The organism is Paenibacillus sp. UASWS1643 (assembly GCF_008693195.1).
GTDB lineage: Bacteria > Bacillota > Bacilli > Paenibacillales > Paenibacillaceae > Paenibacillus > Paenibacillus amylolyticus_B.
In genome coordinates this window covers 1-115,343 of record NZ_VXKZ01000108.1, presented here as the reverse complement: position 1 = coordinate 115,343, position 115,343 = coordinate 1, and the positions used below count along the sequence as shown (strand labels likewise).

The 115,343-nt window shown below is 46.5% G+C and carries 114 protein-coding genes and 1 other annotated feature (1 of these 115 running past the window's edge); of the genes, 15 read left to right on the top strand and 99 right to left on the bottom strand.

What is annotated here, in order from left to right; genetic code table 11:
- From FE296_RS15010 to FE296_RS14970, 9 genes are all read right to left on the bottom strand, one after another.
- Window positions 1–1,850, bottom strand: the 5' portion of a protein-coding gene (locus FE296_RS15010) for an ABC transporter ATP-binding protein (RefSeq protein ID WP_124116258.1). 1 nt of this gene lie to the left of the window's left edge; the window shows 1,850 of its 1,851 coding nt (coding positions 1–1,850); the start codon lies at window positions 1,848–1,850; its stop codon straddles the left edge of the window (only 2 of its three bases are visible, at window positions 1–2).
- Complete coding sequence (locus tag FE296_RS15005; RefSeq protein WP_124116257.1) at window positions 1,847–3,619, bottom strand: ABC transporter ATP-binding protein; 1,773 nt, start codon at window positions 3,617–3,619, stop codon at window positions 1,847–1,849. Before FE296_RS15005 ends, FE296_RS15010 begins: the two co-directional genes overlap by 4 nt.
- A gap of 324 nt (window positions 3,620–3,943) precedes the next feature.
- Window positions 3,944–7,630 carry a dynamin family protein gene (locus tag FE296_RS15000; protein ID WP_150365457.1) on the bottom strand — a complete coding sequence of 1,229 codons (3,687 nt, stop codon included), beginning with the start codon at window positions 7,628–7,630 and terminating at the stop codon, window positions 3,944–3,946.
- 308 nt (window positions 7,631–7,938) lie between these two features.
- Complete coding sequence (locus tag FE296_RS14995; protein ID WP_017687779.1) at window positions 7,939–8,211, bottom strand: hypothetical protein; 273 nt, start codon at window positions 8,209–8,211, stop codon at window positions 7,939–7,941.
- A 23-nt stretch (window positions 8,212–8,234) separates the two neighbouring features.
- Entirely contained in the window at window positions 8,235–8,930 is a 696-nt protein-coding gene (gene nth, locus FE296_RS14990; RefSeq protein ID WP_150365455.1) for an endonuclease III, read from the bottom strand.
- 163 nt (window positions 8,931–9,093) lie between these two features.
- Entirely contained in the window at window positions 9,094–11,832 is a 2,739-nt protein-coding gene (locus FE296_RS14985) for an S-layer homology domain-containing protein (protein WP_150365454.1), read from the bottom strand.
- Window positions 11,833–11,904: 72 nt separating this feature from the next.
- Window positions 11,905–12,582, bottom strand: coding sequence for a GerMN domain-containing protein (locus FE296_RS14980; RefSeq protein ID WP_150365453.1), 678 nt, complete (start codon window positions 12,580–12,582; stop codon window positions 11,905–11,907).
- 35 nt (window positions 12,583–12,617) lie between these two features.
- On the bottom strand, window positions 12,618–14,027 hold the full coding sequence (locus FE296_RS14975; protein ID WP_036607564.1) for an N-acetylmuramoyl-L-alanine amidase family protein: 1,410 nt from the start codon (window positions 14,025–14,027) through the stop codon (window positions 12,618–12,620).
- A 258-nt stretch (window positions 14,028–14,285) separates the two neighbouring features.
- Window positions 14,286–15,692: an N-acetylmuramoyl-L-alanine amidase family protein gene (locus FE296_RS14970; RefSeq protein ID WP_150365452.1), complete on the bottom strand. Its 1,407-nt coding sequence runs from the start codon at window positions 15,690–15,692 to the stop codon at window positions 14,286–14,288.
- A gap of 276 nt (window positions 15,693–15,968) precedes the next feature.
- On the opposite strand from FE296_RS14970, the gene FE296_RS14965 reads away from it, so the two are divergent.
- The 3 genes from FE296_RS14965 (at window position 15,969) to FE296_RS14955 (ending at window position 19,249) form a co-directional block, all read left to right on the top strand.
- Window positions 15,969–16,643, top strand: a complete 675-nt coding sequence (locus FE296_RS14965) for a response regulator transcription factor (protein WP_150365450.1) — start codon at window positions 15,969–15,971, stop codon at window positions 16,641–16,643.
- Window positions 16,628–17,725: a HAMP domain-containing sensor histidine kinase gene (locus FE296_RS14960; protein ID WP_150365449.1), complete on the top strand. Its 1,098-nt coding sequence runs from the start codon at window positions 16,628–16,630 to the stop codon at window positions 17,723–17,725. Before FE296_RS14965 ends, FE296_RS14960 begins: the two co-directional genes overlap by 16 nt.
- A 180-nt stretch (window positions 17,726–17,905) precedes the next feature.
- A complete protein-coding gene (locus FE296_RS14955; RefSeq protein WP_263364204.1) occupies window positions 17,906–19,249 on the top strand; it encodes a serine hydrolase domain-containing protein in 1,344 nt (447 codons plus the stop codon).
- Between the two features lie 199 nt (window positions 19,250–19,448).
- Here the strand turns inward: FE296_RS14955 and leuD are convergent, their stop codons facing one another.
- Together leuD and leuC are read right to left on the bottom strand one after the other, a co-directional pair.
- A complete protein-coding gene (gene leuD, locus FE296_RS14950; RefSeq protein WP_150365447.1) occupies window positions 19,449–20,051 on the bottom strand; it encodes a 3-isopropylmalate dehydratase small subunit in 603 nt (200 codons plus the stop codon).
- Between the two features lie 31 nt (window positions 20,052–20,082).
- Window positions 20,083–21,504 (bottom strand): 3-isopropylmalate dehydratase large subunit, encoded by a 1,422-nt coding sequence (gene leuC, locus FE296_RS14945; RefSeq protein WP_124116247.1) that lies wholly within the window; start codon window positions 21,502–21,504, stop codon window positions 20,083–20,085.
- 376 nt (window positions 21,505–21,880) lie between these two features.
- On the opposite strand from leuC, the gene FE296_RS14940 reads away from it, so the two are divergent.
- Window positions 21,881–22,801 (top strand): LysR family transcriptional regulator, encoded by a 921-nt coding sequence (locus tag FE296_RS14940; RefSeq protein WP_091018273.1) that lies wholly within the window; start codon window positions 21,881–21,883, stop codon window positions 22,799–22,801.
- A gap of 245 nt (window positions 22,802–23,046) precedes the next feature.
- Here the strand turns inward: FE296_RS14940 and FE296_RS14935 are convergent, their stop codons facing one another.
- The 4 genes from FE296_RS14935 to FE296_RS14920 form a co-directional block, all read right to left on the bottom strand.
- Window positions 23,047–23,232, bottom strand: coding sequence for a hypothetical protein (locus tag FE296_RS14935; RefSeq protein WP_017687767.1), 186 nt, complete (start codon window positions 23,230–23,232; stop codon window positions 23,047–23,049).
- 90 nt (window positions 23,233–23,322) lie between these two features.
- A complete protein-coding gene (locus FE296_RS14930; protein WP_150365445.1) occupies window positions 23,323–24,144 on the bottom strand; it encodes a carbon-nitrogen family hydrolase in 822 nt (273 codons plus the stop codon).
- A gap of 73 nt (window positions 24,145–24,217) precedes the next feature.
- Window positions 24,218–25,840, bottom strand: coding sequence for an AraC family transcriptional regulator (locus tag FE296_RS14925; protein WP_150365443.1), 1,623 nt, complete (start codon window positions 25,838–25,840; stop codon window positions 24,218–24,220).
- A gap of 201 nt (window positions 25,841–26,041) precedes the next feature.
- Window positions 26,042–27,037: an ABC transporter substrate-binding protein gene (locus FE296_RS14920; RefSeq protein WP_150365442.1), complete on the bottom strand. Its 996-nt coding sequence runs from the start codon at window positions 27,035–27,037 to the stop codon at window positions 26,042–26,044.
- 258 nt (window positions 27,038–27,295) lie between these two features.
- Between FE296_RS14920 and FE296_RS14915 the strand changes: the two genes are divergently transcribed.
- From FE296_RS14915 to FE296_RS14885, 7 genes are all read left to right on the top strand, one after another.
- Window positions 27,296–28,504, top strand: coding sequence for a pyridoxal phosphate-dependent aminotransferase (locus tag FE296_RS14915; RefSeq protein WP_150365440.1), 1,209 nt, complete (start codon window positions 27,296–27,298; stop codon window positions 28,502–28,504).
- A gap of 361 nt (window positions 28,505–28,865) precedes the next feature.
- Complete coding sequence (proB, locus tag FE296_RS14910; protein ID WP_150365438.1) at window positions 28,866–29,969, top strand: glutamate 5-kinase; 1,104 nt, start codon at window positions 28,866–28,868, stop codon at window positions 29,967–29,969.
- Window positions 29,970–30,246: 277 nt separating this feature from the next.
- Window positions 30,247–31,494, top strand: a complete 1,248-nt coding sequence (locus FE296_RS14905) for a glutamate-5-semialdehyde dehydrogenase (protein WP_124116241.1) — start codon at window positions 30,247–30,249, stop codon at window positions 31,492–31,494.
- A 42-nt stretch (window positions 31,495–31,536) separates the two neighbouring features.
- Window positions 31,537–32,397, top strand: coding sequence for a pyrroline-5-carboxylate reductase (gene proC / locus FE296_RS14900; protein WP_036671976.1), 861 nt, complete (start codon window positions 31,537–31,539; stop codon window positions 32,395–32,397).
- Window positions 32,394–33,617, top strand: a complete 1,224-nt coding sequence (locus tag FE296_RS14895) for a 2,3-diketo-5-methylthiopentyl-1-phosphate enolase (protein ID WP_190945235.1) — start codon at window positions 32,394–32,396, stop codon at window positions 33,615–33,617. Before proC ends, FE296_RS14895 begins: the two co-directional genes overlap by 4 nt.
- Complete coding sequence (locus FE296_RS14890) at window positions 33,614–34,291, top strand: 2-hydroxy-3-keto-5-methylthiopentenyl-1-phosphate phosphatase (RefSeq protein ID WP_150365437.1); 678 nt, start codon at window positions 33,614–33,616, stop codon at window positions 34,289–34,291. Before FE296_RS14895 ends, FE296_RS14890 begins: the two co-directional genes overlap by 4 nt.
- 3 nt (window positions 34,292–34,294) lie before the next feature.
- On the top strand, window positions 34,295–34,948 hold the full coding sequence (locus tag FE296_RS14885; protein ID WP_124116239.1) for a methylthioribulose 1-phosphate dehydratase: 654 nt from the start codon (window positions 34,295–34,297) through the stop codon (window positions 34,946–34,948).
- Between the two features lie 163 nt (window positions 34,949–35,111).
- On the opposite strand, the gene FE296_RS14880 is transcribed toward FE296_RS14885, so the two are convergent.
- The 25 genes from FE296_RS14880 to FE296_RS14760 form a co-directional block, all read right to left on the bottom strand.
- Window positions 35,112–36,407 (bottom strand): multi-tm2 domain protein, encoded by a 1,296-nt coding sequence (locus tag FE296_RS14880; protein WP_150365435.1) that lies wholly within the window; start codon window positions 36,405–36,407, stop codon window positions 35,112–35,114.
- 28 nt (window positions 36,408–36,435) lie between these two features.
- Window positions 36,436–36,888: a hypothetical protein gene (locus tag FE296_RS14875; protein WP_150365434.1), complete on the bottom strand. Its 453-nt coding sequence runs from the start codon at window positions 36,886–36,888 to the stop codon at window positions 36,436–36,438.
- On the bottom strand, window positions 36,881–37,381 hold the full coding sequence (locus FE296_RS14870) for an RNA polymerase sigma factor (protein WP_152416945.1): 501 nt from the start codon (window positions 37,379–37,381) through the stop codon (window positions 36,881–36,883). The genes FE296_RS14875 and FE296_RS14870 overlap by 8 nt, the downstream gene beginning before the upstream one ends.
- A gap of 247 nt (window positions 37,382–37,628) precedes the next feature.
- Entirely contained in the window at window positions 37,629–38,333 is a 705-nt protein-coding gene (locus FE296_RS14865; RefSeq protein WP_124116235.1) for a DnaD domain-containing protein, read from the bottom strand.
- A gap of 20 nt (window positions 38,334–38,353) precedes the next feature.
- Window positions 38,354–39,649: an asparagine--tRNA ligase gene (asnS, locus tag FE296_RS14860; protein WP_017687752.1), complete on the bottom strand. Its 1,296-nt coding sequence runs from the start codon at window positions 39,647–39,649 to the stop codon at window positions 38,354–38,356.
- Between the two features lie 101 nt (window positions 39,650–39,750).
- Window positions 39,751–40,956, bottom strand: a complete 1,206-nt coding sequence (locus tag FE296_RS14855) for an acetate/propionate family kinase (RefSeq protein WP_124116234.1) — start codon at window positions 40,954–40,956, stop codon at window positions 39,751–39,753.
- Complete coding sequence (locus FE296_RS14850; protein ID WP_017687750.1) at window positions 40,953–41,825, bottom strand: 3-hydroxyacyl-CoA dehydrogenase family protein; 873 nt, start codon at window positions 41,823–41,825, stop codon at window positions 40,953–40,955. The genes FE296_RS14855 and FE296_RS14850 overlap by 4 nt, the downstream gene beginning before the upstream one ends.
- A gap of 133 nt (window positions 41,826–41,958) precedes the next feature.
- Entirely contained in the window at window positions 41,959–43,461 is a 1,503-nt protein-coding gene (locus FE296_RS14845) for an AAA family ATPase (protein WP_124116233.1), read from the bottom strand.
- Window positions 43,454–43,981, bottom strand: a complete 528-nt coding sequence (locus FE296_RS14840; protein ID WP_150365431.1) for a hypothetical protein — start codon at window positions 43,979–43,981, stop codon at window positions 43,454–43,456. Before FE296_RS14840 ends, FE296_RS14845 begins: the two co-directional genes overlap by 8 nt.
- Before the next feature lie 300 nt (window positions 43,982–44,281).
- Complete coding sequence (locus FE296_RS14835; RefSeq protein ID WP_036607612.1) at window positions 44,282–44,812, bottom strand: cell wall elongation regulator TseB-like domain-containing protein; 531 nt, start codon at window positions 44,810–44,812, stop codon at window positions 44,282–44,284.
- Between the two features lie 39 nt (window positions 44,813–44,851).
- Window positions 44,852–46,159: an amidohydrolase gene (locus tag FE296_RS14830; RefSeq protein ID WP_124116231.1), complete on the bottom strand. Its 1,308-nt coding sequence runs from the start codon at window positions 46,157–46,159 to the stop codon at window positions 44,852–44,854.
- Complete coding sequence (locus FE296_RS14825) at window positions 46,146–46,799, bottom strand: redox-sensing transcriptional repressor Rex (protein WP_036607616.1); 654 nt, start codon at window positions 46,797–46,799, stop codon at window positions 46,146–46,148. Before FE296_RS14825 ends, FE296_RS14830 begins: the two co-directional genes overlap by 14 nt.
- A 213-nt stretch (window positions 46,800–47,012) precedes the next feature.
- Window positions 47,013–49,874 (bottom strand): ATP-dependent DNA helicase DinG, encoded by a 2,862-nt coding sequence (gene dinG, locus FE296_RS14820; protein WP_150365429.1) that lies wholly within the window; start codon window positions 49,872–49,874, stop codon window positions 47,013–47,015.
- A gap of 141 nt (window positions 49,875–50,015) precedes the next feature.
- A complete protein-coding gene (locus FE296_RS14815) occupies window positions 50,016–50,639 on the bottom strand; it encodes a tetratricopeptide repeat protein (protein ID WP_317889415.1) in 624 nt (207 codons plus the stop codon).
- 117 nt (window positions 50,640–50,756) lie between these two features.
- Complete coding sequence (gene panD / locus FE296_RS14810; RefSeq protein ID WP_017687742.1) at window positions 50,757–51,140, bottom strand: aspartate 1-decarboxylase; 384 nt, start codon at window positions 51,138–51,140, stop codon at window positions 50,757–50,759.
- Window positions 51,133–52,029 (bottom strand): pantoate--beta-alanine ligase, encoded by an 897-nt coding sequence (gene panC / locus FE296_RS14805; RefSeq protein WP_124116229.1) that lies wholly within the window; start codon window positions 52,027–52,029, stop codon window positions 51,133–51,135. The genes panD and panC overlap by 8 nt, the downstream gene beginning before the upstream one ends.
- A complete protein-coding gene (gene panB, locus FE296_RS14800; protein ID WP_150365427.1) occupies window positions 52,026–52,904 on the bottom strand; it encodes a 3-methyl-2-oxobutanoate hydroxymethyltransferase in 879 nt (292 codons plus the stop codon). The genes panC and panB overlap by 4 nt, the downstream gene beginning before the upstream one ends.
- A gap of 344 nt (window positions 52,905–53,248) precedes the next feature.
- Window positions 53,249–54,226 (bottom strand): biotin--[acetyl-CoA-carboxylase] ligase, encoded by a 978-nt coding sequence (locus FE296_RS14795; RefSeq protein WP_150365425.1) that lies wholly within the window; start codon window positions 54,224–54,226, stop codon window positions 53,249–53,251.
- Complete coding sequence (locus FE296_RS14790) at window positions 54,213–55,511, bottom strand: CCA tRNA nucleotidyltransferase (protein ID WP_223868884.1); 1,299 nt, start codon at window positions 55,509–55,511, stop codon at window positions 54,213–54,215. The genes FE296_RS14795 and FE296_RS14790 overlap by 14 nt, the downstream gene beginning before the upstream one ends.
- A 62-nt stretch (window positions 55,512–55,573) precedes the next feature.
- Window positions 55,574–56,734 (bottom strand): N-acetyl-alpha-D-glucosaminyl L-malate synthase BshA, encoded by a 1,161-nt coding sequence (gene bshA / locus FE296_RS14785; protein WP_076209934.1) that lies wholly within the window; start codon window positions 56,732–56,734, stop codon window positions 55,574–55,576.
- A gap of 99 nt (window positions 56,735–56,833) precedes the next feature.
- Window positions 56,834–57,532, bottom strand: a complete 699-nt coding sequence (gene bshB1 / locus FE296_RS14780) for a bacillithiol biosynthesis deacetylase BshB1 (RefSeq protein ID WP_150365423.1) — start codon at window positions 57,530–57,532, stop codon at window positions 56,834–56,836.
- Window positions 57,529–57,969 carry a methylglyoxal synthase gene (gene mgsA, locus FE296_RS14775; protein WP_091028967.1) on the bottom strand — a complete coding sequence of 147 codons (441 nt, stop codon included), beginning with the start codon at window positions 57,967–57,969 and terminating at the stop codon, window positions 57,529–57,531. The genes bshB1 and mgsA overlap by 4 nt, the downstream gene beginning before the upstream one ends.
- Before the next feature lie 11 nt (window positions 57,970–57,980).
- Window positions 57,981–58,784 (bottom strand): 4-hydroxy-tetrahydrodipicolinate reductase, encoded by an 804-nt coding sequence (dapB, locus tag FE296_RS14770; protein ID WP_150365421.1) that lies wholly within the window; start codon window positions 58,782–58,784, stop codon window positions 57,981–57,983.
- 80 nt (window positions 58,785–58,864) lie between these two features.
- Window positions 58,865–59,389: a tetratricopeptide repeat protein gene (locus FE296_RS14765; RefSeq protein WP_124116224.1), complete on the bottom strand. Its 525-nt coding sequence runs from the start codon at window positions 59,387–59,389 to the stop codon at window positions 58,865–58,867.
- Between the two features lie 50 nt (window positions 59,390–59,439).
- A complete protein-coding gene (locus FE296_RS14760; protein WP_017687732.1) occupies window positions 59,440–59,769 on the bottom strand; it encodes a nucleotide pyrophosphohydrolase in 330 nt (109 codons plus the stop codon).
- A 172-nt stretch (window positions 59,770–59,941) separates the two neighbouring features.
- Here FE296_RS14760 and FE296_RS14755 point away from each other — a divergent pair, with 172 nt between their 5' ends.
- Window positions 59,942–60,811: a YitT family protein gene (locus FE296_RS14755; RefSeq protein ID WP_036607636.1), complete on the top strand. Its 870-nt coding sequence runs from the start codon at window positions 59,942–59,944 to the stop codon at window positions 60,809–60,811.
- 111 nt (window positions 60,812–60,922) lie between these two features.
- Here FE296_RS14755 and FE296_RS14750 read toward each other — a convergent pair whose 3' ends face one another.
- From FE296_RS14750 to mtrB, 32 genes are all read right to left on the bottom strand, one after another.
- Window positions 60,923–61,792, bottom strand: coding sequence for a sporulation protein YpjB (locus FE296_RS14750; RefSeq protein ID WP_190945232.1), 870 nt, complete (start codon window positions 61,790–61,792; stop codon window positions 60,923–60,925).
- A gap of 66 nt (window positions 61,793–61,858) precedes the next feature.
- A complete protein-coding gene (locus FE296_RS14745; RefSeq protein WP_150365417.1) occupies window positions 61,859–62,485 on the bottom strand; it encodes a DUF1405 domain-containing protein in 627 nt (208 codons plus the stop codon).
- 111 nt (window positions 62,486–62,596) lie between these two features.
- On the bottom strand, window positions 62,597–63,481 hold the full coding sequence (locus FE296_RS14740; protein WP_124116221.1) for a menaquinol-cytochrome c reductase cytochrome b/c subunit: 885 nt from the start codon (window positions 63,479–63,481) through the stop codon (window positions 62,597–62,599).
- Window positions 63,482–63,502: 21 nt separating this feature from the next.
- On the bottom strand, window positions 63,503–64,174 hold the full coding sequence (qcrB, locus tag FE296_RS14735) for a menaquinol-cytochrome c reductase cytochrome b subunit (RefSeq protein WP_017687726.1): 672 nt from the start codon (window positions 64,172–64,174) through the stop codon (window positions 63,503–63,505).
- A 15-nt stretch (window positions 64,175–64,189) separates the two neighbouring features.
- Entirely contained in the window at window positions 64,190–64,729 is a 540-nt protein-coding gene (locus tag FE296_RS14730) for a QcrA and Rieske domain-containing protein (protein WP_036607648.1), read from the bottom strand.
- Between the two features lie 192 nt (window positions 64,730–64,921).
- On the bottom strand, window positions 64,922–65,344 hold the full coding sequence (locus FE296_RS14725; protein ID WP_124116220.1) for a DUF2487 family protein: 423 nt from the start codon (window positions 65,342–65,344) through the stop codon (window positions 64,922–64,924).
- A gap of 152 nt (window positions 65,345–65,496) precedes the next feature.
- Window positions 65,497–65,676, bottom strand: coding sequence for an IDEAL domain-containing protein (locus FE296_RS14720; RefSeq protein WP_017687723.1), 180 nt, complete (start codon window positions 65,674–65,676; stop codon window positions 65,497–65,499).
- 23 nt (window positions 65,677–65,699) lie between these two features.
- Entirely contained in the window at window positions 65,700–66,206 is a 507-nt protein-coding gene (locus FE296_RS14715; protein ID WP_124116219.1) for a gamma carbonic anhydrase family protein, read from the bottom strand.
- 47 nt (window positions 66,207–66,253) lie between these two features.
- The gene (locus FE296_RS14710) at window positions 66,254–67,372 is read right to left on the bottom strand and encodes a hypothetical protein (RefSeq protein ID WP_036607656.1); all 1,119 of its coding nucleotides are present in this window, start codon (window positions 67,370–67,372) and stop codon (window positions 66,254–66,256) included.
- Between the two features lie 233 nt (window positions 67,373–67,605).
- Window positions 67,606–68,205 carry a histidine phosphatase family protein gene (locus FE296_RS14705; protein ID WP_124116218.1) on the bottom strand — a complete coding sequence of 200 codons (600 nt, stop codon included), beginning with the start codon at window positions 68,203–68,205 and terminating at the stop codon, window positions 67,606–67,608.
- Window positions 68,206–68,248: 43 nt separating this feature from the next.
- On the bottom strand, window positions 68,249–68,884 hold the full coding sequence (locus FE296_RS14700) for an anti-sigma factor family protein (protein WP_036607660.1): 636 nt from the start codon (window positions 68,882–68,884) through the stop codon (window positions 68,249–68,251).
- The gene (locus FE296_RS14695; protein WP_036607662.1) at window positions 68,881–69,474 is read right to left on the bottom strand and encodes an RNA polymerase sigma factor; all 594 of its coding nucleotides are present in this window, start codon (window positions 69,472–69,474) and stop codon (window positions 68,881–68,883) included. The genes FE296_RS14700 and FE296_RS14695 overlap by 4 nt, the downstream gene beginning before the upstream one ends.
- A gap of 724 nt (window positions 69,475–70,198) precedes the next feature.
- Complete coding sequence (locus FE296_RS14690; protein ID WP_124116217.1) at window positions 70,199–71,293, bottom strand: prephenate dehydrogenase; 1,095 nt, start codon at window positions 71,291–71,293, stop codon at window positions 70,199–70,201.
- Window positions 71,294–71,319: 26 nt separating this feature from the next.
- A complete protein-coding gene (gene hisC / locus FE296_RS14685) occupies window positions 71,320–72,420 on the bottom strand; it encodes a histidinol-phosphate transaminase (RefSeq protein ID WP_150365415.1) in 1,101 nt (366 codons plus the stop codon).
- A gap of 86 nt (window positions 72,421–72,506) precedes the next feature.
- A complete protein-coding gene (gene trpA / locus FE296_RS14680) occupies window positions 72,507–73,313 on the bottom strand; it encodes a tryptophan synthase subunit alpha (RefSeq protein WP_124116215.1) in 807 nt (268 codons plus the stop codon).
- On the bottom strand, window positions 73,310–74,509 hold the full coding sequence (trpB, locus tag FE296_RS14675) for a tryptophan synthase subunit beta (RefSeq protein WP_017687714.1): 1,200 nt from the start codon (window positions 74,507–74,509) through the stop codon (window positions 73,310–73,312). Before trpB ends, trpA begins: the two co-directional genes overlap by 4 nt.
- Window positions 74,506–75,207 carry a phosphoribosylanthranilate isomerase gene (locus FE296_RS14670; protein WP_124116450.1) on the bottom strand — a complete coding sequence of 234 codons (702 nt, stop codon included), beginning with the start codon at window positions 75,205–75,207 and terminating at the stop codon, window positions 74,506–74,508. The genes trpB and FE296_RS14670 overlap by 4 nt, the downstream gene beginning before the upstream one ends.
- Before the next feature lie 35 nt (window positions 75,208–75,242).
- A complete protein-coding gene (gene trpC, locus FE296_RS14665; RefSeq protein ID WP_124116213.1) occupies window positions 75,243–76,031 on the bottom strand; it encodes an indole-3-glycerol phosphate synthase TrpC in 789 nt (262 codons plus the stop codon).
- The gene (gene trpD / locus FE296_RS14660; protein WP_091034830.1) at window positions 76,021–77,061 is read right to left on the bottom strand and encodes an anthranilate phosphoribosyltransferase; all 1,041 of its coding nucleotides are present in this window, start codon (window positions 77,059–77,061) and stop codon (window positions 76,021–76,023) included. The genes trpC and trpD overlap by 11 nt, the downstream gene beginning before the upstream one ends.
- A 68-nt stretch (window positions 77,062–77,129) precedes the next feature.
- Window positions 77,130–78,698, bottom strand: coding sequence for an anthranilate synthase component I (gene trpE / locus FE296_RS14655; protein WP_036607674.1), 1,569 nt, complete (start codon window positions 78,696–78,698; stop codon window positions 77,130–77,132).
- A 691-nt stretch (window positions 78,699–79,389) separates the two neighbouring features.
- On the bottom strand, window positions 79,390–79,767 hold the full coding sequence (gene aroH, locus FE296_RS14650) for a chorismate mutase (RefSeq protein ID WP_047843558.1): 378 nt from the start codon (window positions 79,765–79,767) through the stop codon (window positions 79,390–79,392).
- Window positions 79,768–79,772: 5 nt separating this feature from the next.
- On the bottom strand, window positions 79,773–80,867 hold the full coding sequence (gene aroB / locus FE296_RS14645; RefSeq protein WP_124116210.1) for a 3-dehydroquinate synthase: 1,095 nt from the start codon (window positions 80,865–80,867) through the stop codon (window positions 79,773–79,775).
- Between the two features lies 1 nt (window position 80,868).
- Window positions 80,869–82,038 carry a chorismate synthase gene (gene aroC, locus FE296_RS14640; protein ID WP_124116209.1) on the bottom strand — a complete coding sequence of 390 codons (1,170 nt, stop codon included), beginning with the start codon at window positions 82,036–82,038 and terminating at the stop codon, window positions 80,869–80,871.
- Between the two features lie 178 nt (window positions 82,039–82,216).
- A complete protein-coding gene (locus tag FE296_RS14635; RefSeq protein WP_062835189.1) occupies window positions 82,217–83,011 on the bottom strand; it encodes a CheR family methyltransferase in 795 nt (264 codons plus the stop codon).
- Window positions 83,012–83,036: 25 nt separating this feature from the next.
- Complete coding sequence (ndk, locus tag FE296_RS14630) at window positions 83,037–83,480, bottom strand: nucleoside-diphosphate kinase (RefSeq protein WP_017687704.1); 444 nt, start codon at window positions 83,478–83,480, stop codon at window positions 83,037–83,039.
- 154 nt (window positions 83,481–83,634) lie between these two features.
- The gene (locus FE296_RS14625; protein ID WP_017687703.1) at window positions 83,635–84,609 is read right to left on the bottom strand and encodes a polyprenyl synthetase family protein; all 975 of its coding nucleotides are present in this window, start codon (window positions 84,607–84,609) and stop codon (window positions 83,635–83,637) included.
- 343 nt (window positions 84,610–84,952) lie between these two features.
- Entirely contained in the window at window positions 84,953–85,573 is a 621-nt protein-coding gene (locus FE296_RS14620; protein ID WP_150365413.1) for a UbiX family flavin prenyltransferase, read from the bottom strand.
- Entirely contained in the window at window positions 85,574–86,440 is an 867-nt protein-coding gene (locus tag FE296_RS14615) for a UbiA-like polyprenyltransferase (RefSeq protein WP_124116207.1), read from the bottom strand.
- Window positions 86,433–87,161, bottom strand: coding sequence for a demethylmenaquinone methyltransferase (locus FE296_RS14610; protein WP_036607690.1), 729 nt, complete (start codon window positions 87,159–87,161; stop codon window positions 86,433–86,435). Before FE296_RS14610 ends, FE296_RS14615 begins: the two co-directional genes overlap by 8 nt.
- A gap of 15 nt (window positions 87,162–87,176) precedes the next feature.
- The gene (locus tag FE296_RS14605; RefSeq protein WP_150365412.1) at window positions 87,177–88,040 is read right to left on the bottom strand and encodes a heptaprenyl diphosphate synthase component 1; all 864 of its coding nucleotides are present in this window, start codon (window positions 88,038–88,040) and stop codon (window positions 87,177–87,179) included.
- Window positions 88,041–88,141: 101 nt separating this feature from the next.
- Window positions 88,142–88,693 (bottom strand): hypothetical protein, encoded by a 552-nt coding sequence (locus tag FE296_RS14600; protein WP_124116205.1) that lies wholly within the window; start codon window positions 88,691–88,693, stop codon window positions 88,142–88,144.
- Between the two features lie 121 nt (window positions 88,694–88,814).
- Window positions 88,815–89,036 carry a trp RNA-binding attenuation protein MtrB gene (gene mtrB, locus FE296_RS14595; RefSeq protein ID WP_017687697.1) on the bottom strand — a complete coding sequence of 74 codons (222 nt, stop codon included), beginning with the start codon at window positions 89,034–89,036 and terminating at the stop codon, window positions 88,815–88,817.
- Window positions 89,037–89,183: 147 nt separating this feature from the next.
- Here mtrB and FE296_RS32760 point away from each other — a divergent pair, with 147 nt between their 5' ends.
- Window positions 89,184–89,345, top strand: a complete 162-nt coding sequence (locus FE296_RS32760) for a hypothetical protein (protein WP_167483690.1) — start codon at window positions 89,184–89,186, stop codon at window positions 89,343–89,345.
- A gap of 66 nt (window positions 89,346–89,411) precedes the next feature.
- On the opposite strand, the gene FE296_RS14590 is transcribed toward FE296_RS32760, so the two are convergent.
- The 23 genes from FE296_RS14590 to FE296_RS14485 form a co-directional block, all read right to left on the bottom strand.
- Entirely contained in the window at window positions 89,412–89,684 is a 273-nt protein-coding gene (locus FE296_RS14590) for an HU family DNA-binding protein (RefSeq protein ID WP_024630670.1), read from the bottom strand.
- Between the two features lie 217 nt (window positions 89,685–89,901).
- Window positions 89,902–90,888: an ABC transporter permease gene (locus tag FE296_RS14585; protein ID WP_017687695.1), complete on the bottom strand. Its 987-nt coding sequence runs from the start codon at window positions 90,886–90,888 to the stop codon at window positions 89,902–89,904.
- A complete protein-coding gene (locus tag FE296_RS14580; RefSeq protein WP_124116204.1) occupies window positions 90,885–92,402 on the bottom strand; it encodes a sugar ABC transporter ATP-binding protein in 1,518 nt (505 codons plus the stop codon). Before FE296_RS14580 ends, FE296_RS14585 begins: the two co-directional genes overlap by 4 nt.
- 115 nt (window positions 92,403–92,517) lie before the next feature.
- Entirely contained in the window at window positions 92,518–93,615 is a 1,098-nt protein-coding gene (locus tag FE296_RS14575; RefSeq protein WP_150365410.1) for a sugar ABC transporter substrate-binding protein, read from the bottom strand.
- A gap of 218 nt (window positions 93,616–93,833) precedes the next feature.
- Window positions 93,834–95,312, bottom strand: coding sequence for a stage IV sporulation protein A (gene spoIVA, locus FE296_RS14570; RefSeq protein ID WP_017687692.1), 1,479 nt, complete (start codon window positions 95,310–95,312; stop codon window positions 93,834–93,836).
- 455 nt (window positions 95,313–95,767) lie between these two features.
- The gene (locus FE296_RS14565; RefSeq protein WP_150365409.1) at window positions 95,768–96,547 is read right to left on the bottom strand and encodes a hypothetical protein; all 780 of its coding nucleotides are present in this window, start codon (window positions 96,545–96,547) and stop codon (window positions 95,768–95,770) included.
- Between the two features lie 46 nt (window positions 96,548–96,593).
- Complete coding sequence (locus FE296_RS14560; protein WP_017687690.1) at window positions 96,594–96,944, bottom strand: 2Fe-2S iron-sulfur cluster-binding protein; 351 nt, start codon at window positions 96,942–96,944, stop codon at window positions 96,594–96,596.
- A gap of 17 nt (window positions 96,945–96,961) precedes the next feature.
- The gene (locus FE296_RS14555) at window positions 96,962–97,579 is read right to left on the bottom strand and encodes a hypothetical protein (protein ID WP_124116202.1); all 618 of its coding nucleotides are present in this window, start codon (window positions 97,577–97,579) and stop codon (window positions 96,962–96,964) included.
- Window positions 97,580–97,661: 82 nt separating this feature from the next.
- Window positions 97,662–97,841 carry a DUF2768 family protein gene (locus FE296_RS14550; protein ID WP_017687688.1) on the bottom strand — a complete coding sequence of 60 codons (180 nt, stop codon included), beginning with the start codon at window positions 97,839–97,841 and terminating at the stop codon, window positions 97,662–97,664.
- A 173-nt stretch (window positions 97,842–98,014) separates the two neighbouring features.
- Complete coding sequence (locus FE296_RS14545; protein ID WP_017687687.1) at window positions 98,015–98,290, bottom strand: stage VI sporulation protein F; 276 nt, start codon at window positions 98,288–98,290, stop codon at window positions 98,015–98,017.
- A 103-nt stretch (window positions 98,291–98,393) separates the two neighbouring features.
- Window positions 98,394–99,434, bottom strand: a complete 1,041-nt coding sequence (locus FE296_RS14540) for an NAD(P)H-dependent glycerol-3-phosphate dehydrogenase (RefSeq protein WP_091018053.1) — start codon at window positions 99,432–99,434, stop codon at window positions 98,394–98,396.
- Window positions 99,427–100,050 carry a glycerol-3-phosphate 1-O-acyltransferase PlsY gene (gene plsY, locus FE296_RS14535; RefSeq protein WP_076209908.1) on the bottom strand — a complete coding sequence of 208 codons (624 nt, stop codon included), beginning with the start codon at window positions 100,048–100,050 and terminating at the stop codon, window positions 99,427–99,429. Before plsY ends, FE296_RS14540 begins: the two co-directional genes overlap by 8 nt.
- An 11-nt stretch (window positions 100,051–100,061) precedes the next feature.
- Window positions 100,062–101,384, bottom strand: a complete 1,323-nt coding sequence (gene der, locus FE296_RS14530) for a ribosome biogenesis GTPase Der (protein ID WP_076209907.1) — start codon at window positions 101,382–101,384, stop codon at window positions 100,062–100,064.
- A gap of 184 nt (window positions 101,385–101,568) precedes the next feature.
- Entirely contained in the window at window positions 101,569–102,783 is a 1,215-nt protein-coding gene (gene rpsA, locus FE296_RS14525) for a 30S ribosomal protein S1 (RefSeq protein ID WP_036607712.1), read from the bottom strand.
- A gap of 142 nt (window positions 102,784–102,925) precedes the next feature.
- The gene (locus tag FE296_RS14520; RefSeq protein ID WP_091018056.1) at window positions 102,926–103,513 is read right to left on the bottom strand and encodes a lysophospholipid acyltransferase family protein; all 588 of its coding nucleotides are present in this window, start codon (window positions 103,511–103,513) and stop codon (window positions 102,926–102,928) included.
- A complete protein-coding gene (gene cmk, locus FE296_RS14515; RefSeq protein ID WP_076209905.1) occupies window positions 103,510–104,214 on the bottom strand; it encodes a (d)CMP kinase in 705 nt (234 codons plus the stop codon). Before cmk ends, FE296_RS14520 begins: the two co-directional genes overlap by 4 nt.
- A 103-nt stretch (window positions 104,215–104,317) precedes the next feature.
- On the bottom strand, window positions 104,318–104,542 hold the full coding sequence (locus FE296_RS14510; RefSeq protein WP_124116200.1) for a hypothetical protein: 225 nt from the start codon (window positions 104,540–104,542) through the stop codon (window positions 104,318–104,320).
- Between the two features lie 63 nt (window positions 104,543–104,605).
- Window positions 104,606–105,259 (bottom strand): flagellar brake protein, encoded by a 654-nt coding sequence (locus FE296_RS14505; protein WP_017687679.1) that lies wholly within the window; start codon window positions 105,257–105,259, stop codon window positions 104,606–104,608.
- Between the two features lie 147 nt (window positions 105,260–105,406).
- Window positions 105,407–106,753, bottom strand: a complete 1,347-nt coding sequence (gene ypeB / locus FE296_RS14500; RefSeq protein ID WP_124116198.1) for a germination protein YpeB — start codon at window positions 106,751–106,753, stop codon at window positions 105,407–105,409.
- Window positions 106,754–106,874: 121 nt separating this feature from the next.
- Complete coding sequence (locus tag FE296_RS32755; protein ID WP_165980215.1) at window positions 106,875–107,045, bottom strand: hypothetical protein; 171 nt, start codon at window positions 107,043–107,045, stop codon at window positions 106,875–106,877.
- Window positions 107,046–107,159: 114 nt separating this feature from the next.
- Window positions 107,160–107,855, bottom strand: coding sequence for a glutamic-type intramembrane protease PrsW (gene prsW / locus FE296_RS14495; protein ID WP_017687676.1), 696 nt, complete (start codon window positions 107,853–107,855; stop codon window positions 107,160–107,162).
- Between the two features lie 43 nt (window positions 107,856–107,898).
- Window positions 107,899–108,513, bottom strand: a complete 615-nt coding sequence (locus FE296_RS14490; RefSeq protein WP_076209900.1) for a genetic competence negative regulator — start codon at window positions 108,511–108,513, stop codon at window positions 107,899–107,901.
- Window positions 108,514–108,700: 187 nt separating this feature from the next.
- The gene (locus FE296_RS14485; protein ID WP_124116197.1) at window positions 108,701–109,054 is read right to left on the bottom strand and encodes a hypothetical protein; all 354 of its coding nucleotides are present in this window, start codon (window positions 109,052–109,054) and stop codon (window positions 108,701–108,703) included.
- Window positions 109,055–109,148: 94 nt separating this feature from the next.
- Between FE296_RS14485 and FE296_RS14480 the strand changes: the two genes are divergently transcribed.
- Window positions 109,149–110,045, top strand: a complete 897-nt coding sequence (locus tag FE296_RS14480) for a polysaccharide deacetylase family protein (protein WP_150365408.1) — start codon at window positions 109,149–109,151, stop codon at window positions 110,043–110,045.
- Between the two features lie 45 nt (window positions 110,046–110,090).
- Here FE296_RS14480 and FE296_RS14475 read toward each other — a convergent pair whose 3' ends face one another.
- The 3 genes from FE296_RS14475 to FE296_RS14465 all read right to left on the bottom strand — a co-directional run bounded on the left by FE296_RS14475 (window position 110,091) and on the right by FE296_RS14465 (window position 111,960).
- Window positions 110,091–110,837 (bottom strand): metallophosphoesterase, encoded by a 747-nt coding sequence (locus FE296_RS14475; RefSeq protein ID WP_190945230.1) that lies wholly within the window; start codon window positions 110,835–110,837, stop codon window positions 110,091–110,093.
- An 80-nt stretch (window positions 110,838–110,917) separates the two neighbouring features.
- On the bottom strand, window positions 110,918–111,370 hold the full coding sequence (locus tag FE296_RS14470; protein ID WP_017687671.1) for a hypothetical protein: 453 nt from the start codon (window positions 111,368–111,370) through the stop codon (window positions 110,918–110,920).
- Window positions 111,367–111,960: a CPBP family intramembrane glutamic endopeptidase gene (locus FE296_RS14465; protein WP_036607728.1), complete on the bottom strand. Its 594-nt coding sequence runs from the start codon at window positions 111,958–111,960 to the stop codon at window positions 111,367–111,369. The genes FE296_RS14470 and FE296_RS14465 overlap by 4 nt, the downstream gene beginning before the upstream one ends.
- A 335-nt stretch (window positions 111,961–112,295) precedes the next feature.
- Window positions 112,296–112,526, top strand: a binding site (T-box leader).
- 199 nt (window positions 112,527–112,725) lie between these two features.
- On the opposite strand from FE296_RS14465, the gene serA reads away from it, so the two are divergent.
- The gene (serA, locus tag FE296_RS14460; RefSeq protein WP_124116194.1) at window positions 112,726–114,321 is read left to right on the top strand and encodes a phosphoglycerate dehydrogenase; all 1,596 of its coding nucleotides are present in this window, start codon (window positions 112,726–112,728) and stop codon (window positions 114,319–114,321) included.
- A gap of 255 nt (window positions 114,322–114,576) precedes the next feature.
- Here the strand turns inward: serA and FE296_RS14455 are convergent.
- A partial coding sequence (locus FE296_RS14455) for a BclA C-terminal domain-containing protein (protein ID WP_150365405.1) occupies window positions 114,577–115,343 on the bottom strand: 767 nt, incomplete at its 5' end.

Here is a 115,343-nt window from a genome sequence, read left to right as displayed (position 1 = left end):
CACAAAAATCTGTATTGAGCTTCTATTAATCCATTATACACGCCTTGTTTTTGGATCAGCTGCTCATGGTTGCCCTCTTCTTTAATTTCACCATGATCCAGGACGATAATGTTATCTGCATTCCGGATGGTTGAGAGACGGTGAGCGACCATAAAGGACGTTCTTCCCTGCAACAGCACCTTCAATGCTTCCTGGATTTTAAGCTCTGTCTCCGTATCAATGCTGGCTGTAGCTTCATCCAGAATCAGTATGCGTGGATCAGCAAGCAACGCACGGGCAAAGGATAACAATTGTCGCTGTCCCATGGATAATACGTTCCCGCGTTCCTCTACTTCGGTATCATATCCGCCAGGCAGCTTCATGATGAACTCATGTGCATTGACTGCTTTGGCTGCGTCCTCCACCTCTTCATTCGTTGCATCCAGCCGTCCAAATCGAATATTGTCACGAATCGTACCCGAGAAGATGAAGGTATCCTGTAATACAATGCTGATCTGGCTGCGTAAACTCTCTACCGTTACATCCCGCACATCCTGTCCGTCAATGGTGAGACGTCCGCCAGATATATCATAGAAACGACTGATCAAATTGATGATCGTACTTTTACCTGAGCCCGTATGACCAACAAGTGCAATCGATTGTCCCGCAGCCGCCGAGAAGCTGATCCCTTTCAGCGCCTGTCTGCCCTTCTCGTATTCGAACACAACATTCTCAAATGCGATATCTCCTTTAATAGAAGGAAGTGGCTTGGCACCTGGTTTATCCGCAATACTTGGTTTTTCATCCATGAATTCGAAGATACGCTCCGATGATGCCATCGCAACCAGCAACTGATTGTACATCTGTCCCAGACGGTTGATTGGGTCCCAGAAGTTGCCGACATAGTTGGCAAAAGCAACAAGTAATCCTACGGTCAACTGATCCTGTTGAATCAGATAGGCACCAAACCAGAAGAGTATTAATGTACCAAAACCGCCTGTAATCTCAATCAGCGGTCCAAAGCCCTGGTTCATCGCTGATGCTCTATCCCATGACTTTTTGCTGGACAGGTTCATGTTGTCAAAGTATTTCATGTTCTCTTTTTCCTGGGTATAGGCCTGAGTCACTCGAATCCCTTGAATAGATTCATTCAAGTGGGAGTTAATTCGAGAGTTCTTCATGCGTACATCCTGCCAAGCACGACGGATCAGCACCCGCAGTTTGGTCGAGATGATAAACATGATCGGCACCGTAATGATTACGGCAAGGCCCAGTTTCCAGTTAATCAACAGCAAGATTACAATGATCCCGAGCAGCTGTACACAGTCGATCATGACGTTAACTGCACCGTTCGTGAATAGATCCTGAAGGGAGTTAATATCATTCGTAACACGTACCAGTACGGAACCTGCCGGTCTTTTGTCAAAAAAGTTAAAGGACAGCTTCTGGATATGCTTGAACAGATCCGAGCGAAGGTCATAAATAACACGCTGTCCGATAATGTTTGTCAATTTGATCCGGTACGTATTGGCAGCCCACTGAATGAGATACAACACGAATATGGAGCCTGCGATAAGATAAAGCATAGTCATGCTTGGTAACCCCGTTGCCGGTGCGATGGCCCGGTCAATTGCCAGACTGATCAGAAACGGTACGGACAATTTCGTAATGGTACCCAAGATCATCATTAGAATAACAAGTGGTAACAGTTGTTTCGCATAGGGTTTCATGTATGCAAACAAACGTCCGAACTCTTTCCAGTTAAACGGTTTTTCAATAATTTCATCGTCCTGATACACAAATCGTTCATTCAGTTTCTTCTCAGAGGCCCCTTTGGCCTCGCGCCTGTCTGCTATCGTTTCGGCACTCATGAATTCACCTGCTCCCCAGCCTCCCGCTTACCGCGGGCAATATAATCTGCATATTGAATTTTATAAACATCCTGGTATGGTCCAGGCACTTCAATGAGTTCGGTATGTTTGCCACGTTGTACCACGCGACCTTCATCGAGCACCAGAATCTCATCTGCATGTCGTAGTGAAGAAATACGGTGTGCAATAATAAATGTCGTTCTGCCGCGCATAACTTCCTGGAAACCGGATTGAATCTCGTGTTCTGTCTCCATGTCCACGGCGCTTGTTGCGTCATCAAGTACCAGAATTTTCGGATTTTTCAGCAAAGCCCTTGCGATCGCAATCCGCTGTTTCTGTCCACCAGATAAACCCATACCGCGCTCACCAACCACCGTGTCATATCCGTCCGGGAACTCCATAATAAAGTCATGAGCCTTGGCCAGCTTGGCTGCACGGATGATCTCATCCATTGTGACGTTCTTAAGCCCGTAGGAAATATTATTGCGAATGCTGGATGAGAACAGGAATGTTTCCTGGAAGACAGAAGCGATCTGACTCCGCAAACTGCGGATACCTATATCTTTGATGTTTTTACCATCCAGCTTGATCGTTCCCGAGTTCACGTTATATGCACGCATCAGAAGCTGAATGATAGTCGATTTACCTGACCCTGTTCCCCCGAGGAAACCGATTACAGAACCGGGTGCAGCGTCAAAATTAATATCGGTTACCGCTGGCATTTTGTTGCCGTAGGCAAAGGTAACGGATTCAAACGTTACATGGCCGTTGACCTGGTCTGCCTCCACAATGACCGGATCTTGTGTTTCTTCCACATCCACTGGTGTATTGAGCAGTTCGAGTACCCGTTCACCTGAAGCTTTGGATTGCGTATAGTTGTTGATATGGAACCCAAGGTTCCACATTGGACCGATTATGTACCAGATCAAACTGAAAAAGGCAACGAGTTCACCGAGTGTCAGCGTCTTCTGTATAACCATTCTTCCACCAATCACCAGCAACAGTACGATACTCACCGAAGCAAGAATCTCCATGATCGGAAAATAACGACTCCACAATGTTGCCGCATGAATCTGATTTGTCTTGTAACGTTCATTACGTGTAGAGAATTTCTCCACCTCATAAGGCTCACGTGCAAAGGATTTAACCGTACGTACGCCAGTGATATTCTCCTGTACCGCTGTTGTCAGTGAACTGAGCGCCAGCCGCATCTCCTGAAACGCAGGGTGAATTTTGGATTCGAATCTCAGCGCAACGAAGGCAAGTAATGGGATGCATATGAGTGTGAACAGCGTCAGCTGCCAACTCATGGTCATCATCATGATTGCGCCGAATACGACCATCAAAACCATGTTGAGAATCTGGGCGAAACCAAATCCGATAAAGTTACGGATGGCTTCCAAATCTCCCGTGAGGCGGGACATCAGATCACCTGTCTTGGCCGTATCATAATAACGGAAGGATAAAAATTGAAGCTTTTCATAACATGCGTTACGAAGTCTGTACGCCAGGAAGTTACCCAAGCGTCCTCCAAAAAAGCCATGTAAAAACTGCATTCCCGCTTTCAAAATAACTACACCTAACACTGTTAAGGCAATTATGGGAACGTCTTCAAAAGTTCGCGGAACAATGATGTCATCAATCAGTATCCTCAGCATGTAAGGATACACCAACCCAAGTGCGGTCGCTAAGGCGAGGAACAAGATTGATACAAATAAATACGTTCGCTTTTCCCAAAAAAAGATTTGCAGTTGCCTAAGAACATCCATGTTTCTCCTCCTCTTATGTCGTTCAAAAATACTATGAACATTTATGAAGTTTATCACCGTACCCCATTCGCGGCAAAGCGAATAACAGACCATATTCTGCCTGCTTTCAGCTTATTGACGCATTAACGAAGGTAAATACCCACCTTTCAATCAAATGTTTGAATATTCTCTTTATTTCAGGTTGTTCGTACCAAAAAAAGGCTCCCTATATGCCTTTTCGGCAGGGGCCTTTTTGGGTTGATTTTCGCAACATTTTCAATGTGTTGCTGTATCATTCATTTTGTTTTACAAAGACTTCCAGAGAATACGTGTTATGCCGCGATTTTAACTGCGTTCAATCTGTTCCAGTTGGTTAGACAAGCTGGTCCATTGCTCCGCCGGAATTCCGCTCTCCAGTGTATCTTGAATTCCACTCACCGCCTCGTCCAGACGTTCTTCCAACTGACGGGATTGGTGTTGCAATGATTGACAAATCTGGTTGTCATAAAACTGAATCAGTTTGTCTTGCGCAGCAGGAAGAACTTCAATGATCATCTGTTTGAGGACAGGATCAAGTGCCTCTTGTAACCGCTGGCGTCCATCTCCTTCGAAGAACTGTTTCGGATTGCGGAAATAATTCAAATAGCTTTTCCATCCAGACGGTTCTTCCAGACGAACTTCTTCAAGCACAGGTGTACTCCAGCGTTCGTTCAGTGGCAGTGACACATCCACGCCCCCTGATAACTGTCTCACCTCATCTATACAATCCGTAACTTGCTTCATCAGCCAAGTCTGACCTGCCTGTTCAAGTCTGAGGGTTGTGGCGAGCAGTTCCTGCTCCAGTTCAATGGCGATCATGCGTAACAGTTCACGTCCACAGGCTGCAAAAGCCATCTTCAGATTGCCTCGATCCTCCCGAAGTACGGATGGATGGAATGCTTCTGCCATGAATAGACCAAGGCGATAGGCAAGTCGTTGCCGCACATGGAAGAGTAATTCTGCTGTTTCCTGTGACAATTCTTCCTTCATGGATCTTGCTGCAAGTTGCTGTATGCGCTGGTGTGACTGTCCCTGGATGGTCTCCAGTTCATCCCGCCGCTGCTGCAAAGCTTCCTCCCCTTGAGCCGCATCCTCCGCGCGTTTCTTCAGCCGCTGAATGACACGTGCCATCTCTTCGGAAGCTCCACCTACCGCAAGGTCGGCTAATTCTCTGCCTGCAAATTGGTTGAACTCTTCTTCAAACCGGATAAAACCGGATTGCTCAAGCAGCTTCGAATCACCTGCCATCTTGCCTTCCATCGCCAGTATACTGGATACCGGGAAGAGTCGTGGTGCCCGAATTCCATTACTGCGCAGTTGGGTGCTCACATGATCGAGAACCTGCTCCAGTTCTTCCTCAGAGGAAGACAAGTCACTGGCATTCACAACAAAGAACATCTGATCCATGGCAGAACTATCCTTAACACGACCCAACTGATTCAGGAACTGGCGATCTCCTTGTGAGAAAGCATGGTTGTAATACGTTACAAAAATGAGTGCATCCGCATTCTTCATATAATTGAAGGTTACACCCGTATGACGAGCATTCACGGAGTCCGCTCCTGGTGTGTCTACCAATACAATGCCTTGTTCAGTCACATCGCAACTGTAATAGAGATCGATACTGTCTACAAAACAGGACTTCTTCTCGTTTGCGACAAAGTTACGATAACCGTCCAGATCCACCAGCACATCCTGACCTAACTGGTCCGCTGTTTCTTCCCAGCCGGCTGCCGCTGCCTGCAAAAAGCTGTAATGAGGGCGCCCCGCTGGATGCACATCCTGTGGTGAGAGGGACCGTACTCGCTTCTGCCACTCCGCTCCAGGCTCACCCAATCCGAGCAATCGGAAGGAATAGCCGAGGTCTTCCTGGAAGGCGTCCCGGGTCTTCATGCGGACCCGGGCTGTTCCATGCTCCGCGCCCCCGGCAGGAGCCATGATCCGGTTAATCGCCGCTGTTGTTGGATGCGGCGAGACGGGTAGTACAGCTTCGCCCAGCAACGCGTTGGCGAAGGAGGATTTGCCGGCGCTGAATGCTCCGAACAGCGCCAGAGTGAACGTGCCGCCCGCAAGCGAAGCCGCGCGTGCACGCAGATCCCGTACCGCCGACCCCATGGCGGGGTACGGCTCCACCAGCGCAGCAGCGGCTTCAAGCCGTGCCGCTGCTGCGTCCAGGCGTCGGCGGCGTTCAGCGCCAGCCGCAGCCGATGGCCCAGGCACTGCCGCTGCGGCTGCGCGCTGCGCTGGCGGTGCCTCTGACGTCTGTGGCTGCGCAGCCACAGACGTTGACGTGCCCGCATGCGAACCGGAAGCTTCGCCCGGTTCAGGCACCGCGGGCACGTGCGGGCCCTTCACCTCCGGCAATAGCCCGGAGGGGAGGGGGCCCGCATCGGGCAGCAGGCTGCGCAGCTCTGCTGCCTCTGCGGCGGCGCTGCGCTGGAGCGCCGTGTAGCGCGCCGCCGCCGCGGATTGCGCCAGCAGCGCTGCGCGGCTGGCGTCCAGCGCCTGAAGCGCGGCTTCGCCTTGCGCTGCCAGCGCCTCCAGCATGCGGTCGGCCAGCATCATGGCCGACTTGCGATAGCGGGCCTCAATCTCGCCCCGCACATCTTTACTGAACTGAATCACATACTCGGGTGATACCTCTGCACTGGCACTGCGTTTCATTTCCAGCAATGCTTCATCTATAGCAGGCAGCTCCGTATTAAGCGATTGCTCCCACTCCGCTCCCCATAACTGATGAGATTCACCCAGCTGTCTAAGCATCGTCCGAATATGTACCTCAACTTGTCCGGAAGCCTGATCCTGTAACATTCTTACCAGCTCAGAAGCACGGCGTTGTTTCTCCTGCTCGGTTTTGCCACCTGAGAACAATAAACCTACTCGGAAGCCCGGTTTGCGGCTCTCCAAATAGGCAGCAGCCGACGTACGAATATCCGCAGGAGTAAGATTCGCATTCGCCAGAAGAGGCTCAAGCTCTGCCCGGAATTTCTCACGCACTCGCGAAGGCCCGGTGCGGATATCTTCTGCTTGTTGATCAAGAAGCTCCAGCTCCCGTTCCAAGCGTTCAATTCCTTCCTTGCCACCGATCTCATCCAGCAGAGAATTTTCTTCATCCTCACGTTTCTCCGCTTCTCTCGTCAGGTGTTGCTCCGTTACATGACTGGCCGAACTTGCCAAACTGTGCGTAATTAACGCTTCCTTTTCTTGCATCATGTGTCCAATGAGTTCCGGAAGTACATCCCACTGGTTGTAGCGATGCTGCTTGTCGCGGAGGGAAGTAAACAACAGTCCGTCATATCTGACTTCCCAGGCCGCAAATATAGCTTCGACACCTTCGGTATATTGGTCAAAAGAGAGCTCACGCTCCCGATGCTTGTCGATCTGGTTCACGATCAAAAACAACGGTTTGCCCCAATCCGACAGACTCTTGGCAAATGAAAGGTTTGTCTCGGACTGGACATGGTTATAGTCCATGACATAGAACACCACATCCGCCAGATGGAGCGCTGAATGGGTTGCGAGACTATGTCCGCGATCTGTTGAATCCACACCGGGTGTATCCAGCAGGACAGCATCATCATTCAGCAGAGGAATATCATCCCATACTTCAATCGAGCTGTACGCTCCCCCATTTTTGCAATACGCCTCCAATTCCTCTGGAGAAACTTCAAGTGTTCCTGCTCCATTGTCAGCGCTTACGTTTGGCGTAGTATAAATAAGCGCTCTTGGCTTACCATTACGTATGGATACCACATTCGCACTTGTTGGCACGGGACTTGAAGGCAGCACCCGCTTACCGCACAAACTGTTGATGAGACTCGATTTGCCTGCAGAGAAATGACCACAGAACGCAATCGTCAGATGTTTCGTTTCCGCCTTGCTGATTAAATCCGTTATAGCCTGTACAGCCGTATGGTCCCCTGTCTGCTCCATCGCTTCACGCAGCGGAAGCAGAGGTTTGGCCATTTCTTTTGGGTAATCTGTTCTGGACATGACTGGCCTTCCCCCTGGCTCCTCTAATTTGACATCCGTTTCGACGTCTATCTCTTTTACAACATTTATTTTAACATTATCAAGTTTGAATTTGAACGGTTGGAATTGAATATACATAAATGAACGTATAAATCTATAATCTAAAAAAAATAAAACCGAACAAGGTCGGTTTTATCTGTAATACGTTTTATACTCGATATTTAGCAAATGTATACGCCAAGTGTCTGTTGCATGAATGCGATGCGATCACCTTAATGACAACGATCCTCATGACATTAATACAACAGAACCCATAGTGTAATCACTTCTTATGAAACTGCGTTCTCCATGGAAGGCAGCAAGATTTCAAATACTTGTCCATGTTGCAGAATTGTAATGTCTCTGCCTTTGTCTCTCATAACAACAACTTCTGGTTTAACAGACATACGCTCCAGATAATGTTCAGGCACGTCGCCAGAGTGGCTTACTGTGATGCCTTCTACTTCTTTTTCTTCATTTTCAGCCATTTCCTGTTCAACGATTTGTTCAAAGATATCGGAGAAGGCCTCAAAATTGTCAGTGTACACGGAAATGCATTTCATGATTATTCATCCTTTTCTGCTCATTAATTTATTTTTCGTTTTCGGGTGGTGACACGTTCCTTATCTTTCCTGATTTGGGACGTTTTCATACGTTTTTTCCCTTCCCTGCATATGTCCAGCAATGGACAGATATGACACGCAGGGTTCTGTGCCTTGCAATGGTAGCGTCCAAAAAATATAAACCGGTGGTGAGTTAAAGTCCACTCGTCCCGGGGTACGCGCTTCATTAGTTTCTTTTCGACTTCAAGTACGGAGTCATCCCAACCTGCAAGCGCCAGCCGCTTGGATACACGTTCAACATGAGTATCTACCGCAATTGCCGGTACTCCAAACGCATTGGAAACAACTACATTCGCGGTTTTCCGCCCGACACCTGGTAGTGTCACAAGCTGATCATGTTCCTGCGGTACATCACCGCCATACTGCTCTATTAAAATTCGGCACATGTTCTGAATATGCTTGGCCTTGTTCCGGTACAAACCGATTCGCCGAATATCCTGTTCCAACTCTTCGAGAGGAACCGCCAGATAATCTGCTGGGCTTCTGTACTTCTGGAACAACTCTGCGGTTACCTTGTTCACCGTTTCATCGGTGCACTGGGCAGACAAAAGGACAGCTACCGTCAATTCAAATGCATTGCTGTGATTTAATTCGCAATGTGCATCAGGAAACATTGCTTCCATAGTTTCGAGTATATGTCTAACCGTCGCTGCATTCATGAAGAGCTACCTCCCACAAAATGACTCCACTCTGCGGAGCCTTACTTCGAAGCTTCATCCGAGTACTTTGCGGGGACCTCAAAAAGCTTGCAAAAAAAACGTCTTGATGCGGGAAAGATCCCGTATCAAGACGGTCATTCTTTTGATCCTCGAAAAGAAACGATTACTGTTTTTGAATCTCCAGAATAACATTGTTCAGGAGATACAATACAATATTATCATTATCTCTGAGAGATTGCACGCTTAAAGTATTGTCACCCTGGTGAACAAATACACTTGATCCGAGTGCAAAACGATAGTTGGTGTCTGCTGTCGTTTCCCGTTTAACCAAAATCTGGTTACCCACGCCATCATAAGACCAGAATTGTTTGCTCATGACAGTTAGTACTCTGAAACGTGTGGAATTATCCGTATCTTTTGTCATTTCCACACGATCTCCGACCGTAAGACTAGTCAATGAAGTTAATGTGGAGCCAGATTTTACGACTTTAACAGAACCGCTAACAGGCACGGTTTCAGTCTGGCCGTTAAACTGTTTGAGCGTTACAGATGAAGCATCCACCGCTGTAACTTCAGCCAGCGTACGTTTCACGACTTGAACCGCTTTTGGCGTAGCTCCTTCAAACGTTACATTAATCAGGTTACCTGCTGTCAGTTGTGAAGGCGTGATCGTCTGTCCACTCTCTCCTGTCAGTACGGCTTGATCTACATAGAACTGACTTGTCAACAGATCGGATTTTACTCGAATACGACTATTTGCTTCCAAGGCAACCACTTCGAATTGAGCCACAGTGTTGAGAGCAACCTTCTGCACTACATCCTGATTTGCTCCAAGCGTTACGGTCACTTTGTCACCAATCTTCAAATCTCCCAGACTTGCGCCCGATTTGTTATAGATCTCAACCGTAGGTAAGGTAGTATAAGGCACTGTAATCGTCTGATTACCAGACAACAAACTGATTTTTCTGCCCGATGTGTCAATGTTGTTGATCGTACCTTCGTACTTGTAAATCACTTTAACGGACAACGCACGTGTTCCCACATAGGTCAGATCCAATTTGCGACCATCATTTAAAATCGACTCCAGACCAGCGAGTGTAGGTTTGGTCGTATTGTAGTCCAGTTTGGTTTTCTCGTCCAATGTAAATACAAACGGTTTTTTGTTGTTGTCCAGTACGGTAAGTACCTTTGTTTTGCTGTTGTAAGATACAACCGTTACTCCGTTCATAGGTTCCATTTGACGTCCAATCACCTGAATACGCGTTACCTGATCGTCAGCGTTCAATGACAACTCCACCTGATCCCCGTTCGTTGCATCTGTGATGAGATCATTTAGCGTTGCATCCTGAATACCATTAATAATAACTGCCGGCTTTTCAGTCAGCAGTTTCGCCTCAAGGGAACCCCCTTCACGTTTGAACGTTAACGTGGACTGGTTGCCACCGATCTCAACCAATGTTCCGCGCACAGATTGCTCCACACCTTGAGACAATGTGATAGTTTGCAGAACACTGTCCTTAACGGTGTATTTCACGGCACTGCCGGCTTTGAGATCAGCCACTGACATGATACGGTTTTGATATGTGATAAGCAGATTGTCATTGTATGCAAACTGCTCTGTTGCACCCGCTGCATTGACAAGTTTGATCGTTTTGCCAGAAGTGGATACTTCAGCAACTACGCCATTGTCACTCTTGTTCACAATGCCGGATTTCACACGAATAGCAACTGTTTTTTTGTCAGCCGAGAACGTCTCACGCTGTACTTCGATGATGCTATCTGCCGTAATATCGGACAGTTTGATTGCATTACCATTCTGATCGATGAATGCAGTTGCCTCATCATAACTGTACGTTTCGTAATTCTCGCCCACAAAGATACCAATTTTATTACCAGACAATGAACGTGCAAATGTACCTTCAACGCTTTCCACCTGCGGTGTAGCATCAACAACTTCCACATAGGAAGCCCCACCTGCCGAACCTACAATCATAACTTTCGTATACAGCTTCACATCTGTGGCGGAAGCACGAGTCTCACTGTCTTTCGTAAAGTAAGGCGTACTGCTGTTCACTGCGAAGTTAACGGCTTTGCCGTCCACAACCAGCGTGATCTGCCCATCTTTCAATCCAGTCACATAACCCGTGGAAGTGTTCGGATACTTTGTATCTGTTAACGATTCACCACGACTGAAGAAGGTAGCCAGCTGAGCACGGGTTACGGAACCAGTTGGATTGAATTTGTTGCCTTCCACACCTTTGGCCAGATCCAGGCTAACAGCCAGATTGATATAACCTTTACCACTTTCGGAAATACTTGCATTATCAGCAAATCCGGTAGATTGATTGTTTTGTGCCTTCGCTTCAGCATCCTTGTCCAATGAACGGATTAACAATTTCGTAATCCATTCCCGTGAAGCAGGTTTTTGACCCCAGGAGGTCTTGGATACATCCACCGTTGATTCTTCCGTTTTGTCAATCAGTCCCAGTTGAAGTGCCAGCGCGACATATGGCTTGAAATAATTTCCCACTTCCATGTTTGTCGGTAATGCCGCAGCCGTGTCGGTATTCAACTGGCCCTCTTGATTCATAAAACGGATTGCCATCGTTACAGCTTCTTGCTGTGTTACCGCGTCTCCTGGACGGAACAGGCCGTTGTTACCGAGAAGAATGCCTTGATATGCCAGTTTGTACACATGTTTTTCAGCCCAGTATCCGACCTTGATGTCACTGAACAAACCAGTTGGTGCAGCCGTATTTGTTATTGCAGCAGTCTGACCCTGCCCCGTTTCTGTTGATTCTGCTGCCATGGCAGCTCCGCCGGCGCTAAGGGCCATCATGCCTGCAAGCACGGCTGATACTACTTTTTTAGAGTGTGATGTATGGTTATATTTAAAAGTCACCTATGATTCCCCTCTCTCATGTAAAACGACCCATATTCCGTGGATTCACGGTACAACAGCCTGTTGCACAGCCTATTCGGATCTTGTCATTGGATGTTCAAGATCCACATGGCCCATCAGACTCTCCGTCTGCTGACCATCCACCAGTAAATCTAGTGATTTTACTTCATCAAACTGGAAGAACGTTTGTTTTAGAGCATCCAGCGCATAAGATTCTCCACCTGCTCCAAGACGTGCCGTATCTGGCATATGAATATCCAGCGTAAGAGCTCCATCCTTGAACTGAACAGACTTCAATTCAATTTCTTTAGACCACAGCGGAACAAGTTTAGCGTCTTTGCTCTGTTGCAGTGATTCAAAGGCAGCTTTATATTTGGCATCATCCGATGCGTATGAAATCTCTGTCGAAGCTTTGTGCAACTCCAGTTCTTCTTCATCCGTATAGAATACAGTGATCGTTTTCTTTTCATTACTTTCGGAAGTTGCCGGCTTCTCCGTAGACGTTTCGCTTGGCGGAGTAGTTGTAGTCGTTTCCTCCGAACTGCCTTCCGTGGATTCTGTTGGTGTTGTGTTCTCTTCTGGTTCAGCAGTTACCGGTTCGGTAATTGTTTCGCCTTCAACCTCGGTCACATTGTTTTCAGTTCCTGCGCCTTGCGTCTGATTCGGAGCCGCTGTTGGCTTGCTTCCACATCCAGCAGCTACTGCCATAACCGTTACCAGCAAGGCTGCAATCCATATTTTCTTGTTCATTCTAACTCCGCCTCCTCAACATAAGGGCTTGTCCCTTATTTAATTCCCAGATACTCCTTGATTCCTGCAACAATACCTTTGGCAACACTGTTCTGGAAACTCTCCGTGAACAGGGCTGCTTCGTCGCTCTTATTGCTAAGGAATCCACCTTCCAGCAGAACTGCTGGCATTGTCGTTTCACGGGTCACATGGAGACTTGCCGTTTTCACTCCACGATCTTTCAGTCCGGATGACTGCAAAAGATACTTGTGCATCACTGTAGCAAGTGCTTTGCTGTTGGAGCGTGTATAGAATGTCTCTACACCGTTCGCAGCAGCAGGGCCACTGTTAGCATGAATGGAGATGAAGATATCCGCTTTTATGTCTTGTGCAATCTTCACACGTTCTTTTAATGCCAAAAATGTATCATCGCTGCGCGTTAACACAACGTCAATTTTGGATTCTTTTTTCAACAAGGCTTCCACTTTCAGAGCCATTGCCAGATTGAAGTCTTTTTCACGTTTACCAGTTACACCGATTGCCCCAGGATCATGATCTCCGTGACCTGCATCGATAACGACAACTTTTTTGCCATTATTACCAACTGGAGGAGCAGGTGTACCACTTTGATTATCGAGGTTAATCATAACCAGTCCGGAATCATTTTGCACACTGTACCCTTTTGAACTGGACAGATCGATTACAAAACGAATAGTAGATGGACTGTTGCTGTATAACGAGTAACGAATCTTCGACACATCCGGATAGCCGCTAACGACGAGTTGTCCATTCTGGTTGCTGTCTAGAGCCTGTCCTTCACTGAACGAATCAGCAAATGCGGTATTCGGCAAGTCTATAACGATTCGATCTGGTCCTGTCATCGTGAAGACGTTCGGCTTCGTACTTCCGCTTGTTGCAATCATGAAGCGGTTGTCGCTGAAGCTGATGCCGTTCACCAGTACAAGACCTTCTTGATCCGATCCTCCGCCTTCATTGCCAGAGTTCGGAGGTGTGGTTGTCCCGTTTCCGGAACCTGAATTCTGGGTAACTAATGTTACCGTCTTCGTGGTATTGTTCCAACCCACCTTAAGACCCATTTCCTCACCAATAAATCGGAGAGGTACGAGCGTAGTACCATTTTTCACGAGTGGCGGGGCATCCAGGTTTACGTTACTGCCGTTCACCGTTGCCGTCTTCTGTCCAACAATCATCTGCATGGCAGTGTTGTCTTTGCTAATAGTCACCGTTTGCGTTTGCTGCTTCCACTCCACGCTATATCCAAGATTTTCGGACACAACCCGGATCGGAACCATCACCTTGCTGTTGATAATTTCCGCTTTTGTATCCGATGGCTGTACGATTTCTTTTCCGTCTAGGATAATTTTCGTGTCTGTTGCTGCGTGACTATAGCCCGGGAATACGAGCCCAAAGACAAATAACAGTACCAAAAAACCGAACTTCTTCATCCTTCACCCCTACCATTCTCATATTTTTTTGCCGCATGTTGTCATTTTCCAACTCCGACTGACCGCTTGGGCATTACCAGACACCTATTAGACGCCCCTCGCTCTCAAAAGTTGCGAATATATTCCAACATAACAGAAAAAAAACGTTGTCAGATCAAGCTTTTTTTACATTTTAATGTCTTCTTTTTTCCTTATTTATCAAATATACATCTCTAAACAACGTACTACCCTAACCTTCATATTTGCGCACAATTCAATTTACAGTCCCAAAAATTCAACAATTCCGTCCACAATCGCCTGTGCACATTTGTTCTGGTATTCTTCCGTGAGCATGACTGCTTCATCTGTAGGGTTACTTAAAAAACCAAGTTCAAGTAACACAGCAGGCATGGTTGTTTCACGCGTCACATGCAGACTAGCCGTTTTAACCCCACGATCCTTGAGTCCTGTTACCGGCAACACATATTTGTGAAGAGTGTCAGCCAAAGTCTTGCTTTCTTTACGACTGTAGAGCGTTTCAATGCCGTTTGGTACCGGTGTAGTAAATTTGTTTCCATGAATGGACACAAAAACATTTGCCTGATTCAATTCAGCAATATCCACACGCTGTTTAAGTGAAAGTTCTGTATCATCCTGGCGTGTAATGACCGTTTGAATATTTTGGTATTGTTGAAGGATTGCCTGTACCTTCAGTCCTACAGCCAGATTGAAATCCTTTTCATAAGCTCCTGACAAACTCACTGCACCCGATTGACGACCACCATGTCCCGGATCAATGACCACAATCGTTTTACCATCATTGGTAGGTACTGCCGGTTGGCTTGTCGGTTCTCCATTCGTGGCTGTCAGGTCAACGAGCAAGACATTGTTATCTCCAACAGACCATTTGGCTGTAGCCTTCTGATCCAGATCCAGAACGACACGTACGGTAGAAGGCGATTTACTGAACATGGCATAACGGACTTTGGAAACTATTGATGAATCCGTAACGAGAATCTGTCCACTGCCATCCGGATTAGATGCTTGTCCCTGAATGAATTCCTGAGAGAATTTCGCTGAAGGCAGATCAACAATAATTCGGTCTGGCCCACCAATACTGGATACTTTTGGGCTAATATTACCGTTGGTTGCTACAATCAACCGATCTCCGCTGAAGCTGATGCCTTGAAGTTCTGTCAAACCATCCGGGACAGGTGCATCGACGGGGTCACTGTCACCTTCCGTTTCAACTACAGGAGGAATACTAAATAGGCTTACTGTCTTGGTTCCATTGTCCCAGCCAACACGCAGACCCATGCCTTCCCCAACAAAGCGTAACGGAACAAGCGTAGTTCCCTGTTTGATCAGTGGGGGCGAATCCAAGTTCACCACGTTTCCATTCACTGTAGCTGCATCTTTGCCAGCCGTCATTTGGATCATGCTGTTTCCTTTTTGAACCTGGACTGACTGAGTTTCCTTCTCCCACTTCACCTTATAACCCAGGTTCTCGGATACAATTCGAATTGGAACCATGACCGTTTTCCCGATATTCTCTGCAGGTGCACCCGTCTGCTGGTTAATGGTTACACCGTCGAGTACAATCGAGGGAGTGGTGTCTGCATGGGCCATGATTGGGAATAAACATAGGAACAGAAGAAAAACGACTGCTGCCGACCATTTTTTCATACCTCATCCACCATTCTTTTTGTCTTTTGAACATCCGACCTGATTCTCTGCAGCGTAACATCAATGACAATATGTAACCTTCCATAATCTACTAATCAGTTTATCAGATATTGTCTGATCATCCGGTTACAACGTTGTCATATTTAGTCGGAAACAGAGTGGCAAAAAAACTACTTTCTCCATTCGTCTAGTTCCCGAAATCATATGGAAATTACATTCCTCATCCATTTTTGCTATGCTGAGTTCGAATACTTGACTACAGGAGACTGAGACTTGATGCCTAAAATACTGATCGTGGACGATGAAGCAGATCTTCGAAAGCTACTGACTGATTATTTTGAAATTAACGGATATTCCGTGATGACGGCCAGGGACAGCCGGGAAGCGCTGCGGAAAGTGGAGCAACAACCCGATCTTGTTTTGTTAGATATCAAAATGCCTGAACAGAACGGCCTTCAATTATGTGAAAAAATTCGGGACTACGTCTCTTGCCCCATCTTATTTTTAACGGCTCGAATCGAAGATGCTGATAAAATAGCAGGTTTTCGTGCCGGAGGCGATGACTATATCCTGAAGCCTTTCAGCATTCGCGAGTTGGGCGCAAGGGTTGAAGCACATATACGCAGGGAACAACGAATCCAAACTAAATCTTCGGTAAGGTTTAACAATGAATTGGTCATTGATTATACGGCCAGGGAGCTCTACTACCTGGATAAGCGAATTTCACTGCCCAAAAAAGAGTTTGATATTGTCGAATTACTGTCCACGCATCCTGATATGGTGTTTGGAAAGGAACGCATATATGAAAAGATTTGGGGCATGAATGAGCAAGGCGACAGTAACGTGATTGCAGAGCATATCCGGCGAATTCGCTACAAATTAAAGGAATACGGCTGTGATAATCAAATCGAGACTGTTTGGGGAGTAGGCTACAAATGGCCAAGTTTATGACTAGACTCCTGTTTTTAAAGCGATTGTCCTTACTGCACTCTTTTATGCTGTTGTGTGTGGTCACACTTATTGCCGTGCTGGCCATCATAACCATGGAGTTTGCTTGGGCGGAGAACCTGCGGCTGCGTTTCGGAGATGCGGATTGGGTGCTGCCCTCCCTCGTCTCGGCGGTTCTGCTAACCGTAGCGACTGGAATTGTCACCATGGCCGTTCTATTTTACAGATGGAAGCTAAAACGTCCGCTGGAGCTATTAAAACGAGCATCCGAAAACATTTCGGCCAACGATCTAAACTTCCGCATTTCCTATGACAGCCAGGATGAGATGGGCGAGCTGATCGCGCTATTTGAAAACATGCGCTCACAATTGGAAAAAAACCTTAAGACACTTTGGCGTTCGGTTGAAGAGCGCAAGCAGATCAATGCTATTTTTGCCCATGATCTGAGAACACCCCTGTCAGTGTTAAAAGGAAACGCCGAGCTTCTCGCCACCTATCTTCCCGAGAAGAAGTTGTCTGAAGAAAAGGTGCTCGACCTGATCCATACTATGAACCTTCACATCTTACGTCTGGAGAGTTATGCAGAGGCCATGAACTCAATTCAGAGGCTGGAGGATGTGCCGTTGAACTTCCAATCGATGGATACGATCTCATTGAAGGCTTTGCTGGACGGCAGCGCTGAACAAATCGCGAAACAGTACGGTATACGTTTCGTCTCTTCCGTGGAATATGATAATGCCTCAGTAAATGTAGATCACTATCTCGTCATGCAGATATTCGAGAATATAGTGGCTAATGGGGCCAGATACGCAGCCAGTCAATTAAACGTTCACTATGACGTGCAGGGTGGCATTATGAAGATTACCGTTTCAGAGGACGGTCCTGGTTTCTCTGACGAAGCACTGAGTAAGGCTATACTCCCTTTTTACCGAGGCGAAGTATGGGATGCGAGCGAACATCGCGGGCTGGGCCTTTACGTTTGCAAGGTGTTTTGCGAAAAACATGAAGGTAGTCTTCAGATTGCAAACGGTCCTAGCGGAGGTGGAAGCGTGACGGCAAGTATTGGGACGCAAGTTGATAAATAGTTGAAAATGATCTGATAACATCTTCTTATCTTGAATTCGAGGAGTGTTATCATGCTAAAACTAAAAAAAAGATTGTATATCACAATTAGCTGCTTGTTATTATGTATCGCGTGGGCGACCCCCTTATCCGCCAATGAAGCCAGAGACAGGACAAAAGTTCTGCAGGAGATCGACGAATATATGAATCGGAGCATGAAGGCCAATCACATTAAGACTGCTTCACTGGCGATTGCCAATAACGATGTGGTCTTTTACGCAAAAGGCTACGGGACATTTGCGGATGGCCAGAAGGTTACGGGCAACACCCCTTTTCCCATTGCTTCACTCAGCAAGTCCTTTACTGCATTGGCCGTTCTGCAGTTGGTGGACAAGGGTCGGATCAACTTGGATGCTGCTTACGCTTCCTATTTTCCAGAGCTTTCTCCACAGGATCCCCGCGTTCTTGACATCACGGTACGTCATTTACTGAATCAGACGAGTGGTCTCAATGACAAGATAAATCCCGATATGACAAAGACTCCGCAATTCCAATCGTTGGCTGAAGCGAACCAATTATTAAACACGGTTCAACTTGCCCATATCCCCGGAACGGCCTACAGCTATCATAATCCTAATTACGTGCTGCTGGCGAACCTCGTGGAAAGTGTTAGCGGAGAGCGCTTTTCGGATTACTTGAAAGAACATATTTTTGAACCGCTAGGAATGAACCATACCTTCAGTGTCAGTACGACGCAGCAATTCTATGAGAATAATACTATCCCGCTAGGACACTACCTGAGTTTGGGACGCTCTATAAGTCAATCCGAACCGCTTTGGTTCATTGAGGGCCCCGCCGGCATCGTTTCAACCGCAGAGGACATGTCCCTTTGGATGCTTTCCCAATATAATGGCCGCCTCGTTTCCCCTGTGCTGATGAAACAATATCATGCAGCAGGAGATATCAGTCCGTACGGCATGGGCTGGCTTGCAAACCAAGATGCGTCTAGTGGCCGAACGATCTCCCACAGCGGCATTTTCTGGACCTACAAGTCAGAAGAACTGGTTTCTTTGAACGAGCAATTGGGCATTGCCGTAATGTTTAATTCTGGTATAAACGCTTATGTGAATTACTCGGCATTTATTGATGGAATAGCGGATATTATGAGGGGCCGAGAACCCCAAACCTCTTTTGTGAACGGTCGGAATATGGAAATAATCATGATTGCGCTGATCATCGCTACGCTTGTATGGGGCATATACGCCTATTTCCGCATACGTCGGAGCAACCAACGCCTAACGATCAGCAAATTGATTATGATCACGGTTGGTAGACTGATCCCGGTTCTAATTCTCTTGTCTCTGTTCCCCTTGGTTACATTTATCGGCGGAGGACGTGTGCTGCCTTGGTTTGGCATCTGGACTACCCTATCAACTCCAATCATATGGCTTATGGTATGGTCACTTGTGAATTTCGTGCATTGGGCTTGTTATATCTATGTCTATTTTCAGAATAAAAAAAACGACCATTTGGAGTTACCTCAGTAATCGATTTTTAGGTTCCTCTATTTAGTCGGCTGTTATAGTATCTGTTGAAGTATTCGGCCAAGAAGAATCAAGAGTTCTATGTATAGCTGACTTATTAAGCTAATTTAGCTTCTGAAATTACAAAAAGCTTCTGTCTCACCGATGGGAACAAGGTCCCTTTGGCGAGGCAGAAGCTTTCTTCTATACGATACTTTAGTAATTAACCGAACAGTTTTGCCGCGTGGCGTTGTTCGTAAGCAGCGATTTCATCATCATGTTGAAGAGTCAGACCGATATCGTCCAATCCTTGCAACAGGAATTGACGACGGTGCTCATCCAGATCAAAATCGATATGCAGTCCGTATGCATCGGTGATCGTTTTGTTTTCCAGATTTACATTCATCTCATAGCCTTCATGTGTCGCTGTACGTTGGAACAAGTCTTCAACTTGCTCTTCTGACAACTTGATTGGCAAGATTCCGTTCTTAAAGCAGTTATTATAGAAAATGTCTGCAAAAGATGGAGCGATCACACAACGGAATCCATAGTCCATAATTGCCCATGGCGCATGCTCACGGGAAGATCCACAGCCAAAGTTGGCACGTGAGATCAGGATGGTTGCCCCTTCATAACGAGGTTTGTTCATTTCGAAGGAAGCATTATTGTTGCCCTCTTCATCAAAACGCCATTCATAGAACAAAAATTGTCCAAATCCGGTACGTTCAATCCGTTTCAGAAACTGTTTCGGAATGATTGCGTCTGTATCTACATTGACCCGGTCTACCGGTGCAACGATGCCTTGTAATGTTTTGAATTCTTCCATATTAAACGTTCTCCCTTCTGTCTGTTATAGATTAGATCGCTGCTTCTGTTTTGAAATTCCAGTCCCGTACGTCCACAAAGTGACCCTTAACCGCTGCTGCTGCTGCCATTGCCGGAGATACCAGGTGCGTACGTCCTCCGCGTCCTTGGCGTCCTTCAAAGTTACGGTTGGAAGTCGAAGCACAACGTTGTCCTGGCTTCAATACATCCGGGTTCATCGCCAGACACATGCTGCATCCCGCATCACGCCATTCAAATCCGGCTTCCGTAAAGATTTTATCCAAACCTTCTTGTTCTGCTTGGATTTTAACTCGTCCTGAACCTGGTACAACAATTGCTGTAACCTGACTGGATACCGTGTGACCTTTAGCCACTTTTGCTGCTGCACGCAGATCTTCGATCCGACCATTGGTGCAAGAACCGATAAATACATAATCAATTGGAATCTCGGCGATTGGTGTTCCCGGTTCAAGCCCCATATATTCAAGCGCTTTTTCAGCCGCTTTGCGTTCGTTTTCTGTAGGCAATTCAGCCGGAACAGGAACTTTCGAAGAGATGTCGGTTCCCATGCCAGGGCTTGTTCCCCAAGTTACTTGCGGAATCAATGTCTCCACATCGATTTCAACCACATGGTCGAACTCGGCACCTTCATCGGTTACAAGCTGTTTCCAACCTTCTACAGCTTCATCAAACTTCGCACCCGCTGGTACGTATTCACGTCCACGCAGATATTCAAATGTTGTTTCATCCGGAGCGATCAATCCTGCTCTTGCTCCACCTTCGATGGACATGTTGCAGACCGTCATACGCTCTTCCATGCTCAACTCACGGATGGATTCGCCTGTGTACTCAATAACATAACCTGTTGCAAAGTCTGTACCGTATTTGGCGATGACTGCGAGGATCATATCCTTCGCGGTTACACCCGGGTTACGTTTGCCGACAAAACGAACTTCCATTGTTTTGGCTTTTGCTTGTTGCAAACATTGCGTTGCCATAACGTGTTCAACTTCACTTGTTCCGATTCCGAATGCCAGTGCACCAAACGCACCGTGTGTGGACGTATGACTGTCACCACATACAATCGTTTTACCCGGGTGAGTCAGACCCAGTTCAGGGCCCATAACGTGTACAACGCCTTGATCAATCGTGTCCAGATCATACAATTTCACGCCGAAATCACGGCAGTTTTGCGAAAGTGTATCAATTTGTTGTTTGGAGATAGGATCTGTAATGTTGAAACGGTCTTTCGTTGGAACGTTGTGGTCCATTGTCGCAAATGTCAGTTCAGGGCGACGAACTTTACGTCCGCTCAGACGAAGACCTTCAAATGCCTGTGGAGAAGTTACTTCGTGCACCAGATGCAGATCGATATACAGAATGCTTGGTTTGCCTTCTTCTTGATGAATCACGTGGTTTTCCCAAATTTTCTCAAACATCGTTTTTTTACTCATCATTTTCACCTCATTATAAGTTCGGTCCTTGGAAGAGCCTCGTGTTTCCTTTAAAAAGTGAAGCTCTTGAATGACATAAATATATCACCCTGTCCTTCATTGTTCCAAGATATAATATCTATAGATGTAATAGGTTTAACCTATAATGAGAGAATGGCAAATAAACCACTGCTCATCGCAGAGGTTTCAATTGATAACAATTATCATTATCAGATAAGTCTTATACTACGTTCCCGCTTCTTCGCTGTCAATGCTTTTATACAAAATAAAGAAGCCTCTCCTGAGATTTGAGTTTACCGGTAGTTTCGGTAAAGAGAATGATTTCTTTATCTGTAATGATATAATGGTGGCATAACGAAAGGAATGACCAATGACGATGGAATTCAGACAACTTCAATATACGTTGCAAATTGCGGCCGAACGCAATTTCTCCCGGGCAGCAGAGAAGCTGCATATTGCTCAACCTTCATTAAGCCAGCAATTATCCAAATTGGAAAAAGAATTGGGTGTGCTACTGTTTCAGCGTAATACAAGTACCGTGGAGTTAACCCATGCGGGTGTTACGTTTGTCGAGCAAGCCCAGAAGATCGTAGATGCCGTGGAGCTATTGCGTCAGGAAATGTCAGATATCTCCCAGCTTCGCAAAGGTAAAGTCGTTGTGGGCAGCATGCCGATCACGGGTTCACACTTGCTCCCACACGTGCTTCCGGCGTTCCAACAAGCTTATCCCGAGATTGAGGTAACCTTATTGGAAGACTCCGGACTTACGCTTGAGAAATTGACAGCAAGCGGCAAAGCTGATCTGAGTCTGCTATCTCTTCCTTTACAAGAACCAAGCTTGGCTTATGTAACTATTGGCGAAGAACGGATTGACCTGGCAGTTCCTCCGAATCACCCTCTGGCACGCAGGGCAGATCCGGAACATCCGCTTCCTGTGCGAATTGAAGAGCTTCGGGATGAACCCTTTGTTGTATTGAAAAAAGGACAGGGTTTCCGCAAACTTACATTTGATCTCTGTGAGCAGGCTGGTTTTGATCCCCAAGTTGTGTTTGAGAGCACCAATATTGAAACCGTTCAGTCGCTGGTCGCCACAGGTATGGGTATTACCCTGGTTCCTCGCTTTATTGCCCGTGCGCCGCGCAGTGAATTCGTGCCTGTGTATGTGCCACTTGCTGAACCTACTCCCAGCAGAACACTTGTTGTGGCTTATCGTCAAGGCAGAGTGCTGTCGAAGGCAGCCGAAGCATTCATCCATACGTTTCAACAAACCGTGGCCGAACTGTCAAAGGGAAACTAAGAAATTGCTCTATGGTATAGGTACATTTCTTTAGGTACAATTCATACTGAACCAAAACAAAGGCTTGACCCTTATGGCCAAGCCTTTGTCATATACTCGTTTCCCGCATCCGCAGGATAAAGTTCTTACATCGCAATCACAGTAACTGGTTAGAGTACAATGTTGCTTATTAAGTTGTTAAGCTTTAATGCTAATTTATAATGTTAATGTAGAAACGTACATAAGAAAACTTCATGTCTGGCGGTTTATTTACGCAAATTACGATCGCTTGTCAGCCTGTTTTGCTGATTCATTACACGGCCTTCGTCCTGAACAGTTGAATCAGGCGGTGATAGCCCTCCTGCTCCATTCTCTAAGAATGCCCTTAAGTGATCTTCCCTTGTGTTATCCTGTTCCAGTCTCCTGAGCGTATCTTTCACATGGTTGTCCATTGATTGATCATCTCCTTGGTAACGGGATAGTTATCATTACCCGCGTCCTGGAAGAATAAACACTTTCTCTGCAGAATTTATTTCATTTTTTTATTTTTCGCCAAAATAAACGCCAGGTCGACGGTCTTCAAACACGGGAATACGCCCGCGAACCTCATCTACCAGGGATGGGCGAATGATTCCGGTCACGATCTCTTCCCCTTCGCCACCTTCCGCTACAATCTCACCCCACGGATCAATGATGAGGGAATGTCCGAAAAACTCGGTGTCTCCCCCTTTTCCCACACGGTTACAGGCGATCACATACATCTGATTCTCAATCGCTCGTGCCGTAAGCAACGTACGCCAGTGGTGCAGACGAGGATTCGGCCATTCGGCCGGTACAATCAATGCCTTGGCACCATTCAAAGCAAGGGTGCGGGCAAGTTCCGGAAACCGGATGTCGTAACAGATCGAAGCACCCGCTGTAAGACCGTTCTGCAATTCAAAAATTTCAGGTTCCGCACCTGGCTGTAAATATTTCTCCTCATCCATCAGACGGAACAAATGTAATTTGTCGTACCGAGTGACCTGTTTTCCTTCACGATTATAAGCATACATTGTATTGTATATTTGACCATCCCGTTTCTCAGCGATTGACCCGCCAACGATGGAAATTTGATGTTTTTGAGCAAAAGCAGACAACCATTCCCGAGATTTCTGGCCTTCCGGGTCAGCGAGTTCATGAATTTGCGTCAGAGCGTAGCCCGTATTCCACATCTCAGGTAACACAGCCAGCCCCAGATCCGGATATTGTTCTACCGCACGCTCAAGCAACGTCTGCATATGTTTATGATTGGCCTCAGGGTCTCCGAGTTGAATATCGCCCTGAATCAGGGCTACACGCATTTCTCCCTGTTGTTTTTCTGTCATGACAAGCACTCCTCTGAACCGTAATACCTGCTATCATAGCTTGATCCTCCTGGAGACTGCAAGCCTGTTTTTGTTATGAACTTCCACATAACAACTCAGGCAGCAGGGTCAACAATCGATCACTCGTGAGCGCATCACCCACATTCCATGTTGACTCCTCCACAGGGTATACCCGTCCATTCTGCACAGCCGGAAGGGCCTTCCAGCTGGGACTTTTCATCAGCATCTCTGTAGCCTGTCTCGCCACGACTTCCTCAGGCAGCATAACAAATACATGATCTCCCGCATACTGACGTACCGCTTCAGCCGAAATTTCCTTATAGGCTCTGCCCGCTGCAAGTGCTTCCTTCACTTTGGTAACTGGCCTGAATCCCATCGGATGATATAACAATGGCGCTAGACCGATATTGCCCATAACAAATAATCGTGCACCCCGATGGTATGTAAATACGGAAGCCGTTTCCCCCTCTTCAATCACAGTATGGATCTTCGCCCACATCTGCTCAGTACGCTCCTCATAGGAGGTTAGCCATTGTTCAGCCTGAGGTTGTCTGCCAAACCAGCTGCCCAATCTGCGCATTCGTTCTTCCAACGTGGCATGTGAATTGTAAGCAAGCGTCGGAGCAATCCGGTAAAGTTGTTCATACTGCTGTTCATTGCTGCTATCAAAAATAATCAAATTCGGCTTCATTTGAACAGCTGCTTCCACATTAACCGGAGCAACCGCGTCATAGGTCTGATCTCCCAATATCTGAATGCCCAGCATCAGCAGATCTCCCGCAGAATCTCCAAAATACATAATTCGTTCCGGGTTTACTGGAATATTCACATCATGACCCAACCAGTCTTGTACCAACGTCTGCTGTTGAATGGATCTGTCATATTGACGAGGGGATAATCCGGTCATTTGGCGAAAACGCCTGCTGAAATAATACTCATCCTTAAACCCTACGCGACTCGCTATATCCCGAAGTGGTTCATCTGATTTGCGAAGCCAGTCCTTGGCATGTTTGATGCGTACATGATTCACATAATCGAGCGGCTTGTGACCCGTGAGTTGTCTGAAAAGAGTCGTAAATTGTACAGGTCTGATCTCCGCAAGACGTGCCAGTTTCTGTACAGTGATTTCTTCAGCATAATGGTCGTCCACATACTGAATCGTACTGTGTAGTCTTGCTTCCATACTCTGTTCCGTCTTTGGAGAAGTGTACCGGGTAATGATCATCTCCATCCATTTTTGGAACTGTGCATTCAAATGACTGTATTCGGCATCTGTTTTATAGTTCCGAATGGCATACATTTGCTCAAGCAGACCACTTAAAGGAGCATAGGGATAACCATTCAATTGGTTTCTGTGCTCAAATACAGGGCGGGTAAAGAGCTCGGGATCACCCGTCAACACATGAATAACATCAAAAGCCATTACGAAATATTTCAATTCCAAGTTATTACGATGTTCAATCTGGTGCCCCTCTCCCGGAGAAAGCGGATAAACACATCCCGTGGTAAACGGAAACTGTTCATGTCCAATATATAAACGCCCATCCCCTTCTTCGCAGATCAGGAAGGCATGTTTCTCGCAAGCAACTTCCAGCATCACCTGTTCAGGTGGTTCAATTCGTCGTACCAGATGATCCAGCCGAAACATGAATGCTGAAAAGAACAACGCTCCCCCATCGGCATCCAAAGCCTGCATGTCGGTTCACCTCGTTTTTCTAAAATGAGAATAATTATCAATCATTCTGTATGGTCTGATTATAAGCGAGCGATGGTCAATAATCCAGATATGAGTTTATTCAGCAAAAAAGAGCGCTCAACGAAAGGTTGAAGGCTCCTTTTACTTTTTAAATCCGCATTACTCAAAGGTGTTACCAGTGCCTTACTAGCTCATCACCAATTATTGGATCATCTGTTTTGGCAGCTCTTGTAACAACCACTCCCTGGAAAGGGCATCACTCGAAGCTTTGACGATATCAAAGCGGTATACTTTTCCTTCTTTCACCGCAGGCAGGTTCTTCCAGATTGAACTATCTAGCAATTCTTTGGTGGATTGTTTCGCATCGTCGGTCACAGGATCCAGAATAAATATCCGATCACCGGCAAATTCAGATAATTTTTCAGTCGAAATCTCTACAAATCCCATGTCTTCATCCAATACTTTCTGGATTTCCGCGGTTGGCTTCAGCCCGTCTTTTCCGTATAACAACTGTGGCAATCCTGCACCCGCCATGACAAACAGACGGTTCCCGGGATACATGGTGAATACCGAAGCGGTCTCCCCTTTTTTCAATCCGTTCTCATGAAGTTGCGTCCACATCTCTTCAGTCGCTTTTTGATGAGCCGTAATCCAGTCCTCCGCTTCTTGCTTCTTATTCAACAAATCGCCAAGGGTACGCATGCGATCTTCTATTAAACCAAACGAATCAAATGTAACCGTGGGTGCAACCTTCGCGATCTGATCATATTGACCCTCGTCACTGTTGGAGAAAATGATCAGATCGGGATTCAGGTCTAACGCCTTTTCCACACTGATCGGAAATCCTACATCTTCTGCCTGAGCAACCTGATCATCGAATACGGTTCCCTCTTGACGAAGTATGCCGACAGGGACAACACCAAGCGCGAGCAGATCCCCTGTAACTTCTCCGTGATAGATAACTCGCTTCGGATTTACAGGAACCTCTACTTCATGGCCTGTCCAGTCTTTGAATATCCGGGTCTCGCCTTCATTCGTTTCTTCCATTGCAGTCGTGGTCCCTGTCGTTTCTGTGGTTGCTTTGGATTCATCTGTGCCGGCAGCAGGTGTTGCAGCCTGATTTCCACAAGCTAGTAGCAAAATGGATAGCCACGTTACTGTAAATAATACTGCCGTATTTCGAATGCCCTTTTTCATTTCTATTTCTCCCCCTATATCATGTGCGTTGTGGAATGAATTAATGATATTGATTATCATTATCGGATATTATCATAAAACATGGCTTCTCTTAGCTCAATGGACAAAACTAAATAAGCACTTTCAGTTTTGTACAATCCTCCGCTATTGCTCTACGTGCTACCTGATCAAGTCGATTTCCCTCTATACAGCTCGGGATTGGCGTGATAAATTAATGAGAACTATTTGCCATTTTTAATAACCGGAGTGATGAATATAATGACCCATCCAGACCATATAACTGCTCGTTCAGCTTTTAAGATACCAACTTCTGATGTGATGACACAGCTGCCAACGCAATTTTTTGCTACCCTTGTTCAAAATGTAAATCGTGAAATCGCAAGTGGACATGATGTGATCAATCTGGGGCAGGGCAACCCGGATACACCTACACCACCTCATATTGTGAAAACACTGCAAAAGTCGGCTGAAAATCCCCTCTACCATAAATATTCCCCTTTTAGAGGCTACTCTTTCCTGAAGGAAGCTGTCGCCAAACGTTATAAGGAAGATTACAACGTTGATCTGGACCCCGAGACTGAAGTAGCCATTCTGTTCGGAGGAAAAACCGGATTGGTTCAGTTACCTCAGGTCCTGCTTAACCCCGGCGACACCGTTCTCGTTCCAGATCCCGGCTACCCCGATTACTGGTCTGGTGTTGCACTCGCCAAAGCAAACATGTCATTTATGCCTTTGCTCGAGTCCAATGCATTCCTGCCGGATTACGAAGCTGTTACAGCCGAAGATCGGGATAAGGCCAAGCTGATGTTCCTGAACTATCCCAACAACCCAACGTCAGCAACGGCACCCATTTCGTTCTACGAAGATACCGTTGAATTTGCCATTCAAAATCAAATCGTAGTTGCCAGCGATTTTGCTTACGGTGCGATTGGATTTGACGGACATCGTCCCGTAAGTTTCCTGCAAGCCCCTGGTGCCAAAGAAGTGGGCATTGAGTTCTATACGTTATCCAAAACATATAATATGGCTGGATGGCGTGTTGGATTCGCGCTTGGTAATGCAGAGATTGTCTCTAAAATCAATCTGCTTCAGGATCATATCTATGTCAGTCTCTTCGGTGGGATTCAAGCTGCGGCAACGGAAGCACTTACTGGCTCCCAGGAATGTGTTACTTCGCTGGTTTCACGTTACGAATCCCGTCGCAATGCATTTTATGACTCTCTTTCCTCGATTGGCTGGCAAGCTTCGAAACCGGCAGGTTCATTCTTCAGCTGGTTGCCTGTACCTGCAGGTTATACCTCTGCTTCATTTGCGGACTTGTTACTGCGGGAAGCCAAGGTGGCAGTCGCCCCAGGTGTCGGTTTTGGTTCACATGGTGAAGGCTATGTCCGCGCAGGACTGCTCAGTGATGAAAACCGATTACGCGAAGCTGTGGAACGGATTGGCAAGCTGAATTTATTCAAGTAATTTACAGGACCATAACCCCTTTGCATATGCCAAGTTTCCATGGTATGTTATAAGAAATATTGAACGAAACGTGATGACGGGACCAGTAAGAGAATATCAGTCGCGCCCAGAGAGTAAATTCCACCCTGCTGAAAGAATTTACCGCGGCTCTTCTCTGAAACCTACCCCTGAGCGGCCTGTTACGTGCAGGACAGTGCCTTCTGTTACAGGGCATGAAGCCGGATGATCTAATCATCAATAAAGGTGGTACCGCGGAAGTAACGAACTTTCGTCCTTTTTAACTAAAGGGCGGGAGTTTTTTTTGTACCCGCTAAAGCCTGCTCCAGAAACACTTATTAATCATGTTTAAGGAAGTGAAACCATGACTTCACGTATTGTAGTTAAGATTGGAAGCAGCTCGCTTACAACGGAAGAAGGCGGTCTGGATCGCAGTTCGATCACTTTTTTTGCCGGAGAAATTGCAGCATTGGCTGATCAGGGCCATGAAGTACTTCTGGTCACCTCAGGAGCGGTAGCGGCCGGATTCCGGGAGATCGGTTACCCTCAGCGGCCCAAACAGTTGCATGAGAAACAAGCTGCAGCGGCCGTTGGGCAGGCATTACTGATGCAGGCATATCAACAGGCTTTTGCAGCGCACCGCGTTACTACAGCGCAAATTCTGTTAACCCGCACAGACTTTCACAGTCGTAAACGCATGGGTAATGCAGGCATGACTGTGGAGGAACTGCTCAAACAGCGAGTGATTCCGATTTTTAATGAGAATGATACGGTGTCGGTGGACGAATTGAAGTTTGGTGATAACGATCTGTTGTCCGCGTTGGTTGCAAACCTGGTGAAGGCACAGCATCTGATCATTCTTACCGATACCAACGGCCTGTACACCGCAGATCCGCGTAAAGATCCTTCTGCCGTGCGTTACGACCGTATCCCCGAAATCACGGCTGAGATCTATGCTTTTGCCGGTGGTTCAGGATCATCGGTTGGTACAGGTGGCATGCGATCCAAAGTTGATGCAGCCAAGGTTGCTACACGTGGAGGCGTACCTGTATTCGTGGGAAGTGTGAAAGAACCCGGAGATATGCAGAAGGCGGTTGATGGCACGGGCAAAGGAACTTACTTTGAGACACGCCTCGCTTCGTTATCCCGTAAAAAGCAGTGGCTGGGCTTCATGTCCACTCCACTCGGTACAGTCGTTGTAGATGCCGGTGCTGAAGAGGCACTTGTCCATGGGGGGCACAGTCTTCTGCCTGTAGGCGTCAAGCGGGTACTGGGAACGTTCCATGCAGGAGATGTCGTAGAGGTCATTGGATTGGATGAAACCTTGCTTGGTCGCGGTATTGTCAATTATGATGATGACCAGCTTCGACTCATTGTCGGACTTCCCAGTGGCGAAGTGATGAAACAACTCGCTAGCATCCACAGGCTTGAGGTTATTCATAGAGACGAATGGATTACGTTAAAATAAAACATGAACCAATATTAAGTTAAACTAATCATTTATACGTAACGGAGAGGACAGAAAATACCTGAAAAAGCGGAGCGTTCGCCTAAAAGCTTTCTGAAAGAAAGCTACATCGGAAGCATACGCTTATCCCCGGATTTTCCCTTTAGAAAAGGGAATCAAAAAATCTGGGGATAACAGCGATTGGAAGGTTATTCTGTCATCGTAGTGACTGTGTGAATAATCTTTAGTCCAACATGTGGTTAAAATTTTAATTTTTTATATATGAGGAGGAATTAAGATGAGTGAAGTCAGAGAAAAAGCCATCAAAGCCCAAGCCACGGTTCCACAGCTGAACCGATTGAATACAGAACAGAAAAATACGGCCCTGCGTGTCATGGCAGATGCATTGATTACAGAGACGGATTCCATCATTACGGCAAACGCTGAAGATCTGGATCGCGGCAGAGAACAAGGTACGCCGGAATCCATGCTGGATCGGCTCGCACTTAATAAGGAGCGCATTGCTGGCATTGCTGAAGGATTACGTCAGATTGCAGATCTGCCTGATCCAGTCGGTGAAGTATTGGAGACATTCACCCGTCCTAACGGATTGCATGTTGAAAAATTAAGAGTGCCGATTGGCCTGATCGGCATCATCTACGAAGCTCGTCCTAATGTAACTGTAGACGCAGCTGGATTATGTCTCAAAACAGGTAATGCAGTGCTTCTGCGCGGTGGCTCCTCTGCCCTGTCCTCCAATCGTAAAATTGTCGAGGTGCTGCATCAGGCACTTACAACGACAGACATGCCTGCTGATGCTTTACAATTGGTTGAAGATGCAGATCGTGCTTCCGTAGATGAGATGCTCAAGTTAAACGGACTGCTGGATGTTATCATTCCACGCGGAGGGGCTTCCCTCATTCGTAATGTGGTTGCCAATGCAACCGTACCTGTTATCGAAACTGGGGCAGGCATCTGCCATACCTATGTGGATGAATCAGCTGATCCAGTTATGGCAGCCGAAATTGCCATCAATGCCAAGGCACAACGGCCATCCGTATGTAACTCCATGGAAACGTTGCTGCTGCACGCCGCATATGCAGAAGAGCATCTGCCTGCTCTTGCCGAGCAATTCCGTGAGGCCAATGTAATCTTGAAAGGTTGCGATACCGTGCGCCGACTTGTTCCTTCTGCCCTTGAGGCAACCGAGGAAGACTATGCGACCGAGTACAACGACTACATTTTAAATATCCGGGTGGTCGAGAACCTGGACGAAGCGATGCAGCACATCGCACATTACGGAACCAAACATTCCGAGTGTATCGTAACCCGTGATACAGACCATGCAGAGCGCTTTATGCATGATGTGGATGCAGCAGCCGTCTATCACAATGCGTCCACGCGTTTCACCGACGGATTTGAATTTGGCTATGGAGCCGAAATCGGAATCAGTACCCAGAAACTGCATGCACGAGGACCAATGGGACTACCAGCACTGACGTCAACCAAATATCGGATTACAGGCAATGGACAGATTCGTCAATAACATCCCAGCACCAGCACCAGTTATATAGGAGGAACGATAAATATGAGTCAAGAGCAACAGACGTTATTACAACAGAAGATTACTTTCCACGGAGCAGGCGCGATGGCTGAAGCCATCGTGCGCGGACTGATCTCCCGCCTAGTCGTTCGTCCTCAGGATATTACGATGCTGAACCGCAGCAACCAGAAACGTCAGGAGGAGCTCAGCACCCGTTATGCTGTACATACCGGAACTGCCTCACAATCTCTGGATCACCTTGCCTCCACTCCGGTCATTGTACTCTGTATGAAACCCAAAGATGCTGCCGCAGCGCTGCGCGAGCTTGGTCCGTTGTTATCACCTGATCAACTGATCGTGTCTGTCATCGCCGGATTATCAATCCGCACGATGCAGTCCTTGCTTGGTCGTAAACAGCCAATCGCCAGAACCATGCCGAACACATCCAGTACCATTGGACTTGGTGCAACCGGGCTTGCCTTCTCTGCGGAGATTACGGATGAACAGCGCAGTACGGTAATGACCATGTTTGAAGCGGTTGGTATCGTGACCATCGTGCCTGAAGATAAACTCGAAGTGCTCACAGGGATTTCCGGAAGCGGCCCTGCTTATGTATACTATTTAATGGAGGCCATGATTGCCGCAGGTATTCGTGGTGGCTTATCCAGCCAGCAATCTCGTGATCTCACTGTTCAGACGGTGCTTGGCGCGTCACGTATGGTACAACAAACCGGTTTGGAACCGATGAAGCTTCGTAGTGATGTGACATCCCCAGGAGGGGCAACGCAAGCAGCACTGAAAACGCTGGACGAAGGAGATTTCTTTGAAAATGTAATCGCAGCCGTCAACCGCTGTGCAGAGCGCTCACGGGAGATGGGAGCTGCCTTGGAAGGGGATTTAAAATGAATAACATGTGCACAGCCACATATCGTCTGCACGATGATCATGCAGACTTTCGCAAGAAGGCTCAGTCCATCGCGATTGGCATGACCGTGGGTAGTTGGACGGAGTTGCCACAAGCCCAGCGCGAAGCGATGCAGAAGCATCTCGGTGAAGTAATCAGCGTAGAAGTCCATGAAGCTGATGGCATGGCTGCGGGTGAGCGTTACGCCGATATTACCATCGGATATCCCGATGTTAACTTCAGCCGTGATATCCCTGCCCTGCTTGTGACGGTCTTTGGCAAAATCTCAATGGATGGCCGGATCAAATTAACAAAGCTTGGTTTCTCGAATGGCTTCCTCAGTGCATTCCCGGGACCCAAGTTTGGACTGAATGGCGTTCGTGATCTGCTTGGTGTACATGACCGTCCACTATTAATGAGTATCTTCAAATCAGTTATTGGGCTGGATGCAGATGAACTGCGTGAACAATTTATTCGTCAGGCCCTTGGGGGCGTTGATCTGATCAAAGACGATGAGATCCTGTTCGAGAATAAATTGACACCTATCGAAAAAAGAGTCGAGGTCTGCATGAAAGCTGCCGAACAGGCACGCCAGGAGACTGGCAAGAAACTTCTATATGCAACTAATCTCACTGGGCCTACATCTCGTCTGAAAGAGCAAGCTGAACGTGCCATAGGTGCAGGAGCAAATGCCCTGCTATTCAACGTATTGTCTTACGGATATGATGTGCTGCATGAACTCAGCAGTGATCCTGACATCAATGTGCCAATTATGGCTCATCCTGCTCTTGCAGGCGCACTATATCCTTCACCACATTACGGCATTTCAGCTTCGGTTGTACTTGGCCAGTTGATGCGTCTTGCCGGTGCCGATCTGGTGCTCTTCCCTTCCCCTTATGGATCCGTAACGATGCCTAAGGAAGAAAATATGGCCATCACGGAGCAATTACTGACAGCTGATCTGCCAGTACGAACCAGTATGCCAGTGCCTTCAGCCGGCATCCATCCAGGCCTTGTACCGCTTATTTTGCGCGACTTTGGTACAGATGTCATCGTTAATGCTGGTGGCGGTATTCATGGACATCCTATGGGCACTGAGGCAGGCGGACGTGCATTCCTGCAAGCGATTGAGGCAGCTCAGCGTTCCATTCCACTCGCGCAATATGCAACCGAGCATCCGGAGCTAAAAAGCGCATTGGACCTGTGGGGTGGCGAACGATGAGAAGTGATAAGAAAACAGTCATTTTCTGTGACTTTGACGGTACGATCACCCTCTCGGACAACATCGTAGCGATCATGAAACATTTCAAGCCTGAGGGCATTGAAGCGATCATGAAAGATACGATCGAGCAGAACATCTCGTTGCGTGAAGGTGTTGGAGCCATGTTTGCTCTTCTGCCTGCATCGCAGAAAGATGAAATTGTGGAGTTTGTGCTTGGACAAGCGGGGATCCGTGAAGGTTTCAGCGAGTTTCTTGACTACGTTCGCAGCGAAGGGATCGAATTCAATGTGACCAGTGGCGGTATGGACTTTTTTATCGAACCGTTACTCGCACCATTTCATATCCCGCAGGATCATGTCTATTGCAACGGAGCTGACTTCTCGGGTGAAACCATTAAGATTGAATGGCCGAATCCCTGCCAGCCTCCTTGTGAGAACGGCTGCGGCATGTGTAAAACAACCGTGATTCGTACCTTTCCGGAAGATCAATATAATCGAATTCTTATTGGAGACAGTCTGACAGATTTTGAGGGTTCAAAGATTGCCGATCTCGTCTACTCTCGCTCCATTTTAACGGACAAATGTATTGAGCTGGGTGTAGACCATGTGCCATTCACTACCTTTTACGATATCATCGAAGATATGAAACAGAAGCAAACACAAGGAGTGCTGTAAACGATGGGCTTTGAAAAGATTACATTGGAACACAAACGTCAGGTCCTTGAAGAACTGGCTGATATTAAAGCGTTGTTCGCCAGTCGTAACTGGTTCCCTGGAACAAGCGGCAATCTGTCGATGCGTGTAGGAGACTTTGACCCGGAGCAATTTTATTTTGCGGTTACCGCCTCAGGCAAAGACAAATCCCTTCGCACACCGGAAGACTTCCTTTTTGTGGACAAGCACGGCAAAGCAATTGAGACAACAACGTTGAAACCAAGTGCCGAAACGTTGATTCACTGTGAAATCTATCGTTTGACCGGCTGCGGTGCTGTATTTCACGTGCACACCGTGTTCAACAACCTAATCAGTGAATTCTTTGGAGCAGATGGACACGTACCGATTCAAGGAATCGAATTGATCAAGGCTTTCAACATTTGGGAAGAAAATGCGGAGATTCGTGTACCCGTCCTGCCTAACTTTGCAGATATTCCATCTATCGCTGAATTGGTGCCAGGTGTACTTGATACCAACGTACCAGGGATCTTGCTTCGGAACCACGGTATTTATGCCTGGGGTAAAGATGCTTTTGAAGCGAAACGTCATCTGGAAGCGTTCGAGTTCCTGTTCGAAGTGATGTACCGTCAACTTCTGCTGAAGGGCGCTACGAAATAGCAATCATTTATTCAAAATCAAAGCTGCAAAACCAAAAACACGCCAGAGGCTGGTATACATAGCCCTTGGCGTGTTTTTATGTTGTGGGATAACGGCGATTGGAAGGTTGCTCTGTCATCGTAGTGTCAGTGTAAATATTCTTTAATTCAACTTGGATCGTAAATTACAGTCGATCATCCCGATCCTTGAATAAAAAGAGACTGTCTGCTCCCTCATCATTTCGATGAGCAGCACTATGGATCCCCGTCCCCCGTTGCTTGCCAAACAGCAGTTTCAAACCGCCAAAAATGAGCAGCAAGGATACGATGACGGTGTTCAAATAGGAACGGATCTCATACGTCATAAATGCATTAGGGAAGAGTTCATTCAGCTGTGGAATGACAAGACGGATCGTCAGGTAATATAGACCCAGCGCGGCAATCCCGAATCCAATCAAGCGCTGATGGCGGGCCCAATCCTTAAAGATCGGCTGATCGATCAATGGCTCGCGTCCATAGCGACTGGAGCACTGTAGCCCGTCAAAGAAGCTGTAGAACCAGATCAACGGTATCATGAACAGGAACACTGATAAGTGAAGCAGGTCCAGAACATAGATGCTGCCCAGGAACAGGAACATCAGTTGCATGCCTCTTTTTTGCAAACCCAGATATAGATGACCCGCACCTGGAAAAGCAGATAAAAGGGTTGCAAGCACTTTACTGCGTCGTCCGGCTACTCTGCCCATCTCCAATTCCTCGAATAACGTCCGATCCTGCAGTACCTCTCCAGCCTGCTTACGGTGGACATGCTGCACGGCATCAAACATGCAGTATACCCAAATTACTGGCAGAATGAGTAAGAACATCAGAAATACCGATTCATTGGTGATCGAAGCCACGAAAACCATCATGGCAAATGAACCAAAGAACGCCATCAGGAAGGACAACCCGCGATGCAACAATCCCAGATGAAGGTGACCCAATCCCGGAACAAATGAGAGCAAAATGGTGAAGAACCGTTCACCCTCACTGCCTTTTCGGTACATGGGTTGACCATATCCACCCTCATGGTGACCATATTCATTACCTTGATGTAGCTCATCTTCATTCATCTGCTCCATAGGTCCTTGCTGACCCATGTATGCTCCCTGGTAGGCTGTTCCTTGGTGTGGAGGAGCTCCATAAGGCGCACCGTATCCCCTATAATGAGCATCTCGGGCAGAAGGTGCACGGAGCAGAACAATAATCATGTCCAGCATGCTGATCCCCCAGAAGAAAGCTGCAAAAAGTGCTCCAATAATCATTAAATCTTGTTCATTAGTGACCATTGCTAACATGAATGAGCCAACAGCTGTTCCGAAGAAAAGCAATGGATAAATCACGGCTCTTGCGGCCCGTCCCCAATACATGAAACCGAGACCTGGTATCAGATTTAATAGAAATGCGAGTAATTTGTTACGATCTGAGTGCACAGTCGTCATCCTTTCTTTTCAGGCAATGCAAAACTATTTATGGTTTAGGCTTGAAGTTATCCAGCCATGAAGTGGCTGCCTCCGTCCATTTCTCGGTAAAAGACCCTCTGTGGTCGCCATCCTGGAACTTGTGGTATGGTGCTACCTTGTCAAAAAGTCCAGACGAGAGGAAGATCAATGTCAAACAGGCTGCTACCGCGTAATGGAACACTTTATGATCAAGCCAGCGCCGGTTTCGTCCAGCACGGGATTTGCGTTGTACATTGGGTGATTGAATGCCCTCAATCCGATGCATGACTGAATCCGCAAACCCTGTTGGGTCATGTAGCGGAGGCAGTTCTCTGTGGATACCAAGCGCTTCCAGATAGATATCCATCGCATCCGGATCTTCCATCAGAAGCTGTTCCATTTGGTTCGCTTGAGTTTCACTCATATGGCCTTCAATATAATCAGTCCATTGCGCAGCGGTATACTTCTCCTGTTTACTCACGCCATTCATCCTCCTTCCAATGTTTTCGAATCCACTGCCGTGCACGATACAAGCGGGATTCCACGGTCTTCACAGCCACCTGTGCATCACTGGCAATCTGCTCATAATTTTTTTCGCTTAGATAATACGCAGTGATAATGTCACGATGCTGAGCAGGCAACTGATTAATTCGTTCGCGAAGTTTATCCTGACGTTCTTCACGAACGAGACGGGTAAGAACGTCTTCATCCCGTCCGGGCATATTGATTATTTTTTCTTCTCCACCCAGATCCTCAGCAGTTCGTCTGCCCAGCTTGCGTTTGGCATCAATCGCTTTGTGAAAGGCAATTCGGGTTAACCACGTTTTGAAACCTTCAGAACGGTAGTCGGGGAGAGACTTATACATCTGTATGAACGCCTCCTGAGCTGCATCCTGTGCTTCCTGATCGTTCCTGAGTACGGAATAGGCCACATGGTATACATGCTGGCTATACTTATCAATCAGAGTACGCATCTGGGATGTATCTCCTTGACGGATTTGTTCGATTACGCGCGCTTCATCAATAACTCTCCCCTCCTCTCCAATACAATAGACGACAGCTTGTGTGTTAACCCCTGCGTGATCTATCAAATTTTTGTAAAACAAAGTGAAATCATTGCCTGAAAGGTTGATGTTACTGATCACTCATCCAATCTTTAATCCAAAAAAAACAGGCACAGAATGACTTCTGGCCTGTTTCTTGTCCCTGCCTACGCTGGAATTAACGTCCACCATTACGAAACCGCTGCGTGTACGCCTTCGCGTCTTGAACGGTCTTGACACGATTGCGACTCCACTCAAGCAGAATTCGATCGATATACCGGAAATGTACTTTGCCTGCAAAAACCGCTTCCTTCAGAGCCATTAGAATCAATTCCTCTTGATAACGGTCCTGATCCAACCAGCCGGATATCGTCTCGCACTCCATTGGAGAGAGCGGACGTCCAAATTCTTTTTCAAAGATGGAGAACATGTTCCGTTCTTCCTCTTCTTTTTGAACACTGTTCGAATCTTGACGTGCTGTATTTCTACTCTGCTGCTCCGCACGGAATGCGGCTACTTCTTCAGCAGTGCACGCTGCAAGCTTGGCATATAATCCATGTAAATCATATCGTTCGTACTGGATGTCCCGTTCTTCGTCACGGTGCTCGTCAATAGCAATATACCCATCCCTCATCAGACGTTGCAACATTCTGGCAATGCCTTCAGGTGCAAGTCCCATGCGCGCCGCAAGCTCTTCAAGCGTGGGAAACTCATTGAACTCTGCCTGACGGAACCCTAGCAGTTGAATCAGAAGAAGCACTTCTGCATCTGATAGGCCAAGCTGGTGATAAAAACGTAACAAGGCATACGGCAGATGGGCTGTACCCGAAGTCATGCCATAAGCTGCTCCATCCAACCAAGCTTTGGATGTGGTGTCTTCCATAGACGCTCCTCGGTTAAGCATTAAGGGTACAGACGATAGAGCATACGTGGGAATGCGATTGTTTCACGTACATGATCCAATCCACAGATCCATGCTACCGTCCGCTCCAATCCCAGACCGAAACCGGAGTGAGGAACCGATCCGTATTTACGCAAATCCAGATACCATTGGTAAGCTTCATCCGAGAGATTGTGCTCCTCAAAACGTTGTTGCATCAATTCCGGATCATCGATACGCTGCGAACCGCCAATAATCTCTCCGTAGCCTTCTGGTGCAATCATATCAGCACAGAGAACAACTTCTGGACGATTTGGATCTGGTTTCATGTAGAAAGCCTTGATTCCAGCAGGGTAATGCGTGATAAAGACAGGTGTATTGTACTTCTCAGCAATCGCTGTTTCGTGCGGTGCACCAAAGTCTTCTCCCCAAGGAATATCAAAGCCTTGTCCATGCAGGAATTCAATCGCTTCATCATACGTAATACGCGGGAATGGAGCTACGATTCCTTCGAGTTTGGATACGTCACGACCGATAGATTCCAGTTCTGCACGGCAGTTTTTAACCACGGATTGAACGACATGAGCGATAAATTTCTCTTGTACGCGCAGACTTTCCTCGTGATCTACAAATGCCATTTCCGGCTCAATCATCCAGAACTCAATCAAGTGGCGACGTGTCTTGGACTTCTCTGCGCGGAATGTTGGACCAAATGAATATACCTTACCCAGCGCCATGGCTGCGGCTTCCATATACAATTGACCACTTTGTGTCAGATAAGCATCTTCATCAAAGTATTTGATGTGGAACAGGTTCGTTGTTCCTTCCGCAGAGGATGGTGTCAAAATCGGAGGATCAACTTGTGTGAATCCGTTACCATCAAAGAACTGCTGAACAGCGCGAATAATCTCTGCACGAATCACCATAACCGCACGTTGCTTCGTGGAACGAAGCCACAGATGACGATGGTCCATCAAGAAATCAACACCATGCTCTTTAGGCGTGATTGGATAGTTTTCAGTCAGATGAATGATTTCGACCCCAGTAACAGTCATCTCGTAACCGGACGCACTGCGAGGTTCTTCACGAATAATCCCTGTAACATACAAAGAACTTTCTTGAGTCAGGCTCTTGGCATTGTTCCAGATCTCTTCGCTAACTTCACTTTTTACAACAACCCCTTGAATATATCCGGTTCCATCACGCAACTGCAAAAACTGAATTTTACCGCTGGAACGTTTGTTGTTAATCCAGGCACCGATTGTTACGGTTTCGCCCACATGCTCGTTCACATTACGAATTACACAATTCGTATTCATGCCCATATCTCCCCTTGGTTCCTGAATTTGAAAATGCAGCGGGCAGGCTTATGCCTGTCCTCTGCACTTCCTTGTCATTCTATATTTACTTTACAGTTAGATTACTGAGAATTCAATACGATTCGGTGTGTATCGCGTGCAATTACCAATTCTTCGTTTGTTGGCACAACGAGAACTTCCACTTTGGAATTCGCTGTTGTGATCCGGCGTGGTTCACCAGAACGAATGGCATTCAACGCTTCATCCAGTTCAACACCCAGATAAGTGAGCTGCTCACATACTTTTTGGCGAAGTACAACAGAGTTCTCACCTACACCAGCCGTAAAGACGATCACGTCTACACCGTTCATTGCAGCTGCATATGATCCGATGTATTTACGCAGACGGTATTCGTACATTTCAAAAGCAAGCGTGGAGTTGGCATCGCCATTCTCCATACCTTCCGTAATCTCACGCATGTCACTGCTGATTCCCGAGATCGCAAGCAATCCACTGTGTTTGTTCAACATGGAGTTCACTTCGCTTACGCTCAGTTCTTCCTTGTTCATTACATAAGGTACGATGGCTGGGTCAAGGTCACCCGAACGCGTTCCCATCATCAGTCCCTCTAGTGGAGTCATACCCATCGAAGTATCAACGGATACGCCACCTTTAACTGCTGTTACACTACCACCGTTACCGATGTGACAAGTGATGATTTTCAGATCTTCCACTGGACGATCCAGATATTCAGCAGCTGCCTTGCTTACGAAATCATGGGAAGTACCATGTGCGCCGTAGCGACGTACTTTATATTTTTTGTAAAGTACACGCGGAATAGCATACAGATATGCTTTTTCCGGCATCGTCTGATGGAACGCTGTATCGAAGACCATTACCTGAGGCACACCTGGCATATTTAATTCAGCTGCACGAATCCCCATCATTGCAGCAGGGTTATGAAGTGGAGCCAAGTCGAACAAACGACGAATTTCAGCTTTGGCAGCATCATCTACCAATGCAGATTCTTTAAATGCTTCACCACCGTGAACAACACGGTGTCCAACAGCTTGAATTTCACTTACAGAATCCAGTACACCATTTTCTTTATGAGTCAAAATATCAATGACTTTACGGATCGCTGTTGTATGCTCCAGAATCTCGCTAACTTCTGTAACATCCTCGCGGCCTGTCGGTTTGTGTGTCAGAATGGAGGAATCCATTCCGATCCGTTCCACCAAACCTTTAGCCAGTACAGATTCGTCAGTCATATTATACAGTTGATATTTGAGCGAGGAACTCCCCGCATTAATTACGAGTACTTTCACAGTCGGTCACCATCCTTGTCATACTTGAAGAATCCTTCGCCTGTTTTGGCACCCAGGTGTCCTGCACGCACCATTTTCTTCAGGACTGTAGAAGGACGATATTTCAACTCTCCGAATTCACGGAACATTCTTTCGAGTGCAGCTTCAACAGAATCCAATCCAAAACGGTCAGCCATTTCGAGTGGTCCATGCTGGAAGTTGTATCCGATACGCATTGCATCATCGATATCTTCAGCAGATGCAACACCTTCTTGCAATACATGCAACGCTTCGTTAATCAGCAGGCAGATCAAGCGGGAAGTTACGAATCCAGGTGATTCATAGATCATGACTCCTTTTTTGTCTGCTACTTCTTCAACAAAACGTCTGGTTTCTTCGAATGTTGTATCCGAAGTTTTCAGTCCACGAATAATCTCTACAAGATCAACCCGGGATACCGGGTGAATAAAGTGCATACCAATAACACGCTCTGGGTATTTGGTCGAGCTTGCAAGCTCGGTCAAACTCAGCGTGGATGTATTACTTGCCAGAATGACATTGCTTGGACAAACTTGGTCCAGTTGGCTGAATACTGCTTTTTTCGCATCCAGATCCTCTGAAATCGTCTCAATGACCATGTCGCAAGTTCCAAGTTCAGCTAAATGAGCTACCTTGGTAATACGGGAAAGAATCAATTTCTTCTCCGCTTTTGTAATCGCCCATTTCTCCAGTTGTTTATCCAGATTGGTTTCGATCATGTCATATGCATGATCCAGCTTTTGTGTTGTATGCTCCACGAGAAGCACATCAAGTCCTTTGGCTGCGAGCATCTGGGAAATACCTTGCCCCATCGTACCGCCGCCGACAACTCCTATTTTTTTGAAAAACATGGTTCTACTCCATCCTTTCGGTTCTCTATTTCTCTATTGTACCCTGTTCGCCGAAAATTACAAATTTCGACCCAACATATAATAATATCTTAGCACGAGTGAAATGTAAAAAAAAATAACCAGCATAAATAAATTATGCTGGTAGAAGGGCACTGTCACGAAATTGACAACGAAATTGCTCGCCAGACAAAACTTCCTCACGAATCAAGATGTCAAGTGAATTGTCGAAAATTGTCCGTTGTTCTTCAAGTAACCGCTTTGTCTGTTCCATCAGTTCTTGCAGAATTAATTTATTCTCTCGCATCAGTTCCTCGGTTGTGACCATATCCATGTTCACAATCCCAAGTGAAGTCAACCCCGAAGCCATCATCGTCTGTACAACATTGGTTGCCTGATCAAAGTCATTGCGTGACCCAGTGGAACGTCCACCGTAGTACATTTCCTCCGCAGCGGCTCCTCCGAGTGCAATCATGATCTGCTCTTCCAGGAAACGCTTCGTATAGAGGAACTGTTCCTGTTGCGGGTTGTGACGTACATATCCCAGCGCCTGACCACGCGGACTAAGTGCCACCTGACTAACACTGCCTGGACGAACGAGTTCAGCCATAATGGCATGTCCCAATTCATGAATGGCGACCCTTTTCTTCTCTTCCACACTGGACTCACGGTCTGTCTTCTCACCCATCATGACTTTATCAATGGCCAGGGACAAGTGCCGTTGTTCAATGTGTAACAGTCCGTCCCGCATGGCGTATATTGCTGCTTCGTTCATAACACTTTCAAGCTGCGCACCGGAAAACCCATATGATTCCTCGGCTGTCTTCTCCAGATTAACTTCCTCCATCAGAGGTTTGTTCACAGCATGCAGTTCAAGAATGTGCTTTCTGCCCTTTTTGTCGGGCAAGTCCACTTGAATGTGACGGTCAAAACGTCCCGGACGTGTCAGGGCACTATCCAACATTTCTTTGCGGTTCGTTGCAGCTATAACCAGAATTCGAGGTGTCTCAGAAGAATAAATTCCATCCATCTCCGTCAAGAGCTGATTCAGAGTCTGATCATACTCGCGCTGTTGACCACCTTCACGTTTACCCCCGATGACATCAATCTCATCGATAAATATAATGGCATTTTCCTTATTTTCCTTGGTAGCACGGGTTCTCGCATCCTTGAATAAATCCCGAATTCTGCTGGCACCCACACCAACATACATTTCCACGAACTCACTACCCGATGCTGCTACAAAAACAGAATCTGTGTAATGGGCAGCAGCCTTGGCCATCAACGTTTTCCCTGTCCCTGGAGGGCCCGTCAGCAAGATCCCTTTTAACGGACGAATTCCGAACTTCCGAATTTCTTCATGTTTGATGAGAAAGTCAAGTGCTTCACGCAATTCCTGCTTGGCACTGTCCTGACCTCCAATTTCTTCAAAAGTAAGCTTCGAAGGTCCTTTCTTCTTCCGTTTACGTTCCTGTGCAGCGCCTACTGTAATCCCGCCGCGCATTTGCATCATGAACAGCAGACCACCGACAACCGCCGCTGCAATAAGAATCGGAACAATATTAACACCAGTAAACGCAAGGAAAATAATCAACACAGGAAAAAATCCGATGGCAACTTCTTTTGTCCATTTAGGCATTAGGCCACACTCCTATCTGACCGGGCACACGCGGCAGAATTATAAACTTGCTGGCATCTCCGTCACTGAGACTGACATATACATTGTTGTCATCCATAGCTGTATTCACTTTAATCCCGTTCGTCGCCATCTTCGACAACGTTGGTGTAATCTCGGTGTACTGCTTGTTCTCCATCGCCTGGGCTACGGTAAACATGGCATCACCCCACCAGTTCTCAAGCGCCTCGTTGGAATGATCCACAACATCCAGCTTTAACGAGCGTGAACCAATCACCGTCTGTCCTTCTTTGTGAATATATTGTACCAGTCTGCCCAAATCAACATCCGGTTGCAGATCCAGTTTCAATTGTACGTCATTGCGGTTAATAGTTAATTGAACGTCATTGACTCCATCGTACCGTGTAACCATCTTTTCAATCGGATTCTGCACGGCCACCTGACGATATACAAACCAACCTCCAAACAACACAACGGCTGAAATGACGGCAGTTAAAGCAATAGGCAATACTTTTAGCTTCAAGTGAATTACCCCTCCCAGATTTTGGCCTAACCTACTGGCTTATTGGTATATACGAATATGTGCACATTGACTCCTGCGAGAATTTCGACAGGATTATTTGTTTTGAATGTAACTGTGAGTACATATCTGAGTATATCACATCGTATATACATTTTCGAAGGCGAAAATATGAATAAATTATTAATTTTAACTATTTAAATCAAAAATGTTTACAGACAACACAAAGAACCGGTTCAGTCGGATATCCGTCTGCCGGTTCTTTCATTTCTCTAATTCTCTAGTTATGTCACTCTATTTGTACTAGCTGTTCGGGAGTGTGTAGACCAGGTCCACCTGTTCTCCATTGCTAAAACGATAAAAGCGATAGTGGTTATGCGTACCGTCTTTATAATACACTTGCCACACATATATTCCATTCACAACTCCGGGCATGATTCGTTTAATCTCGCCGGCAGGAACTTCAGAACTGAAGCGATTGCGGATCTGCGCTTCGGACATGCCATTCTGCAGCAGCTCACTGTGTACAGCGTTTGCACCCTTAGCCGGTTGATTGTTTGCATCGAATTTAACCCAGACCATAACATCCTGGTTATCCTTATTTTTGCCGATCAGGGTCCAGTAGATGTTGTCAGAGCCTTCTTTGTCTCCCCAGATGTACTTGCGCAATTCATCATAGGATGTAATGCCCAGTTGCTTCTGTGCTGCCTGTATAGCGAGAGCTTCTTCCTTGCGCTGGTCCTGCGTGACATAGACGTAATAACGCTGAAGTCCAAACAGAATCAGAACCAGTGCAAGCAGCGAAATCCATATCCACTTCTTTTTTTTCTTCAAAAGCCGAACTTCCTTTCCCTATGATGCTCTGTCCTGCAATTAACGAGCAAGCAGACCATCAAATGCCAATTGAGACTCACGCAAAATGCGTTCTTCATCCAGCGTCAGACATTCGCCGTGTTTGACCACTTGTTTTCCATCCACCCATACGTGCTCAACATCTTTGGCAGAAGCCGAGTAGATCGTATGTGAGATCAGGTCTGTATGTGGATAGAAATGTGCCTGTTCAATGTCAAGAGCGATAAAATCAGCCTTCATGCCGACCTCAAGTGCTCCGGTATTGTTCAAGAAAATGGATTTGGCACCGTATGACGTTCCCAGGAGTAACGCTTCGCCTGCTGGCACAGCCGTCGGGTCACCAGATACACCTTTGTGGATCAATGCAGCCAGTCTCATTTCCTCGAACATATCCAGGTTGTTGTTGCTTGCCGGTCCGTCTGTTCCGAGTGACACGGTAACTCCTGCTTTCAGTAACGCAGGTACCCGCGCAACACCGGAAGCGAGTTTCAGGTTACTTCCCGGGTTATGGGATACAGCCACATCATGACGGGCCAAAATTTCAATCTCTTCGTCATTCAGATGCACCGCATGTGCAACCAGGGATGGACGAGAGAAAAAGCCCAGTTTCTCCAGATGTGCCACAGGACGCAGTCCATAATCAGCCACGTTCTGCTCCACTTCACGAAGCGTTTCAGACATATGTGTATGGAGAGGAAGGTTCAGGTCATTCGCGACCTGTACAAGCTTCTCTATGTAGTCAGGAGGGCATGTATATGGGGCGTGTGGCGAGATTACGGTTGTAATGCGACCATCTGCCTGTCCATTCCACTCACGTGCAAACGCTGCCGACTCCTCCAGCTTCCGCAGTTGCTCTTCTTCCGAGCACAGCCCGATTACACCACGTGCCAGTGCTGCTCTAACGCCGGATTGCTCCACAACTTTGGCAACTTGATCCATGTGATCGTACATGTCCAGGAAAGCTGTAGTTCCGCCTTTCAACATTTCAAGCACCGATAGCGAAGTTCCCCAATATACGTCTTGTGAAGTCATTTTCGCTTCCATCGGCCACATTTTTTCCTGCAACCATACTTGCAACGCAAGATCGTCTCCGTGCCCTCTGAGCAACGACATTGCTGCATGACCATGCGTATTGATCAGACCCGGCAGGAAGAACAGTCCTTTTCCATCCACTTTGGTACAATTTTTGTCTCCATCCGGCAATGTCTCACCAATATGCACAATCTTGTCATCCTCAACAACCATGTATCCTTGAACCACGTTCCATGTTGTGCCGCCTTCATTAACGGCAAATTTGCCGTTGTGAATTACCCATCTATTTGTTGTCATCTTCCTCGTCGTCCTTTCCAGTCTCCAAGTAATAGGCCAAACTAAGCAGATCCGTTGTAAAGTCAGCATGGTGAATGCGGATATGCGGCGGTGTTTTTAGAATGGTTGGTGCAAAATTAAGAATCGCTTCGATTCCGGATTCAATAAGCTGATCGGCTACATTTTGGGCTTCCGTATCCGGAACCGTGATAATTCCGATGCGGATGTTTTCTGTTTTAACCGCTTCCGTCAATTCATTCATTGGTTTTACCGTCAAACTGTTAATTTGACTACCAATCTTCGGTCCATATGCATCAAATACAGCAACAATCTTCATGTTGTCTTTCAGATATGCGTTGTAGTTGGACAAGGCTTGACCGAGATTACCCGCTCCTACCAGAGCTACATTAATTTGCTGATCAATTTTGAGAATGTGACGAATTTTCTCGATCAAATAGGATACATCATACCCGATCCCTTTACGACCAAAATCACCGAAGTAAGCCAGGTCTTTACGAATTTGGGCCGGATTCAGATCCAGCCTCTGTCCAAGCTCTTGAGAAGAAACAGTAGCCACCTCACGCTGATGCAACTCGTTCAAATAACGCAAGTATACAGGCAGACGTCGTACCACCGCTTCCGAAATTTTATCCGATTTCATTCTTGCTCCCCCTTACCAAGGCCACGATAAAATAATAGATGAAAAGATGAGCATTCTGTATAAATTCAAAGATAGACGTTGTATACAGAATGCTCCTTGTAATTTAGGTTATAAGTTCTTACGTGCAACTGCTTTAATCGGATACGGAAATATCTAATAAAGTTTAACGCCAAACGATAGTGTCATGCAATGATATAACGAACAAAACAACCATTATTCTTGTTCATTAACAGGTTTTTCCAACCACTCGGTAATTCGTGGAACCATTTGCTCCGTCAGCATATGCTCCATTTTGGGACCAGGCAAAGAATATAAAAAGAATTTACCATAGTACGCTTCAATCACCCGTGTATCATAAACAATGACAATTCCTCTGTCCTTCGCTGTACGCACCAACCGTCCAAATCCCTGCTTGAAACGAATGACCGCTTGCGGCACGGACAGTTTCATGAACGGATTTTTCTTCTGTTCCTGAAGCAACTCACTCTTGGCTTCCACCAACGGATGATTCGGTGGCTGGAAAGGCAGTCGCACAATAGCGAGACAGGTTAGCGCCTCTCCCGGGATATCTACACCCTCCCAGAAGCTGCTTGTACCCAGAAGTACCGTAGCTTTGGCATCTTGGAACCTGCGTGTCAATTTGGAACGACTTCCACTGTCAACGCCTTGCCCAAGCAACGAGATGTCGTTACCAGATAGCGCCTCCTTCAGTGGATCATAGACCTGCCGCAACATCTTGTATGAAGTAAACAGAACCATCATGCGTCCACGCGTGGCAATTGCGGTCTCTGCGAGTGATTGCACCAGCATATTGACAAAGTGCGCATCACCCACACTGCCCTTCACACTCGGGAAATCACGCGGAATCACCAGAAGTGCCTGATCGCGATAGTTGAAAGGTGATGGCAGCATCGACGTTAATAACCGATTATTCTCGGAAGCTTCCTGCAAGCCAAGCTGTTCAATCATGAACTGGAATGACTTATCTACAGAGAGCGTAGCCGATGTAAGCACAACACTTTTCTTTTTATCAAAGAACAAATCCTTAAGTTGTGCACTGACATCTACAGGTACAGCATACAGCTGAAGAGATTTGCTGCGGAACTGACCGCTTGCTTCCATCCAGTACACCGTTTTGACATCATCCATACGCATGAAGAAACGCAGATTCTCCTTCAATGTGGTCAGATCTTTCAGCAGTCCTGTAATGTCCGTGATCAGACTATCCGATTGATAATCATCCTGATCCTCTTTCACCTCAAGCAGCAATTTGTCCCCTTTGCGGACCAAATCCCCCAGAGTCACATAGATCTGGTTCTCCAGATCCTGCAACTCCTGCCATTTCGCAGGTTTCTGAGATGCTTTCAGACGCAGGGAAAATTGCCCCGTCTCTCCCGGTGAAGCATCACTTCGTTCAGGCAACAGACCGAACAAGGCATCGCTCATACGATCCCACAGCTCCTTAACTTCAAGAGCGAGCGGGAACATCTGATCCACCATGGAGCCCCATTGCACCGAATTTTCATGCCCGGATAACTGCGAACGAAGCATAGGCAGCTGACCATTACGACTGTCCTTAAACAGGCGGGTCAGTGTATGAACCAAGGTGAAATATTTCATATGCATTCCAAGATGTTTTCCAGCGACATCCTCCAGATGATGTGCCTCATCGATCACAAGACTCTCATAGGCTGGCAGCAGCTGATGCGCGGCTTTCACATCCGTAAATAATTTGGAGTGATTGGTGATTACGATATCTGACAACCCGGCCTCATGTTTGGCACGATGGTAGAAACATTTGCGGAACCATGGACATGATCTTCCCAGACAAGACTCAGATTCGCTCTGTACCGTCTCCCAGAAGTCCCCTCCGCGTCCGCTAAGGTTAAGTTCCTCATCATCTCCGGTTTCGGTCTGCGTAAGCCAGACAATCATCTGAGCAGCTGTGAAATAATCCTCTTTGGGTGTAGCGAATTCACGTTTATTGATTTTGTGTTCAAACTTGCGCAGGCACAGGTAATGTCCACGTCCTTTGAATACAGCAGCCTTAAACGGGAACGGAACCACTTGAGTCAGCATCGGAATGTCCCGCTCTCTCAATTGCTCCTGCAGGTTGATTGTATGCGTGCTGACCATAACTTTCTGTTCTTGCTTCACACTTTCGTAAATAGCAGGCAAGAGATAACCCAGAGATTTACCAGTACCTGTTCCTGCTTCGATCAAGAGATGTTTCTCTTCATCCAGGGCTTGCCTTACACTGCTGAACATCTGAGTCTGCGCTTCACGCTCTTCGTAATGATCCAGCGTATCCTTCAGATTCTCACGAACCTGGTCCATAAACTGTTCGAAGCTTACACCATCGAGGGGGTTAGCTTCCCGCTCATCGCGTGGTGCACCTATATCAGTCCAATCACTTACATTAAGAGCAAGCTGACGATAATAGGTATGTCCGTCCAGATCCTGAATCGGCTCTGCTTCCTTCTCACTGCGCATTCCGTCCAAAAACCAACCCAAGTCACTGTCTTCTGGTGCAAACAGGTCACTGAGGCGCTGAATCGTTATGAGCGGTAATTCCTTTAACTCATCCAGACACTTGAGCAGCACATAGGCTGTCGCCAGTGCATCACTGTCTGCCTGGTGAGGGCGATCATGTTGAAATCCAAATTCGGAAGACACGTAACCAAGTTGATAAGAACCCAGTGATGGGAATGTAATCTTCAGAAAATCAATCGTGTCCAGAATGCGGCCAGTGAACGGCAAATAACCGCAACGGTCAAGAGCATTCTGCAAAAAGTGAAAATCAAAAGCGACGTTGTGTCCAACAAGCACCACATCATTAAGCAGCGGAACCATCTCCATCATCATCTCTTCGAGTGAAGGAGCGTCCGCCACATCTTCATCGGTAATACCCGTCAACCCCGAAATAAACGGGGGAATCGGTACACCAGGGTTCACATAAGAACTATATATTTGAGTTATGCTGTAGTCATGATCTATGATGGCAAGTCCGGCCTGTATAATCTCACCGTCGGACTGCGTGCCGGTTGTTTCGAAATCCAATACGGCAAATTTCATTGCAATGTACGGTCCCTTCCATTCCAGTCTATGTTACAGCATAGCAAAAAAAAGGGGATTTGAAAATTAACTGACAAAAAAGCGGTGTCCCCGCCGCTATGCCAAAGGAGGGAACACCGTTTTTTGTCGCCGAATTCCCGCTTAATGAAGGGTCGTCAGCTGATTAGCATATTGCAATTTCCCCCTGTTCAACCTGCAAGCTTCCATGTTGTACAGTGGTTCGGTCAATGTCGGGTCATACTGAAGGGCCTGTGCAAAGAGTGAACATGCAGCTTCGGGATTCGCAAGCTTGGCTTGAATACAGCCCAGGGCGTTACATACAAGCCCTTTTAATCGAGGAGAACCCTTAAGGTACATGATCTGCTGCAAATGTGTCCCGGCTTCCGCCATTTGTTCCAGATTCAGATACGCGAGTGCCAGGTAAAACCGTGTCAATGCACTCTCCGGATGGTCGGTCACAACCCGGGAGAACTGCATGATCGCCTGCGGATACATCTGTAATTTGAAATAGCCCTGACCTCGACTGAAACATTCCAGATGGAGTTCAGGCAGAGCAGTAACAGCTTCCTGTTCCGGTTCAAGGGAAGTAGGCTTATCCATCTCCCGCTCCCTCACCTGGCTCATCTTTTCTTCAAACATCAGCCATTCATCCAGCATTCCGTCACTCATCCGCTTAAGCAAATTCCACTTTTGCAACAATTCCTGTTTGGTCAGGCCTTCAGCGGAAGGATAGCTCTTGATAATTTCATCTAACATGTCGTTCATTTCTGCGAAAACATGCTGGAACATCGATGCATCCCCACCCTTGAAAAAATGGATTAGTGCAGTGACCTGTACTCATTTTTTGCTTCAAGGGCCGATTTCATTCTCCTTACCAGTCGATTACATAATTGTTGCGTGGACTTCCTGTTTCATCGTTTGTACAGGTTTATTCTGTCCATCTACAAACACAACGGTTGGTTTGTGAGTATTTGCCTCTTCTTGAGACATCATGGCGTAAGAAATGATAATGACGTTATCTCCAGGCTGCACCAGACGTGCAGCTGCGCCGTTAAGACATATGACCCCGCTTCCGCGTGGTCCTGGTATCACATAAGTTTCCAGACGTGCACCATTGTTGTTGTTCACAATTTGCACTTTCTCGTTTTCCATCAAGTCGGATGTTTCCATCAAGTCTTCATCTATGGTAATGCTACCCACATAGTTCAAGTTGGCTTCCGTTACCGTAGCCCGGTGAATTTTGGATTTCATCAGTGTTCTAAACATGGGACAGTACCTCCGATTTTTGCAACCTTATATTGTCAATCAATCTTGTTTTTCCGAATTTCACCGCAAGTGCAATGAGCAGATCATCACGTCCTTGAACTTCTTCCTGATCTGCGAGCGGCTCCAGGCTTGGAAAAGCCTGAATCTCGGCGTAGTCGATAACCGCAAGCGGTGAGGTTGCAATCTGCTCGCGCAGAATACGACGGATATCTGCGGCGTTTATAGCTGCACCTGTATCTGCGGCTTCCTGAGCTACACGCAGTGCCTTCGACAGAACCAACGCCTGTGTACGCTGTTCAGCGCTAAGATAGACATTTCGTGAACTGAGGGCAAGCCCATCCTCTTCGCGAACAATTGGACAGGGTACAATTTCTACAGGCATATTCAAATCATTCACCATCTGTTGAATCACCGCAACCTGCTGAGCGTCTTTCATTCCAAAAAATGCACGCTGTGGCTGTACGATGTTGAAGAGCTTGGAGACTACAGTTGTTACCCCATCAAAATGACCCGGACGGGAAGCACCACATAAGCGCTCCGTCAGTTTTGAGACAGATACCGTCGTTTGTCTTGCCTGTGGATACATCTCTTCCACAGAGGGAATAAATACGATATCCACTCCTTGTGAGCGTGCTGTTTCCACATCTCTGGCTTCATCCCGCGGATAGCTGTCAAAATCTTCATTAGGACCAAATTGAATCGGATTAACAAATATGCTTAATACCACGATATCGCTCTGTTGTCTGGCTGCCTGCATCAAGCTTGCATGACCTTGATGAAGATAACCCATTGTTGGTACCAGACCTACAACGGATGCATTGGAACGAATCGCTTGACGCTTCAAGCTTAGTTCCTGTCTTAACTCTGCGATTGTCCGTAGTACTTTCATGAGTTACTCACCACCTTTTCCTTGCGTTGTCCGCCGTACAGTTGATCCAAAACACCATCCGCAGCATTGAATACATGCTCTTCGGCCGGGAACGAACGATCTTTCACTTCTTTCACGTAAGCTTCGATGCTGGTTCTGATTAAAGTACCCACATCTCCATAGGTTTTGACAAAACGTTTGGGCGTATACGGAGATGCGTATTGAACCACATCATGGAATACCAGTACCTGACCATCACAGCCCCGTCCTGCTCCAATCCCGATGGTAGGGATGGATAGTTCCTCCGAGATCGCCCGTGCAACTTCTTCCGTAACCAGTTCAAGCACAATACCAAACGCACCAGCAGCTTCCAAGGCCTTGGCTTCGTCCATCAGACGTTTCGCATCCGCTGCATCCTTGCCCTGAATGCGGTAACCACCAATCTGATTAACTGATTGAGGTGTCAGTCCGATATGTCCAAGAACAGGCACGCCTGCTTGCACGACTGCTCTGACGGTGTCCGCTATCTCAACTCCGCCTTCCATTTTAACCGCATGGGCATGCCCCTCTTGCATCAGTCGACGTACACCCTTAAGCGTCTCATCCACGCTGCCATGATAGGTCATAAAAGGCATATCAGCCACAATAAACGTCTTCTCAGCACCGCGCACTACGGAACGTGTGTGGTACACCATGTCGTCGATGGTCACCGGAAGCGTCGAATTATAACCCAGTACTACATTGCCAAGTGAATCGCCAACCAGGATCAGATCGATACCTGCTTCCTCTGCTAGGAGTGCTGTTGGATAATCGTAAGCCGTGATCATCGTAAGCGGCACGCCATCCTGCTTATATTTTTTCATTTTCACAATATTCAACGCTTGTTTGTTCGCCATTTTCTCTCATGGCTCCTTTCTTCTTTTCAAATAAACGCAACAAAAAAACCTTTTAGTTTTCCACTAAAAAGTCCCGAAAAGTCAAAAAAGAGTCACTTGCGATCGTCCCTTCTGTCTCGGTCCTCTTCGGCTCAGAGCAGAATCCAACAACTCACTTAAACGTATTTCATTCTTGCACTGCGGTCTGCTTATATAAAACACATCAAAGCAGAACAAAGGTTACTGTTACGGGAGTGCAATTCGGTCTGCATTAGCCGATATCGCCTCACGAACACAGTATACCAAAGTTCTGCTCAAACATCACGTCTTATGTTCATTTTACCAGTGAAAATTCGACAAATTGTTTATGATTTCCAAGAAATCTCACCAGAGATGATTAGTGTATGTTCTCCATCGTGCTTCTCCACGATAAGTGCTCCTGAAGGGTCAAGACCGATTGCCTTCCCTTCAATGACACCATGAGGATTCGTCACTGTAATCTCTCGATTCATCGATACGGACAGGGCCTCCCATAGGGCTGAGATTACGCCAAATCCTTCTTTTTGATACAAAAAATACAACTGTTCAAGCTCCGTCAAAATGGCAGCCGTTAGTTTGGTGCGATCAACGGATTGCCCCGTCTCCATCTTGAGTGAAGTAGCTATAGTTGTAAGATCTTCCGGATAATCCTCGGGATCAAAGTTTACGTCAACACCTATACCTGCAATACAGTATCTGACTTCATGATCTTCCACCGTGGATTCAAGCAATATGCCACATACCTTGCGTCCGTCAATCAACAGATCATTTGGCCATTTGATGCCTGCATCAACTCCTGAACAAGCTCGAACGGCACGACATACAGCCACTCCTGTTAATAAAGTTAACTGCGGCGTGTGCTGAAGTGGTAGATCAGGGCGCAACAGGACACTCATCCAGATTCCTTTACCCGGAGGAGAGAACCACTGTCGACCGAAACGTCCTCTTCCTCCTGTTTGTTCTTCCGCAATGACCACAGCACCTTCTGCCTGCCCTTGCTCAGCTAGCTTGAGAACATCCCCTTGCGTAGACAGGGTCGAGGTCAACAAAACAGCCTTACGGCCAAATACGGTTGTATCCAGTGCCAATTGGAGGCCAGTAGCATCAATGCTATCCGGCTTCGTTACCAGACGGTATCCTTTGCGGGATACAGCTTCAAACTCATAACCCATGTCTCGCAACTTGTTCACATGTTTCCACACAGCGGTCCGACTGATGGACAGATTACGGCTAATCTCTTCCCCCGATACGAATCGTCCTTCTGCATTTAATAACATATGTAACAGATCTTCATGTTTGGTCATCTTGAACCACCCGCTTCACTTCTGCACTTAGTGCTTCATGCTGATTCGCTATCGTTCCAATCGCTGTTTCTCGTAACAAATGTTTCATCAGTTGACCCAGCCAAGGCCCGCCTTTGCGCTGCACCATTTGTAACACTTGTTCCCCTGTGATATCCAGTTCTTTCAAGTCATGCACTGAGATCGATTGACTCCATTCGGCTGCAAGCTCTTGAACCAAAACAACCTGCATTTCTGCCTGTTCGGATTGATTCCGCCATCCTGCTGGCAGTGTAGATTGTATTCGAAGCCAATCATCCGCCGCCTGAACACCACAAGCCAGAACCGTAACGATCCAATCGGAACGGAGACTGACCGTATCCTTCTGCTCCTGAACGGAAGTATGAATCAACTGCTCCACCTGAAGGACCCCTGTTATTCGAGAACGATGTTCATTGGAGAATGTCCACTGGCGTAATAATACATCTGCTTCATCCTTGCTATAACCGCCAGCAATCAGGATGAGTGACCAACGGAGCAACACATGCTGACCTGACAATTGTTCCAGATTGGATAACAACGTCTTGTTAAAACGCGCCGAGCTAACCGGCGCTTTGATGTGCGCAAGCGCATCACTTCTGAATAACAGCTCCAACCCTCTTAAAGGATGCGGTCCCGACATCATTTTTACCATCTCTGTGCGTACCCGCTCCATCGCTATATGTTGAAGCAGGTCTTTCTGCCTTACAAGACCCTTCCAAGTATTATGGGCAATTTTGAAATCAAATACGGAAGCAAACCGGACACAGCGGAGCATCCGCAGTGCATCTTCACCAAATCGTTCCATCGCAGAACCCACACACCTGACTCGCTCTTCCTTGATATCTGCCTGTCCACCGAACGGGTCAACGATTGTCCCAGTGACGTCCATAGCAAGAGCGTTCATCGTGAAGTCACGCCGCTGTAAGTCTTCCTTGATATCCTGAACAAATTGAACCGCAGCAGGTCTGCGATTATCCTGATATTCGGATTCTGTTCGAAATGTGGTCACTTCAAAGTAATAACCGCCTGAACGAACGGTAACCGTACCGTGCTGCAAACCTGTAGGAATACAATCGTCAAACCGTTCCATGACTTGCTGAGGAGAAGCAGATGTCGTGATATCCATATCGTCTACAACTCGTTCCAGCAATTCGTCACGAACGCAACCACCTACCCAATATGCCTTGTAGCCATGTTTGTTTAATGTTGTGAGTACATTCTCACTTTGAATTGCCATTTCACGATCTACCTGTGTCCATTGAACCACCACATATCACCTCTTCTCTTGCCTGTTGTGGTATGCACAGTATGATTTCGTCAAAGAAATGATTAACCGCAAACCGGCTTCAGATTCGGAACTTCCCTTCCCAACACCCGGTAATAAATCTGTTCATATTCATGCCGAATAGCATCATTGCAAAAATCGTGATGCGCGCGCTGAAGACATGCTTCCCTGAACTCAGCAGCCAAACGATCGTCCGTCAATAAACGGATGGTGTTCTCGGCCATGGATTGTGTATCCCCGATCGCGGATAAATAACCCGTCTTACCATGTAAGACCAGTTCCGGAATTCCTCCAGCCTGTGAACCAATCGTGGGTACGCCACAAGCCATTGCTTCGAGCGCTACAAGTCCGAAACTTTCCTTCTCCGATGGAAGCATCAACACGTCAGCCATGGAAATGACCTGAGCAATGTCATCCTGTTTGCCAAGGAAATGAACTTTATCATTTAACCCGAGATCATTAATTTTCCATTGCATCTTCGGCAAATCAGGTCCTTCACCAACAAATAACAGTTTGGCAGGAACCTGCTCCTGCACCTGACGGAAGACCTCTACCACATCCTGAGTTCTCTTCACCGGTCGGAAATTGGAGATATGCATTAATATTTTTTCGTCGGGCGCAGCAAAGTCTCTTCGCAGACTGGCAGCATCCCGCGGATAATATATTCGTTTATCAATAAAATTATAGGTTAGATCGATTGGGCGCTGAATATCCAGCAGTTCGACCGTTTCCCGAATCAAATCTTGTGATACGGCAGTAACCGCGTCACTTTCATTAATGGCTAGACGGATCAGATCCTTCAGAGATTCGTCCTGAGCCAGAACCGTAATATCCGTTCCGTGTAACGTGGTAACCACTTTAAGGCCGTCCCCAACCATTTGTTTCGCAAGAAAGGCGCATACTGCGTGTGGCACGGCATAGTGAACATGCAGCAGATCGAGCTGCTGTGACTTAGCCACCTGAGCCATCTTTGTTGCCAGTGACAGGTCATACGGAGGATAACGGAAAACATAATAATCATTTACTTCAACTTCGTGATAAAAAATATTTTTCTGGAACGTACCCAGTCTGAACGGGATACTGTTGGCAATAAAATGAACCTGATGCCCCTGTTCGGCAAGTAATTTGCCCAGCTCCGTTGCGACAACGCCAGACCCGCCGAGGGACGGATAACAGGTGATGCCGATTTTTAGCTTTTTATCCATCCTGTGGACGCTCCTTTGATCTCCCGCTTCATGCAGGTTGATATCATGCAATGGAATAATGAAACCCTTCGTTTCATTAAACGTAAAATGTGAAATCGTTTATTGTGCACCCGAGTCAAATTGATGAACCACGTAAGGTGTAATTGTAGCAAAACCTTCTGCAAACGGGATGAGACTGCGTTGTCCGAGCAAGGAATCACGGGCTCTTACACGTTCGATATACCCTTGATTCAATGGCGTCGAGACCGCTCCGTCTCCCAGTTCGAATTGGGAACGATAAGAGAGCAATGATGCTTCTTTTTGCTCATAGTGTTCCGTAATATCGACAATCAAATCCGTAGGCCCGATGTCATTAATAAAGTAAAAATAAAGTTCCTTCACCTGCACGGCAGGCATGTCCGGCATGTAGTTGCGAAGCTTGGCGTTAAATACAGCCTCCCGCACAAGCTTACTGCAATTGACATGATCCGGATGACGATCTTCCCAATACGGAGCAAACACCATCCGAGGGGTATGACGCCGTATCTCAGCCGTCACAGCCTGTACATGTTCAGGCGTAAGATATAAACCACGATCAGGAAGCCCCAGATTCGTTCGACACGAAAGACCGAGGACGCGGGAGGCCTGCTCCGCTTCCTCGGTTCTGCGCTCTACTGTTCCGTTGGAAGACATCTCAGCACGAGTCAGATCACACACGCCTACTTTCAAGCCAGCAGCGGTATGTTTGGCAATCGTTCCACCCATACCAATCTCCGCATCGTCTGCATGTGCTCCAAAGATGAGAATATCCAGACTCATTCGGTATCACCCGAATTCAATCCAGCCTCCGGCTTGTATTTATGTACCAGCTCTCTCCAGGCAAAATCACCACGATCCAGAGCCTTAACCAGAATCTCAGCGGTTGCGATATTGGTGGCAAGTGGAATTCCCTGCACATCACAAAGACGTAACAACGCATTGATATCCGGCTCGTGAGGTTGTGCCATCAGTGGATCTCGCAGGAAAATAATCAGATCCATCTCATTTTGCGCAACCAAAGCTCCAATCTGCTGATCTCCGCCCAATGGGCCTGATTCGAATCGATGAATCTTCAGCGACGTTCCTTCCATAATACGAAGACCTGTTGTTCCTGTAGAATATAATTGATGGTCCGTAAAAACAGGCTCATATGCCGTCACGAAGTTAACCATCTCTTCTTTTTTACGATCATGGGCGATAAATGCTATTTTCAACATGACAATCTCCTTTAGTCGATAAAGTGGTCAAATCCGTAGATCATTCCTGTATATTCCATAACCTTTTGCACACCAATCTTAACACCAGGCATATAACCTGCGCGCTCGTAGGAGTCATGCCGAATTTTGAGTGACTGTCCATAGTCTCCGAAAACAACTTCCTGCTGCGCGAATACGCCAGGTAATCGTACACTGTGAATTCGGAAGCCGTTGTAATAACCGCCGCGTGATCCTTCAATGGTTTCTTCCTCATTCGGGTTACCCTGACGAAGTTCTTCCCGATTGGCAGCAATCAGTTCCGCAGTTTTAATCGCTGTTCCAGAAGGGGCATCCAGCTTCTGATCTCCGTGATATTCGATGATCTCCACATTAGGCATATGTTTGGCAGCCTGTGCTGCGAATCGCATCATCAGAATGGCACCGATCGAGAAGTTAGGGGCAATAAGCCCTCCAATTCCTTTGTCCTGGCATTGCTTGTCCAACTGTTCAATCTGCTCCGGCGTAAAGCCGGTAACACCCATGACAGGTCTGACTCCATGACGGATCGCGATCTCGGTATGTGTAAAAGCATATTGCGGTACTGTAAAATCAACCATAACCTGCGGTTTTGTTTCGGCAAAAGCCATTTCGATATCATCAGTCACCAGCACCCCACACTCTGGCAAACCAACAAGGGTTCCTGCATCCGTGCCTGCTCCGGAGCGGTTGACAGCCGCTGCAAGCTCCAATTCCGGGTCCTGAAGTACCAATTTCACAACTTCACGGCCCATACGGCCAGCCGCTCCGATCACGGCAACTCTAATTACTTCACCCATATTGACTGCATCTCCTCGCTATGTTGGATCATATCGTTGAATCCATTTCAATTCGAAAGAAAACTTTGCAAAATGAATTCTTATTGAATGGATTTCATACGTTGCTTGATTTCCTGTAACATCTGATGCAGCTGCCCATTCTGTGGGTCCAGCAAAATTGCCTCACGCACCGCCTGAATCGCATAGTCAAATTCATTCAAATCACTGTAAGCCAGCGCAAGCATAACATGAGCTTCCACTGAGAGCGGATCAAGTTTGACCGCTTCTTGCAGAATCGTTGACGCTTCCACATAGCGCTCCTGTGTTGCAATACCCGCCTGCTCCAACAGCAACTTCGCTCTGGAGGTCAATTGTTTTGCTTCCAACGTCTGCAGATGTAAAATATACTCTTCTGTTCCTGGCGACAATTCTACCGCCTTGCGCGCATATTCAAGCGCTGGAACCAGATGTTTGCTGCGGGCGTGGGTAATGGAACAGCGATAATATAACTCCGCATGTTTTGGATGAGCGTGAATGGCTGACTCGAACCAACGAATCGCCTGCTCAAAATCATTTTGCAATATACAGCGGTAAGCATGCTGCATATATTCTTCCGGTTTCATCATTAAGCTGACCCTCCCCGATCGGGTGATGGTACAGCATATGTAATCTACGCCTAATCGGTGTTTTTGGGAGTCCACCGATTGGCATCGCGGGTGTTAAATTTATGCATGACTTTGTCGTGCGCCTCAGCCAGATCAATGCCGAGTGAGTTCGCAAAACAAATCGTGATAAATAAAATATCTCCAAGCTCAAGTTCAATGGAATTGGCTGCTTCGGAAGATTTCTTCGGCTTCTCGCCGAACTCATGATTCACTTCCCTGGCAAGCTCCCCAACCTCTTCAGACATCCGGGCCAACATGGCCAGAGGACTGAAATACCCCTCCTTGAACTGGGAGATATACTGATCAACCTCACGCTGCATTTCTGCGATGCTTTTCTCCATGAGAACGGATTCTCCTTTTGAAATGATGTCGTATTTGTTCCTAATAATATCAGTTATTTAGATTCACTTCCACCATCATCATCTACAAATCATTTTTAAAGAATCAATAAACAGGTATACTAGATGGGAATGATTGCTTCTTCATTCTAATTTATCTACAGCGAGGGATCTTATGAGCACTGCCAAAACCTGGATTCAAGTTAAACTGGTTCTTCCCATCGTGCTGGGTACAGCCTTATATGCCTTTGGGCTCCTCTATTTCATTATCCCCAATCAGCTTATGGAAGGCGGCCTTACCGGGGTTACGGTGCTGATCAATTACGCTTTTGGCATCTCACCTTCACTTACAACCTTGATTCTGAATGTTCCCCTCTTTCTGATCGGGCTCAAAATTTTGGGCGGCAGACAGATGATCTATACGGGTATCGGAATCGGGGCACTAACCGTTTTTCTATGGTTGTTTGAGAAGTTGATTCATCTGGGCTGGATTGAACCATTACATACCGAGAATGACTTACTGTTAGCTGCACTATATGCAGGTGTCACCCTTGGAGCCGGTCTTGGCATCGTATTTCGTTGGGGCGGAACGACGGGTGGCTCAGACATCATTGCCCGTATTCTCAACCGCAAGTATGGATGGAGTATGGGCCGAGTATTACTGGGCATCGACTTCGTCATTATCGGGCTCTCTCTCATCTACATTCCCAAAGAAAAAATTCTGTATACGCTTGTAGCTGTATTCATCGCTTCCAAAGTCATCGACTTTATTCAGGAAGGTGCATATTCTGCCCGGGCATTTATGATCATTAGTGACCATGCACCCGAGATTGCGGATCAGATCACACGGGATATGGATCGTGGCGTTACCCTCATTCCAGCCATTGGCGCGTACTCTAAACAGGCCAAACACATGGCCTACTGTGTAATCTCCAGGCAAGAGTTCAGGCGTCTGCAGACCATTGTACGTTCCATTGACCCCAGAGCTTTTGTCATCATCAGCGATGTTCACGATGTACATGGAGAAGGTTTCAAAGAAAGTTGACGCACTATACAGAAACTACAAGAAAACCTCTTTTCGCATGAAGAGCCGTTATAGTGGCTGTTTATGTGAAAGAGGTCTTTTTTTATATACCACGATCAAGTTCATATCCGATTAACGCCGAAAAGGAAAAATCCCCTGTTGCTGCGCACGATATTTACGATATCCGGCGTAACTTAGCGTCGCCACAATGACAGAACTAATCAGCAACCCTGCTGCCCTGCGATCAGGACCCTGTACAAACGGTACAAAGGCACTCTCGTCCTTCTCGCGACCAAACAACTGGTTCACCAGTTCCTCCCCATGGCCCACCATGCTCTTTAATTGTGCCAGATCAGGTTGCTTGGCAGCGGTAAGCCCTTTGGTATGAGATAACCAGGCGTCCATCTGAGCAATCTCATACGGTTCACGGCGAATCAGTGCGGCAGGACGAATCGTCTCAAAATGCTCCTCCAGAACGGTGTAGCGGTTTGCCAGTACGGCCGCAGTTTGCCCTTGATCTGTAGCAGCAGATAAAGCGTCCAGATCGTTTTTCACGATTTTATAATACTGAAGCCATAAAGGCTTGGTTGGATTTGCTAGACTATCTGCTGCAAGTCTGAGTTTGGCAGAGGATTGCTGAAGAGAAGCATCGTCATTCTTCACCTTCACAACGGCTTGTTTCACTTCAACTACGGTTTCGGACAAGGCGTGAATACCCTCGACTGTCGTTTGTCCCTCAAAGGAAATATGCTCCAAACTTTTACTAATGCGCAGAATGCTTCCTCGCACTTCTTCAATATTGTTCTCGAGCGCCTGCCGATACAATATGGCTGCTTCCTCATTCAGTTGTGCAATTGAATTGCTTGTGGACACTTGCTGATCTGAATTCGAATTTAATGCTTCACTTTGCGCGGATACACGATATGCTAAGTTCGTCCAAAGCAACAGAGCCATGAACGATACCACCAGTAAGCCAGTTTTGATCCCAAACGTTCTCTTCATGGACATCCCTCCCACCACCAATGTATGGCGGGGGACAGTTCATTAGAACAAGCTCAAGATCGGATATCAGGTTCGTTTCGCTTGTCTTAAGGCTAGCCACGCGCACAGAATGCTCACCAGTGTAAGTCCGAATGTGAAATTACGCACACCATCTACATGATCATAGAGGGAACCGGGTAACCAAGGGTAAATATCATATGTATAATCCATCGTATCGTTCAACAGCGTCCAGAGACCTGCAACGACAAGGGAAGCCCAGCGGAAGCCGAAAAAGCGTACATAAATAAGAGCTTCAATGGCCATTGCACTATGCGAAGCAATCAACATCCAATCTTGCCAGTGCTGTGTACCGCCTTGCATCCACCCAGCGAAAATAATGGACACGGCCCATACGCCATATTTCACAGATGTGACCACGGCAAGCGCCTGAATCACATGACCGATCCGTTTGATCATGATGGACCGTGGTGGGTACAAGACCCATAACAACGCTAAAGTAAAAAACAAACTCGCTGTTGGGCTATCTGGTACAAATACGACCTGCCAAACCGGCTGCTCAGCCAGCGTCAATTTCATTTGCTCTCCGTACCAGATGTATCCGTATACCGTTCCTACCGCATTACACCAAAATAATAGCCACAGGAAATAACGATTGGTTAGAAATTCCCTACTCCAGAAATACGATAAAGCCACATTCCCTACCCCTTCCTTCTTCACATGTTGTGCACGATACAGTGCTGTCCAAAAAAACACTTCAAAAAACCTGACCGCATAAACGATCAGGTTTCATTGGTTATTTCGATTTTACTGTTCTGCTTTCTGTTTCGCAAGCCATTCGGTCAGATGAGTAATCTCTTCATCTGTGACGCCTTGAGCAATAGCACTATTGTACTGAGGAGGCATCTCGTTGTAGCCTTCTTTGATAATGGTCAGAATCTCTTCCTGGCTGTGCTTGTCACCCACACCCCGAAGTGAAGGTCCACTTGCACCCTTCATATCAGCCGCATGACAGCCAATACACCCAGCCTTCTTGTACGTTTCCATTGCAGGATCATCCTGTTCTACGATCGCAACTTCCTCTTGCTGTCCAGGTGCGTTGGAAACTGGTGGGAGCCCCTCTTCACGCCTCTCCAGCGCTTCTTCTTCACGTTGAATATGTTCAGGCTTCTGTCCACTTGCTTCCAGCTCATGCTCGTAGTGCGTCCACGCTACATTCGTCAGGTAGAATACAGAAATGACCGACAAAATCATCAGTGATGAAGCAATTGGGCGTTTATAGAAACGCCGCTCTTTGCCTGTATCCAGGAATGGTGCCAGCAGCAAAGCTCCAAAAGCGACTCCGCTGACCCCCAGTACGCCGAGCAGAACGTAATCGCCCGATGCGTATGGATACTTCAAGTACTGATACAGAAAAAGGAAGTACCAGTCCGGCATAGGAATTACGGATGCGCTCGGATTGGCCGGATAGCCCAAAGGTGCAGGTTCTGAGATCGTGAGAACCAGAATCCCCACCAATACAACGACACCAACCATCCATTCTTTCAGCAGGAAGTTGGGAATAAAGGCTTCTGATTTGCCGGGATACGCCGTGTAATCAGGCGGGGTAATGAAGCCCGCCCCTTTACGGACCCGTGAATCACCGACAAAGATAACCTTTTCCTCATCATCCTTCTTATGTCCGTGAGCCATTGCGATTCCTCCCTTCTCAGTTTATAGTGGTCCCGAAATGCCCTGTCTGCGGATCATGATAAAGTGTCCGACCAGAAGCACCAGAAGCACAGCGGGGAGGAAGAATACGTGCAGGGCAAAGAATCGGGTTAGTGTCTGTGCACCGACAATCGTACCGCCTTGCAGGAATTCTTTAATAATCGGTCCCAGCCAAGGAACCGTATTGGCAATCTCCAGTGTTACTTTTGTTGCAAAATAGGCTTTGTTATCCCATGGCAACAAGTACCCTGTCAGCCCCAGGCCCAACATGACGAAAAAGATCAGCATGCCGACAACCCAGTTCATTTCACGCGGTGCCTTGTAAGAGCCTGTAAAGAACACACGCATCGTATGTAAGAACATCATTACGATAACCAGACTGGCTCCCCAGTGGTGCATGCCGCGAACAATTTGGCCGAAGGCTACTTTGGTCTGCAGGTACTCCACACTTGCGTAGGCATTGATAATATCAGGTACGTAATACATGGTCAGGAACATGCCTGACAAAATCTGAATAACAGTAATAAAGAACGTCAATCCACCAAAGCAGTACACGAATGCGGAAAAGTGATGAGCCGGATTTACATGCTCTGGAACTTCATGATCCGCAACGTCCCGCCAGATTGGCGTGATGTCGAGACGCTCGTCAATCCAGTCATAGACATTTTTAAACATCTGCGTTCACGCCTCCTAATTCACTCGGGTGTTCGGAACAATGTCGCCCAGATATACCCAACCCTGCTCTTCCTTGACTACGTACTCATCCAGCGGTTTGGGGGCTACGGCAAGATTCTTCCCTTCCTTGTCATAGTGCGCGCCATGGCAGGGGCAATGATACTCGTCAGGGTACTGCTTGTCACTATTCCAGCCTACTGTACATCCCAGATGTTTACAGATAGGTGAGAGTGCATAAATTTTACCCTGCTCGTCTTTGCGAATCCACGCCACTAACGATGCATTACTCAGATACCAACCATCCTGTTGTTTAAGTTCAAAGGTGAATTCTTGAGGCTCATTCGTAATTTTGCTGATTTCAGCTACTTTGACAGAGGTGCCTTCTCCCTTATGTTGCAAAATCGGGTCCACCGCAAAACGGACCATAGGAAGGATTGCACCGGCGGCCATGTAGGCTGTAGCTCCACCAAGCGTGTACGTCAAGAACTGCCTGCGTGACATCTCCATGCGGCTTGGCAATTTCAATGAAGCTTCGTGGTCATGCTCACTGCTCATACTGTCTCCAACCCCCTTTTTCAGCCAACTCTCTCAAACGTTTTCATTTTCATAAATTCCACGACTTACTAGAACATACATAATCATATAGTAGCCCTAGAACACCGTCAAGAATTTGTCACACATTTTTAAGGTTCAATTGTAAGCGTTATTAAAAAATTGTTGTAAAATTGTCACATTTGTCGCTAAAAACTATTTTTTCCACAACTCTCGTATCTTTTCCCCTACAAATCTCGCAATCCCTTCTTCTCCAACCTCATGAGTTAAGACGGACCGACTCAAAACCAGATCAGCAGATGGAATGTCCACGCCATCCAAATGACCATCTGATGACATAATAACCACATATTTGAATCCTGAGGATTTAAGCTGTGCGGACAAGGAATTTAATGTCATTGACAATTCCGAATTAGCATAATGAAAGGCTGGATAAGTCATGATTCTCCCTTTGAAAGGAATTTCGACCAGATCCAGAAAATCTCTCAGCCGCTCCAATGCCTCGGTAGCTTCAACTGGCGACTGCTCACCGCTAATAGCTGTGTATGGAATAAGGCATGTATCCAGATAGAGTTGCAGTTCAGCCCAGCTGTCTTGAGTCATCTCACTGAATTTCAATTCCCTATATCCCCTCTCTATCCATTTTATTCCCATATTATATATGACCATATCTTATAAATCCAGACATTCATTTCAGAATTACACATATCAAAAAAGGAAATACGCCTCTGCGCATTCCCTTTTATCTCAGAAAGGATATATTTTGCCTATCAGTTTATGGTCCTCAGTTCATCCGTCAGACTCCGGAAAGCTACTTCGTCTCCGGTAGCTAACGCTTTATCGATTTCCAAATAGAGCTTCTCGCTGCGCTGTTTGCGAAGCGCTTCGTCCCACACCATCTCAGCTGCCAGCCCCAACATGACTTCATACGTAACTTTCATTTTATCCAATAGGATGCACCTCCAAAACGGATTTAAGAGCTCCTATATTCTTTTCCTTTGGTAACATAACCCAGTGAAGTTCTGGACATCCGCTCCAGATCGGCATCAGTCAGCTCACGTATCACTTTGGCAGGTGTACCCAAAGCAAGAGTATAGGGCGGAATATTACTATTCTCAGTAACAACAGAACCGGCTCCAATCAGCGTATATTCGCCAATTTCGGCTCCATTCAGCAGAATGGCTCCCATGCCGATTAATGATCCTGTTCCAATACGACAACCATGAATGATCGCTGTATGTCCTACTGAAACATCATCTCCCACAATCAAAGGTTGATCAGTATTGACATGCCCGACAACGTTATCTTGAATATTACAGCGCTTTCCAATGATAATAGGAGCCAAATCAGCCCGCAGGACTGCATTGAACCAGACGGAAGACTCTTCTCCCATTCTCAAATCACCGATCAGTTTTGCACCTTCAGCCATATATACCGAAGGGTGTAACTGAGGTTGTAGACCTTTGTATGGAATTATCATTATTATTATCACTCCTTAATTTGGGAGTGATTTTAGCAACTTGTCCTTCACTTGTCAAACATAATAGGTGTAATGTCTCCTGAGATGGAGCGACAGGATGCAGCAAGACGTGTGCCCCAGGCTGTCATTTGTATAGTCCTGCCTTCCTCATGTTCCCCAATACGGACCATGCCAAGATGCAACATCATTTTAACAATTCTGTTATCATAGATGGCCTCGGCCGTATCATAATAGAACGGCTGAATGAATGGACCGATCTGACGAAACAGCGACTCGGCGGTTGACCATTCCTGGGCACATTCGCCTGTCCAGTACACAATAGAGGACAGATTGGGAATAGCACCTTTATACAATCTTAACCAAAACCTAAATAGCTGTATCATTTCTGCTGTTTTCTCTGCCCCCAGCTTGTCTTCTCCAGCTGGTGATAGCTTCAGCGTGCCTTGCTCCTCACGAACCAGCCGATGGTGAAATGCATAGTCGTAGAGAAGTGCAAAACGATCCGGGTAATCCTTGAAGGAACGGCCATATCCGAATCTCCATCCACCTTTGCCCACCAATTCCTCACTAATGTGCAGATGCTCCATAATCTGCTGTTGAGAGCGACGGTACATCATTCCTTCAGCGTTAAGGGCAATCTCGTGCTGCTGGACAAACTGCAGGAACAACTTGAGATCATCCGCTAAGAGATGATATTCATCCCGATACATGGGTGGTTCCGTTGTTTTGGTAATCCCTGCTCGCAGATGTGTGGATAACACATCCCTGAATCTTAATTTCAGATCCTGGGGTACCTGATACAAATACCTGGTCTGCTGCGTTGTCCCATTGAACAACCATCCACTCTTATTAAAGCGAACGATGAGATCACGTGGACTCGCGCCAGCCTCACTCTCCTTTTTGTCCATCGATTGACGGGCTATGGCAATGAGTTCTTCCATACCATAATACTGGCGAGGATCAAACAACAAGTTGTTCAAAAAGCGCTGATCTGCTTGATTCAGTTGACGTACCTGCTGCTCAAAAAAGGGTCTGCTGCCCAATGTAGTGAGAATACTCTGGATGAGTTCGTGTTTGGAATTGGGCTTGCATTCACATTGGTAATAGTCTGCTATTCGATTAAGCTGGCCAATATCGGCAAAAGTAAGCATATCCGCTAGATTCATGGGTCCATCGCCTCGCCCGTTAACTACTTCGACTGCTGATTCGGAGCCTGAAATAGTTTGGTTTTGTAAACATCGTTGACGGAATTCCCATAATCTAAACCTCTTTTTGGAAATCTTTTATGTTTTAAACCATACTATGCCCCAAGTTGGTCAATCAGAAGAAAAATGAGAGGTTTGAAATCATATAAAGTCTTTATTTCCCCATAAAATGCAAAAAAACAACCCAAGTTGGATTACTCAGGTTGTTTCGCAGTGTCCAAAGACAGATGTCGTGTGCAATTATATAACAGCGGACTCCAGTCATCACGTTCCTTTTCCAGGATCGTCAGCGACAGGTTTCCAATCCGTTCTGTATACCGATCTTTAAACAAGGCTGTTAACAGGTTGGCCAAGAAAGCTCCGTGAGTGACAATGAGTACGTTTTGGTCCGGATAGGCAGACCATAGGTCTTCCAGAAACGCCAGTGCACGAATCTGGATATCCGCTATCTGCTCCTGTCCCAAGTCCAATGTCTCCCAGGCTTGGCCCCAACGGGCAACCCGTTCTTCTGAAGTCAGACCTTCAATCTGACCAAAAGCCCTTTCTTTCAACCGTGCGTCCGGCTCAAGTAAAGGTACATTCAACAGCTTGGAGATAATCTCCCCTGTTTCCTGTGCCCGCGATAATCCACTTGTGATGATATAGTCCCATTGGTATTCTTCCTTCAGCAGACGTCTTCCCAGGCGCTCTGCCTGTTCACGACCTTCTCCATTCAGAGGAATATCCGTCTGACCCTGTATACGGCCCGCCGCATTCCAGTCTGTAAGACCGTGACGAATAAGCCCGATTCGCACTTACATCCCTCATTTCTCCACACGGCGAACGAAAGGTTATTACCTATGCACTCGCACCTTGTTTGCGTTTATTCGTTGTTCGATGCATACGTCCAAGAGAAAATAACGCCATTCCTATTGCAAGTAAAGAGAGTGCCATCCAATACTGCGGATAAGCAGGTCCCATGCTCACAACAAAAGGTTCTATGATACTTCCTCTGTCCGCTCCAGTCATGTTGTACTGATACATTCCAGAGGACGATGGTCCGCTTCCGGCAACCCCTGTCTCCAGGATACCCGTAGTAACAACTTTGGTTTGCTCAGCTTCTGATACGTCTGGCTTAAACATTGCCATATACAGAAAGCTGCATAAAAAAATAGCCAGGAACGCGGCAATCCACAAAGACATATGCTTGCGGATCACAGCAGAGAAACGATTAACCTTTACCTCTTCCGGCAGTAACCATGGAGACTCCGCATAGATCCGGTCCATCACGTTACGGTTCACTCTCTCTGCTTGTTGTTCTGTCACTGGAACCGGAATGCTGTGCAGCAAGATCTGAGCTTCTTCCCAGACCTCAAACTGCTCGGAGCACTCTTCACAACCAGCGAGATGAGCATGAAATGCAATCCGCTGAGGATGAGTTTCCGGCAAGTCCCAGACCAGTGCAAACAGTTCCTGGGCTTCATTGCAATTCATCGGTTCTTCATCCCTTCATATGGCTCGTACACCGGTTCGAAGAAATAAGGTTCCAATTGAGTTTTTACGCTTGATCTTGCTCTGAATAATAGCGATTTCACAGAACTGACGCTCTGCCCAAGAATATTCGCAATCTCTTGGTAGTCTAGTTGATCATACTCACGGAGTATAATCGCAGAACGCTGCTTCTCCGGTAAATTGTTAATCGCATCCCTAACCAGCATCACCCGCTCGCTGCGTAGTACAGCATACTCCGGTGTATTCTCCGAAGGAGCAACGGGAACAATCCCGCTCTCTTCAAGTGGGACATTTCCGCTGCGCTGTTTGCGAAGCTCACTCAGTACCGTATTTCTCGCAATGGTATATAACCAGGTTGAGAATGAGGCATCCACCTCACGGAAAGAGTGCAGACTGCGGAACGCCTTATAGAAAGTCTCAGAACAGAGATCTTCCGCAAGCAGCTCCATATTGGAACTTTTCAACATATGATATACGAAAGCCAGTATTTTACGCTGATAACGACTCATCAGCTCGGAATATAACTCCAGGTTACCTTCCTTGATCTCTCGAATCAACTGGGAATCCGTCATTTGAGTGCGACCCCTCCTCGCCCATCCATGTGCTTCTCCCCGTTCGACTCTATCCATGTATTACCGAACAGGCACAAAAAAGTTGCGGTTCTCACCGCATATAAAAAGCGTTCAGCGCCATAACTGGCCTTCCCGCCAAATTCCCCTATGTAATGGCAATTTCCCCAACGTTTCTACATTAACAGTATTATTGTACAACGGTCTGCATCATCCTGGCAAATCCATTGGCATCCACAGAACCCGACCTGTCATTCATATGCAGTCATTTTCACGTTCATGACTTCATTTTGAGCCTTTTTGGTAAGCCTCTCTTATATAGACGGACGACGTACTGAAAAGGTTACAAAAATGTGATGTTTTTTTGATCTAAGGTATCCTAACAGATTAAGGAGGGAGATGTAAATAGAGGGTGTAAGTTTAAGTGTAACTTTTAACATATCAGTGTCTCACCCATAACTCTTTAAGACAAAAAAAAGACCGCTTACATAAGCGGCCATTGCTCACGTGGAGCAATACAGTTATTGGATAGGAGTGGAGAGAAACCATACTGTACCCTTATTATATGTATACGTTTTCATTTTGTCAACACTTTCAGTAAAATTGTTTGAATTAATTATATCTTTCGGTAATTCAGGATAATACATCCTTTTTTCTGTGACTGAAAATCAAATATGAACTTCAATATTACCTCACAAAAAAGAGGGCTTTCGCCCCCTTTCACGTCTTATATCCACACTTGATAGCCTAAGGAATCCAATAACGTCTTGGCTCGTTCCATATCTTCTTCCTGACGGAAAGACAGACGCATAATACCCGGCACATCCACCCGGTTTTCGATAATCTCCAAGTTGCTCAAGTTGATATCATTCGCACCAAGCTCAGTTGCAATCTTACCGATCATACCCGGTGCATCCTGGACATCAGTATATAGATCAAATAAAGGCGAAATCATGCCTTTGCGTCGTTCTGGTAATATACTGCGGAACTCGCGGGCCTGACGGAATGCCTCCTCTATGCCTTCACCGTTCTTATGCTCCAGCATATCCGTAAAGGCCGTCATCTGGCTATTCCAGTCCTTAAGCAAGCCCAGCAGTACATCACGGTTGCTAAGCAAGATATCTCTCCACACAATCGCATCACTGGACGCAATCCGGGTAATATCCCGAAAACCACCTGCAGCCAGCATTTTATACAGTGGATTCGACTCATTATATTCACGCACCTGATTCACCAGCGCAACAGCAATAACATGTGGCAGATGACTAATCGCCCCCACGATGTCATCGTGCAGCAGAGGCTCCACACGCACGATCTGTGCCCGCGTATACGCAAGCAGCTCAGACAGCCTGCTGTAGGCTTCCTCAGGTACATGTTCTGAAGGAGTTAAGACATAGTATGCATTCTCAAACAACACAGCTGAGGCCGCATCTACGCCTGCACGCTCCGACCCCGCCATAGGATGACCACCAATGAAGTAAGCGTCAGTCAACCGCACATGCTCGGCACATGCGGCAATGGAAGCTTTAGTGCTTCCTACGTCCGTGATGATACATCCTTTTTTCAATGGCAGCTTGGAGAGCTTTTCGAAATAGGATTCAAGCAAACCTACGGGAACGCACAAAAAAATAAAGTCGGCATCGTCTACCGCTTCTTCCAGAGAGAGCGTAGCATCATCCACTACACCGCTCGCTATGTACTTGTCCTTCAGTTCATCCAAGTGGGCGTAGCCCATCACGGTTACATCTGGCTTGCCTTTAAAGCAGAGCGCCAGTGAACCGCCGATGAGTCCTACACCAATCATTGCAATTTTTAGTTTCATGGGTCCTCACTCTTTCATCGCCAGTATTAAGAGCGTGCTACCGCCTTCTCAGCCAGCGTGTTCTCCAGTGCCGTGACAAATGCACGATTCTGTTCTGATGTTCCGACGGACACACGAATGTAAGTTGGGTATACGTGGAATCCTGGGCGAACGATAATGCCTTGTTTGAGCAAGGATTGGAACGCAATTGCTGAAGGCATATCCAGATCAACCATAATGAAATTACCCTGTGAAGGGAAATATGACAATCCCAACCGTGTAAATTCATTTTGCAGGTAATCCCGATCCGTTGCATTCCGCTTCGAGCACTCTTGAACAAAATCCTGATCCAGTAGTGCAGCGGTTGCCGCAACCTGTCCAAAACGGGAGGTGTTAAACGGTTCACGTACACGGTTAATCAAATCAATAATTTCGGGACGTGCAATGCCGTACCCGATCCGGAGTGAAGCCAAACCGTAAATTTTGGAGAATGTCCGCAGTATGACCAAGTTCGGATACCGTTCGATCAATGGTATGCTTTGCGGATATGCTTCATCGGTTACGAATTCATAATAAGCTTCGTCCAGTATGACCATCACATGAGCAGGCACACGGTCCATAAAGGCTGTAAGTTCCTGTTCGGAGATAATCGTACCTGTCGGATTATTTGGATTACACACCCATACTGCTTTGGTTTTGTCGTTAATTTGCGCGAGCATCGCGCTCAGATCATGCGTGCCATCTTTCAGAGGCACTTCGATGGTCACGGCACCCTCAATATCTGCATTGCTTTTATATACGGAGAATGTCTGATCTGCCATGATGGTCTCGTCACCCGGCAAGAAGAAAGCTCTTGTGATCAAAGCAATAATCTCATCGGAACCACAACCAAATATTAAGTTGTTCCGTTCAACGCCAAGATGCTTGGCAAGAACTCCCGTCAGCTCAACCGAGCTACCGTCTGGGTATATGCTTATATTAGTCATTTCTCTCGTAATGGCTTCCAGAGCGGCAGGAGAACTGCCGTACGGGTTTTCGTTGGAGGCCAGCTTGATGACTTGTTCAAGCCCCAGTTCACGTTTCACTTCTTCAATCGGTTTGCCCGGCTGGTACACAGGCAGATTGACAATCTGGGATTTCGGTTTCAACCCGACCGCCTCCTTTTATTGAAATAATGTTAGACACGAATCATCGTGCACCTCACGTGTCCAAAAGATGTCCTTTCAGGACATCCCTATCCCTTTAATTGTGCCACAAAGTTGCGAATTTGCAACAGTCCTGCTGCACGCGTATCCGGATTTTCAAGCAGAGGAATCGCATCTTCCACCTGACGAACAATGGCACTACCTACAACAACGCCATCGCAGATGCGGGAGAAATGTTCCACCTGCTCATGACTGGAGATACCGAAACCTACCGCTACAGGGAGGTCTGTCAGACTTTTCACCGTCTCAATGAAGCTCTCTACGCCATCAAAGAAAGAAGCTCTCTCTCCGGTTACCCCAAGGGATGATACACAATAGATAAAGCCACTCGCTCCCGTTACAATCCGCTCAATCCGGGCATTAGATGTAGGTGCAACAAGCGGCACCAGATGAACACCCGCACGATTTGCGCGTTCTCGCATCTCTTCCGCTTCCTCAATCGGCAGGTCCGGAATGATCATGCCACTGATATCGTGTTTGACCAATTCATCAAAGAATACATCCAGGCCTGTCTGCAATACCGGATTATAATAGGTGAACAGTACAAACGGCAGTTTCACACCTGCCTTACGAGCTTTTGCCGCGGTTTCCATAACAGTACGTATGGTAATCTGGCTTTTCAGCGCACGTTCGGAAGCACGCTGAATGACTGGGCCATCTGCAAGTGGATCGGAATAAGGAACACCCAGTTCCAAAATATCCGCTCCGGCCTGCTCAAGCTCCTTGATGATATCAATCGTTGTATCCACATCCGGGTCTCCCACGGTTAAGAATGGAATAAGTGCCGTGCGATTCTGTTGCTTCAATTGCTGGAAGGTCTGGTCCATCAGATTCATCCCAAGTCGCCTCCCGTGTATTTCATGATCGATTCAACATCCTTGTCTCCACGTCCCGACAGACAAATGACTACAATATCATCTGCTGTAAGTTCAGGCGCCAGTTTGACAACTTGAGCTACCGCATGTGCAGACTCCAGAGCAGGAATGATTCCTTCCGTCCGACATAGGAGTTGCAGGGCATCCAATGCTTCCTGATCGGTGATCGGTACATATTTTGCCCGTTCAATATCCTTGAGATAGGAATGCTCTGGACCAACACCCGGATAATCAAGTCCGGCCGAGATGGAATGCGCTGGCTGAACCTGTCCATACTCATCCTGCAACAGGTAACTCATAGATCCCTGAAATACACCATGCGTACCTTTGGTCATCGTCGCAGCGTGATACTCGGTTTCGACCCCTTTGCCTGCGGCTTCAACACCAACAAGCTTCACATCCTGATCACCGATAAATGGATAGAACATACCAATCGCATTACTTCCTCCACCGACAGCTGCTACAATTACATCTGGCAAACGCCCTTCGATCTCCTGAATCTGACGACGGGTCTCATCACCAATCACACGTTGGAAATTCCGCACCATCATCGGATATGGATGAGGACCAACCACTGATCCGAGCACATAGAACGTATCCTCCACATTACTGACCCAGTAGCGAAGCGCTTCATTACCAGCATCCTTCAGTGTCCGTGTTCCGGACGTAACCGGAATCACTTCTGCTCCGAGCAGCTTCATCCGAAATACGTTTAACTGCTGACGCTCTGTATCTTCTTCGCCCATAAATACTTTGCATTCCAATCCAAGCAATGCGGCTACGGTTGCCGTTGCAACGCCATGTTGACCTGCACCTGTTTCGGCAATGACTTTCTTTTTGCCCATCCGTTTGGCAAGCAAACCTTGTCCAATGGCGTTATTAATTTTGTGCGCGCCAGTATGATTAAGATCTTCACGTTTCAGATAAATTTTCGGTCCGCCCAATCGGCGTGATAATTGCTCTGCATGATACAATGGCGTTTCACGTCCAGAATACTCGCTTAGCAGATAGTTCAGTTCCTTGTTGAATTCCTCATCTTCAGAGAAGTGGCTATATGCCTCCTCCAACTCTATGAGTGCGTTCATTAGTGTCTCAGGTACAAAGCGGCCTCCGAAGTGACCGAAACGCCCGTGTTGATCCGGCAATTGATGTGTCATGCCTGCTTCACCCTTTCTACGAATGCTGTAATTTTGGCAATATCCTTCACACCTTCAGTCTCCACGCCGCTGGATACATCGACGCCGAAAGGTGCATATGTCTGTATTAGTTGTTGTACATTGTCCGGCTGCAAACCTCCTGCAACGAACAGAGAGATTTCGCGACTTTTCGCCCATTCCACATAGGCAGGAATTCGCTCCCAGGCAAACGTTTCCCCGGAGCCCCCTCCATATAGAGGATCATGGGTATCGAGCAATATCGCATCAACGAATTTATCGTAAGCATCAAGAGCCCTTATGGCTGCATCATCAGCTTCCGGACCTGTTTCATCTTTGGGAAAAGAAAAAACCTTGAATATTTCGGCATTCCACCGCTGCTTCACCTGATGGCAGAATTCCGCAGACTCCTGTCCATGCAGTTGAATAACATCCAGGTGAGAAATCTCCATAATGTATTCCAACTCTTCGAGCGTAGGATTCACAAATACACCTGCAAGCTTCGGCCGATCATAGGTAGACCATTCGAACAACACCGTTCTTAATGCAGCAGCCTGCTCAGGTTCGATTCGACGGCGTGATTTGGCAAAAACAACACCAATGTAATCCACAGGCAAGTTTATCATCGATTTTAGCACTTCAACGTCCTGAAGTCCACATATTTTTACGGCCGCTGGCAGCGGGTTTCTCAGTTCTGACATACTGTCACCTGTGCCATCGTGTATGGAAGTATTCATCATTTGGGTCCCATCAGATCATATACAGCCGCCTCGACATCATCCTTGCGCATGAGATGCTCACCTACGAGAATACCATGAACACCGGCCTGGATCAGAGGTACTGTTGATTCTGGTCCGTCAATACCACTTTCGCTAATCAAGGTAACACCACTTGGAATCAATTCCATCAAATCCAGTGTCGTGTTCAGACTGGTTTCGAATGTTTTCAAATTACGATTGTTGATGCCCACTAGTGTTGCCTGCGGAATCTCCAATACCTGCTCCAATTCTGTTCGATCATGGACTTCAATCAAAGCGTCCAGCCCCAAACTTTTGGCAAACCCCAGATATTGACGAATCTGTTCAGGTGTCAGAATACTGGCAATCAGCAGTATCGCATCCGCACCCAGTAATCTTGCCTCGGCAATCTGTCGTTCATCTATAATAAAATCCTTGCGTAATAGCGGAATATTCACCGCTTGATGGATCGCCTTTAAGTACTCGTTGCTCCCTTGAAAATACGACACATCCGTTAATACGGAGATGCAGTCTGCACCTGCTCGCTCATAAGCAGCAGCAATCTCTACCGGATGAAAATCCGGGCGAATTAACCCTTTGGATGGCGAAGCTTTCTTCACTTCAGCTATAAGGCCGAGTTTGCGATTGCGTCCGCTTGATAGTGCTTGTTCAAACCCCCGGGTTGCGGGGAGTTGTTCGATTTTTTGGATAGCCTCATCCATGTGAAATGTCTTTGCCAATACTTCTACTTCTTTATGTTTGGTTGCAACGATTCGATCAAGATACATGACTGTACGCCTCCGTTGTATGAATTAACTGTTCAAGCTTCCCGGCAGCTTTGCCCGAATCTACCGCTTCTGCGGCAAGTGTCACCCCTTCAGCGATGCTATCTGCAAGACCGGATACATAGATGCACGCTCCGGCGTTCAACAGAACGACATCGCGATAGGCACTCTGCTCACCCTGGAAGATCCTCTTAATAATTTCGGCATTCTGTGCCGCATCTCCTCCAAGTACCGCTTCAAGCGGATGCAGAGACAAGCCCATATCACGTGGATCAATATCATAGGTGTGCACTTCACCATTGCGAAGTTCAGATACCTGAGTCGGTGCCGAGATACTGATTTCATCCAGACCATCATGGCTGGCCACGACCAACGCTCTTTTAAGACCAAGACGATTCAGTACTTCAGCAATCATCGGCGTCCGGGAACGATCATACAGGCCAAGCAATTGACGATCTGCTCCCGCAGGATTGGTTAACGGTCCGAGCATATTGAAAATGGTACGAACACCGAGCTCTTTTCTCGGTCCTGCCGCATGTCGCATGGAAGGGTGATATACCTGGGCAAAACAGAAACAGATTCCAATATCATCCAGACATTGTCTGGCCTGTTCCCCGTTAAGATGGATATTTACACCGAGTGCCTCTAATACATCTGCACTACCTGCTTTGCCTGAAGCTGAACGGTTGCCATGTTTGGCGACCCGAACCGAGACGGCGGAAGCAATAATGGCAGATGCTGTGGAGATGTTGAATTTATGAATTCCCGATCCACCTGTTCCACAAGTGTCCAGCAAGCCGCTGCCATCTGTGAGAATCCGTCCGCCTTGACCACGCATCGCTTCAGCAAAACCGGTGATCTCATCCACCGTTTCCCCTTTCATCCGCAGCGCCATCAGCAAACCTCCGATTTGAGCCGGTGTTGCCTCACCTCTCATAATCGAGTACATTAAATCTCTTGCTTCGGCTTGCTCCAGATGGCTGCCCTCCAAAATCTTCGCCAGGCCATTCTTCATGCCTTCCTCACGAGTAATCTCAGCAATGGGGGTTACAGGGTTCTCATTCATTATTGGGTTTATGTTCATCTCCGGTCTCTCCTCTCTCAGTTCTTGGCGGCCGCTGGTGTGACAAAGTAGTCTGCATTGGCCAGTCTCAATGTGCTGTCCTTTTCTTTGGCAGGAAACATTGCTTCTGCTGTTCGAATCGCTTTGAGCAATGCTTTAGCTTTGTTAACCGTTTCCTCATATTCATTCTCAGGCACAGAATCCCATACGATTCCCGCTCCGGCCTGTACATATGCTTTTCCTTTTTTGAAAATAATCGTACGAATCGTAATACAGGAGTCCATGTTACCCGAGAAACCAAGGTATCCGATTGCTCCTGCATAAGCACCCCGTGCCTCTTTCTCCAGTTCCGCGATAATCTCCATTGCTCGCAGTTTCGGTGCACCGGATACGGTACCCGCTGGCAAGCAAGAGAGGAATGCATCGAAGAAATCCTTATCTTCTCTAAGCTCGCCCGTTACGTTGGATACCATGTGCATAACGTGAGAATACCGTTCAATCTCCATGAACATGTCACACTTCACACTGCCGAAGCTGGATACCCTGCCCAGATCGTTACGCCCCAGATCAACTAGCATCAGATGCTCCGCGCGTTCCTTCTCATCCTGGAGCAGATCAGCAGCGAGTGCACGATCTTCCGCTTCTGTTGCCCCCCTTGGACGTGTGCCTGCAATCGGTCGTGTCTCCACACGATTCCCGTCCACCTTGACCAACGCTTCAGGCGAAGTACCCACGATAATCTCATCATCCATTTTGAGGTAGTACATATAAGGTGATGGATTCAGGGTCCGAAGCACACGATACACGTGAAGCGGAGAAACTTCCGTATCAATGTGGAAACGCTGGGATAATACCACTTGAAAAATATCACCTGCGCGAATGTAATCTTTGGCTTGCTCTACATTACCGATAAACTGCTCCTTCGTGAGGTTGGAGCGAATATCCCCCAGTTCCACGTCTCCCGGAATAGAACGCGGATTCAGGTTCTCCCCTGGTCCTTGCTGCTGCAAACGTTCTGCGGCCTGCTCCAGCTTCTCCGAAGTCACTGCATACGCTTGACGTATCTCGTCATCCGTTGCACCGTCCTTGACGTGTACATTGCCGACGAGCAGCATCTGCTGCTTCACATGGTCAAACACAATAATCTGGTCACAGAACATAAAGCGAATGTCATCCATATTCAAGTCATCCAGCGCGTGAGCTGGAAGTTTCTCATAATAGGACAGCAGATCATATCCGAAGAAACCAATTGCTCCACCTGTGAATGGTGGCAGTTCATCATCTTTTGGGCTGCGATACTTACGCAGCAGTGCTTTCAGTTCTTCAATCGGTTTGCCTGGCAATTCACGAGTTTTCCCTGCTTCTTCTACAACAATCCGGCCCTTCTTGGCCGAAATCATCAGGAACGGATCTGTACCGATGAACGAGTATCTCGCCCATTGGATACCCCCCTCTACACTTTCCAGCAGGAATGCCCGGTCGTTGTCAGCATAACGGCGGAATATACGAATCGGAGTCTCCATATCTGCCAGAATCCGTTTGACTACCGGAATCAGATTATACTCATTCGACATTTTCAGTACTTGATTAACGTTTGGCGTTATCATCAGATCACGTCCTTTCAGATTTAGGTAAGTTCAACTAAAGAGGTTACACTGAGCACTCCGATGACAGAACAACCTTCCGATCGCTGTTATCCCCAGATTTTTTGATTCCCTTTCTAAAGGGAAAATCCGGGGATAAAGGCGAACGCTTCGCTTCTTCACGTTATTTCTGTCCTCTTCGTTATCGTGTAAAAGATTAGTTGAACTTATAGGGGAAGAAGAAACAATTCAATATACAATGAAAAAACCTCTACCATCAGGTAGAGGTTTGGTTATAAGCTGTATTTAACAGGGTGATGCTTCATAAATAACAAGTCCCTATACTTCGCTGTCGGATTATTCACAGGTCGCTGAATTGATGCATCTCACATCATCCAACCGGGAAAATAAATCAGTTATAACACTTCAACTCCCATTCCAATATTTCGTAAAATATAGGAGAGTGCATTGATTGTGTTTGTACCAAAATATATCAAAACAAAAGGTGTCCTATGACACGTTTGTTTTCCCTGCTCCTGTTACCTATTCCGTAGCACGACGTACCGTGAATCAGTTGACCGGTTTCTGTTGCCCCGGTTACCACCCACTGGACTCTGCTATATACTCCACTAGCTCAGCTGCTCTCAGCTCAATCTCAACTCTACTCAACTGGTTCTCACTATACATCATTATGATCGGTTTGACAACCCACTACTTAAGAGCCAGAAGGTGCTGCCAAATCCGGACGTAATGCCTGTGCACCGTTCAGATACACATGGTTAATTTCATTCTGAGCTTTGTTGGTATTGACATGCACCATGAAACGAATGCACTGCGCCAAGGCACCTTTAACAGGAACCTCCAGTGCACACATTAGTGGTACGAGTTCCCAGCCATCCAGTTGGCGAATAGCTTTTGCCGGGAAAGCAGCATCCAGATCCCCAGTTAACGTAATCCACACACTGCAGATATCTTCCGGTTGGATCTCATTGCGATCCACGATCTCCTGCAACAATACAGCCGTTTCCTTCAAAATCTGTTCTTCGTTGTTCTGCGTGACTGTTGTAGCCCCGCGAATTCCCCGTGTGACCATTGCTGTTATTCTCCCTTCCTGAGCATTTCAATGACGTCCCGAACTGCCGACACAGGTACGTCCTTCACAATTCTTGCAGCCCCGATCCGATCAGGAATGATAAACACCATGTGACCTTCACGGAATTTTTTATCATGCATCATCGCTTCCATTAATGCATCCGTGTCGAGATGCGCAGGCATCGTTGTCGGAAGGCGGAGTGAACGCAGCATGCGGACCGTATCTTCATAGAGCCCCGCTGGCGCACCAAGCTTCTCACCAAGCAATGCTGATCCAGCCATACCGATCGAGATCGCTTCTCCGTGCAAGAATTCTCCATAACCGGCAATCGCTTCAATGGCATGACCAATCGTATGTCCCAGGTTCAACAACGCACGTTCTCCATTTTCACGTTCGTCTCTGGATACAATCTCTGCCTTAATACCACACCCGCGCTCCAAGCCGTATCCCAATGCTTCCGGATTAAGCGCAAGCAGTTCTTCCGCATGTTCCTCACACCAATGTGCAAAAGCCTCATCCCGGATCAGTCCGTGCTTCAACATCTCTGACAACCCTGCCGAAACATCTCGTGGCGGCAAGGATTGAAGTGTATCCACATCATAAAGTACAAGCTCGGGCTGATGGAATGCACCGATCATATTTTTGGCCAGCGGATGATTGACAGCCACCTTGCCGCCTACACTGCTGTCATGCGCCAAAATCGTTGTAGGTACTTGAACAAACTTGATTCCACGCATATATGTAGCGGCAACAAAGCCAGCCAGATCACCTACGACACCACCACCTAGGGCCAGAATCGCAGAACTCCGATCCAGTTTGCCTTCGATCGCAACAGTCATCATATCCTGGTATACCGAAAGGGATTTCGATGTTTCACCAGAGGGCACAACCGCCGATACGACTGTATAACCAGCCGTACGCAGTGTTTGCTCCAAACCTGACAAGTATTTGGGAGCCACATTTTCATCTGTAATGATGAGTAACGGACTTTTTTTGGTCAAGCCATATTGCTCAAAATATTGAGGTGCTTGTGCCAATAGGCCGCTACCAATCAGAATCGGATATGAGCGTTCCTCCAACTTTACCGTCAGCTGACGCATATTAGTAATTCTCCAGTTGAGCGTTATAACTAGCAACATTCGCACGGATCTCTTCCATGGAATCCCCGCCGAATTTCTCCAGGAATGCCTTGGCAATTTCCCACGCTACAACATGCTCCATAACCACACTCGCTGCGGGTACAGCACAAGCGTCCGAGCGCTCAACCTGAGCCGTAAATGCTTCTTTCGTATCAATGTCCACACTTTGCAGTGGCTTATACAACGTTGGGATCGGCTTCATCACACCACGTACAACTACTGGCATACCGTTCGTCATTCCACCTTCGAATCCACCCAGACGGTTGGTTGCCCGGTGGTAGCCGCGCTCGTCCGTATGCATGATTTCATCATGCACCTGTGATCCCCGAATGACTCCGGCTTCGAATCCGATACCAATCTCTACACCTTTGAATGCATTAATGGACATTACGCCTTGAGCGATTCGTGCATCCAGCTTGCGATCGTATTGAACATAACTACCAAGACCAATAGGTACACCTTCAACGATACATTCCACTATTCCTCCGATGGAATCGCCTTCTTGTTTAATCTGGTCGATGTAGGCTTCCATCTTCTTCTCTGTCTCAGCATCCGTAACACGTACAGAGGAGGCTTCTGTCACTTCGATCAGTTCATCAATCGGAAGGTCCTGATACGGAGCTTCGATCTCTCCAATACGAAGTACACGTCCAGCTACCTTGATTCCAAATTCAGCCAGGAATTGACGTGCAATGGCACCACATGCCACACGTACCGTTGTCTCACGTGCACTGGAGCGCTCCAGTACGTTACGCAAGTCTTTGAGATTATACTTGAGTCCACCGTTCAGATCAGCATGTCCGGGACGAGGGCGATGAACGCGACGTTTCTCTTCGTCACTGCCTTCGATCGGCTCAATATTCATAATATTCTGCCAATGTTTCCAGTCATTATTTTGAACAACCAGCGCTACCGGAGCACCTGTTGTATATCCGTGACGGATACCACCAACGAAATTCGCCTGATCTTTCTCGATCTGCATCCGGCGTCCACGACCATATCCCTTTTGGCGGCGGTGAAGCTGGAAATTCAGTTCTTCAAAATCAATCGTCAAATTACTTGGCAATCCTTCAATAATAGCGGTCAATTGGGGTCCGTGCGTCTCCCCTGCGGTTAAATAGCGTAAACTCATAATACGTTCCCCCTTTAAACTGTTAAACTTCACATTGCTAAAATCCCATAATTTCTTTGCTTATTATAGTATAGCTGACCGGCTTTGACAAGAAAGTCGGCTCTTTCTTGTACTTGGTATACAAATAACCGCCTGAACACATGTACATGTGCTTCAGACGGCTGAACAACCATTATCATTATTTTTTCCGATAGAAAAATGTTTCTGCTGTCTCCAGACCATATTGTCCTGGGGAGAAGATCTGCTCCGTACTGCCCACAAACAAAATACCGCCTGGACGCAAACTTGCTGCAAATTTGTGATACAACAGGTTTTTGGCTTCCTCGGTAAAATAGATCATGACATTTCGGCACACAATCAGGTCGTACCCATCGTCAAAACGGTCCACCAGCAAATTTTGTTTCATGAACTTGATCGAATTTTTGAGTTGCTCATCAATACGGTATACCAAGCCATCCTGCTTGAAGTAACGGTTCGCCGTTTCCTTTGGCACATCCTTAAGTGAGCGTTCCATATAACGCCCTTCTTTGGCTTTGGCCAATGCACCTTCATCCAAGTCACTTGCCGTAATCGAGCTGTCCTTCAAAATGCCCATCGTGTCCAAAATCATGGCGAGTGTGTATGGCTCTTCACCTGTTGAACAAGCCGCACTCCAGACTTTGACACGACGCTTGGACCCTAGCAGTTCAGGCAGGATCTCGTCCCGCAGCACTTCCCAACGATTGGGATTACGCCAGAATTCAGACACATTAATGGTCATACGATCAAGGAACTCGTAGAACAATGATTTATCTTTTTGCATAGCATCAAAAAAGTTAGAAAATGTATGAAACCCGTTTTTGTTGCGAAGTGTGGTCAGCCTTCTTTTCATCTGGCCTTCCTTGTATTGAGCAAGATCAATGCCTGTGCTCTCTTTGATTTTACGAATGAATCCGGTGTAATCCGGGTCTAGTAGTTGTTCTTGCTCCAGCATCGTGTATCACCCTTTTGGCTAATAATTACAACCAGGCTGCGATGCTCTTGTCGTATACCACCAGTTCATCTGAAGCAAAGAAATTTGCTGCTTCACGGGAAGCACTTTCCGGTGAATCTGCTCCGTGAATCAGATTATGTGGTGTGTGGCTGGCGAAGTCTCCGCGAATGGTACCCGGAGCTGCTTCCTTCACATTGGTTTTTCCGATGACGATGCGCGCAAGCGCCACAATATCGTCCCCTTCCCACACCATGGCAAATACAGGCCCAGATGTGATAAAACGAACCAAATCATCGAAAAACGGTTTGCCCTCATGTTCAGCATAATGGCGTTTTGCCTGATCCTCAGACATCTGCACCAATTTGCCTGCCACCAACTTAAATCCTTTGTCTTCCAGACGGCTAATAATTCGACCGATCAATCCACGCTGCACACCATCCGGCTTCACCATCAAAAATGTACGATCCATCAGCTCACTCCTCACTCACGGTTCAAAGTTAATCACTATGTAAACGCAATCCCTCTGATTGTAACATACATGTCCAAATCCTCCCAATGAGGAATATCACAAGTCTGTTCATCTTTGGGTATGAGCGATCTGAGAGTTGAAGGTCATACAACATTTAATGCGTACGTTTAACCACAAAATGAGCGATATCACGCAGGTTTTTGGTCGTCTTGATGTTAGGTAGCTGATCGAGAGCATCGAGCGCTTTCTTCATATATCGGTCAGCAAGGGCTTCTGCTTTAGCGATTCCTTGACTTTGGCGAATCATTCCAATTGCATCCGATGCACTTGCCCGTCCTTCTTCATGCTGGACACGGGAAATCTCCTTAAGCAAAGGTTCCCGCAGATCGGATTCTTCTAGGGCATAAAGTACAGGAAGAGTAATATTTCCTTGCTTCATATCACTGCCTGGTGGCTTGCCAAGTTGTTTCTCGGTACCTACCAGATCAAGTACATCATCTTGAATCTGGAAAGCCATCCCCACATTGTATCCGTACGTATACAGTAGGGAAGATACATGCTCAGGCGCGCGTGTGGCCAATGCCCCTAACTGACAGCTAACCGCAATCAGAAGTGCTGTTTTACGGCGAATCCGCAGCAGATAGTTACGAACACTTTGTCCCGTATTGAAAAAATCGCGAATTTGCTCCATTTCACCAATGGACATCTGTACCATGGCTTTAGCAAGAATACGATGAATAGCTGGATCGGATAATCCGGCAGTCATTTCAAGTGCCTTACCGTAGATATAGTCTCCTGTGTACATGGCAATCCGATTATCCCATTTTGACTTCACCGTGGGTTTGCCTCGGCGCGTCTCCGCATTATCAATGACATCATCGTGAACGAGGGATGCCGAATGAATGAGTTCCAGCGGAACCGCAACCAACTTCAGACGTTCAATGTCGTATGTACCAAATTTCCCACCAAGTAACACAAAAACGGGCCGCAACCGTTTTCCTCCTGCTTTGAGCAAATGAAGTGACGTTTCACTCAACAGCTTCTGTTCTCCTCGAACACTGCGATACAACTCTTTCTCAATGTAATCCATGTCCTTTTTTAACAACCCGAAAATATCCAATAGTTTCATTCGTTCACCCGTATCAGCGTATTGTCAGTCCATAAATTCATGCTTACCTTCCCCTCCAGCAAGTCGGGCCTGCAGGCATTACGAAAAACCCGGCTTACCGTTCTTGCTTTTGTTTTTCTATAAGGTAATCTAACGTATTTTTCTTCTCCGAATGTCATAGCCGACACCCGGAAATTAAACTCTGCGACTTGTTCTGAAACAAAATACAGAAGTTGCCGGAGCATGGGTCAAGACTGTGGTTCATGAAGACTCACCATCAGCACTCACCAATACCCCGGGATTCCGGGGACAAATAAACCGAGCAACACTTTGGCAAAAAACAGCCTTGTATCGAACTCAGTCGTTATCCCCGTTCATCCGGTTCTCCCCATCTTGTAAACAGTTGATGTGGGATGCGCAAGCTATCCAGCACTTTCCCCACCAAAAACAGAATCAACTCATCCATAGTTTGAGGTTTGTAATAAAAAGCAGGCATAGCCGGTATCATTCGTACACCAAGACGAGAAAGCTTCAGCATGTTCTCCAGATGGATTGCATGAAGAGGGGTCTCACGTGGTACGAGGATCAATGTTCTTCCCTCTTTCATCATAACATCGGCTGCGCGAGACATCAGATTATCCGACGATCCCTGCGCGATGGACGAAAGAGTTCCCATCGAACATGGCATGATAATCATGCCGTCGGCCAGATAAGAACCACTTGCAATGGAGGCTCCTATATCACTCACAGGATGATAGGTCAGAGAACCGGCACGGTTGCCGAATTTTTCTTCCAGCACCGCGTCCCGATTCGTCACATCCCAGTCCAATTCTTCTTTCAGTACACGCCACCCTGCATTGGATATGACCAGATGAACGTTATATTCCAAATCAAGCAGCGTTTCAATTAATCGAATGCCATATATGCTGCCACTCGCTCCGGTAATTCCGACAACCAGTCGTTTATTGTCCGGCTGCTGCACCATTTATTTCACCGCCAGATCAATCAGAGTGAACGTAAATACGATTATACTAAGCAAACTGTTCATGGTAAAAAACGCCGTTTGAACACGGCTCATATCATTAGGCGATACAATATAGTGTTGATAGAACAGAATTCCATACGTCACCAACATGCCTGCGCCATACCACCAGCTCAGATCTGTCATCAACAATAACGCAAGAAAACCAATTGCAGTAATCACATGGAAGAACTTAGCGATCTGCAAGGATTTAACCAGGCCAAAACGGGAAGGTATGGAGTGAAGACCCTCTCCCTGATCGAATTCCAGATCCTGACATGCATAGATAATATCAAAGCCCGCTGTCCAGAATACAATCGTAACGTACAGCACAATCGCTGTCCAATCCATCGTTCCTGTTACAGCTACCCAGCCACCAAGTGGTGCCAAACCAATCGTCATTCCGAGAACGACGTGGCATAACCATGTGAATCGTTTGGTGTACGAATACAGTACCAACATAAACACAGCAATAGGCAACAGCTGCATGGATAATACATTAAGATTGGATGAGGCCCAGAATAACAATACAAATGAGATAATGACAAATATAACAACTTCCCCATTTTTCAACAGTCCTGCCGGGATGGCTCTCATCGCGGTACGCGGGTTTTTACCATCAATCGCTTGGTCAATAATTCGGTTCAAACCAAAAGCCGCACTACGTGCGCCGACCATCGCAAGCAATACCCACATGATCTGCATCCAGCTTGGGAAGGTATCATTCACTACCATGGAGCCGAGAATGGCCCCCATAAATGCAAAAGGTAAAGCAAAAAGCGTGTGTTCAATCTTGATCATTTCTAAAAAGATGCGAATTTTCCTAAACATGCTGATTCTCCTTGGTTCCAATATGCAGTGCCGCGATACCTCCGGTTAGAGGATAGGCCTGCACTTGTTGTAATCCAGTTTCTGCAAAAATGTCTGCCAGTTCCTGCCTTCCCGGAAAAATGGCCAGTGAGTCCGGCAGCCATTTGTACTGCTCAAAACTTTTAGCAAACACTTTGGCAAGATTCGGTAAAACCTTCTCAAAATAAAAATAATAAATGCCTTTGAACGGCTGCCATGTTGGCTTGGACAATTCCAGACACACAACCATACCGCCCGGTTTGACCACACGTTTCATTTCAGACAGCACTTGTCTGAGATCAGGTACATTGCGCAGCCCGAACCCAATCGTCACATAATCAAATGAATTGTCTTCGAAAGGAAGTGACATGGCATTTCCCTGTGTCAGGGTAATCTGCTTCTGACGTTGCACCGCATTGATCTTTGTCTGGCCGACCTCCAGCATGTTGCTGCTGAAATCAAGTCCGTGCATGTGCCCCGTTTCACTTGCCTCTGCCATAGCTAGCGTCCAGTCACATGTGCCGCAGCACAAATCAAGACCGGTATCGCCTTTGGACATATTCATCTTTTTCATGGTGAATTTACGCCAAGCCTTATGCCTGCGGAAACTTAGAATATCATTCATGACATCATATTTTCCGGCTATACTTTGAAAAACCGAATGGACATATTCTTCTTTCGGTTTGGTCTCTCCGCTCCCCATTCGTCTGTCTCCCCCTCAATCTTCCCTTACTGCCGCATGTGAAGGCTGCAAATATGCCAAGTAAGGCTCTAGAATTGCATGTATCTCCTGCAAGCCCATCCGCCCTTCCTCGTCTTGCAACAACAGTTGAATGCGGTGTGTACACTCGCGAAGCTTGTCCAGCAAAACCTCGCCAACCCTATGCTTCAGCACCATAGAGTTCCATGCGCGTGCATCCGGTTCAGACTGACGCAACACATTGCGCTCATCGTCATTACCATGCTCGTATATGTGCCAATATGCATAGCTGTGAAGATATTGTTTCGCGTCATTCATCCGCTTCAGTTCTTCCACGATCGTTTCGCAGGAGCTGAATTCAGTCAACAGGCTGTTCCATAAGGACTCTTCGTTATGTTGGATCATGCCTGTAAATGAAAGAAACAGCTGCATCCTCAGCTGTACCGTTTCACGCAAGTATTCATCAGCCGAAACGAGAAGCTTCTTCATCCGTTCATACAGCGTCATCTTGCGTGCGTTCACTCCGGATACAGCACCACTGAGTTTGCCAATCATTTCAATTCTGCCCGCTTGGGCAAGCAATTGATAAAAACGGCTACTTAAATAATCCCCGGCGAGTACATTCAACTGGCGTGAACGCATCTCCTGCTCTCTACGCTCACCGGAAATGGTATCGATTCGATCATGCGTATCCATGGCCAACTGAACGAGCGAAGTTGCAAGAGCATATAACTCTTGATGCACCTTTTCGTCTGTGCGGCCCACAAATACCTGCAACAGACGTGCCCGGCTATCCGGAAATGATGGGATTTCCGTATGTTGTCGAATCATGTCGTAATCCGTATATTTCTTTGCTAGTTGGGGTACGCGATATGAATTCATTCTCAGCCTCCGAGCCTTAACATTGTTAAACCATTTCTGCACTACAATCTTATATATTATAGCATATGTTGAACGGGCACGCACTGAATCCTGCTATTCTATTACCCCTGACTTGTCATTTCGAATTGCTTCTTCCAGAGTTCGGTCTCCATCAAATGAAACCAGTCCTTCAATTCATCTGAAAAGGCCGCACTTTTCCAGTTCCGTAATGTTTCAATCGCATACAGAGGCCACTCTCCACGCCGAATATCAGCAGCAAGCAACAGATGTCGTTTATGCATCCATTCATCTTCTGCCATCACACGCAGCAGCACCTGATCCACGTTATCCAGACTCCGAAAGCCCATATCCGCCACAGCTGCCATGTTTTCATAGATTTCAGTGTAACTTGTACCCGTTCCTTTAACTTTGAGGTCCAGTGTCAAAATGGACTGTTTCCATTCCACTCTTGCAATGGGAGTTGATAGTTGCATGGAGCTTAGCACATCAACCAGATTGTCATTCGTTAGCTGAACCGGATGATGTGATGCAGAGGCAGGTTGTACGTTTTCCCCGCCCCATGTACGCATATGTAAGGTTTGTATCGCAACAAGCAGAAAGACCGCCGCAACCGTTGCCAGCATTGAAGCAGTAACAATCATCCGCGGATTCATATACGCCTCCTTGCCTTTACCTGTTAGTGTAGTCTGTCCGGTAAAGGCTCATACCTCATTGTACAATGAAAAAAAGCAGGCTATGCCTGCAATCTTCATTTGAATGTATTCAATCTGTCCATTACTCCGATTCAATCTGTCCATGCTTGGTAATCAGCGTGGCTTTGCCCCGGATTTTAATAGCTGAGGTATGGGTGGTAAATTGGGCAAACATCACTTCACCTTTGTCCAATTTCTCGGTGTGGTGAAAACGTGTATCCTGACCTCGGGTTAATCCGATCACCTGGACACCATTTTCCTCTGCCTTAATTACAATATAATCATTGCCGGTTGGATGATCCATCACGCATGTCCCCTTCTTTAGTTCGATAGCGTTAATGATGATTAAGATTGTTTCATTTGTCAACCTGCGCCTTATACGAATGAACCGCAAGAATCGGCGACCCTCCGGTCATACTACAGTTGTACAGCCACAGAAAGGAGAATCTGCATGAAGTACACCCCTGCCGCACTTACAGACGAGCATATTCATCAGTTAAAAGAAATCGAACAGCATCTGTCTGAAGCTGCTGGCGAAGATCTGATTCTGGTTGCTTATACCGGGCAACCGGATGATCCTGAGCACTCGGATAGCCGCAAGAAACATCGTTAAAGGGCAAAAGAAAAGGCCGTGAACAAGTCACGGTCTTTTTGTCGACATATGGAATATGTAGAAATCTTATTTAATTCCGTCTTTGAGCGCTTTACCTGGTTTGAAAGCAGGAATTTTGCTCGCAGGAATTTCGATTTCTTCACCTGTTTGCGGGTTGCGTCCTTTACGTGCAGAGCGCTCGCGAACTTCGAAGTTCCCAAAACCAACCAATTGTACTTTATCTCCGCTTTGAAGAGCCTCAGAGATTGCTTCGAATACGGCATCAACCGCTTTCGTTACATCTTTCTTGGACAATTCAGTTGCTTCAGATACGTGTGTAATCAAGTCTGATTTGTTCATTTGTTTTTCACCTCCTGTATCAATGTCCTGAATGTTATACTGTGTTTCCGTTTTATAGCGAAATATACGTTCATACGCAAAAAATCTACGTACATCTTGAGCGATGAACACAAATCTCCGCCTGCGGTCAACAGTCATTTTCGGCAGAATGTCGTCTGAAACCACGGGCATTTCAGACGCCGAACAAATTTCATACTAATACAGACAGCCCACAATTTCAAGTCCGGTTGCGGTTTAAGACGTAAAATGTAACCGCCAGGGCCAGCACGAGAACCCCACCTTTTACAATATCATGTGTGAAATACTGTACGTTCATCATCGTTAACCCGTTCACAAGTACACCAATCAGAACCGAACCAATGAAGGTTCCGATGACATTTGGTTTACCCGCACCAAACACAGAGAAACCGACAAATACTGCAGCTACGGATTCCATTAACAACGGCGATCCCGCATCAATTTGCCCAGATCCTACTTTGGAAGCATAGATGATACCTCCAATTGCTGCAAACACTCCAGCGGCTACATAGGCGAGTGTACGCACCTTTTTCACCTTGATTCCAGACAACCGTGCAGCTTCCTCATTACCGCCTGTAATGTACATCTGGCGACCATATTTCGTATACGTCAAAAAGATATGCACACCTATTACCGCAATAAGCAGCATGATTACCGATATCGGCATACCAAGCCATTTACCCTGCCCTATTAGCAGGAATGTCGGATCCATCTCTCCCGCAGCTTTGCTCCCGTCAGGGAACTGCATGTGATTGTAAATGGTATATCCCTGTGCATACGTTTTGTGAATACCTCCGATGATGTACATCGTGGCAAGGGTTGCGAGTAAATCCGGAATACGCAATTTTACAATGAGCAAAGCGTTCAGTAAACCAATAACAGCGCCAATGATTAGTGGCACAATAATTACAATTGCCAGTGGTTGTTGATACCAAATCATTAACGAAGCAGTAACGACGGTAGTCAATGAGACAGTCGCCCCAACCGAGAGATCAAATCCATCAACAATGAGAGATAACGTAACACCGATCGCTACAAACGTAACGATAGAGATCGAGCCCAAAATATCGGTCAAGTTACTGTACGTAAAGAAATAAGGCAATTTAATGCCAAAAAATGCGATAACACCTATGATGACTATAATCGCCCCGTAACGGAACGCAAAATCCAGTGATTTATCCTTCATGATTGCACCTCTTGTCCACCGCTTGCATAGTATAGCAGCTGTTCTTGATTAGTCTCGCCACGTTTGAACTCTTTCACGATAACACCCTCGCACATGACAGCGATTCGGTCGCCAATTCCCATGCCTTCATCCAGTTCACAGGTGAAATAGATTACACCCTTGCCCGCCAAAGCCAGTTCATTGATGATGCGGAAAATGTCACTTTTCGCCCCAATATCTACGCCTTTGGTTGGCTCATCAAATATAAATACGTCAGCATCCGCATTAAGCCATTTACCAATGGCTACCTTCTGCTGATTACCACCGCTTAGATATTTCACTTCCTGCTTCACGGACGATGTTTTAATTCCAAGCTGTTTCACCAATGACTCTGCATTCAAACGTTCCCGCTTGCGGCTTACGAAACCTAATGTACTAAGACGACTAAGCAAAGGCAGGCTTAAATTCCGTTCCACGTTCTCCTGAATCAGGATTCCTTGTTTACGTCGCTCCTCCGGTACAGAAACAATCCCCAGAGCCGCCGCATCCGCAGGCTGAGACAGGCGGAGATTACGGTTATTAAGCCGGATCTCGCCTCCCTCTAGTCGATCTGCACCAATCAGCAAACGAGAACTTTCCGTTTTACCCGCGCCTACCAGACCTACCACAGCGAGGACTTCACCTCGGCGTACAGAGAGGTCAACACCTTTGACTTTCACTCCACGACGAAGCCCTCGTGCCTCCAACAGCAGCTCTCCCACGGGCGCTTCCGTCTTTGGAAATTCTTCTTCAAATGGTTTGCCTAACATCTGAGTAACCAAATTATTGATCGTCAGTCCCTTTGCTTCACCGGTAAATACATGTTGCCCATCTCTCATAACCGTAACGCGATCACAGTGACCCGTCACTTCCGCAAGACGATGGGTAATGAAAATGCAGGCTACGCCCCGTTCCTTCAACAGATGAACAATCCGGAAAAATGCATCCGTTTCTTCCTGGCTCAGCGGTGCAGTCGGTTCATCAAAAATGATGACTTTGGCATCCTGGATCAAAATCCGCGCCAGCAATATCATCTGTTTTTCTGCAAGTGTCAGATCGGCCACTTTTTGGTGAACGGATATGTCCGCCCCTAATTGCTTCAATGCCTCAACCGCGCGCTGTTGCAGCTTCCGTGGACTTTTCCACCAACCTCCAGCAGATGAAGCCAGCTGATCCAGCATAATGTTCTCCGCGGCCGTCAGCTGTGGTACCAGTGCAGCATCCACTTCCTGATAGACACAGTGAATCCCACTTGCCTTAGCGTCTCCCGGAGAACTTAAATGAAGCGCTTGTCCACTCAATTGAATCGTCCCCTGATCCAATGGATAGGCACCAGACAAAATCTTCATTAACGTGCTCTTCCCGGCACCATTGGCACCCAGCAGCGCATGAATCTCCCCACCTTTTACAGAGAAATCCACATCCTTCAGTGCAGGAATACCTGAAAACTGCTTGTGGATATGTTCCATATGAAGCAGAATTGGTGCAGTGCTCATGATGTTAACCTCCAATCGTTCCCTTCCGGGAGCATCCCTTTTTTCATCCAGACAACACATATCTTTCATTTATGTTTGAAAAAGCGCGCCTTGCGGCGCGCTTCCCATACGCTGCTTATTTAGCAGTAATTCCGTATTCGCTCATCCAGTCCTTGATTCCTTGTGTGCTGCCACCCCAACCTTCAACGAACTCTGACAGCTCCGAAGTGGAGATTTGTTTATCTGGCAGAGCTTCACGTTGAACATAGACCGGGTTAAGAACAACTGCATCTTCCGTCTCGTCCCCGTTCAGTTTTTGATAAGCATAACGTACCTGGACGCGACCAATATCCGTTGGATCAACAGCAGCAGAAGCAACCCAAGGATTTTTCGGGTCCTGAATCATTTGCAGATCCTCGTCACTCATATCGATACCATACACTTTGATCTCGTCACGTCCAGCTTGTTGAATTGCACGCGCTGCACCTTTGGCGAATTCATCCCATGCAGTCCATACAGCTGTAATCTCACCTTTTGGATATTGCTTGAGAATAGCTTCCATTTTGGCTTGAGTATCCAGCGCCGGATTCTGTGCGGAACCAAATGTAGCTATTTCCTTGATGTCCGGATTTGCTTTCATGAATTCACCGTATGCAATCTGACGACGTTCCATCGGTGCGAAACCAGCTACCCATACTTTCACAATATTTCCTTGTCCATTGATATCTTTTTTCATTTGCTCCAGTGTGAGCTCAGCCATCTTCTGGTCATCCTGTGACAGGACTGTAGCTCCCGGTACAGTAATGGCTGCATCGAATACAACCACGGGAATGTTCTGTTCTACTGCCTTCTTCACGCCTGGCTCTAATAGGGAATCGCCGTGATCCGTAAGAATGGCATCGAATTTCTGGTTAATTGCGCTATCAAGCAAAGATACCATCTTTGCTTTGTCATTATCGGCAACAAACGTCGTCAGTTCGCCACCGAATTTTTCGATTTCTTGTTTGACTCCTTGTACATATTGCTGCGAGAAGGTACCTGTATTAAATTCCATAATAAGTGCAATTCTTTTACCGCTTAGAGGGCCTGTAACTGCTTCCGTTTTCGGCGTATCAGCTGATGCACCTGAAGCTGGAGTTGCTGCCGGTTCTTTTTTAATTCCGCAAGCGGACAGTGCCAATGTAAATACCAATAACACACTCAACCATACCCATTTTATCTCTTTTCTTTTCATCTCTGTCTCCCCCTGTCCACTCTCTGTGATCTCGATCACAATAGTTGAATATTAATATAACGGCTAATCCCTAGTATGTAAATGGGTTTTAGCAATTTAAAGCTAAAAATCGCTAAGTTTTTTTTGAAAGCACTATTCTTCCCATCCATTTCATCCAAAATAAAGAAATCACATAAAAAAGACCGCGAGGGGATTTCCCCTTACGGTCTTTTGATGTCTTACAAAATGATAGCGATCAAGCCACCTGAACCTTCGTTAATGATTCTTCCCAGCGTCTCTTGCAGTTTGTATCTTGCATTATCCGGCATCATGGCAATCTTGCCCTGAATCCCTTCTCGCACGATAGAGTGTAGCGAACGGCCGAACATATCTGAATCCCATACCTTGATCGGATCGTTCTCGAAGTCCTGCATCAGGTATCTCACCAGTTCCTCACTTTGCTTCTCCGTACCGATAATTGGAGCGAACTCCGATTCCACATCGACCCGGATCATATGAATGGACGGTGCCGTAGCTTTCAGACGTACGCCAAATTTGGTGCCCTGACGAATGAGCTCAGGTTCATCCAGAGCCATCTCGGCGAGAGATGGAGCAGCAATGCCGTATCCGGTCGTTTTGACCATTTCCAGCGCTTCTGCGAAGCGATCGTATTCTCTCTTCGCATGTGAGAACTCCTGCATCAATTGCAGCAGATGATCCTTGCCGCGAATCTCGATGCCAACTACTTCTACGAGAATCTGATCATACAGTTCATCCGGTGCATACAGGTCAATTTCAGCTACACCCTGCCCCATGTTCATACCACTCAGGCCTGCGCGATCAATGAATTCATATTCCATGAACTGAGCGACAACCCGATCCACATCGCGAAGTCTGCGAATATCCTTCACGGTATCCCGTACAGAATTCTCGTAGTTGCTTCGCAGCCAGTGAGTCTCGTTCAGCACCATAACCCAGCTCGGCAGGTTTACATTCACTTCATGCACAGGGAACTCATAGAGCACTTCACGAAGTACACCCGTCACATCATCTTCAGTCATTGTGGCTGCACTGAGTGTCATCACCGGAATGTCGTATTTGGCAGCAAGTTCACTACGCAATTGCAGGGCTTCTTCACTGCGTGGGCGAGTGGAGTTGATGACCAAGACAAACGGTTTACCGACTTCTTTCAATTCCGCAATAACCCGTTCTTCGGATTCCACATAGGAACTGCGGGCAATTTCGGCAATTGTGCCGTCTGTTGTGACCACAACACCCAGTGTGGAATGCTCCTGAATGACTTTGCGAGTCCCAATCTCGGCGGCTTCCTGGAACGGAATTGGCTCTTCGAACCAAGGCGTGGAGATCATGCGCGGACCATTTTCATCCTCGTACCCCTTGGCTCCTTCCACCGCGTAACCCACACAATCCACAAGGCGTACATTGACATCAAGCCCTTCGGCCACCTTGATCTGAACTGCGTTATTCGGTACAAATTTTGGTTCGGTTGTCATGATGGTTTTGCCTGCTGCACTTTGTGGAAGTTCATCCACTGCACGGGCACGATCGGCCTCGCTTGCGATGTTGGGCAATACGATCGTTTCCATGAATCGTTTAATAAATGTTGATTTTCCCGTCCGGACTGCGCCGACAACCCCGAGATAAATATCCCCTCCGGTCCGCTCAGCTATGTCCTTAAAAATGTCCACTTTCTCCAATGAAATCCCCTCCCTAAATTACTCCGAAGGAAAAATGCTAAAGAGCATCCGCTTCGTTTTTTCAATCAGAAGACTGAAATCCCTGCAACGGTAGAGCCGCCTTTGTGAGTGCCCGGAAGTCGTCCGCCGCCGAACGTTGCATTCTGATGAAACCGGCGAGAGCGGCGTTAACTCGTACATGCAATTGGACTAGTATCATCTTATGTATCCGTATGCGGCAATATGACGCGTATTTTTGTTTTTTTATCTTATGGTGATGACATTAGGAGAATCCCCCGATCTCGGACTGCGCGTCTTTATTTCAATCTACTTTATGTGATCCGTGAAGTTTTTATGACGGTTATTGCTCATACGGACAAAAGAAAAAAGAGATATTCCTGATTTGGAATATCTCTTTTTGAACCCTTAGAGGCATGGGGTGGCATACAGTTAGATCATATGAATGGCAACCAGACTTATTTTGTTGGCTGTGCCACTGGTGCATTATTTTGCCAAGTGTATAAAACAGATTTTACAGGTACGAAGTAGGAGTGTTCCAACAGAAGATCCCGAACATCATCCGTCTCTGCTGGAGACACATCAGACTTTTCCACTGCCTGCATAATGTCAAAAGCATAATCTACATAGACTTTGCCTTCGTCATCCATCATAAAAGGTAATGCCTGACCCGAATACACACTATTCAATGTAGTGGAAGGAGTTCCTGCCTGTGCAGCCTGATCCATATCCACAGCATATAACCCCGGATACAATTCTTCCCCGCTTGGCAGCTTATTGTTATGTACGGATTTATATTGATTAACCATTCGCTGCACATCGTTGACTTTCTGAACAGTCAGGAGGTCCATCACTTTAACGGTGGGATTCACTTCTTCATCCTGGATAAGGAAGTAAGCGCTACCACCGCTTTCAAAAGCGGTTCCCGGTATTTCATCCAGATACCCCAGCTGCTTCAACTTGGGCAAATCCACTCTGAATTTTTCATATTTTGGCGTTTCCATATCTGCATTGAGGATGGGTAAAATCCCCTCATCTTGCTGGAATGCCTCTACCGCACTCTGGATACGGCTCACGCTTTCCCGATAGGCTATTTTAGGGTCCGAATTGCTTTGCGATGGATACATACAACCACTTGCTGTAAAAGCAAACAACAGGAATATCAGCAGACCGCCCGTCTGATGTTTCAGACGCTGCCGTCTGCTTCCTTCCACACAATTTGGCTTGTTCCTAATCATTCGTGTCCTCCTTGAATAACTCATTAGAGAATCAATGTCATAACGCTCAGAACCAGTCGTCTTCCTGTTGTTGACGTTCCAGTTGTTTCCGAATGGCTGCCTTCAGCGGGTCCTCTGGAACATGAACCGATAGAGATCCACACACCTTGGCCTGACAGGACAGTCGTGTACCTGCTTCCAACAGTGAACCCAGCTTGCGCTTTTCTGCATCTGTTGGTGGATACAGTTCCGCCCGATGTTCTTCATCCACGTTCACTTTGCACATCAGGCAAGCCGCTTTGCCATCACATCGGGTCGTAATTTTGACTCCAGCACGTCGTGCTGCATGCAAAAGTGTCACCCCTGGTTTGAGTGCTATCGATTTGTTCATAGGTAAAAAAGTAACTTTATAGTCCATCATTTTCCTCCCTCAACCTACTGGGGCCATGTAAAGCCAACAAGCTCTTCCACTTCGGCTCTGAAGCGGCTCGTCCACACATTCTGTTGGCTTAAAAGCATCATTATAGGTTGATGTGCATCTGGCTGCTCGCGCATCTGTTTAGCAATGGGGACATAACGATCTTCACGACCTCGCAGCAGATTAAACAACAGCTCATGCGCAAGCGGCATCAGTCGCAGGGGATATGAACCCACTTGTGCTACTGGTGCATGCGGAGCAAGTACATGTTCAATCTCGATGCGGTACCAACTTTTGCGAGCCCATATTTCGAAACCACCAACTAGTTCCAGCGCACATTCACCCACCTGATAGTGGCTCAGCAGAGAAGCATACGGTCCCGTCTTGTCCACTGTAGGCTCGTCAAGCATTTCCCCCGGAGCGCTACGGTGAAGTCCTTTAGCAGCAGCGACATCCGCATAGATATCAATATCTCTCGGAGCCTGTTGCAACTCCACCCCTTGAAGCAACAACCCACAACTTCCTCCAAGTAACCATGTCTGAGGCTGTGTGTTCCAGGCTTTGGCCGTTTCCAGCAAAGCCGCGTGTAATTCCGGATAACGCTCTGTCCGCCCCTCCGTATCATGCGGCCCCATAGGCTCACACTCCCCTCATCCGTATTCATTGTGTCAGTTCTTATGATGTGCTTATGCGGATGTTATCTTTCAGGTTGGGAAATCAGGTCAGAGAAGCGATTCCACCGAAAAAGCCAATCAGCATAATCAAAAATGCAATCAGAGAAAGAATCCCCCGTACAATACCTTTTGTTTTGGCACGAGCAAACGTAATCAGGAAAACAGATAGTCCCATAATGAGGATGGCCACCAATGACAGCCACATCTTGTCCATTGCGCTCATAATCCAGCAGTCTCCCCTTCAGTCCGATATTCATCACTGACACTGTGACAATTGCAACCATTATAACACGAAATTCAGTTCAACTTTCCAAAAAAAAGACAAAAAAGCAAGCCGGCAGAAGCCGACTCGTCTTTTTGTCTTACTGGATCACCTGTACATGCAGGTGTGATCTATTATTTTTTCATCATCATTTTCATTAACGATTCCATACTGCTCGGATTCAATCCGCTTTTCTTGACCGCACTCACAATATCCTTAACCGTATCCTCAGATACCGGAACTTTCGCCATGGCGGATACTTGTTTGATCAACTGGCGCAACTGAGCTTCATTCTGAATCGTCGTTGGTTTCACCGTGCTTGCCAATTTCTTAACGGCACCTTCAGTTATCGTTTTACCCGTTTTCTTGTTGATTGCATTCAGTGCATCTTTGGAAATGTTGTTACCCATTCGTCTCCCCTCCTCCGGCAATACTCATGTGTATAGTATGAGTCTGCTACAGAAAAGGTGAATAAGCTTCTTATTTCACAAGGTACCCTTCGGCTGATTACAATCAGGAATGCCACTGCTCCCAGGTTTCAAGTTTCATGACTTCCATTTCAGTCTTCGGGTCACGCCCCATCAAGGCTTCAACCGCATCACGCGGCTGTCTCTCCTGGAATAAAACGTGATATAACTGATCCGCAATTGGCATTTGCACACCGTATTTTTGTGAGATGAAATAGGCAGCTTGCGTAGTTCGAATGCCTTCTACCACCATGCCCATGGACTTCAGTACATCATCCAACTTCTGTCCCTGGCCCAACATGGAACCTGCTCTCCAGTTTCGACTGTGCTGACTTGTAGCCGTTACAACCAGATCCCCGATTCCGGCAAGTCCCGAAAACGTTAGTGGATTTGCTCCCATCTCAACACCAATACGTGTGATCTCTGCCAGACCGCGTGTTAGCAAAGCGGCTTTGGCATTATCACCAAATTGAAGACCATCGGACATTCCTGCACCAAGAGCAATGATATTTTTGAATGCGCCTGCAAGCTCAACACCAATCATGTCCCGATTCGTGTAAACCCGGAAATAGGCATTCATAAACAAAGCTTGGGCAGACTCGGCAGATGACTTATCCAGTGAAGCTACAACCACTGTCGTTGGACAACGCTTCACCACTTCTTCCGCATGGCTTGGGCCAGAAAGAACCACAACACGTCCTTCTTCACATTCAAGCTCTTCTGAAATGACTGTGGACATCCGTTTGAGGCTTTCTGTCTCGAAACCTTTGGTTGCATGAATGACTAACATCTCAGGCTTGTAATAAGCCTTAAGCTGGTTCGTAACTGCACGCATGGCTGATGAAGGCGCAACAATTAATACAGCTATAGCGCCTTCCACCGCAGCTTCCATATCAGTTGTTGCTTGAATCCGTGGTGAAAGCTCCGCATCCGGAAGATAGCGTGTATTGGTGTGCTTGTTATTGATTTCGTTAGCCTGGTCTTCACCACGTGTCCACATCATCACATCCAACTGATTGGCAGCGAGTACACTGGCCAGAGCCGTTCCCCAGCTTCCAGCGACCAGAACAGCAACTTTTTTAGACAACTCGTTTACCCCCTCCAGGGTTTTTCGATCCCAATTTATTTTCCTGTCCTTTGGCGAGCTTCGCAATATTGGTACGATGTCTCCAGAACGCAAACAGACAAATAATCAGACTCCCCCAGAAGATATTCATTGAATATCCGGGTAATACCAGAATAAAGATGGGTGTAAATGCTACAAAAATCAGAGACCCCAATGAAACATAGCGTGTCAATACAATAGACAGAATGGCGATCACCCCAGCACATAACGCAGGTAGGAAAGCAAGACTCACAAGAACACCAATGGCTGTGGCAATGCCTTTTCCTCCACGAAAATGGAAGTAAAGCGGCCAGTTATGTCCTGCAATGGCTGCTATACCACTGAGTGCAGGAATCCAGGCAGAACCGTCACTCAGCCAGATTCCTATCCATACAGCTGCAACACCCTTAAGTACATCAAGTAACAGAACAGCAATTGCCGGTCCTTTACCCAAAATACGCAATGTATTGGTAGCTCCCGCGTTTCCGCTTCCGTGCTGACGAATATCGATCCCCCGTATCGCTTTGGCAAGGAGGACACTAAAGCTGATCGAACCGAGCAGATAACTCAGTACAATCGCTGCGATTTGTAAAATCACACACTTCTCCCCTAACTTTCGTCGGACTTCTTCCGAGTAAATATGCGAATTGGTGTTCCTTCGAAATCAAACGCTGCACGGATTTTATTCTCCAGATAGCGCTCATATGAGAAGTGCATCAACTCAGGGTCGTTCACAAAAATAACCATGGTCGGCGGTTTAACTGCAACCTGAGTCACATAGTTAATTCTCATTCTCCGTCCTTTATCTGTTGGCGGAGGATTAATCGCAACCGCATCAGACACCACATCGTTAAGCAGATGTGTCTGCACACGTAACGAGTGTTGCTCTGCTACACGTTGCACAACCGGCAACAGTTTTTGTAAGCGTTGTTTTGTGAGGGCTGACAAGAATACGACCGGAGCATAAGTCATAAACAGGAAGTGATCCCGAATTTTTCTCTCAAACTCTTTCATCGTTTTGTCATGCTTCTCTACCACGTCCCATTTGTTCACAACAAACAATGACGCTTTACCAGCTTCGAATGCATAACCTGCAATATGCTTGTCCTGTTCAATAATGCCTTCTTCACCATTAATGACAATCAGAACAACATCTGCACGCTCAATCGCACGCATAGCCCGCATTACACTGTATTTCTCAGTTGTTTCATATACTTTACCACGCTTACGCATACCTGCTGTATCAATCAGCACGTAACGTTGGCCGTCTTTTTCAAAAGGTGTATCAATTGCATCCCGGGTCGTTCCAGCCACGTCACTTACAATGACACGCTCTTCACCCAGAATAGCGTTCACCAGTGAAGATTTACCCACATTAGGACGTCCGATCAGAGCTACACGAATGACATCTTCATCGTAAGTCTCTTCCTCAAGTTCTGGCAGCTTCTCCACAATTGCATCAAGCAAATCACCTACACCTGTACCGTGACTTCCGGATACGCCGATCGGATCACCGAAACCAAATCCATAAAACTCATAAATGAGCTCACTTCGTCCGATATTATCCACTTTGTTAACGGCTACAACAATAGGCTTGCCTGAGCGGTAGAGCATCTCTGCTACCTCTTCATCCGATTGCGTAATACCTGCTTTTGCATCACACATGAATACAATAACATCCGCTTCTTCAATAGCGAGCTCTGCTTGCATCCGAATCGATTTTAAGATTACATCCTCACCATCAATTTCGATACCACCTGTATCAATGATACTAAAGGGTTTACCGTTCCATTCACCGATTCCATATATGCGGTCACGGGTAATGCCCGGCTTGTCTTCCACAATGGCCAGTCTGTCGCCGATGATCCGATTGAAAATGGTGGATTTACCCACGTTCGGTCGTCCGACAATTGCCACAACGGGTCTTGCCATACATTCCACTCCTCCTGTCCATACTTACGATACTCATCATAGCAAAAAAGATATGTCTTGGCTAACGTTTCATGCCAAATTACTCGCAATAAAAACAATCGGCGAACCCGCCTGGGGCTCGCCGATCTTGCTTTTGTTATTCAGCAAAATATGCAGTATATAACTAGAACCATGCATTGTTAACTTATTTGAATTTGCTGAGTTTGTCTCCAAAGAGTTCGCCAAGCGTAGTGCTCATACCTTGATTGTTCAAGGAAACGTTTGGATTGTTGATTTCTTCACGCGGAGCGTTGTTTCTTGAAGGTCTTTCTGATTTTTGTGGTTGAGCTGGAGCTTCTTCTGTTTCTTTGATGCTCAAGCTTACACGTTGCTCAGAAGGGTTCATGTCCAAGATTTTAACTTGAACTTCTTGTCCTTCTTTCAGCACTTCATGAGGAGTGCCGATGTGTTTGTGGGAGATTTGCGAGATATGCACAAGTCCCTCAACACCAGGAGCGATTTCAACAAATGCACCGAAGTCTACCAGACGTTTTACAACACCTGTTACGATATCGCTGGAATTGAATTTTTCGCTTGCTGTTTCCCAAGGACCTGGTTGAACAGCTTTCATGCTCAGGCTGATTTTGCCTTTTTCAGGGTCAACTTTCAGCACTTTCACACTAACTTTATCACCTTCAGACAGTACGTCGGATGGTTTTTCAACGTGTGTCCAAGCCAGCTCGGATACGTGAACCAAACCGTCAACTCCGCCCACATCAACGAATGCACCGAATTGAGTCAAACGTTGTACTGTACCTTCGATCACTTGACCTTCTTGCAAACCAGCCATTACTGTAGCTTTGTTTGCTTCGAATTCTTGCTCCAGTACGTCTTTTTGGGAAAGGATCACTTTGTTGTTCTCACGGTCGATCTCTTTCACTTTAACACGCAGTGTGCGTCCTTTGTAGTCGCTGAAGTCTTCAACGAAATGGCGTTCAACCATGGAAGCCGGGATAAATCCACGTACGCCCACGTCTGCTACCAGACCTCCTTTAACAACATCACCTACAACAACTTCGAATACGTCTTGGTCTTCAAAATGCTTTTGCAATTGATCCCATGCGTTTTCGCTGTCGATTGCACGTTTGGACAGAACGAGTTTTTCTTTCTCGTCGTCGATGCTAAGAACTTTAGCTTCAACTTCTTGTCCAACTTCTACTGCGTCAGACGCGCTGTCAACATGTAATGAAGACAGTTCACGAATTGGAATGACACCGTCATATTTATATCCAATGCTCACATAGGCTTGGTTATCTTCCAATTTGACGATGGTTCCTTTTACGGTATCTCCTTTTTTCAAGGAAACGAATTGATCCAACTCATCTTGGGTTGCTTCTTGATTTTTCATTTCTTCCGACATGTCAAATACCCTCCTCAATTCAAAAACCCCATTATATTCAAACCTGCCTGTAGCAGAGTTCAAAACACTTTCATCACTGAGTGCTCAAGCTTTAGTCTCCCTCAAAAATATGGAAACATGCACTCAGCTACCGACGAAGCCATTACTTGCTTGGCACGCCCGTTTGCACCATTTCGTTAATCTTGGACATAATTTTTTCAGTCGCCTTCTCCAGAGCTTCTCCAGATGGGTCTTCCTTGAACTCGTCCAAACTTACTGGTGCTCCATATACAACTTTCATCTTACGAAAAACTTTGTAGTTACCGATAATAGCAGTAGGAATAACTGTAGCGCCACTGCGGAGAGCAAAACTCGCTGCCCCTTTTTTGCCGATACCTCCATCATTGTGACGGCTTCCCGAGGGGAAGATTCCAAGCACTTGACCATCACGCAAAATATTGAGTGAGGTTTTAATGGATTCCTTGCTGACACCTCCACGTTTAACGGGGAAAGCGCCCACGGCTTTAATAATTCGGCCGAGTACCGGAATTTCAAACAATTCGCTTTTGGCCATGAAACGCACCTGACGGCGAATTTTGATACCAACGGTTGGAGGATCGAAGTTACTAATATGATTGGAACATAAAAGTACGCCGCCTTCTTTCGGAATATTCTCCCGTCCAACGGCCTCCAAGCGGAAAAGAATGGTATAAATGATCCGCAGTAATGTGCTGCAAAATGTGTAAATCATAGACCGATCTCTCCTCTGACCATTGTGCAATAAGATACGATTTTGTCAACCACTTCATGAATGTTCATCTCCGTTGTATCAAGGACGATAGCATCCTCAGCACAACGCAATGGGGAAATTTCCCGATTCTCATCCAATCTGTCACGGGTGGCAATGTCTCGCTCCAGCTGTTGCAACGTCAGTCCTTCAGAGGGGTCCAGTTCTTTGAAGCGGCGAAGTGCACGCTCTTCGACACTGGCAGTCATGAAGATTTTCACTTCCGCATCGGGCAGTACTGTCGTTCCGATATCGCGTCCATCCATGACGACGCCCTTGCGCAAAGCCATTTGCCGCTGAGTATCCACTAATTGCGTACGCAGCCCCTCGATTTGCGCATATCGGGACACGATTCCCGTCACTTCACGGGAGCGGATTTCCGAGGTTACTTCTTCCCCATTACAGAACACTTTCTGTCCGTCGGGATCCGGTTGTAAATCAATGACCAGCTTTTGGGCTTCCTGAAGTACCTGTGCCACTTCTTCCGGCGCAATATCTTTCCGAAGCATGTGCAAGGTTACCGCACGGTACATTGCGCCTGTATCGACGTATACATACGCGAGCGCCTCTGCAACCAATCGGGCCACCGTGCTTTTCCCGGCACCGGCAGGTCCGTCAATTGCAACGTTCATTTTCCCGTTCTCTGATGTGTTCTGGCTTGCCAACGGGGCATTCCTCCTCAAACGATAAACCTCAATAAAAAAACAGGCATTGCCTGCATCGTGAAAATTATACCACACTCTACACATGGATGCAAAAACAGACAAATCAACGATGTTCGTAATCATTCATCGTTTGCACTTCAATTGGCGTTCCTTCCAGACGGTCAATGGTGGTCAAATTCTTTTTGAAGCCTGGTACCAACAGCAGCAATTGATATACCACAAGCAGGATTAGAAGGACTATAATCAGAATCGTAACCTTTCGTTCCATTCGCCTGGAGAAAACATAATAAAGTCGTTCATATCTGCGGGTTGCATGACGATGATTCATGGCAATGCCTCCGTTTTTTTCATTACGGTACCCGCAGTTCCTTCTTCTTATGCCACAACATTCCTATTTCGTGCGATAGTCCAATTGTCGTTCGAAACAAAACTTGATAATTTTCTGGCGCTCCGAATCTGAAATCTGCACAAATTTCAGCATGCATAGCTGTCTGCCGGTTTCCAGGGTTTTGATCCGCACAACTTCAGCTTCAAAATTCACATGTTCAATGGTTGAATTCCGGTAGGGAACCAGCAACCAGCATTTCAGTTTTTGACCTTCAGCTATTGAAAACCCCGTTTCACCGTAGATGGACAATCCACCGCCACCAATATCTTCAGTCAATCCGACGGCACGGGTCAGATCTTCACTTTGGATGGCCAATTCGAGGTTTGCATGAACACGAAGAAAGCTGCGCCGTTGTATTTTGGATATATCGCTCGGAAGCGGTTTGCGGATACGGACAAGACGGACCACATCTTCCTCAAATCCCGTGACGTAGGTATTAAAATAATGCCGGACCCCATCCTCCGTAATATATGAAATGGACAATTCCTCTCCGAAAAAGAGCCTTTTCAGACGGCTGCTTCCTTGTTGCATCGGTACCTCAATCAGAAAACTGCTGTCATCCATATCTGCAATGCGTGATTTGTACTCTTTGTGTTCCTCTTTTTCATCTGCAGAAGCAATCTGGATGTATAAAATTTCATTTATTTTAGGAAACAAGCTGTTCACCGCCACTTTATGTATTTATCTTCGTATGTACAAGGACTATTATACCATGACCTTTCTCACATTGAACAAGAAAAAACAGACCACATCGTGGTCTGCCGCAGTTATTCGCTCAACTTCAAATTCAGATTATCCATCTTTTTATGAGGTTGCATTGACCGGTTTGATCTCTTCAACCGCTTCTTCCATTCCTGTATTCGCATTAATGTATATCCGGTAACGAGAACCGTTAATTTTCCCTCCGAATTCATAACACAATACTTCTTTGCTGTAATCATTCTCAATCAAGGATTTTCGAACATAATTTTCTTCGAACTCCGAATTAAGCTTTTTCCGCGCCTGTTGCTCCGTAAGAGTTGCTTTCGGAATTTTGCGCTTGTCATTATGTTCGTAGACAAAGTCACTCGCCTGGAAGCCGGTTACTTCGCCTGTATCCAAACCTACACGAACTGACATTTTCTCGGGATAGATCAAGGTATCCCCTTGCTTACGCACATAAGTAAGGTTACCCAGATTACCATATTCATCGTAGTTTACAGCCTTCATATCCTTATAACCTTTGTTCATTAGAAATTGATCTGCTTTAGCCATGGCATTCTGACGAGATACTTTTTTGGTTCCGATTGGACGCGTATCACTGTAAGAGATCAGCATTCCGCCATTACGGGTGAAATCCATCATCAGTTTGCCATTGTTGGCATGATCAATCGTGGCAGTGTAGGACTCCCAGTCTGTTCCTTTGCCGTTCTCCTGCACTTGGATTTTGCTACGATCCGCATCAGAGAATTTTGCAGCCTTGCTCTGAATCTGTTCTTTGGTCACCGGTAAGCCGCCCAGTTTCTTGACTGATCGTTTTGCATAGATATTGGATACGGAAGGACCCCAATCAAGCTCGGGATATTCCTGTACCTTTTTGTTCACAGTACGAAAACCATCAACGATCGTGTTGTCCATGGTTTGCTCTTGCGTTGCCATGGCAGTCTCTGCATCCATCCAGCGCAATCGGTCCGTCAGGACTTTCTGCTGCACATCCTGCAGATTCTTGGTTATCTCGGATGAATTCTGATACAGCTTTTTCAGGTTGCCCATTTCCTTCTCACTTAGCGGTTCGTTTGTCAAGTCACGCATCGACGCCCGATAGGCAAAGTTGGAAATACGCGAGAGAAACTCCTCTGTCTCGTTAAAGGGCAGCATGGTGAGTGGCAGTTGGTTGATCTCATTCTGCGCTTCACTGGTGAGTCGCCATACATTCATCAGACCTTTGCGATGCATCCCCTGTGATGTAGAGTGAACCGCCAAGGTGTTGCCAATCTCCGAATGCAATTTGTCCATATGAAAAGATAAATCGTGAAATGCACGCTGATATTGATTCTCTGCCTTGATCAAAATTGCATTCTTCTCCTGATTCTCCTGATAGCCCCACACGAGCGCACCGACCAGCAGAACCGCAAATATCGGAAACATAACTGAACTTAATCGTTTATACATCGGTAGAGTCTCCTTTCTTCTAAACCACTACCTCTATTGTGGATCGAAGAAAGATCTCTTATGCATGCGATTTCCAGTCCTTACACAAGCAGGCTGCCAAAGTACCGTTTGGGTCCTCCTTTTAATTCAGCTGAATCCCAGTTGCCATGCCCTCTTCCTCAATTTCGAACTGGTCTCTGTTATCACAGAGGCACTGCTTGAATCCGGTCTCAATCCGGCCCCGCTCTTTCTTCCCTCGTAATGTAAATCGTTCACCGCATTGTTTGCATCTGATTTTAATTTTAATTCTCATCACAACGATCTCCGTTTCTGTTGGTCATTCCCCGGGAGTTTATCCGTAAAAATAAAAACACACCGGAGCCATAGGCGCAATATGCGCTTTATGTCCACCAGTGTGTCCGTATTTTTATAATTTAACCTCTTCCTCCCGCTTCACAAAACGAAAAGGAGAACGGTTATTAGCACGTGTGATTTTACCCATTGCCCCATACCACAGGCCCGCCATTAGCGGCGCTATAAACCACAACCAATGATTCACCATGGTGTTCATGATGACATCGTACAATGCATGCCAGAAAAAAGGTAACACCAGAGAAAGAACCAGGTACCACCGCTTTTTCTTACCACCGATAAACTTGGCTTTACCCATGTAATAACCCATGATTACCGCAAACATAGCGTGCCCTGAAACAGGGAGCAGTGCCCGAAGGAACATGGCTGAGACGGATGCATTCCCCGCAAAGGCATACAACACATTCTCAACAGTGGCAAATCCAAGTGAAACAGCGACTGCATATAAGATCCCGTCATACGGCTCATCAAATTCGGTGTGATTATAGATGATATGATAAAGTACGAACCATTTAACGAATTCCTCCACACCACCTGAGATCATAATGGCCTCAAGATAAGGATTATCCCCGAGCCACATCATCATGCCACGCTGAATAATCATCACAGGCAGTACCATCAGAATCCCCATGAGGAAAACCCGCAATACCATATGAAGTGGCTCATAATCATAACGGTCTTTCAGGTAAAAGTATGTTAACAAGGCGAGACCCGGAGCAACTGCTGCCGCTAAGACCGAAAACAAAAGCACCGAAATTCCCTCCTCTGACTAAAGACGCGATTACAACTAGAGATTAATCCTGGCGTTTGAAGTGGGTGCAGATAACATCAATCGCTTGTGCAGGAATAACAACCTTACCATACTCTTCCATAACTGCCGGAGTAACTGAGGAGCCTTCGCCAAATTCAGCAAGCAAGGCAATCAATGCCGCATGTTTGGTGGAATCTACCTCATCTGGCTCCAAATGCAAGAACCACTTGTCTTTATAAGAGTAAAGTCTCCCAGCATCCGTAACATGCTGACGCAACATATGTGCAGCTTCAATGAGCACTTCAAAGTCCTTGAATGCATAAACGATGGAATCGCTTTGCTCGAGTGTAACTTCCATTTCATATACTTCTTCAGGAAGATCATCTTCATGACCTGAACCATATTGTTGCGGATCATATTTTCCACGTGTGACAATGACAACCATCCCTTGAGCGGGAAGTGCGAATACTTCGACAGCGAGTGGACCTGTGGCATCAAATCCAAGTTCGGAATAGGCCTGATCCATCATTTCAGTGAACAGTTCATGAACCTTAGGTATTTCCTGCCACATATCTTCTTTTTGTATTCCGCGCTCGCTCAGATCGTCAAAGGTCAGGAAAATCCGTATCTTATCGTGACTTAGTCGTTCTATTTTCATACAGGATCTCCCCTTTATAAGCAAGTCTTATAACAGATTATGAAGCACAAAACAATATGTGCTGAAAATAAATCTATGTAGTTATGTTATCATTTTATACCTCTAAATGCACGAAGTAAAATCGACAAAAAAAGAATCATTCCACAGCCAATCTAGACTGTGGATGATTCTAATTGGTGGTTTTGGTTTATAAACCCGGTACTGTTGTGTTTGTTTGACTTAAAATTTGCTCAACTTCATGCTTAACATCCGGATTGGTGCGAATAAAATCTTTGAGCATGCTCATATTCGCTTCTTTTTCCTGAGGTGTGATTGCTCTTGCGCTTTTTGCTGCTGGATTTTTGTGTGATTCACCATGTTGATTTTGCTTGCTTGTGAACCCATCCATACCCGGGAAAGTCATCTCCATCATCTTATGTTTTGCCTGATCCATCATATTTCGTGATGAACCCGATGACATCATGGGCAATTTGCCTTTGGACAACCATGAACTGGCTGCGACACCAATGACAATGCCCCAAAAAAAGGATGACGTCTTCATTACACCAACCTCCTTCAAGTGTTAAAATCATATTTAGTGTTTGCGGTAGTGAGCGATCTCATTCCGTATAAATACAGGAAAGCGAGTTGAAATCATGTTCAGACATACCGCCGCATTAATAATTGCTGCAAGTTTGCTGCTGTCAGCTTGTGGGACAGCGGAAGAAAAAACATCTGATAATTCCGCACCAGCGGGCGAATCAACTACCACAGTTCAAGAAGAGCAAAGTAAATCTAACCCAACTGAAACAGAAGAAACTGGAACTGGTGTGCCCGAGCCTTCAACGGAAGATTCAACTGTGACAGAAGAAGAACCTGAATCTTCGGAGAAGGTTTCTACAGAAGAGAAAGTGGAAAAGACGTACCATATGAATGAAAATTATTATATTAAACCAAACGATGAAGCGAGCCCAAACAAAGTGGTCTTGTTAACTTTTGATGATGGGCCCAAAGAAGAAAAAATGATCACTTCACTGATCGACACTTTAGATAAACATAACGCTAAAGCGATATTTTTCGTCAATGGATATCGGGTGAAAAGCCATCCGGAATTGCTCAAACTCATACATGAACGAGGTCAGATTGTAGGCAATCATGCCTGGGATCATGAGGATCTCAAAAAAATGTCCGACGCTGAGGCGGCCAAACAGGTTACAGATGTCCAAAAGATAGTGAAGGATACCATTGGTGAGGAACCGCAATTCTTCCGTCCACCTTTTGGGTCGGGAAATGATACACTGAAGGCTACTGTGAAGAAAAATGGCATGTTATATATGACTTGGTCTAATGGTTCGCTCGATTGGGATAAAAGCACCAAAGACAAACCGGAAAAAGTCATCCAAAATGTACTGGACCAGTTAAACCCCGGAAGCAATATTTTGATGCATGAGTTGCCATGGACGGTTGAAGCATTGGATGAGTTGCTGACCAAGCTCGAAAAGAAAGGTTATTCCTTTGTTGATCCGCGTGCAATTGAATTGGAAGCTCGTTAAATTGTAATTTTGCGCATTAAAATAAAACAGCCTTGATCCATTGGATCAAGGCTGTTTCTCTGTGAGTGCTTTTTCCGCGGGCACTCTTAACGTGATGATATGCATCTCCGCAGGACAACCTAGTCGGAGAGGAAGATGATTTGTACCGTATCCTCTGCTAACAAGCATTTTGCCTTCTTGGTGAACGTCCTCCGGACTTCGCTTCAGGGAGTACCACCCGTTCGATACGGGACGATACGCTTTGCTCAGGAACACAGGTCCAAAAAATGGTAAAACCAATTGTCCGCCATGTGTATGACCGCTTAAAATAAGATCTGCATTTTCTTCCAAGCGAAGGGCCTGCAAAGGATCATGAACGATAGCAATTTTGCAAAAACGGTTACCGATCTGCTGTAGTAATACATCGCCCTGTTTGGAACGATAGTCTATACCGATCAGACTCAATCTGTCGTTGCCCCTTTGCAGATATTCCACATTATCCTGCAGGAGCTTAACGTCCGATTCCCGAAGGATTCGCGCAAGTTGAGCGGTACCAGCCCTCTTGTCATGGTTGCCATACACCGTAAAAGAAGGAGCAATGTGCGATAAAATTTTCATATTATGTCTAACTAAAGACCATGAAATTCCTTTTTCCGCAACATCCCCGCCGATGAGAACCCAGTCCACCTTGTTTTTAACGTTTTCCAGATCCTTCTGCTTCAGCTTGCGCTTGTGAGTGTCGGATACATACAAAATCATAGCCCCGTCAAAGGATATTGGCAGATGAGGCACTTCAACCTCTTCTTCAATCATTTGATGAATATGGGCTTCTCGCCACATATGAAAAAGTAGTAATACTCCCATCAAAATGATTAAACCTGCGAGTAAAAGCATTACCACGGCAAGGGAAGGAACGTATTCAGAGCGGGTGCCCCTTCAACCCCCCACCAAACCAAACTAATCGTTAACATGACAAAAATAAAAATGAGTGAATTGACAAACCTCTTACTCAATTTTAACCGACGTGAAGGATGTAACTCTGTCCGTGTAGGAAGCGAACCCGCTTCGGGGATCGATTCTTCCGTTGAATTTGGCGTTTTTTTGGAGCGTGATGGTGCCCTTTGAGGAAGTACTGGACTTTCCAGTTTTTCTGTATAGGGCTTGCGCTGTGACCTAGGTAAAGATACGGAAGTAATTGGTGTGATTCCGCCAACCTCAGCAGCTGCTGCCGTTTCAGCAACGATGCTAACTTGAGAAGCCACCTGACGCTCGGATTTCTCTTTTTTATCCGATTGACGATGGCGCTGACTGCCATATGTCTTCATTCTACTTAATGGCTGATTCATGATCCCCTCCGAAAACGTATCGCTAATCCGGACACCAAATCAATAATAAAGTGACATAATATAGGCGCCCATAATGTGCCGGACTGCAAGTAAATCCAACCCAATCCATAACTTGAGACAAACACCCAGCCTGTTGGAATCCAGTGGCGCAAATAACGAATATGGATAACTGCAAATAAAATACTTGTCCAGTAAGGACCGATGGCATGTTGGATGGCTCCACGGAATAATAATTCCTCACACACAGCAACAATGGCTGCTATACATACAATGTGCCAGATCGGACGCCCACGGAACAACATCTCGTTAATTCCACCGTCATCCATGCTTTCCTGAGGTATAACATACGACAGTACCAAGTCCATAACAAGCATTATTCCTGCAAGACCAAGACCCCACCATATAAATTGGTAATTGTCAGGCCATGCGAGTACATCTAACAAGTTTCGTTTCTGCAATAAGATCCACACAACTCCGATAATCAGTGTCAGACCTTGTGTAAAGTATAGATTGATTAAAAGCAAACGCTCGGTAAGCTGTTGTGGCTCAGCCTTCTGAATCTTGAACTTGGGAAACTTGAATTTTTTCATCGGATGCGTCTGTCCTCTTGAGTTAAATTTGATGGATAACAATTACGTTGTCCAATCGGATAGTATACTAAATGATAGCCAAAAAACCAATTAGGTTCAAGACCTGCTCCAAGTCCTGGTTAGATGTCAGCACCATTACTTCATTAAAGCAGTAAAATCCAGTTCACCAAACAGCTTACTTTCCATCTTCTTGTCGTACGTATATTAACTATTGTATTACTTATGGTGACTCTGTTTATGTGTGAATCTAAAGACATCTGCAAAACATTTTAAAACATTTAAGCCTATTGACATGCTCATGTCAGCCATGATACATTATGAAAAAATTAGTCACGTTAAACACGATGATGGAAAAAAGACGTTGCTTCGTCTTACAGAGAGCCGATGGTAGGTGTGAATCGGTGGCAGGCAAATGATCTTGAGCGCTCCTGAGTTATTGCATTGAAATTGGAGTAGGTGCAATCGGTTTAGACCCGTTATCCTCTTCGGTCTTCATTGACCGCTAAGACTGTCGTTGCGAAACGGCGGTGAATTAGGGTGGTACCACGACAACTCTCGTCCCTTATTGCGCAAGCAGTATGTGGATTGAGAGTTTTTTGATTTATTTTAAAGGATATCTGTGGGATCACTCTATTTGCTTCACCTTCCCCCTCTGCTGCGACACCGCGTTGTTGGGCGGAAGAATCAACCTGGTTTTAAGGGATACCTCTTCGCTGAGGTCAGACCTTGACGATATAGATACACATACCTAAGGAGGAAGAAACCATGTACAAAGTGTTAGTGTCGGACCCAATCAGTGATCTGGGGATCCAGCAACTGGTGGATGCAAATGATGTTGTTGTTGAGAAGAAAACCGGTCTTAGTGAAGATGAACTTGTTGCCATTATTGGTGAATATGATGCCCTCTTGGTTCGCAGCCAGACTCGTGTTACAGATCGTATTATGACGGCTGGTACCAACCTTAAGGTGATCGGACGTGCAGGTGTTGGTGTAGATAACATTGATCTGGAAGCTGCTACACAGCGCGGTATCATCGTTATTAATGCACCTGATGGCAATACCATCACAACTTGTGAGCACACGTTTGCCATGATGATGGCATTGGCACGACACATTCCTCAGGCATATGCCAAAACTATTCAGGGTACGTGGGATCGTAAAACCTTCCTGGGTGTGGAATTAAGAAATAAAACGCTCGGTGTACTGGGTATGGGACGGATCGGTAGTGAAGTTGCCAAGCGCGCCAAAGCATTCGGAATGGATATTCTTGCTTACGACCCGTTCCTCACGGAGGAGCGTGCCGAGAAGCTGCAAGTGAAGCTGGCTAGTGTAGATGATATCATTCGCAATGCGGACTTCATGACCGTTCACACGCCATTAACACCGGAAACACGGCATATGATTTCACGTCAACAATTCGAAGTGATGAAAAAAGGTATGCGTATCATTAACTGTGCTCGTGGTGGTGTAGTTGACGAGATGGCACTTGTCGAAGCCATTGATCAAGGTATTGTTGCTGGTGCAGCATTTGACGTATTCGAAAGCGAGCCGCCAGCCGCAGATCACCCGTTCTTGAATCACCCAAGCATTATCGTTACGCCTCACCTTGGTGCGTCCACAGTAGAAGCACAAGAGAACGTGGCTATCGATGTATCGGAACAAGTTCTTCATATTCTGCGCAATGAACCGTTCAAGAACGCAGTTAACATGCCGGCTGTTGCACCAACCGTGATGAACAAATTGCAGCCGTATTTCAAACTGGGTGAAACATTGGGTAGTTTTGCAGCACAGATTACACAAAATGCAGTGCAGGAGATTCGGATCGACTATGCTGGTGAACTTTCTGAAGTAGATACTTCTCCTCTTACACGTTACATTGTGAAAGGGATTCTCGCCAGACATTTGGGTGGGGAAGCCAACATCGTCAACTCCATGCATCTGGCCAAAATCCGTGATCTAAATGTCGTTGTAAGCCAAACCTCAACAACTAAAGGATTTACTAACCTGATTACCGTAACATTGGTTACAACTCAGGATGCTGAGGAACGCCGTGTAGCGGGTACATTGCTTGCAGGTTATGGAGAGCGTATCGTTCGTCTGGACAAATTCCCGGTAGATATCGCACCGGAAAGTCATCAAATCTTGATCTCACATAACGATAAACCAGGTATTATCGGTCGTGTAGGCACACTGCTTGGACAAAACGATGTCAACATCGCATCCATGCAGGTTGGACGTAAAATTATTGGTGGTGCAGCGATCATGATTCTGACCGTAGATAAAGCTGTTCCAAAAGATGTGCTTGTGCAGCTTGCTGCACTGCCTGAAATCAATACTGCTGTTGAAATTGTTCTGGAATAATCAAACGTATTTCTAAATGTAATAGTAGAGACGGGAACCTCGTGGTTCCCGTCTTTTTTTCGTGTACCCGCTGAAATATCGGTGATGAAGTTTTCAAACAAAATATTAGGAAAAGGATTGACCACTACTACCTGGAAAGAAAGAGAAATCCAAGATCTAAAAATGATCTGGGTTCCTCACAATCTGACACACCAATTCCATAGGAAATCCGCTTCTTTTCTCACTGGGAAATAGTCTTAATACGTAATCGAACTATTAACTTAACTGAATAATGTTTAGTGTAGCCCCCGGAGGAGAAAGAACGGCTGCGCCAACAAGCCCGAATAATTGTAACTGTATTGTTGAACCAGCAGTAACGGTGACCATAAAGTCAGACTGCAGCTGACTGAGAGAAAGTACTGGAGATACTACACTCGCTGGAATTACTGCACCGTTAAGTAAAACCCGAGATTGGATAGCAAGTGCAGCTGTCAGATTTATTTTGTATGAGATATAGTAACGACCTGCATTGGTCAACGTGAAGGTGTCATTTGTCCCATTGACGGTTATACCTGTGCCAATATTTTGGTTATTCGGTAATGGAACGAGTGTACCACCCAATATTACAACAATCGTACCATTAGTGTTCTCAGCAAAAGCCGAGTTAGATGTTACAGATGTTCCGGTTGCACCTGTTGCTCCGGTAACTCCTGTTATGCCGACTCCGGTTGCTCCTGTTACACCTGTTACACTTACTCCTGTCGCTCCTGTTCCCCCAGTGACACCAGTAACTCCGGTACTTCCCGTTACGCCCACTCCTGTGGCTCCTGTTATACCTGTAGCCCCGGTTTCACCCGTGATACCAGTTGCCCCGGTGCTTCCCGTTACGCCGACTCCCGTTGCACCGGTTATACCTGTAGCTCCGGTTTCACCAGTCGCACCAGTTGCTCCTGTACTTCCCGTTGTGCCGACTCCCGTTGCACCGGTTATACCTGTAGCTCCGGTTTCACCAGTCGCACCAGTTGCTCCTGTACTTCCCGTTG

Excerpts from the sequence above, each read along its gene's own strand:
- bshA (WP_076209934.1), bottom strand. The coding sequence starts at position 56,734 with ATGGATAAAAAGCTAAAAATCGGCATCACCTGTTATCCGTCCCTCGGC.
- aroH (WP_047843558.1), bottom strand. The coding sequence starts at position 79,767 with ATGGTCACACGGGGAATTCGCGGGGCTACAACAGTCACGCAGAACAAC.
- FE296_RS14490 (WP_076209900.1), bottom strand. The coding sequence starts at position 108,513 with ATGAAAATAGAACGACTAAGTCACGATAAGATACGGATTTTCCTGACC.
- FE296_RS14695 (WP_036607662.1), bottom strand. The coding sequence starts at position 69,474 with ATGACGGATTCCCAGTTGATTCGAGAGATCAAGGAAGGTAACCTGGAG.
- FE296_RS14510 (WP_124116200.1), bottom strand. The coding sequence starts at position 104,542 with ATGAATCATCGTCATGCAACCCGCAGATATGAACGACTTTATTATGTT.
- proC (WP_036671976.1), top strand. The coding sequence starts at position 31,537 with ATGAGTCAAGAGCAACAGACGTTATTACAACAGAAGATTACTTTCCAC.
- FE296_RS14935 (WP_017687767.1), bottom strand. The coding sequence starts at position 23,232 with ATGGACAACCATGTGAAAGATACGCTCAGGAGACTGGAACAGGATAAC.
- FE296_RS15005 (WP_124116257.1), bottom strand. The coding sequence starts at position 3,619 with ATGGATGTTCTTAGGCAACTGCAAATCTTTTTTTGGGAAAAGCGAACG.
- mgsA (WP_091028967.1), bottom strand. The coding sequence starts at position 57,969 with ATGTTGAAAATAGCATTTATCGCCCATGATCGTAAAAAAGAAGAGATG.
- FE296_RS32755 (WP_165980215.1), bottom strand. The coding sequence starts at position 107,045 with ATGAGAATTAAAATTAAAATCAGATGCAAACAATGCGGTGAACGATTT.
- FE296_RS14465 (WP_036607728.1), bottom strand. The coding sequence starts at position 111,960 with ATGAAAAAATTCAAGTTTCCCAAGTTCAAGATTCAGAAGGCTGAGCCA.
- nth (WP_150365455.1), bottom strand. The coding sequence starts at position 8,930 with ATGAATGCAGCGACGGTTAGACATATACTCGAAACTATGGAAGCAATG.
- FE296_RS14760 (WP_017687732.1), bottom strand. The coding sequence starts at position 59,769 with ATGGAGAAAAGCATCGCAGAAATGCAGCGTGAGGTTGATCAGTATATC.
- der (WP_076209907.1), bottom strand. The coding sequence starts at position 101,384 with ATGGCAAGACCCGTTGTGGCAATTGTCGGACGACCGAACGTGGGTAAA.
- FE296_RS14475 (WP_190945230.1), bottom strand. The coding sequence starts at position 110,837 with ATGATTGAAGAAGAGGTTGAAGTGCCTCATCTGCCAATATCCTTTGAC.
- FE296_RS14865 (WP_124116235.1), bottom strand. The coding sequence starts at position 38,333 with ATGGAAGACACCACATCCAAAGCTTGGTTGGATGGAGCAGCTTATGGC.
- FE296_RS14620 (WP_150365413.1), bottom strand. The coding sequence starts at position 85,573 with ATGGTGCAGCAGCCGGACAATAAACGACTGGTTGTCGGAATTACCGGA.
- FE296_RS14845 (WP_124116233.1), bottom strand. The coding sequence starts at position 43,461 with ATGCCTAAATGGACAAAAGAAGTTGCCATCGGATTTTTTCCTGTGTTG.
- FE296_RS14560 (WP_017687690.1), bottom strand. The coding sequence starts at position 96,944 with ATGGACTATAAAGTTACTTTTTTACCTATGAACAAATCGATAGCACTC.
- FE296_RS15000 (WP_150365457.1), bottom strand. The coding sequence starts at position 7,630 with ATGTCCAGAACAGATTACCCAAAAGAAATGGCCAAACCTCTGCTTCCG.
- trpC (WP_124116213.1), bottom strand. The coding sequence starts at position 76,031 with ATGTATCTTGATCGAATCGTTGCAACCAAACATAAAGAAGTAGAAGTA.
- bshB1 (WP_150365423.1), bottom strand. The coding sequence starts at position 57,532 with ATGAGTCTGGATATTCTCATCTTTGGAGCACATGCAGACGATGCGGAG.
- FE296_RS14850 (WP_017687750.1), bottom strand. The coding sequence starts at position 41,825 with ATGTTTTTCAAAAAAATAGGAGTTGTCGGCGGCGGTACGATGGGGCAA.
- FE296_RS14700 (WP_036607660.1), bottom strand. The coding sequence starts at position 68,884 with ATGAATTGCAATGAAGCCCAGGAACTGTTTGCACTGGTCTGGGACTTG.
- aroC (WP_124116209.1), bottom strand. The coding sequence starts at position 82,038 with ATGAGTTTACGCTATTTAACCGCAGGGGAGACGCACGGACCCCAATTG.
- FE296_RS14920 (WP_150365442.1), bottom strand. The coding sequence starts at position 27,037 with ATGAAAAAGGGCATTCGAAATACGGCAGTATTATTTACAGTAACGTGG.
- rpsA (WP_036607712.1), bottom strand. The coding sequence starts at position 102,783 with ATGTCGGAAGAAATGAAAAATCAAGAAGCAACCCAAGATGAGTTGGAT.
- FE296_RS14470 (WP_017687671.1), bottom strand. The coding sequence starts at position 111,370 with ATGAATCAGCCATTAAGTAGAATGAAGACATATGGCAGTCAGCGCCAT.
- FE296_RS14690 (WP_124116217.1), bottom strand. The coding sequence starts at position 71,293 with ATGAAACTAAAAATTGCAATGATTGGTGTAGGACTCATCGGCGGTTCA.
- dapB (WP_150365421.1), bottom strand. The coding sequence starts at position 58,784 with ATGGGTGAAGTAATTAGAGTTGCCGTGATCGGAGCGGCTGGCCGTATG.
- trpE (WP_036607674.1), bottom strand. The coding sequence starts at position 78,698 with ATGATAACGCCAAACGTTAATCAAGTACTGAAAATGTCGAATGAGTAT.
- ypeB (WP_124116198.1), bottom strand. The coding sequence starts at position 106,753 with ATGTATAAACGATTAAGTTCAGTTATGTTTCCGATATTTGCGGTTCTG.
- FE296_RS14890 (WP_150365437.1), top strand. The coding sequence starts at position 33,614 with ATGAGAAGTGATAAGAAAACAGTCATTTTCTGTGACTTTGACGGTACG.
- FE296_RS14815 (WP_317889415.1), bottom strand. The coding sequence starts at position 50,639 with ATGAACGACATGTTAGATGAAATTATCAAGAGCTATCCTTCCGCTGAA.
- leuC (WP_124116247.1), bottom strand. The coding sequence starts at position 21,504 with ATGAGTAAAAAAACGATGTTTGAGAAAATTTGGGAAAACCACGTGATT.
- serA (WP_124116194.1), top strand. The coding sequence starts at position 112,726 with ATGTACAAAGTGTTAGTGTCGGACCCAATCAGTGATCTGGGGATCCAG.
- FE296_RS14575 (WP_150365410.1), bottom strand. The coding sequence starts at position 93,615 with ATGAAAAGAAAAGAGATAAAATGGGTATGGTTGAGTGTGTTATTGGTA.
- trpA (WP_124116215.1), bottom strand. The coding sequence starts at position 73,313 with ATGAATCTGATGGACCAGACCTTCCAGCAATTGAAGCAACAGAATCGC.
- FE296_RS14625 (WP_017687703.1), bottom strand. The coding sequence starts at position 84,609 with ATGAAACTATTGGATATTTTCGGGTTGTTAAAAAAGGACATGGATTAC.
- FE296_RS32760 (WP_167483690.1), top strand. The coding sequence starts at position 89,184 with ATGAAGTACACCCCTGCCGCACTTACAGACGAGCATATTCATCAGTTA.
- FE296_RS14915 (WP_150365440.1), top strand. The coding sequence starts at position 27,296 with ATGACCCATCCAGACCATATAACTGCTCGTTCAGCTTTTAAGATACCA.
- FE296_RS14480 (WP_150365408.1), top strand. The coding sequence starts at position 109,149 with ATGTTCAGACATACCGCCGCATTAATAATTGCTGCAAGTTTGCTGCTG.
- FE296_RS14615 (WP_124116207.1), bottom strand. The coding sequence starts at position 86,440 with ATGTTTAGGAAAATTCGCATCTTTTTAGAAATGATCAAGATTGAACAC.
- FE296_RS14970 (WP_150365452.1), bottom strand. The coding sequence starts at position 15,692 with ATGAAAAAATGGTCGGCAGCAGTCGTTTTTCTTCTGTTCCTATGTTTA.
- FE296_RS14965 (WP_150365450.1), top strand. The coding sequence starts at position 15,969 with ATGCCTAAAATACTGATCGTGGACGATGAAGCAGATCTTCGAAAGCTA.
- FE296_RS14580 (WP_124116204.1), bottom strand. The coding sequence starts at position 92,402 with ATGAGCACTGCACCAATTCTGCTTCATATGGAACATATCCACAAGCAG.
- FE296_RS14880 (WP_150365435.1), bottom strand. The coding sequence starts at position 36,407 with ATGACGACTGTGCACTCAGATCGTAACAAATTACTCGCATTTCTATTA.
- FE296_RS14750 (WP_190945232.1), bottom strand. The coding sequence starts at position 61,792 with ATGAAGAGAACGTTTGGGATCAAAACTGGCTTACTGGTGGTATCGTTC.
- dinG (WP_150365429.1), bottom strand. The coding sequence starts at position 49,874 with ATGAAATTTGCCGTATTGGATTTCGAAACAACCGGCACGCAGTCCGAC.
- panB (WP_150365427.1), bottom strand. The coding sequence starts at position 52,904 with ATGGCGAACAAACAAGCGTTGAATATTGTGAAAATGAAAAAATATAAG.
- FE296_RS14485 (WP_124116197.1), bottom strand. The coding sequence starts at position 109,054 with ATGAAGACGTCATCCTTTTTTTGGGGCATTGTCATTGGTGTCGCAGCC.
- ndk (WP_017687704.1), bottom strand. The coding sequence starts at position 83,480 with ATGGATCGTACATTTTTGATGGTGAAGCCGGATGGTGTGCAGCGTGGA.
- FE296_RS14565 (WP_150365409.1), bottom strand. The coding sequence starts at position 96,547 with ATGATTAGGAACAAGCCAAATTGTGTGGAAGGAAGCAGACGGCAGCGT.
- FE296_RS14545 (WP_017687687.1), bottom strand. The coding sequence starts at position 98,290 with ATGGGTAACAACATTTCCAAAGATGCACTGAATGCAATCAACAAGAAA.
- FE296_RS14825 (WP_036607616.1), bottom strand. The coding sequence starts at position 46,799 with ATGAAATCGGATAAAATTTCGGAAGCGGTGGTACGACGTCTGCCTGTA.
- FE296_RS14905 (WP_124116241.1), top strand. The coding sequence starts at position 30,247 with ATGAGTGAAGTCAGAGAAAAAGCCATCAAAGCCCAAGCCACGGTTCCA.
- panD (WP_017687742.1), bottom strand. The coding sequence starts at position 51,140 with ATGTTTAGAACACTGATGAAATCCAAAATTCACCGGGCTACGGTAACG.
- FE296_RS14635 (WP_062835189.1), bottom strand. The coding sequence starts at position 83,011 with ATGCTGGAGCAAGAACAACTACTAGACCCGGATTACACCGGATTCATT.
- FE296_RS14520 (WP_091018056.1), bottom strand. The coding sequence starts at position 103,513 with ATGATTTACACATTTTGCAGCACATTACTGCGGATCATTTATACCATT.
- FE296_RS14605 (WP_150365412.1), bottom strand. The coding sequence starts at position 88,040 with ATGAATTCATATCGCGTACCCCAACTAGCAAAGAAATATACGGATTAC.
- FE296_RS14600 (WP_124116205.1), bottom strand. The coding sequence starts at position 88,693 with ATGAATCCGCGGATGATTGTTACTGCTTCAATGCTGGCAACGGTTGCG.
- FE296_RS14585 (WP_017687695.1), bottom strand. The coding sequence starts at position 90,888 with ATGAAGGATAAATCACTGGATTTTGCGTTCCGTTACGGGGCGATTATA.
- FE296_RS14960 (WP_150365449.1), top strand. The coding sequence starts at position 16,628 with ATGGCCAAGTTTATGACTAGACTCCTGTTTTTAAAGCGATTGTCCTTA.
- FE296_RS14830 (WP_124116231.1), bottom strand. The coding sequence starts at position 46,159 with ATGACAACAAATAGATGGGTAATTCACAACGGCAAATTTGCCGTTAAT.
- proB (WP_150365438.1), top strand. The coding sequence starts at position 28,866 with ATGACTTCACGTATTGTAGTTAAGATTGGAAGCAGCTCGCTTACAACG.
- mtrB (WP_017687697.1), bottom strand. The coding sequence starts at position 89,036 with ATGGATCATCCAACCGGCAATGATTATATTGTAATTAAGGCAGAGGAA.
- FE296_RS14925 (WP_150365443.1), bottom strand. The coding sequence starts at position 25,840 with ATGCAGGCTTTGGATGCCGATGGGGGAGCGTTGTTCTTTTCAGCATTC.
- aroB (WP_124116210.1), bottom strand. The coding sequence starts at position 80,867 with ATGCGTCAGCTGACGGTAAAGTTGGAGGAACGCTCATATCCGATTCTG.
- qcrB (WP_017687726.1), bottom strand. The coding sequence starts at position 64,174 with ATGTTTAAAAATGTCTATGACTGGATTGACGAGCGTCTCGACATCACG.
- panC (WP_124116229.1), bottom strand. The coding sequence starts at position 52,029 with ATGAAAGTACTACGGACAATCGCAGAGTTAAGACAGGAACTAAGCTTG.
- FE296_RS14955 (WP_263364204.1), top strand. The coding sequence starts at position 17,906 with ATGAATCGGAGCATGAAGGCCAATCACATTAAGACTGCTTCACTGGCG.
- FE296_RS14795 (WP_150365425.1), bottom strand. The coding sequence starts at position 54,226 with ATGACCAAACATGAAGATCTGTTACATATGTTATTAAATGCAGAAGGA.
- asnS (WP_017687752.1), bottom strand. The coding sequence starts at position 39,649 with ATGAATACGAATTGTGTAATTCGTAATGTGAACGAGCATGTGGGCGAA.
- FE296_RS14555 (WP_124116202.1), bottom strand. The coding sequence starts at position 97,579 with ATGGGGCCGCATGATACGGAGGGGCGGACAGAGCGTTATCCGGAATTA.
- FE296_RS14975 (WP_036607564.1), bottom strand. The coding sequence starts at position 14,027 with ATGAAGAAGTTCGGTTTTTTGGTACTGTTATTTGTCTTTGGGCTCGTA.
- trpB (WP_017687714.1), bottom strand. The coding sequence starts at position 74,509 with ATGACACATCAATTGCCGGATCAACACGGGCGTTTCGGTCACTTCGGA.
- FE296_RS14940 (WP_091018273.1), top strand. The coding sequence starts at position 21,881 with ATGGAATTCAGACAACTTCAATATACGTTGCAAATTGCGGCCGAACGC.
- FE296_RS14755 (WP_036607636.1), top strand. The coding sequence starts at position 59,942 with ATGAGCACTGCCAAAACCTGGATTCAAGTTAAACTGGTTCTTCCCATC.
- FE296_RS14730 (WP_036607648.1), bottom strand. The coding sequence starts at position 64,729 with ATGAGCAGTGAGCATGACCACGAAGCTTCATTGAAATTGCCAAGCCGC.
- FE296_RS14710 (WP_036607656.1), bottom strand. The coding sequence starts at position 67,372 with ATGAATCTAGCGGATATGCTTACTTTTGCCGATATTGGCCAGCTTAAT.
- FE296_RS14715 (WP_124116219.1), bottom strand. The coding sequence starts at position 66,206 with ATGATAATTCCATACAAAGGTCTACAACCTCAGTTACACCCTTCGGTA.
- FE296_RS14610 (WP_036607690.1), bottom strand. The coding sequence starts at position 87,161 with ATGGGGAGCGGAGAGACCAAACCGAAAGAAGAATATGTCCATTCGGTT.
- FE296_RS14895 (WP_190945235.1), top strand. The coding sequence starts at position 32,394 with ATGAATAACATGTGCACAGCCACATATCGTCTGCACGATGATCATGCA.
- FE296_RS14740 (WP_124116221.1), bottom strand. The coding sequence starts at position 63,481 with ATGGCTCACGGACATAAGAAGGATGATGAGGAAAAGGTTATCTTTGTC.
- FE296_RS14870 (WP_152416945.1), bottom strand. The coding sequence starts at position 37,381 with ATGCGTACTCTGATTGATAAGTATAGCCAGCATGTATACCATGTGGCC.
- FE296_RS14980 (WP_150365453.1), bottom strand. The coding sequence starts at position 12,582 with ATGAACAAGAAAATATGGATTGCAGCCTTGCTGGTAACGGTTATGGCA.
- FE296_RS14765 (WP_124116224.1), bottom strand. The coding sequence starts at position 59,389 with ATGATGAAACCGGAAGAATATATGCAGCATGCTTACCGCTGTATATTG.
- FE296_RS14670 (WP_124116450.1), bottom strand. The coding sequence starts at position 75,207 with ATGTCAGAACTGAGAAACCCGCTGCCAGCGGCCGTAAAAATATGTGGA.
- leuD (WP_150365447.1), bottom strand. The coding sequence starts at position 20,051 with ATGGAAGAATTCAAAACATTACAAGGCATCGTTGCACCGGTAGACCGG.
- FE296_RS14995 (WP_017687779.1), bottom strand. The coding sequence starts at position 8,211 with ATGAAATGCATTTCCGTGTACACTGACAATTTTGAGGCCTTCTCCGAT.
- FE296_RS14590 (WP_024630670.1), bottom strand. The coding sequence starts at position 89,684 with ATGAACAAATCAGACTTGATTACACACGTATCTGAAGCAACTGAATTG.
- FE296_RS14550 (WP_017687688.1), bottom strand. The coding sequence starts at position 97,841 with ATGAGCGCAATGGACAAGATGTGGCTGTCATTGGTGGCCATCCTCATT.
- FE296_RS14885 (WP_124116239.1), top strand. The coding sequence starts at position 34,295 with ATGGGCTTTGAAAAGATTACATTGGAACACAAACGTCAGGTCCTTGAA.
- FE296_RS14930 (WP_150365445.1), bottom strand. The coding sequence starts at position 24,144 with ATGACAGAAAAACAACAGGGAGAAATGCGTGTAGCCCTGATTCAGGGC.